Raw genomic sequence first — 94,070 nt, 5'->3', positions numbered from 1 at the left:
CTCGATCTCCTGAACGATAGCGAATTTCTCTGAGGCAGTATGTTCTTTTTTGGACACGAAAAATGCTCCCTTTACGGCAACACAGGTTTTATTATTTCACCTGTCTACCGTATAGGGAGCATATCAAAGTCTATTGGCAACGACTTTTGAGACAGCTTTTTGTGAAAGTACGGGCAGATGTGACAGGCCCAAATCAGCCCGCGGCTCCGAAGCCGCTGTTAGTGCGTTTCGTTCTGCTCGTCAAAGCGCTCCGCCGAAGCGGCGTCGACTGCCTGTTGGAACGCCTCTTCAAATTCTTCCTCATTGCTTGAGCCAAGTTTAGCGCCATACTGGTCTAGCCTGCCCGGCTTGCCTGCTGGACCATCATTATCCGGCCTGTTATTTCTTCCTGCCATACGATCACCTCTAAACATCATTAGTATTGTGTGTTGTAGCCCGATGAGCTGCCTTTGGTATTCTATCCCGCTCCGATCCAAACCATTCTCAAAACCCCCTGAACGCATCGTTCAAGGGGTTGCACCGTATATTTAGATTTGTCCGAACCTTGGCGGGATGGCCTGTTCTATACGGCGGCTAGCATTGCAAGCATCTCCCGCATCCACTTTTCCCGCTCTCCCGAAGGCAGCAGCTCCCCTGTTTTATACAAGTAGCGGATCATATAGAAGCCATCCTCGGCCAACAAGCTGGCAACTAGCTCATGCTCCAGCGCATTATTTTTCATATACTGCGTTTCAATGATCGAGCTGCGCTCCGCCTGATGAAGCACTTCAGCAGCCACTATGATTTCATGGGAAATATAGTCTTCTGTATGCTCCTTCACAGAGGCAGCCTCCAGCTTATCATAGTAATCAATCGAAAACGTGCGCGAGGTGCGATACCTGCCGGACTCCCCTTGCGGGTAAAACCCGATGTATTGGCTGTTGCTGTATACATGCAGGGTAGCCGGCATATAGCCGTCCAACTGAAAATAAGGGATATAGCGGGCAATGCCCGGATTAAGCTCCTCGCCTGGAGGAATCGCCGCATCCACGCCAGCCAGCGGTTCACCCTTCTTATCTACATAGATCAGGCTGTATGGGCTGTATCTCGTAATCCAGATAGAACCGTTCTCCTTTACAGCCTCCACGTAAAAGCTTTTAATATGGTCTTGCTTCTCCTCACGCTCATCGGCGGGATTCAAGCAGGTATGCATGTGCTTTCGCGTATAGGTGAAGACGGCACGGGCGCCATCTAGCTCCAGCAATTCGAATCCGAGCATTTCAGACTGTATATGATAGATTTGAAAGTTCAGCATCAGTTGAAAATGATTTAAGAAGGTGATCCCCCTCTTGCTCGGGTGAAACCTTGCCGTCAACCCTTGCTCATCCTTATTCATATAAGCCTGCTCCAAGCCTTCAACTAAAGCTCGCAGGTCCTGTTCTGTAAGGCTTTTATTTTTCTTAAAGAAGAACATGAGCGACTCTCCCCATTAGGCTAACATCGATATCCCGTGATAAAGGCCTATGCTATTTCCCTCCATTCTAGCAAAAATATTAAGAAAAATATGCAGCGTGCGCAGTTACTGGGTTCGTAAACAATTGAACAAACGCATCGGCGCTCTCCTGGCTCTTCGAAGCTTTATCTATATATGCAGAGAATCCTTGCGATGGCGGACCCATCATAGCATTCGTCCACTCCGACATCTTCGTCATATATTCCTTCGTGGCCTCCCAATAGCGCTCACCGACAATAATATCCCATGGTTGATCAGCTGAGCTTGAGAGCACTTCATATAGGGCATTGGCACAAAACGAGGCAGCATTCGCCCCTTGGCCCGTAATCGGATCATTCAGCACAGCGCTATCCCCGCAGCCAATTACAAGGGTTCCGTTCACAGTCGTGTAGGGGATGCGAAACTCCGGCTGTATCGCCATCCGTATCGAAGACAACGGGTCAACGAGACGGAATGCATCTAACTGGACTCTTTCATAGACATGGGGAAAATCACCCTGAATAATAGCCAGCATCTCCTTGGCGAGCGCTTCTGGACCTGGATTTCCTTTGATCCGGTCCAGCGTGCCTCCCGGAACCGCTTCGAGCAATAAAGCGTGGGCCGGGCCGTACTTTGTTACCGTTGGGAACTCGAACAGCTCCCCTTGCCCCGGAATAAGGTAAAAGCCGATCCGATGGCTGTTATCCGCCGCTAATCCATGGAACATGCCGCCTGTAATCATTCTTTGCGGAGACATGGGGGCGTTAAGCAGCTGCCCATAGGGCGGAAAAGAAGCCAGCGGACCCTTCTTGCCTGTACAATCGACAATAAGATCGAATGACTCCGCCAGGCCGGCCAAATCGCCGCTGTCCAAACGCGCCTTTTGGATATCTGCCCCGCATGCCTGAAGCCCGTCGATCAAAGAGGATAAGTATACGCGTTGGTCTTGGCTAACGGCTCGGCCCTGCAGATTCCCTTCAAATAGCCTCTGTCCATTTATGCGCAATTCAATGCTTTTGATTTCACTGGCATCGCCATAATCCTGAATCTGATAGCGGGCCTCGGTTTGCAATAAGCGCTCAAAATGAACCTGGGTCGACCTTATGCGGCCATTCCGAATCTCTTCCGCATCGTCGGACATGATGAGCTTGTAATTAAACTGGCCGCTCCGTTGCAGCGCATAGGCTAACGTCACTCCCGCAATCCCCGCCCCGATGATGGCTATCTTCTTTTTGCCCACTTCAACATCCCCCCTGCCAATTTTCTAAATTACCCACTTGGCATTGTATTGGTTGTTTTAGAAATATATTCTAGGTGCAGATGGGGGAACAATAGAGAAATACAAAAGCCAACCCCCGGTAAACCAGAGGTTGGCTGCAATGTGTTAGAGACCCGGCTGATGGCCGCCGTCAATGACGACTTCTGCCCCTGAAATGGAAGCGGAAAGGTCCGATACGAGGAAAAGTGCGAGATCGGCTACCTCGTCTGGATAGACCGCCCGGCCGATCGGGATAGCTGCGTGGAACTGGGCTTTGTAATCTTCAATCGAGATTCCCCGGGCAGCTGCTTGTTGCACAGCGAGCTCTTCCGCCCTGCCCGTCTGAGTTAAGCCCGGTGAGATGACGTTCAGCCTTATCCCCTGCGGGGCAAGCTCTCTCGCAATTCCCTTGGAGAAGTTCAGCAGAGCGGCATTGGTCGTGCCTCCGGGCAGGAAGGTAGGGGAAGGCGCCCTGCTCGCCGTGCCGACGATATTCACGATGCGCCCGTCACCTTGTTTAATTAAATGAGGAAGCACTGCACGAATCGTACGAATGTAGCCGAGCAGCTTCAAGTTCCATGTGCTTGTAAAATCCTCGTCCGTCAGTTCCAAAAACGCACCTGACTTCGCTGATCCCGCATTATTAACCAAAATATCGACTTTTCCGAATGCGTCTAGCGCAGCATCAATAATTCGCTTAGCGCTGTCTGCCTCACTTAAATCCGCTTGGATTGAAACGACTTTAGCCCCTTCTGAACCTTGTGTGCCAGCGTTTAAAATCGTCTCTTTCGCCAGGCGAAGCCGCTCCTCGTCTCTGGCAGCTATAAGCACATGCACACCTTCGGCATGCAATTTCTTTGCAATCGCTAGGCCAATCCCGGCACTGCCCCCGGTCACGACCGCCGTTTTTCCCTCTAAATTGTAGCTCATCTTAACAACCATCCTCTCCGTCAATTTGGCTCACGGCCATTGCGTACGCTATTTTGTGTGGCTGAAAATTTCATCTGATGCATTGCTTTCCTGCTGGGAAACCCATCGATTCGACGGGCGCGCCAAGCCATAGTTGCCTCGGAGTGTACGGCTCTCGTACTCCGTCCGGAACAAGCCTCTACGCTGCAGCTCCGGCACGACTAGCTGTGCAAAATCCTCCAAGCCTGCCGGCAAATACGGAGGCATCACGTTGAACCCATCGCTCGCTCCTTGCGTGAACCATTCCTCCAATTGGTCAGCCACCTGAACGGCAGTCCCCGCGAACACCCGATGCCCACGGCCTCCGGCCAACTTGCCAATAAGCTGGCGAATCGTCAATTTCTCTCTCGCAGCCAGTTCGGTTACGAGCGAATAACGGCTCTTATTGCCGTTAATCTCATTGAGCGGAGGCAGCTCCGGCAACGGGCCATCGAGCGGATACGAGGATAGGTCAATCCCGATAATCCCCGAAAGCTGATTAAGGCCATAAGCAGGCACCGTCAGTTCATTCAATTCCTGCTCCCGCTCCTTCGCTTCCGATTCGGTCGGCGCGATAATCGGGCAGATTCCCGGCAAAATCTTAATTTGGCCAGGATGGCGGCCGTACTTCGCCAACCGCCCTTTTACATCCGCGTAGAACTGCTGCCCCTCTGCCAACGTCTGCTGCGCGGTGAAGATCGCCTCGGCGTACTGCGCTGCGAATTCCTTGCCATCCTCAGAGGAACCCGCTTGCACAAGCACGGGATAACCTTGTGGGGTACGAGGGACATTAAGGGGCCCGTTCACATTGAAGTAAGTGCCCTCATGGTTAATTGCATTTACCTTGGAATCGTCCGCGAAGATCCCGGATTCGCGATCGAAGACGATCGCATCGTCTTGCCAGCTATCCCATAGCTTGGTGGCAACATCGAGGAATTCACGTGCCCGCTCATACCGCTTGGCATGCTGCAGATGCTCTTCTTTACTGAAATTAGCCGCTTCAAACTCGCTTGCCGAGGTGACGATGTTCCAGCCCGCGCGCCCATTGCTGATATGGTCCAATGAAGCGAATTTGCGCGCAACATGGAATGGCTCGTTGAAGGTCGTCGAAACGGTGCCGATTAGGCCGATATGCTCCGTTACGGCAGCCAGCGCGGATAACAACGTGAACGGCTCAAGCCCGACGAAGGAACCGTGTCGGACATTCTTTCCGACGGACAGCACATCTGCCAGGAACAGCGAGTCGAACTTTGCCTTTTCCGCGATTTGCGCAAGACGCGTGAAATATCGAATATCCGTTGCATGCTTCGGTCCCGTATCCTTCCGGCGCCAAGCCGCCTCATGATGGCCGAGGTTCATAAGGAAAACATTCAGGTGCATTTTTTTCTGGGGTTTGCTCATAGCAGGCACTCTCCTTTGGGATGCAAATGCAATAAAAAAGGAGCCCGCTCATCCATTAAGATGGGGGCTCCGGTTGTTCCGGTCGCATTAACTCGTAATATCATATAGACTTACTAGGAATAATGTAATAGTAACGCCTTTCCTTCTAGCAGTCAACTCATAATTTGGAATGGGCTTCCTGTTGCCATGCCTCATCCAGCCGCCTGTACAGTGCTTCCCCCAGATACTCCTTTGAACTGTTCATCAAAGAAATGCAACAGGTTTTTCTTTATATCATTTTGCAATGCCATATTGGGTGGGAATAGGAGGGGAGCGATTAATGTTAAATCCGTGAAGCTAAAATGATGGGCTTCAGGCACAATCCATTTGGTTCCGCCATGCTTGAATATCCCTTTCATTCTACGGCTAACCTCTTCAGCTTCACGATGGTAATCTTCTATTGTGAGAAGCCCCGGATACTCAGAAGGATCGGACCATACCGATTCCGAGAGGCTTTTAGATGCAAACGCCTCATTTGACGGTTCTAGCATGTACATGAAAGGCTTCGCCAACCCATTATTCATATATTGCCCATATGGAAAACCATCCATCTGAACGGCTGCTGAGACACGCCCATCCTGGCTCAACAACTGCATGGCAACTGCGCCGCCGCCAGAATGGCCGAACGCTCCGATACGTTGCAAATCTAATTTGCCGTTCAATATGGACTGAGGATCAGCCCCATTAATTCGTTCGAGCTGGCCTAAGGCAAATTTCATATCCTCCACCCGATTTTGCGTATCAGCCGCCATAGAGGGCCAATCGAAAGGATCCAGCTCGACCATTCCTTTTCTCACTTGGCCTGCAGCAGAAAAAGCCGGAAGAATCGAGAAATAAGAATGCTCAACAGCTACAACGATATAACCATGGCTGGCCATTTCCTCCGTGAAGCTTGTATACATGTAACTGGACATTCCATAACCCGGAGACATCAGCAGGACGGGATATCGGGCCAAATCCGGCGCAACAATGGCAGACTCGTACGAATGTGTTCGAGCACTCATGAGTGAGCCAAATAATGCGTATAGCGGTTGTTCTTTTGTAATCTCTTGCAACTGCTGCGAATCGTATGCATAAGGTGCCCGCTGTAAATCCCACTTCATGGAAGCCGGATACCATATCCGGGCAGCCACCTCCCTATAGCCATCGTGAGTAAATGGTTCTATCCTGTTCCTATCAACCCAATTGTAATTGGCCACCCCAATCGCATACGGACCTGTTGGTTCCGGCAACTTTATGGTTGGCAGCGCATATAGCGGAATCCAGAGGGCTGCCGACAACGCCAGTGACCCAACAACACCGATGATTATCCGCTTCAACCTACTGGGTGTGCCTGTTAACTGCTTCTTGCCCTTTAGCATTTTACGCATAACGATACTTAACCCCAGCATTATATAACAGGCATAGCATAGGATCATTTGCAAGCGTATGCCTTCAAACACAACATGAGCAGCTATCATTGCCACAGTTAGGCTCCAGATAATTCGCCTCATTTTTCCTCTTATTGGGTTGCCCATTACATACCTGCCTAAGATTAAAGCAAAGGTTATGGCCATGCTGATCTCTAACCCTTTCAGTGCAATCCCTCCTTCGCCTTGGTTCGGTCCAACAAATAAAGAAAGGCCATCATGCCCAAGCTAGCTACAATAACGCAAAAGCTGGTCCATTGCCCAGCCGTCCAATGGAACGCGTAACGCGGGGAATCCCCTCTCAGCCACTCCAAGTTAAACCGCCCGAACGAGTATAGGATATTATAAGCCAAGAACAACAAGCCGGCTGTCCATTTTCTTCTCCTTACTAGCATGAGAAGGGTGAATACAATCAGGTCCCACTGGCTCTCGAACAGCTCTGCTGGCCATAACGGCTGGGAACCATATGCCTCATAAGCACCCGTGCCTTCGCGATAAACCATGCCGAAGCCCAGTCCAGTCGGTGATCCGAACGCATCTCCATTCATAAAACAGGCGATTCTGCCAATTGATTGGCCTAACACGATAGCCGGAGCCAATAAATCGGCAAGCTTCCAGAAGGAAATGTGATGCTTCCTCGTATAGTAGAGCATCGCCAAGAAGCCGCCAATTAACGAGCCTTGCACCGAAATTCCGCCGTTCCAGATCGCTACGATTTCTGATAAGTGCTTCGAGTAGTACCCCCATTGAAAAAAGAAAACATGCCAGATTCGCGCAAACAGAATCGCCCCAACAAACAGATAAGGCACCATATTCAGTACATGCTCCCGAAATGGGGTGTTCGCTGCTAAATAATGAGCCATACCCAGCGCCAACAAAGCTGCTAGAGCTGTGATAACGCCATGCGTGTAGATCGTAAACTCTCCGATCTTAAATAATACAATGCTCATCGCCATCCTCCCTCAATTAGACTACATTGTGTAGTATGATTATTCAAAAAAATGTGGGGCTAAGAATCCCCACTTAGAAGCAACAATAGCAGCAGCATAACGGATATCATAAGCGGCCTGCGCCAAGCAACCTTTACCTTTATTGGCTTGTCGGGCTCAAGAACTTGCGCGATGCGATAATCCATCGTGGCAGTCGTAAAATGTAGGGCAGCGGAGTGAAGCCTGCCGCGAGATAACTTCGAAAGCTTCAGAAGTACACTGGCCAAAGGCAGTGCCGTACCCATCCGGCGCATGGCAAAGCGGTCGGCGGCCAGTTCCGTCCAGGTTTGGCAATAGCGAAAGATGGCACGCATAATCGGCAAATACCCAAACGCTTCTGCCTGCAGCTTGATGAGAAACAACTTCGCGTTATCACGATTCAGGCAATGATGCCATTCATGCAGAATGATCGCATTCACTTCTTTATCATCGAACATATGGAGTACAGCCGTCGAAACAACGATAGCCGGCCTCCGCATGCCAATGGCTAACGCCACAAACGATTCGTCCCTCACAACTACAATTTCAGTTCCCAAGCTGCGGTACTTATAGGCTAGGCGCTTCGATAACTTGGTATCCTGAATTGAGCGAAAATGCTTAAGCCACTTCTTCGATAAATACACTTGTGCAGCGATCCGCCAAATGGCTCTAGCAAGTGTATATCCGAGAATGAGCCCGCCTTCGATGTAAGTGACGAGCATACACTGCGCTTCATTGCCCGCAGCAGCGTTGACAATGTACAGCGTAAGCTGAACGACGAACAATGCCATAAAAACAGGCGCCATCACAGCTATCCATTTAAGCTTAACCCGGGGGCTCATTTCTTGTTCCTCTTTTTAATTTCGCTTAATTTACTTTCCAGCTTCGCAATCAGCTCTTGGTCCACATCCTCAAGCGCATCGATCATATGGCTGACGACCAAGCTGCCGTACTCCTGAATAAGCCCCTGCGATACCGCCTTCGTCTGGTCCGAGAGAAACTGCTCCTTCGACTGTACCGTGCTGAACCGCGACGCTTGAGTGCGGCCGGTTCCGATTAGCACTTTGGACAGGTGGCCTTTGGACAGCAGGCGGTTCATAACCGTTGTTACCGCATTAATGGAAATCGGGTTGTTCTGATTAAGAATCGATTGAACTTCCTTGATGCTCATGCCCTCGGAAGACCAGAGCAGGTCCATAATCCTCGCTTCAAGCGGACCAAAAAAGCGATTCAATCCCTCTCCGTCCACATTCAGCTTTTTGATATTCACGCCATCACATCCTTATATACTACGCATTGTAGTACTGTTAATTTGATATGTCAATATAAGGATGAAACACCTTATCTGCTTAGCCAACATCAACTCCCGGTTGTGCAATAAAAAACAGCAGCCTAAGGACGGGGAAGGACACGCCCTAGACTGCTGTATTCCTTAACGCATTGGTTAACGCAGCTCAAATTCGCTTAGCATGGCCAACGCTTCTTCATGGTCAGGCTCCAGCTCTAACAACTTCCTGGTGTGGCCCAATGCCTCTTCCTCCAGCTCCAACTCGAAGCAACAGATGGCCAAGCAATAGTATACGGTTGATACGGCTTCCTCATCGTTGTGGTTAACCGATATTTCCAGAAAATACTTGGATTCTTCGTACATGTCCATATCGAACAGCACCAATCCCGCATCGAGCGCTAGATCATAACGCTGCTCCATAGCATAGTACGATGACCACATCAATTGTATGCCTCTTAACAAATCCTGCTTTTCCTCATCATTCGCATCTGGCAGCAGGCTTACGATCTGCTTCGCACTTTGAATGAAAAATTCCGCATCGTATCCGCCCAAGCGCCAAAAGCTTAATAGCTGCTGCATGCCCATGCTGCCTAAGTTGCCATCGACCCATTCCTTCAGGGAGAAGAACTCATCCGGGCCAAAACGTTCGATACAGCGGCGGTAGGCTAATCTTGTATGGGGGTAACCCTTCGGCTGGTCCAGATGGAGAATACAGCCGACGTTTATATTTTTATAATGATGTGGGGGGTAAAGCGCCACTGCCCCTCTTTGTTCAAAAGCATGCTGAATCGCGTGGTAATTAGCCGTTAAAGAAAAGCTGCCATGCAAAATCAGCTCCGGCGGATCAGCAAACTTCCAATTATCAAGCAAGTGGTCCCCTTTGTCCGCAGTAATCAGTAAAAATCCCGCATGGGATAACTGATTGAGCCGCTCCAAGCAAGCTAGCCCGGCGGCAGGAAACAATAAATGCGAGTCCTCCAATTGCTCCTGATAGATGGCGATAACCTCTCGGTAAGGGTAGGTTTCTTGTTCGTACTCGGGCGCTCGCCGATGCGTGTATTCTAGCTCGATTTGGCTCAACCACTCGGACGGTTTTAACGAATCCTGCTGCTCGGGGGTTTCAATGATTACATCCGCCTCATAAATGTGCCCCTCACCAACGTAAATCAATTCTTGTGGAATGCTATCAAAGAAGTAATTGGCCACAATGATTAACGGCTGCGCTAAATCACCTTCACTAATGGTTAAGCCTGACTCAACGAGGTTGAGAACCGTGTCGTGAACCGCATCGAATCGCGCAAAATCCAGCAACCCTTCCGCAATAAACGGTTGTAGCCTAGGATGCTCCCGCCAGGCCAACACATTGTTCATTGCCAAATCCGTCATAATATAGCGCAGCGGAGGCAACGGAATGCCCGCATACTCCCTCAGCTGGCTCAACTCATGTAAGATATGGTAAGCAAGGCGGCCAGCCCCTGCTCCAAGCTCCACAATATAAACAGGCTCCGAGGCGCATCCCTTATTCGCCTGATCCTGCAAGAGCCCGAAGATCATCTCTGCATATGCGGAGGCGATCATCGGATTGCTCGTGATGTATTGCGGCACTTGGTCGTTATTCCACGCCTTCAATCCTTCTTGTTCATAATACTTTCGCTGCATTTCCCATATCGGCGCTTCGCTAAAGCGATAGCGTTGTTTGTTGTGATCTGTCATGGATTCCAATAATGTTCGACCTTTCTCTGCACGTATACGTGAACTTTTGCTCAGTTTAACACAAATAGCGTAATTTCATTTCGCTATTTGTGGGATTAACGAAAACATAAAACCACCGACTATTAAGAAAATCGAAAGGTTTTAATTATGTTTAATTAAACCCGCTGCTCTATGCTGAATAGAGAAAGGCGGGATGCAGATGATGAAGCGCATGCAAGCAAAGCTATCGATACCGGTTGCAGTGTTGTTTATGGCATATATGTACATTTTAGCCAAAATCATTTTGTTCAAGTTTGGTGAAGTAAACATTCGATTTCTATGGCGGCAAGGCAGGGCAGCACTCGCCAATACGGATCGGCTATCCTATCAGCTAGAGCGGGCCAATCTTGACCCGTTTCGTACCATTGCAGGAAATATGGAAAGCCATGCAGCATACGAATACATCCAGCTATACGGAAATATCGGCTTGTTCATTCCGCTAGGCTTATTCCTTGCCTATTTTGCCCATAGAAAACTGGGCTTCTTAACCTACGGTGCAGTGCTTGCCCTCTCGTTCGCAGTAAGCCTGCTCTTGGAATGCACGCAGCTGCTATGCAATATCGGATTATTTGACGTCGATGATCTCATTCTTAACACCGCTGGCGGCGTACTGGGATGCATACTGTACCATCCATTCGCGCCAAGAGTGAAGCCCCGCACAACGGCGGCGGCGTGAGCAATGGGGGTTGCTTAGCCGCTAACAATCTGTTGCCTAAACAATTATTATGGCGTTACTGTCACTCGCGTACGGTCACATCTTCCATTCTTTAGAAAAATTTGCTTTTTCAACAGGATTCTTTGTGATATATTAAAAATACCGGTCGGTATTTTTTATTACAAAAGAATGAGGAGAGAGTACCCAATGCTGAACCAAACGCTCGAAGAAGTGAAAAAACAGTTTGTAGCGAAAGTGCCTCAGGATGTTCAAAGTGAAATATTCCGCTTGATTCGGGAGCAGCAACAATCAGGAGTTCAATACGGCTTGCCAGAGGGCAGCAAAGCGGTAGACTTCACCTTGAGCCATTCATCAGGTGCCACAGTGAATCTATACGAACAGCTTGCCAAAGGCCCGGTCGTATTGACCTTTTATCGCGGAGGCTGGTGCCCTTTCTGCAATATCCAGCTTCGTGCTTACCAGAACATTTTGCCGGAAATTGAAGCGCTTAATGGACAGTTGATTGCCCTAAGCCCACAAAGCCTGGACAATTCGCTTGCCCAGCAGTCCAAAGAAAGCCTTCAGTTCCCCGTGCTTAGCGATAAGGATGGCTCAGTCGCCGCTAGCTATAATGTCCTATTCCAGGTTCCGTCCTATCTGCAAGAGGTTATGGCGAATAAGCTCAAAATAAACCTGGACGAATACAACGCTACCGACAGCTGGATTCTCCCGATCCCCTCAACATTCATCATCGACCAGTCCGGCGTGATTCGTTCGGCTAATGTCAATCCTGATTTCATGAGACGTTCGGAACCGCAGGATATTATTAACCAACTGAAGTTGCTATAGAGCAATTTTGCAAGGGGGCTGTTCCAAAAGTCGTCGCCCATCGACTTTTGGGACAGCCCCTTTCTGTTGCTTCAACTATTCGCTTCGATTTCTGCGCCGGTGAAGGTTCCAATGCCGAAAAATTGAAGAACCTGGCTAGCTTGGACGTATAGATGTGGACGGCAACCCATTTGCCTATCTTGTGCCGCTCGTGGATGGTTCAAAGGAGAAAGAGGTCGGGTATATTACGATCGGGGCTATTGAGGATGCCTACGATATTTTTATCGGGGACGGCGTTACTAGCCAGATCCGCAACCTTCTGCAACAGAAAGGTCCAGCATCCCAATTGGTGCTCATTCCGCCGATGCAGTATTTAGTGAAATCGAATGTTGATGGCGCGGCAGCTTTTACGGAAATTACATTCGACGTTAACCGTCCGCCAACTGATGTTACCGGCCAAATCCAGCGCAACCGCCCTGAGATTGAAGGCATTCATGGCCGGATTCGCAGCGAGGACAATAAAGCGCGCATCAAGCAAAGCATATGGATACCATGTATAGCTATATCGATCCAGGCGTGCTTGGCGAAACATCGGTCTCGTCCTTCGCCTCTGCCGTAGAGAAATACGCAACCGATAAGAAAGTAACATTGAAGCGCGTCACAAGCGATGCCTCATTCACACTGGACAATACGGCTGCTTATGTCAAAGCAGGCCTCACAATTGACTCTCCGGTCACTACGCTGAACTTATCCAAGTTTTCGAGCTACGATTACGAAGTATTATCGCGACGTCAATGACAACCGCTGGATTGCCGTTTCAACGTGGGGCCAGCGGCGCAGCATCAACTACCGGACCCATTTTGACGCCATTACCTCCTTCTTCTCGCTGGGCGGCGGGTTCATGTATTTCAAATAACGAGCGGAGACCACTGCTATGACAAAAATCGGAATGGCGATGCTGCTTGCCGGAGCTGTTGCGCTCCTTAGCGGCTGCACTTCGTACACCAAGCTAGACGAACCTTCGTTGGACACTTATCGTGAAGAAATTAGCAAGGCTGTTCCTGGCATCTTGTCCTTGAAAACGACCTCTAAACCGACACGGATCCTGTTCCGCTATGCGTTCGACACAACGCCGGACACCGCGGTGCAGCAGGACATCATCAAGCGGACGGACCGCTATATCCATACGGAGGCTTTCAAAAACGAAGTGTTGGAATCTTACTACAAGTCGTATAGCAAGAAAGACCGCATTCCGCCCGATGTCGCCCTCCCAATGGATACGGACGGGGATGGCGAAGCGAACTTCGAATATTATGCTTCGCTTGGGCAGAATGGCAATTGGTCCTGGTGGCATAGCGACTACAAGACCATGGCAACGGAAGTTAAGCTGCCGTAAACAAAAAACTGGCCGTGAAGGTGCTTTCCCTTCGCAGCCAGTTTTTATTTTGCTGAAAACAGCCCGTTATTCAAAAGCCGGAACAGCCTCTACATACGATTCCCCGGGCTTGCCGCTTGTATAGCCAATCGTGCGCTCGATCATATTCACTTCATAATACTGTACGCCCGCGGTTTGGATACCTCGCTAATTCGTTTTACTTCTTCAAGATTCATATGTGCTATCTCCTTTCATGAGGTTGGATTGCTTACAAATGCCATAATCTCATCGGCCGCTTGACGATACCCGCCTGAGCTTCTAAAGGATGCCCTCATCTGTGCGGCAGCTTTCCCGCAATCCGCGGAGTTTAACGCCTGCTCTGCGGCTTCACGCAGTTGGCTGGCAGTTAAGCCGTTCATCTGCAGTGCGATGCCCGCTCCGATATTGGCGACTTGCCCGGCGATGGCCGGCTGGTCCGCGCCTTGCGGAATGATGATGAGCGGAACCCCGTAATAAAGCCCTTCATGCGTGCTGTTCATGCCGCCATGAGTAATGAACAATTTGGCGTGCTGCAGGACATCGGTTTGTGGCACGTAATTTTTTACAATGAAGTTCTGGGGCACCTCGCCTAGATCAGATACTTGGACCTTGTTGCCAATAGCCATAACAACAGTATGCTCTGTATGCCCGAATGCCTCGAAACACAGCTTATAGAAATCTATAGACCAGTTAAACACGGTGCCTAACGATATGTAAATGGGGCTCTTCCCCTCAACTGCTGCAATGTCGAAGCTTTCTTGAACCGATCTTACAGCAATAGATGGACCGACGAATTTATACGATGACCCGAACGCGTCCCCCTCCGGTTGAAACTCCCTCGTTGTGTACACAATCGTCAGCGGTGCTGGATTACAGAACACTTCATAAGGAGACTCGATCTCCACCCCATATTGTTGCTTTGCCGCCGCCGTCAGGCTTTGATATTTAGCGCCTACTCGTTCAACGATTTCTGCAGGGGCTGTGTTATAATAATGCGCCAACATTTGTTCGAACGTTTCATTCGCCTGCGCAAAAGAAGTACAAGAATTGATCGCTGGCAGCTTAAGGATTTGCGCTAGCATCCGCCCGCAGCCGAACATCGAATCGTGGATCATGTAATCAAAATGCTCTCCTTTATCTGTTCAAGCACGCTCGGTATAACGATATCCGCCGTAAGCAGCAGCCCGTTAACCCTTTCGAGCAAATAATCCCGCCCGCCAGAAATAAAGGCCTTAATCAATTTCTGGCCATCTATTGTCCGTACCGAAGCGCCAGCTTTCTCCATTCGCTCCCGATAAGCTTCTATGCAAAAGTAAACGACCTCTTCGCCGCGCGAAACAAGCTCTTGCACCACGCCAACGGTCGGATTGATATGCCCCTCTGATCCGGCATTTATGAATAAGACGCGCGCCATTCTGCCACTCCTTCCAAATCGTAATCGCATTATACCAGAAGAATGAAAATACAAAGAAATGATAAGGAGCTTTTCTTCCCTGACACACTGTTGTCAACAAGGGTAGCTTATGATGGTCCCAGATGATTGTTCAGCAATCAATTCAGGTACAGGAAGGAATGGGATCGTATGAAAAACAAACTGGGGGCAATCGTTGGAGGGCTGCTGCTGGCCATTCTGATGGCGTCCATGGACAACACGATTGTTTCAACGGCAATCGGCACAATCGTCGGAGATATGGGAGGGCTCGACAAGTTCGTGTGGGTCACTACAGCCTATATGGTCGCAGAGATGGCCTGCATGCCGATCTTCGGCAAACTGTCTGATATGTATGGCCGCAAGCGCTTCTTCATCTTCGGAATCATCGTGTTTATGGCTGGCTCTGCATTATGTGGCATGGCGGGTTCCATTGCGGAGCTAAGTATCTATCGGGCTGTGCAAGGAGTCGGAGCCGGTGCGATGGTATCTATTGCATTCACGATTTTGTTCGATGTGGTACCGCCTAAGGACCGTGGCAAAATGATGGGGGCATTCGGAGCCGTGTTCGGGTTGTCGAGCGTCGTTGGCCCATTGCTCGGCGGATATATTACCGATCACCTTAACTGGTCATGGATCTTCTACATCAATCTGCCGCTCGGCTTCATTGCCTTGCTAATAATTGCTGTGTTCTACAAGGAGTCCGCAGCGCATTCGAAACAAAAAATCGATTGGGCTGGCGCTATTCTGCTTGTAGGAGCTATTGTCTGCTTTATTTTCGGGCTTGAACTGGGCGGCAAAACTTACGCCTGGGATTCTCCGCAAATTATCGGGTTGTTCGCAGGCTTCGTAGTTCTCGCTTCCTTGCTTGCCGTGGTTGAGCGCAAAGCGGCAGAGCCGATCATCTCGTTCGGCTTGTTCCGCAGCAGGCTGTACACGACGAGCAATCTAGTGGCCATGCTCAGCGGCGCAGCTTATATGACCGCGGCGATTTTTATTCCGATCTACGTACAAGGCGTGCTCGGCGGTTCCGCCTCGAATTCAGGATTGACCCTGCTGCCGATGATGATGGGCTCAGTCGTTACCGCGACGATTGGCGGGTTTCTAATGACGAAACTGCAATACCGGACTATTATGATAGGAACGCTAGCGATGCTGCTGATCGGCCTTGCCCTTTTATCGCAAATTACAGTAGATACACCGCGGCTGGCCATCACAGGGATTATGATTCTGATCGGCCTTGGCATTGGCGCTTCGTTCTCGGTATTAGGCTCGTCTGTGCTTCACTCGTTCCCTGCGGCGCAACGCGGGGCGGCAAGCTCGACGTTAAATTTCAATCGCTCGCTTGGCATGGCGCTCGGCATTACGATTTTCGGCATTGTGCAAAGCCATAGCCTGCTCTCGAAGCTTACCGAATCACTTGGCACGGGCGGCTCTGCGATCCCGGAGGGCCTGAACTTAAGCGATCCGCATGCACTGCTGAATCCGGCGTTCCGCCAATCGGTCGACCCGCAGCTCCTTGATTCCATTACTGCCGGGCTATCGAGCTCTATTGGAACAACCTTTGCCTGGAGCATCATTCCTGCTGTATTGGCGCTTGTTGCGGCATTCCTGATGACGAAGGATAAAATGGAGCCGGTTGCCGAAGGCGAAGGTGAAGAATTCGTAGCCGCACATTAATAGATTAATCGGCAGGCAGGCAGGCGTACGGGCTGCAACATGCTGACTTAGGAGAGATGACAATGAAGCTTGAACGGTTAATGGCCATTACGATTTTGCTGCTCAATCGAAAGCGGGTGCAAGCGCAGGAGTTGGCAAGCCAGCTTGAAGTATCCCTGCGCACCATTTATCGCGATCTCGATTCGCTCGGCCAAGCCGGCATTCCCATCGTCTCCTATACCGGCATGGAAGGCGGTTATGAGATTATGGACAGCTTCCGGCTGGATCGGCAACTGCTATCCTTCGATGAGCTGTCCACCCTCTCCACTGCGCTTCGCGGCCTGGACTCTACCAAAGCTTATGCCCGTTCGAATATGGATCTTCTCCTCAGCAAAGTTGGTGCGATGGTCGCGCAAGCCGAACAGGGCCGGACAGGGGAAGGCGACCGTATTCAGATCGATTTTACCCCCTGGAAGAACAGCGAAGAGGACCAAAGCCGGTATAATTTGCTTCGCCAAGCTGTAGACGGCCGAATGCTTATCCGATTCAACTACACGAGCAGAACGGGCGATGAACAAGCACGCGAGGTAGAGCCGATGACGCTCGTGCTCAAAAATTACGCATGGTACCTTCACGGCTATTGCCGGTTGCGCAACGATTATCGCATCTTCAAGCTGACGCGCATCCGGGAATTGGCCTTACTGAACGAAACCTTTACTCGTCGGCCGGATTCGCTTGCCGAGCTGAATGACAGGTGGACGGCACCAGAGACCAGTGGAGCCGTTGAAGGTTTTCCCGTTACCCTTCAATTTAAAGCGTCCGTAGCCGTATCCGTGATGGACCGTTTTGATGAGAAAGAAATTGAACGGCTGCCCGATGGGCAGCTTATTGTGCGGACATCCTTCTTAAGCGAACATTGGCTCATTCGCAATGTGCTTCATTATATGGCTGATGTTATTGTGCTTGAACCTGCATATATCGCCGCGGAAGTAAGGCAAGCAGCGCTGGCAATTGCCAGACAGTATGATCCATTGGATAAGGAATAAAACCCGTTTCAGGGAGGGGGATTAACTCATGATGTCCTTAAGCGGAAAAGTAGCAATAGTTACCGATGGCGGCCAGGGAATCGGGCGAGCGACATGCATTCAGTTGGCGAAACAAGGAGCGAAGGTTGTCGTTAACGGCTTTGAAAAAGCGTCAGCTGCTGAAGCTATCATATCCGAGATTGTGGCCGACGGCGGAGAAGCTATGGCGACGACGGCGGATGTGCGCAACAAGGAGCAAATGGAACAGCTCGCCGAAGCCGTGATTTCAGCATTCGGACGAATCGATGTGCTCGTATGCAATGCAAGCAATGGCGCAAAGGCCACTTCCTTTGCCGAGCTCTCTTGGGAGCCATTCCAGCGGCAACTGGCCGATGAGTTAAAGGCTGCGTTCGTGCCGACGAAAGCTGTCCTTCCGACGATGATGGCACAGCAATTCGGCCGAATCATCTATCTGTCCAGCACTGAAGGCAAAGAACCGACCCCGCAATCCATTGCATTCGGCACGGCCAAAGGCGGGCTCGACACGTTCGCGCGGTATATTGCGCAAGAATTCGGTCCCTACGGGATCACAGCCAATGTTGTAGCCCCCGGCTTCGTCAGGGCCGATGGGCCGTTCAAGGTTTCCGAAGACGAAAGCCGGATGATTGGCAGCTTTACGCCGCTTGGCCGGATCGCTGAGCCAGAGGATGTGGCCGGCGTCATCGCTTTTCTCGCCGGAGGTGGCGCGCAGTTTCTTACCGGAACCTACACGCCCGTTAACGGCGGGCTTGTTATGGAGTAACGTTATTTATTTGGCCGAGTACACATTGTAATACTCCTCTAAGCAAACGCCACGTTTGTGCATGTCGAGCGCGAGCTTGCTCGGCCCAATATACCGAATATGCCATGGCTCATATTTGTAGCCTGTAATATGCTCCTTGCCACTTGCATACCGAATGATATATCCGTATTCAGCACTATGCTGGCTAAGCCATTGCGCCTCTTTCGTATTCGCAAAGCATGAGGATACAGCACATTTTCCATCCGCACCGCTAACGTCAATCGCGAGTCCCGTCTGATGCTCGCTCGTGCCAGGCAACGCGCTGTATTTCATCGCTTCCAAGTAGCCGTCCCTTTTCATATAGCGCTCGAACAGCCATTTTTGCGTATCATACGAACGGTACCCCGATACCCCGCTCAAATACACGCCGTCTTTCTTTGCAGCCACAAACATTTTCTTCAATGCCATCGCCGCTTCCGATCGCAATTGCCGCTTTTCAATTTTCTCTTGGAACAGAAAAGGCACGTCCGGATACACTAAATCTTGCGGCTTGTAGGTTTGCGGCAAATAGATGCTTTTGTTCACAATGACCCCGATCGATGACGGATACTTGGATGGAAACATCGTCTGTGCCGAAGCTTCGTTCCCATATAAGCGAATCGGCTTGGCTTTGTCTAATCGGGATTGGCTTAGATGAGGCTCATGCTTGCTGCAGCCTGTTACATGGAAGAGCAGAAGAAATGTACACAGAAGCACGGCCACATGTTTTCGATTCACCAGAACGGACACCTCTCTAGAATGCAATTCGACAGCCAACCTAACGTTGTTCAAATTGTCGGTATATTCCTAGTGTGAGCTAAGTGATCCGCTCTAATGATTGCCAATAACAGGCATGAAGCTAACGAACAAATAAAGCCTCCATCCCGATAGCGGAATGAAGGCCTCACCTTATCAAACGGATTAATACTGCCCTTTAATGACAAAGAACGAGCCCCGAATCGTTCCGGCTAGCTTCGATTTCTGCCTAGCAAACTTAAACTTCTCTTCCAGCTCCTTAGGCACTTCCATCCCCTCGGAAAGCTTGAAGCCTACAGCCCGTTTCTTAGGGTCATCCACCGTATACATGACGTTAACCGAGAGGCCATCTTCATAGAAAACGTAGGTAAATTGAATGTTTTCCACTTGGAAACGCGACGTTTCCAAAGGCTTGGCCGCAAACTCGATATTGCGTTCTTCCTTCAGAATGCGGTTCACATAATCAAGGTTATCCTGGCTTTCGCTAGCAGGCACAACCGTAAATTCATGCTTGTACTTGCTCATAAAGTAACGCGCTTCATTCGCACGCAGCCCGGCAAGCGTTTCAACTACAGGCGAAGACTCAAGGCCAACTGTAGACACATTTTTGAAATCAACGATATACGACAATGCCATCCCTCTTCCCTATTCTATTTCTACCAAATATTATAGCAAAAATCGGATTAATATAAACGTTCATTTCATGCTGGCTTGAGCTTACATAGGTGCCCAATGGCCGCCTCCGTCTTCCATCTGAAGATGTCGCCCATCAACTCACCCCATAACCCCCTATTTTCGGGAATCAAGCACGAACATCGATGCATCTTGCCCCATAAATATTTTATTGCCATGATGAAACGTTTTGGATTGTACATCCTTGTACCCGACTTTAGCCATAAGGCCCGCAAGCTCCGCTTGATCGAACCCGTTATGCACGAACTCGGATACAACATTTTTATTCTTATCAAAATCTACAATCAGCAGATGCCCGCCCTCATGGAGAACATCGAATAACCTCGCCAGAACGAATTCAACATCCGGGATATGCAGTAAAACCTGCGCCATAAAAATATAATCAGCCCGCAATTCCGTTAAATCCGACTTTTCAAAATCAAAGCATAACGTATCAGCATTCTGAAGGTTTAAATCTGAAATTTTCCGCTCGATTTGATCAATCATGCTAGGAGAAGTGTCCAGAAACAGCACAGAATGAAACTCGTTCAACAAGCTCATGCCGACAAGGCCCGTTCCGCAGCCAAAATCAATCGCATTCTTGCCGCTGGCGTCCCCTACATATTCACGAATGGCATCCGAGGATACCTTTGCAATTTCGATTCGCTCAGGCGTGTCATATACAGTAGCGATCATCTCAAACTTTTCCGTGTTGCCCATTGCCACCGCTCCATTCTGCCTTATCGATTTTGAAAAACTTCTCTCAGCCCCATATAAGCAGCAATTTTGAAATCCATTAGCCGGCATTAGCAAACCCGATATGCCCTCCACCAGGCTCAATTACAAAGTGAATGATAGCGTAATGTTCTGCGCCGGCTCCCTGCCTAACGTATCTTGCTTGTTTTTCGATCCGCTCTGTTACAGAAATGACGGATACTTGGTCCGCATCATAAGGTGGACTAATCCAGATCATGGGGAACCCCTTCCTGTTCTAAAAGCTTCTGCTTAACGCGCTGATACAGCTTGGCGCTTGCTAGCTTTAATGGATAATCTGCTGATTTACAAAGCAGCCCAACCGTCATATCGATCCCGCTGCCGCCGATCTCCCGTACCGTTGTGCCTGCAGGCACGGGGTTCAGAACAGCCTTGGGAACGAGCGCGATGCCTAATCCGCTTTCGACGTAATATTTCAGCGCGGCCATGCTGCCAATCTCCATCGTGTCCAGTGAACAGTTCCCCACTTCCTGCAACGCCATCTCAAGCTTTCGGCGGTATGGGCAAATCGCAGACGTAATGAGCAGCCGATGGCCCTGAATATCTGCTGGCGCAATGGCCGTCTGTGCGGCAAGCGGGTGATTATCCGGCAATAACACCACGAACTCTTCCTTGAATAAAGGTTCAAAATAAAGTTCAGCCCCTAAATCCGGCGCCGAGCATAGGGCAAAATCAATCTCGCCCTTGAGCAGCCGTTCGCTTAACACGGGCGTGTTAGCAAACTCTATGGACACCTGAATTTTCGGGTAATCGAATAGAAATCCCTTCAATATAGCAGGCAAACGGTAGCTTGCCGTTGGCTCCGTCACCCCTATCCGAACAGTTCCCGCCTCACCTAACTGCATATCTGACAGGTTTGCTTGCAGCTGCTCCATATTTTTTACGATTGGCAAGCTTTGCTCGTAGAGCAGCCTTCCCGCTTCCGTCAACCGGAGCGTTTTGCCCCGTTCAAGCAGCTGAATCCCTAAGTCAGATTCAAGCTTTTGCATTTGCATCGTAACTGTAGACTGCCCATAATTCAGTTCATCCGCTGCACGAATAAAGCTGCCGCACTTCACAATCGTTTGAAACGTTTTTAATGTTTTGAGATCCATCGCATAGACAGCCCCTATTAACAATTCACTTTAATTGAATTCGTCGTTCAAATCATTCAATTATACAAAACCACAGTTCAAATCTACAATTGTTGATAGCGAGAAATAACAAAAGAGGGGGATGCACTCATGCATTTACAAAACAAAGTCGCACTCGTTACCGGAGGCGGTACAGGGATAGGCCGAGCTACATGCCTGTTGCTTGCTAAGCGTGGGGCAATAGTAGCCGTAAACTATTCACGCTCTAGAACCGAAGCAGAAGAAACTGCGGACATCATTAATAAAGAAGGTGGGCGGGCAATAGCCATGCAAGCCGACGTTTCCCGAGACAAGGAAGTCCAAGCCATGGTTGAGCTGCTGGCGCAACAATTCGGGACGGTGGATTTGCTAGTCAATAACGCTAGCATTACACGGCATATTCCGCTTGTTGATCTGGAAGGGGCGACGGAGGAAATATGGGACGAGCTGTTTGATGTGAATGTGAAAGGGATGTTTTACTGCGCTCGGGCTGTTGCCCCTTACATGAATCGCAATAACGAAGGAGCCATCGTCAATCTTGGCAGTATAGCAGGACAAACCGGATTAGGCTCTTCCCTTCCGTATGCCGTATCCAAATCCGCAGTCCACGGCCTCACCAAATCGTTGGCACGCGCCTTAGCTCCGAACATTAGAGTCAACTGCGTCGTCCCCGGTGCTGTCGCAACACGATGGTGGGCAGGTAGGGAAGAACAGATGAACAGGCTAGCCCCTAACCTTCTATTGCAACGCATTGCCACCCCCGAAGATATAGCGCAATTGATTTGCTCCGCTTTGGAACAAGAAACAATGACGGGTCAAATGATTACGGTGGACGGAGGCCAAACGCTGTAATTAACTCACCAGCAGCTGTGAAGATACTTTAATCTAAGATCACTTCTGGAAGTGACTGTCCAGATAGACTCTTCACTATAGCAACCATCCCCTATAGATATGTTCATATCCATCAATAAATTATAAAAGGGCCTCTTCAAAGGCCCCTTTACAATTTATTGATGTTTCCTAAGCATAAATTTACTCTCTAAGTCAGAAATACAGTCATTGTACATTTGATATTTTTTAGGAAAATATGCACCATTGCATTTCATCTCAGAGAATAATAAATTGCAGGTCGGAATGCTTAGTATGCCTTTTTGTTGTGCTATATATAAAATTCCTATTGTACCCAAAGTTGTTATCCCTAATGACTGCGCTAATTTTTTTGGACCATTATCATCAGTTATTAGCGCATATCCCATATGTTTTGCATAAACGACGGATGCTGCTTCTCCGTCTCCTAATTTCGGAAAACCTTCAGAAGAGACCATTGAATGTTTTTTAGAGATCGCATAGTACTCCGCTAACATCAAAACCCCATGTAGTTCATGAACTTCTAACCACCCTGAACTAATTGCCTCTGAAACATCCCGTTTTACTTTTCCCTTCTCAAACGATTCTAACTTTACAGCAACTGTAATAATTTTATTGCCTTGAAATACCTCGTTTAGTAAGTGTAGATTGTCTGCCAAAGAAAAATTAGAAAGTGTTGTATTATCAATAACAACTTTGCTTTCTGTTATTTTATTAATCATAGCTCGTCCCATCCTACTTCATCTGGGTACGTAGAATCTGCCCTAGCTACTATCTCCTTAAGATCGGTCTCTAGATTTTTTTCTAAAAAAGCGATAAAGTGGTCAACCATTACTGATCTGCTTATATTCGCGCTATGATACGCCCCTAAAAGTAACTTAATGTAGTTTTCTGAAATGTAAGAATCTACAGGTGTTTGAAATACTTTAGGATCGATACCTTCGGCTTCGCAAGCCTCTACTAGTTTCAACTTACCTTTTTTGCTCTTTGTAAGATAATTCTGATATAATTCATTGGTTATTATTCCTAGATTATACAATCTTAAAGACATGGCTATAAATGAAACTTGATATTTTGCACTTAACCTTAGAATATGAACTTTTTGCACCTCAAAAGTGCCCCAATTATATTCGTTTAGAATACTTTCTTCCGGCATTAAAAAGTGTGATGCAAAAAAGTCTGCCAAAATCTCGTTTGAATCTTTACTATACCCTTCTGGAACACAGACATCTAACATATCTTCTTCATCAAAAAGCACATGCGAAAGCTCATGGGCTGCCGTAAAATTCTGATTACCCAATATTCTATGTCTATGAATTAGCACTATTTTTGTTTCTTTTTGTTTTATATACATCCCCAGAATATTTGCTTTTTTGTTAAAGCCATAAGTTACAACGTAGCAGTTCTCTTGTTCAAGATATGAAAAAACGGGACTCTTGATAGGCCCGTTTTCAATACCATATTTTTTTCTAGCTGAACTTGCTCTAATTTTAGCTAGTCTATAGTTTTCATTAGTTTTATATATCCTTGAATGTATCTCTGGCAACATAGATACTAACCTCCCAATTGCTTTAACTCCTCAATGTGAGTAAGAAAGTTAGAAGCAAACTCCAGTGCCTTATTCACCTCAGGATCTGTTTCATAACCTTGAACCCGGAACCTTGCTTCAATAGTTATTGCCGGCTCTGAAACATGTAGCCCTAACAATTGTAAAGGAGTAACTTGTAGAAAATCAGCGATCGTTTCCAATTGTGATTGAGTTACATCAGAGTGCCCATACTCAATGGAAACAACTGTAGAATAGGGAATTCTGCAACTATCTGCCAGTTTTCTATTGGATGCTCCCTTTTCCTTCAATAATGCAGTTAAATGTTTACCGAATTGTTTTCGATCCACGATTTTCACCTCCTTAACGTATCAATTATACTGTGCCAAAATACAATTGACAATATAAAATCACCCAATTTACTCCATATTAGTACCTGTATGTCTATCGTAAGTTGAAGTGGATTCCTATGATACTTACAACGCCCCCGCATCTTTTGCCGTATAGAATGACGGGAAAATCGGGCGGTAGTTCAACTCATTTCTTATTCGAGCCGTATCTACGATCATGTCAAACGGATTGAACTCGCCCAGCGGCAGTTCTGCTACGGATTGGCCGGAATGGGCGTGATGCTGCAGCAGCTCGGCAACAGAAATGGGTGCATCATCGGCAACATTATAGATTCGGCCATCTATGCCCGGTGTGGAAGCAGCGAGCAGCAGCGCTTGGCTTACATCCGCATGATGGGCCATATGAAGCCGCTTGGCTGGATTCCAGCTGCTCATAGTGGGCAGAAACTCGCTAAGGTGGGGGTCCCGTTCCCCATATACGAAAGCAAGGCGGACGATCCGCAACCCCAACCCTTGCTTTTCATGAAGCTGAAGCAGTTCTGCCTCGGCAGTTGCTTTCGTTTGAGGATACAAGAACGCAGGCTGCAAGCGATCATCTTCACGGTTTGGCCGCAATAATCCCACCGAGCCATAGACCAGATTGGTGCTGGCAAATACAAACCGCGGAACGTTCGCCTTTATTGCAGCATTCGCAAGAGCAATGGCAGCATCGATATTCGAGCTTCTGGCCGTTGCCTCATCCACACCGCGAAACTCGGCAGCGAGATGGATGACAGCATCCATGCCGCGAAGCGCTTCCTCCATTTTGCCAGCCTGCATGAAATGCCCTTCGATGATCTCGGCACCTTGCAGTGGATACAAACCCGCCTTCACAGCGTCGCGAACTAACACTTTAACGTGATGGCCGCGTTGCAACAATCGAGGGACCAACCTGCTCCCCACTTTGCCTGTAACCCCTGTGACGAAAATATTCATTCGTATTCCTCCTTTGATTTGCCAGTGCTATACTTGCAGAATAAAGGGTTATTCGATCCACAGCCTTCCTGCGTTTATCGTATGGCTGTCAGTGTCAGGATAAGGGGGAGAAACTCGTTGGGGGAGAACGTTTCACACTTATCATTAGGAAAGTTTTTGCGGGCTCGCCGGCAACGCCTCACACCAGAAGAAGTAGGGCTTCCCTCGTACGGCAGACGCCGGACACCAGGGCTTAGGCGGGAAGAAGTAGCGCAGCTAGCTCATATTGGGACATCCTGGTACACCTCATTAGAACAAGACCGAGACGTGAGCCCGTCGGAGGAAGTGCTGGATAGCTTGGCGCATGCGCTGCGATTGAATGCAGATGAGCGGCGCTATCTTCATATGCTTGCACAACCAAAGCGAGCGAAGGAAGAAGAGAGGGCGATTAAGGACGCATCAATCGGGCTTACGCGGATAGTAAAGTCGCTTGATCCCAATCCAGCCTTCATAATGGGGAGAAACTGGGACTTGCTCGAGTGGAATAAAGCCGCTGAGTTCGTATTCCAATTGCCAGCATTCTCTAAGGAAACGCATGGGCACCCTAATTGGATGAGGCGTTTTTTAACAGATTCTTCGCTCAGGTCAAACAATACGGACTGGGAAGCCAAAGCACAGGTTATGATCGCTCGGTTCCGTGCGGACTATGCGCATTTCCCTAATGATGCGAGGTTTAAAGCGCTTATCGAGGAATTTATGCAAGCCAGCGAGCTGTTTCGCGAAACCTGGCCGCTTCATGATGTTCAGGCCGCAACCGACTGCCATAAACATTGGAGCGATCCACGAATTGGCGAAATGGTGTTTGAGCATGTGGTGCTGCAGCTGCCCAACAATTCGGAGATGAAAATTATGGTCTATACCGCATCATCGGATACGGCTATTCGTTTGCAAGAACTGCTCACCGCTGGGCGTCCCAACAGCCGCAACAGCTGAGGGACACCCTTGTTTTGTGTGGGAGAACCCGGTCTCACCGAACCGCATCATACACGGCATAACATCATCTGCAGGCAGTCCGCCGCTTACTTATTAAAATAATGCCCTTGTGCAAGATCAGCAAGCAAGGCAGAATGCACAGGCTTCATCCCAATAACTCCTGTGTGTACACCCGACCTCGGAATATCAAGGTCGGCAAGAAGCCCGAGGAAGCCAAAGTGAGTGCCAGCCTCTTCGTGCGTAATGCTAACGGCCGGCACGTTCAGATGCTTGCCAATCATGCTGGCGATATCGCGGAATGGGATTCCCTCATCGTCTACGCCGTCCAATCGCGAGCCTGCCGGAGATTGCTCCACCGCTAGACGAAAAATAGAAGCTGCATCAAGGCGATGTACCGCTAGCCAGCGGTTCGAGCCGTCACCTACTTATTCCGAGACTACCATCGAACGATTAAAGCTCATCAGGAAATTTCAAAGCATAGGCTGCTCATTAGCTGAACTGAAGGACGTTCTGCAAGACCACGATGCAAACACGCGCACGAATCAACAAATAATGGAGTGGATTATCGGGAAGATGATCGAAATCGAACGCAAGAAGGACGGATACGATCAAATGCTGGAGACGCTTCGCTTCATGCTCGAATATCGAAAAACGCTGGAAACCGACCCGCAGCGGCCCATGCCATGTTGAGCGCTCGAAGCGCTGATTAAGGAACATAATATTACAAATTAAGGAAAATATGTCCCGTTCAGCATTCTCCGTTGCAGTTCGTGCAATGGGCAGTGCGCGGTTCGTGCAAAACGCGGCATGCCATTGCATTTCATACAATCACGGTTGGCGACTGGGGACGAATATCCGCTGTTTCAGCCCATTCAGGCGGATATCCACCATTTGACGTTGTACATACTGCAATGGCATATCGATATTCGCCACCCAAGGACCGTTCCCGTTGCACAAAATGCAATGAGAACAACCCGCCATAACATCCATAACGCAAAAAGGCACCTCAATGGGTGCCTCCTGCGCCTCCTGCCTCCCGGCTGCCGCTAATCCTTCGACAAAGCTGGACTGTCGCACTTAGATCCCAGAAGCTTGCCGGCTGAGAAACTGCCGCACGGAGCCATCTGTGCTAAGGCCAATCGCACGGCTATAAGCAGAACGCGCTTCCTCTCTACGATTCATCCGCTTATAAAGATGGCCGGCAAGCGCCCAATAGGGCTGATAAGACACCACTTCCACAGACGGAAGAGCTTCCAGCAAGGCCAATCCATGCTCTGCCCCATAAGCCTCCGCAACAGCAGCAGCCCGACCGACCAAAGCGCCCACTGTGGGCGTGATATGGATCAGGCCCTCATATAACTGGACGATCGCTCCCCACTCGATGCGCCCCGTCCATAAACGCTGTGCATGTACGGATTGAATGGCTGCCATGAGCTGAAAACGGCCGATTCGGCCAGCTTGTGAAGCCACTTGTAAATAATGCTCCGCCTCTGCAATCAAGCGGCGATCCCATCGCGAGCACTCCTGCTCGGAGAGAGGAACATAATTCCCCTCATCATCATGCCGTGCCTTGCGGCGCGACTCGCAGTGCAGCATCAGTGCCAAGAGGCCATATGCCTCCGGGTCTCGGGGAGCGAATTGGAGAAGAAGCTTCCCCAAATATATGGCTTCCTCCGCTATTCCTCTTCTAGGCGAATCAGCGATGGCTGCCTCGTCCCACCCGCTTCCATAAGCCGCATAGATCGCCTCCAATACAGAATGGAGGCGATCCGGGATCTCTTCCGCATCGGGCATCTCGAATGTAAGGCGTTCGGCACGGATTTTAGCTTTTGCCCGCGTAAGCCGCTGGCTCATGGCCGAAGGTTTGACGATGAACGCAGATGCGATTCGCGCTGCATCGAGCCCAAGCACCGTCTGCAGCATAAGCGGCGTGCGCATCGCCGGATCGATGGCCGGATGTGTGCAAAGGAACATCATCCTCAGCCGTTCATCTGGGAAAGCGGCATGGGAAGAAGCCAGGCGCTGCGTATCTTCAGATAAGGCAAGGAGTGTCGGCAGCGCCCTATCAGAAACCCGGTTACGGCGGGCACGGTCAATTAGCCGCCTTCGGGCGATGCTCACCAGCCACGCCTCCGGCTTGTCTGGGATGCCAGACTCGTGCCAAGTTTCCAACGCCGCCAGAAAGGCATCCCCTAGCGCATCCTCAACCGCCTGCAAATCCCGCCAATTAACAGCTAAATAAGAGATTAGACGGCCATACGCATCACGTGCCGTTTCTTCAATAACCTGACGTGTTTCCATAGCTAGCTGCTACAGCGCCGGAATGTTCTGCCTGACTTCAACCGTATCGACCGGTGCCCGGGCAGCCCATTCTAATGCGGTGTCCAAATCCGGCACATCGATTACGTAAATGCCGCCAAGCTGTTCCTTCGTCTCCGGGAACGGCCCGTCCTGAACGGCTATCTCGCCACCGCGGCGCTTCACAGTAGCAGCCGACCCCGGCCCGAAGAGGCCCGAACCGAATACCCCGATTCCAGCTTCTTTGATCGCTCGCACATAATGCGTCCAGCCAGCCAAGTATTCTTGTTTCCGCTCCGGATCTATTCTTGCTGCAAAATCCTCTTCGCTCTCAAAGAACATTAACGTATACGTCATACAATAACTCCTCCTCATCATGCTTATTGGCATTTGGTTTCGTTATGATGTCGTTTGAACGATGATGATTTCTACAATTCGGAAAAAATTTTCAAAGCAATTATAGCAGCCCTCTCTTTTGCATGGTTCCTTGTCCATTTTACTATGCGTGGATATATTTCCCTACAATTTTATAGCCGTACATTTGTGATTGTGATTCTACACCACTTGCTTAAATCTTGTATATTTATTCCAGACAATGTTATGATTTTTTTATTCCAAGGAACGATACTGACTTGCCATGGAGGACGCCTGATGATTTCAAAACGATCAACTGCACAATTTAACAAAGCACGAGAGTTTATTATGGATCAAGGTCGAGAGCTTGACCAAAAACTTTTTATGTACCATTTTGAAAACGGCTCAAGAGAATCAGTATTAGACGTATTAAGGAATCACCAAAACCTCGATGGAGGATTTCAAAATACGGGTGAAGGGCCCCGCAACGAATCTTCACCTATCGGAACCAGTGTGGCATTTCAACATCTTATTGCGCTAGATGCATCTCCCGATTCTTCAATGGTCAGGGATGGAATCAACTACATCATTACATCCTTTAATACTAGTCTTGAAATGTGGCAGCCAGCATCAGACTGGTTGCACGAAGGTGACAACCTCATTCAAGGGTGGGGAAACCCAAGTGCTGAGCTTGTCGGATATTTATATAAATACAGGCAATGGGTTCCGGCGTCGTTTTTACAAAAAGCATTGGATCTGGCAGAAAAGAATTTAAGTGCCGTTACGCGCCCAATGGATCCATTCGTTTTGTTATGCTATATGAGATTAGCCGATATTGTACCCGACCCACTAAAAAAAGTTATCCTTCAAAAATTGTATGAAGATGTCCCCAAAGTTATAGAAGCCGACGAGAGCAAATGGCCGAATTGGTGTATCAAACCTTACTGGTTTGCCAAATCTCCCAGCAGTCCGGTTTCAGGCCTCATAAAACGGGATGTTATTCGAAGCCTAGACTATGAAATAAGAAATTTGACAAACGAAGGCTTCATTCCTTTACATTGGAATGCTTCTGAAGAGGATACCAAAGCATGGAGAAGCATCCTGACACTAGACGTGTTAAGGGCTCTGCGCGACTATAACATGCTTGAAGTTTAGCAAGATATGAATAGGGGGATACCAAATGCCTAAACTTTCAAGAAGCCAATTTAATAAAGCAAAAAACTTCATTATGGATAAATCAAGGAAACTTGATCGGGCCATGTTTGAGTTCGAATTTGAAAACGGCAGTAAGGAAAGCGTACTGGCTGAACTAAGAGCGTATCAAAATAGTGATGGCGGCTTTGGAAATGCCATAGAGCCTGATTTTCGATGTAACGAATCGTCTGCCCTAGGCACAACCGTTGCATTGCAATACCTTTCTAGAATTCATGCAGACGAAAACACCGATATGGTAAAACAGGCCGTTTCCTATTTACTTCGTTCAGCCAAAAAATTGGATTCCTATTACTGGGAAATTGTTCCCAAAGAAGTCGAAACAGCTCCAAGAGCGCCTTGGTGGAATTATAACGAATCACGTCCCTTTACAGGAAACCCTAATGCAGAAATTATAGGATACCTTCATGAATTCAGGGGTCTTGTATCTTCAGATATGTTAAATGAACTTACAACACACATACTGAATTATATAGATGACCTGCATGAACCGGAATTCCACGAATTGTTGTGTTTCTTAACAATGGTGGAACGCTTGCCATTAAGCTTGAAGGAACGCCTATCAGAAAAAATAGCCATAATGGTTCAAAAATGCGTTACTATTCAGCCAGATTTATGGCAGAACTACTGCCTACAACCAATACAAGTTGTTCAATCCCCTAATTCTCCGTATTACAAAATGTTTAAAGAAGCTCTAACCGCTAACCTTGATTACCTTGTTGCAAAACAAACAGAAGATGGTTGCTGGAATCCTGCCTGGGCATGGGGGCAATTTGAAGATGCATGGCAACATGCTAAAGTTGAATGGCAAGGTTGGTTGACCCTCGATTACCTTAATATATTGCGTCAGCATGATTATATAGAAATGTAAAATATGAACACGAGTACTATCATTACTGCATGGCATGACGGCTTCCGCCATTTTAAAAAGGGAGCAGTTTAAAAAACGCATTAAAGCCATCCCTCACAGGATGGCTTATTTTTTGTCATATAACGTTGTTCAGCAATCCCCGTTACTTCGGCAATACCGCCATCATCGGATAAAAGTCCGTCGCCATGATTCCCGCAATAACGGCCGGATCCTCTGCAATAAGTTGCGGGACTTGATCTGCGCTCTCCACCTCAATAACAGCAAGCCCATGCGGATCGTTCGGTTTTCGAACCGGCCCGAAAATTAGCGCAATCCCCTGGCTCTGCCTCTCGGTCCAATAGGCGATGTGCCGATACATAATATTCCGTTCTTCTGCGGTCATATCCTCAGAAAAGGTTGCCCTTGGTGGCGTAGACCATAACATGAAGTGAATTTTTCCCGGATTGCCGCCTGCGGTGTTATCCGACATTATGAGAAACCTCCATTGCCCTTAGTAAATTTGTAGCCCACCCTAATTATTCCTAAAATTCCTTTTGAAATGCAAGGCGCATATAACAAACTTTATCATGTTTGTACATTCTCAAAAATAAACCTGGTATACCAGTAAAATATAATAAACACATCGCCAAGCCTTCTTATGGCAAGACTCACATCGAATCTATGTTAGAGCAAAAGGCTGTTGGTAATTAGCCAACAGCCTCATCATTTTCAATCTTACTTAAATTAGCGTTACTAGTTACCATATTCTTTAGCAAAATCTCCAAGAAGAAATTCACCAAACCAGAAGTATCTCCATTATCCGAATCCTGCAAAAGTGATAAATAGTCCTGTTTTTTTGAAACCTCAACATAAATTGGAGGGAGATTCTTCATCTTTAGAATCCAATTCATCACAGATCGAGAGAGTCTTCCATTCCCATCTGTAAACGGATGGATTTGAGTTAGCCTATGATGAATAACTACTGCTCTTTCTAAGACATCAGAATAACTTAACTGATCGATTTGCTGCATTAATGCATCAATTTCTTTATCTAAGAAATATAGCTCTTGTTCAATATTACCAAAATAAACCGTTTGAATTTGAGCTCCAGTAATCTCATTGTCTATTCTTCTAAATTCCCCTGCAACGTCAGGATTAGGAGAAAGCTTAAAAAGAAGCCTATGCAGTTCCTTCAATTCATACCTGTTAGGGGCTATCTGTGCTCTAAATATTTGATTACAAACAAAATAATGACCCACTGTTTCAATTATATTCTTGTTATCCTTGTATTCATTAAAATATTTACTTTCTCGCTTATGTATCCTCAAATCAGTACATATTTCCGAAACAGTATTTAAATCAAGATCAAGTCCTTCAATTCTGCCATCGTTATAAATCAAATGATTTTTAAGCTTGTACCAATCGGGATTTGTATCTATGAGGGGAACATAAGAATAAGAGTTTATGATATTCCTTAAAAAGACCCTGTCTAATCTATTCAATCCTAAGCTCTCTACTTTTTTGAATGCCTGATATTTCGTAAAGAATTTTTTACTTGGTAAATTTTTAATTTTCTTTAAGTTAATAAATCTCCAGTATAAACTCATGAAACTAACGCCAAATACTAAGCTAATTCTGAGAACATCGTCATCCTCAAGGTAGCCTTCGCTGTTTTCAAAACTTTCGGAAAGTTCTAATATATGCCTTTCAGGGGCGAGTAAACTTCCTGCAAATTCATCCGCATATCTTTCGATAGGGTCCTTACTGTCCGTAGGACTAACTCTAACAGAATAGTCCTTAATGTGATGGCATAACTCGTGGGCAGCGGTGAACCGTTGTCTTTCATAAGGTCTTTTAGAGTTAATACCAACTGTCGCTACAAGACTCCCAGCTTCAGGTGAATAAACTCCTTCCAAACCATCAAATGGCAGGAATTGATAATATATCCCAAAGTCAGTTAGCATTTTAAAAATATCAATAGGAAAGCTTATTTCTTTGGAAGAAAAATAAATCTCAAGAACAATATCAGCTAGTTCCCTGGCAGAACACTTTTGACTGATATCCCTGAGATTATTTAAATCAATGCTCATTATGAATTTGTTTAGATATTTCTCTTTGGAAAGCCAGGAACCCAAAAACTTGGTCTTGATCAAACTTTGACAGTTTTTCCCCGTTTCTTGCCAAAATGACTGCCTGTGGCTCTAACGTGTCTGAGATCAAATGTTGTTTTGAACACCCATATATTTTAACCATTTGTTCAATAGTATCACCACTCGGTAACAGGTTACCTGATTCAATTTCAGATAATTCTTTAATAGAGATACTAAGTTGGTTAGCTATATAACTGAGGGTAAGATTAAGATCTTCACGACATTTAGCAGCACGTACAGAATTGAACTTATCCATACGTTCTCTCCCCTTTCATACTACTTACTAATTATATCCTATCCCCACATATCCGCAATATACATTTTATGCCTAATTTTGAACTGTTATCAACCATCTACGACTTTGTGCTCATCCTCTTCGCAGAAAACACGATATAACTCAGGGCTCACATTAATGTTTGACAACTTGAAAATTTACCCTTATTGTTAATGACAACAAACCCCATAAGAATAGAATGAATTGAATGTAACTCGGGTTCAAACGATGAAGGCGAGGGGACCCCCATGGACGATTACTCCATTATTGATTTGATTGCTATTTTCGCCAAAGCATCCGCAGTAACCGCAATGGTCGCTCTGATCTCCATCATCTTTGCTTTCACGATAGGGCTGCTCTCTAGCATCGCCTTATTCTACAAAGTGCCCATCCTGAAACCCATCATCCATGCTTACATCGAATTTTTTAGAAATACGCCTTCCATTATTCAAGCTTATTTTATTTTCTATGGGCTTCCCAAAATCTCAATGCAGTTTGACAGCTACACCTGTTCCATTCTCGTGCTATCGCTATTAGGCGGCGCCTATATGAGCGAGGCGATCTATTCGGGCGTTAAATCCATATCCAGCAATCAGCTTGATCTTGCCAAGGCAATGGGGCTGTCCAAATTCAACATGATTATCTGCCTCATTATTCCCCAGGCGATATCCACATCCGTTGCTGCCATTAACAACAATTCCATTTTTCTAACCAAAGAAGTGTCCGCTATGAAAATCATTTTGTTGCCTGAAATCGTGTACCAGGCTTATGCCATCATAAGTTTAAGAGCGGATTTGACTCTTCCGGTTGTCGCCTTGACCGTGATTAGCTATCTAGCCCTATTACTGCCTATGTCTTATTTATTTTCCCTTGCAGAAAGGAAGATACGGTATGCAGAGTTTGGGCGTTGATACGATCGTTCAAGCTTTTCCGAGGCTTCTGGACGGTTTTGGGCTTACGATACAGATTGCTGGCATCTCTTTTCTCTTATCGGTGCCCTTTGGGTTCGCAATCGGTGTATTCATGAGTTTAAAAAATAAATGGTTAACCTTCACCCTAAGAATCCTGCTGGACGCCTTCCGGCTAATTCACCCGCTAATCTGGCTGTTCATCCTGTTTTATGGCATCGCCTATCTGTTCCATGCGCCGACGGACGGCTACTACATCGCTATTATTGTCTTTTCCTTATGGGGTTCCTTTGAAATGGGGGATTTGGTTCGAAGCTTTATGGCCAGCCTGCCCCGCCATCAATTCGAAACAAGCATGGCGATCGGGCTGACCCGAAGGCAAATGTACATGCACGTCCTGCTGCCGCAGATCGTCATTCGAACGACCCCGTCCATCGTCAATCTAGCCACTCGCCTTATTAAAACAACCAGCCTAGTGTCGCTTATCGGCGTTCAAGAAATGCTCAAGGTCGCCCAGAGCATTATTCAAGTCACCTACTACAATAACCCCACCAGCATGATTCCTTTCACCATGTACCTGTTACTGCTCATCTTGTACTTCATCATCTGCTTCCCGTTATCTGTACTGTCCCGGTTCATCGAGAAGAAAATCTCATCCCTAACAGCCGCTACATAGAAAGGAGCCCCTATGCATCTAACCATAACCAATCTCAAGAAGTCGTTTAACGGAAGCGCCGTACTGGATGATATCAATCTGACCGTTAAGCAAGGTGAAATCATCGCCATTCTGGGACGCTCCGGCTGTGGCAAGTCCACTCTATTGCGGTGCATTAACGGATTAGAGCAAATTGACTCGGGCGAGATTCACCTTCACGGCGCACGAATTACGAAGTCCGATTCCAATTATGCGCACTGGGTGGGGGTGAGGAAGAAGATCGGGATGGTCTTTCAAAACTACGAGCTCTTCCCTCACATGAATGTGTTGAACAACATTATTCTTGGCCCGATGAAGGTCGAGAAGCGAAGCAGGAAGGATGCAACAGAAGACGCAACAAGGCTGCTGGAGCGAGTGGGCTTGTCCGAGAAAATGTTCGCTTTTCCAAGAGAGCTATCCGGCGGGCAAAAACAGCGTGTGGCCATCTGCAGAGCGCTATGCATGAACCCGGAAATTATTTTGTTCGATGAGGTAACTGCGGCACTTGATCCACAGATGGTGCGGGAAGTGTTAGATGTCATCAAAACGTTAAGCAATCAGGGTTTGACGTTAATTATCGTTACGCATGAGATGGAATTCGCTGAGAAGGTCGCCGATCAAATCGTGTTTATGGAAAAAGGAAAAATCATTGAAACCAGTGCGCCAAACAAGTTTTTCAAATCGCCGCAGACGGTGGAGGCTAGACACTTCTTGGGCCTTCCCATTGAACAATTACATGCGAAATAAAATATGCAAATATTTTATTATACAAAGACAAAAAGGAGAGAGTGGACATGAGAAAGCTGATTGCTGGCGTATTAACGGTGTTGTTAGTAGGGGGACTCATCGGTTGCTCGAATAGCAGCAACGATAACGAGAAAAGTGCTGATTCCGGGTCAATTGCCGCAATAAAGAAGGCAGATACGATTAGAATCGGCATTTTCGCCGACGATGCTCCTTTCTGCTACCAGGATGTCGATGGAACGTTCAAAGGCTACGATGTCGAATTCGGGAAACGAATCGCGAAGGAATTGCTGGGGGATGAGAATAAAATCACTTGGGTCGTCGTTAATCCAGCTGACCGAATTCCCTATTTGCAAACAGACAAAGCTGACTTAATGCTCGCCGATTTCACAGTTACGGAGGAGCGAGCCCAAAGCGTCGACTTTACACTGCCTTATGAGAAAGTGTCCCTCGGAGTCGTTTCCAAGGATGGCGCGCCAATCACTTCACCGGATGACCTGAAAGGCAAAACGCTGGCCGTTAATACGGGCACAACAGCCGATTCCTACTTCACTAAAAACTATCCAGATGTGAAATTGATCAAGATCGATGCCATTACAGATGGCTATCAAGCACTCATTACGGACAGGGCTGTTGCATTCGCGCAGGATAACACCTTGCTGTTATCATGGGCTAAGAAAAATCCCGGCTACACCGTTGGCATTAAAGAGCTGGGCAACAAAGACTTTATCGCCGGTGCAGTCAAACAAGGCAATAAGGAGCTGTTGGATTACGTAAACGATCTGATTAAGGGCAAATTAAAGGACGAGAACTACTTCCATAAACTTTATGATACAACGCTCAAAGACAGCTTCCCTGCTGACTCCACAGCGGACCAAATCGTCATCGAAGGCGGCGTAACGGATTAATCCATTGTGCCCGCTTCGCGGTGAACAAGACAAAGCCCCTCCTGGGTTGGAGTGGCTTTGTTGATTAGAAGGCGATCGTTCTTGATCATATTCTCATCGTCATATAACTCTTTCCTTCAACAAAACCAAGGCTTTCATACATCGGTCTAGCCATATCAGATGAGTGCAGCAGGATTTTTCTAATGCCTTGTGCCTTCAAATCGCCCATTGCTTCACTAATAAGTTTGGATCCTATGCCTTGGCGACGGTAACTTGGGATGGTGAACACATTAGCCATGTATGCAACCAAACCTGAAGGATTGTCGAAATGCGGCGCAAGCCGGCATATGCAAAAGCATACGGATGATACAACTGCCCCATCGCCCTCAGTAACCCATACCACGAGTGATTTGTCTAATAATGAGGATTCAAAATAGCTTCTGAATGTTTCATCCATACTGCTGTCGCCCTCATGGCCTAACAATATTCGGCGAAATGCAATTAACTGCGGTATGTCCGATTGAATCGCTTTTCGAAACCGTATGATTGGCTCCCTCCTTGTTCAGAACATAAATGACTTGCTCAGCATTAAAGCGAATAACTCTCTTTTCTTCATAAAATCCAAGTTTCTTTAATAAGGCACATGAAGAAGCGTTTGCGGATTGTGCTTCGGCAATGAGTTTATCGTACACTTTATCTTCAAAGGAATGGCACAATACTTGGCTTACCGCTTCGAATGCAAATCCTTTACCCCAAATACTGGATAAAAACATATACGAAATTTGAATATCTTCTCCATCATGATGTGGCGTTAAAAAAACACATCCTAAGAATGCGCCTGAAACTGTTTCTCTGACCGTCCAGTAATGGCAATTTTCTTGGGGATTTATCCACTCTGTAATTCTGCTTTCGGTTTGTTCTCTGCTTCTTTTCCCGCCTAGAAAATCCCATACTTTAGCATCATCATATAATTTGATAATATCGTAATAGTCGTCCCTATTCGTTGTCTTAATGCTGCAACGGTTCGTTTCCACCCTGCGTTCTCCTCGTTTTCTTTATGTAGCTATAGCATATCCCTCATCTTCTTGTTCTGTTGAAGGCTCACGTTCGCCCCGCACGCTTCAGTACCTCTTTTACAAAATTGCCCTTCTCATCCGTATATGCTTTACGGTCATTGTGATATTGTTGTGCAAGTTTCAATTTCAAGTTACCATACATCCTCGCATCTTCTGGATGACATCGCAAATAATCCCGAAACAGGAGATGGCGCATGTATTCTTCGTTATCTAACGTACACACGTAAAGATGATGCCAAGGGACACTATCCGGAGGAATAAACGCCTCCCGCCCTTTTGCCCCTAAGTCGCCTTCATGAACATAACCAAGGGTAGCGAGCCTTTCGATGGCTATTTGAACATCCGCCAGAGTAGGCACTGCTACATCCATATCAATAATTGGCTTGGCTGCTAACCCTGGAACAGATGTACTTCCGATATGCTCTATCGTGACTGCAAGGTTTGCTAGAACAGGAAGCACAGAATCCCGTAACGCTTCAAACAACTGAACCCAACGGGGATCATATTCTACAACTTCTATACTGGATCGCATGGAAATGCTCCTAACCTATGTTATAAAAAATCGTTAGTCGTGCAGCTATTCTTGCGTTGTTCACATCTAATCTCATACAATGATACAATGCATGTGTATATATTTGTAATTTATTCATCATTATAACAAGATTAACGAGGTGGCAGGATGCTAAACTTACGAAATGCCGATCGATCTGATCATGCGTTTTTAGTTCAAATTGACTTAAAAAACGATGGGTACACGGTTTCGAATGAAGTTGAAATGACCAAACATGAAAGAGAGAAACATAGCGCGAAGATAGGGCTCTTCCTCACTGATCCGAATAAAGGCGCGTTTATTATCGAAGATTCTACTGCTAACCAACCGATTGCAATGATCATGTACTCGATAGCCAATAGGGATTTTGCGTATGATTGGAACACAGGTTTCAATGAATTAGACCGAAATCTGTTTCAGAAGGATGGCCGGTTTATTGAAATATTTCAATTATGGGTTCACTCGAACTACCGCAGATTAGGACTAGCAACCAAGCTTAAACTTAAGCTAGAAGAAGTCGCCCAATCCCATAATGTCGATTTAATCTATACGCATACCGAAGAAATAAATACTCATGTCATCGAGCTCAACGAAAAAATCGGATATCAGCCGGTTCGGCGCGGTCCAATTTGGGATGATGTCATTCGAGTCAGTTTGATTAAAAAGCTTTAAAATCGCATATGGAAATGTAACGTCATGTTTTAGCGGAGTTATCCTTTGCGTACCCGAAAAATGTCATTTCTCCGTGCTCATTCTCAATAATACTGTATGGATGGTTCTGGTCATAATGCCTGCGAACAAATTGCCCTTTATTTACTGGATAGATTTCAATATGTAGATTTCCACGGAATCTCGTAAAGTATAATTTTCTATTAATAAGTTCAACTTTAATTTTATCCTTTAAGTAGGTTCCACAGTAATACTCTTTAAGCTCGCTTTCGTTGATGGGAAACTCTCGTTGTTTCGTTGGGACCGCCACCTCAACATCATGCAGTATATCTGAAATTGCATTGCCCAGTTTGTACTGGTTGATAGCTTCATTATTCGAAAGAATGATAATACAACTGTCTTCATCAAAATAATTCTGCATATAAGTGCTTATCCCCAGATGGTCTCCACCATGAGAATATCTGACTGTACCGTAAACATAATGATACTCCAACCCATAACAATAATTATTTTTATTCTCCTTGAAAAACCTATCGTACGTTCTTTGTGAAAGAATTTTACGATCACGTAAACAGGTATGCCATTTGTACAAGTCATCGCAGGTTGAGGTGATGGCACCTGCACCAATGTTAAATTTCTCGTTATAGTACGAAGACTTAATGTATGTATCGAAATCTTTTACATAATTACATGACTTGTTCTTAATAGGTTTACACCCATCATCAACGTCACTATTCATCATGTTTAAAGGAAAAAATATGTTGTTTCGGATATAGTCTTCATACTTTTCTCCTGAAATATTTTCAATAATCCATGCCAGCAAATTATAGTTAGAATTATTGTAATCATATGCTGTACCCGGCGGCTTTGCAGGCTTTTTAACAATGTAACGCTGAAAAAAATCGTTTCGTGAATAATCCATTCTATTGTATCCAGCGAAAAAATCATTTTCAAAATCATAGAAATTATATAAACCAGAGGTATGCGATAATAAATGATGTACAGTGATCGACTCGTCAATCTTCATATCAGCGGGGAGATACAGTTGTGCAGACTTATCAATGTCCAGCATTTTCTTTTCCCATAAAATCATAATTGCAAAGGCAGTAAACTGTTTTGACATCGAAGCGATTGAGAAGCGCGATTTTATATTATTTTTAATCCCAAACTCGATACTTGCATAGCCGTATGCGTTTTGAAAAAGCACTTCGCCTTTTTCGATAATTTGAATAACGCCGTAAAAGTCCCACAATTCTAGATATTCATTAATATATGCCCTCAATTTTAATCGCATTGCTTCCTGCACCAGATCTCACCTCGCATTGTATTACTTTGTATTAATTCATAGCCCCGCAGCCCATTTTCGTCGCTACACAATCTGCTTTTCCATCTAATAACACAGGGCCGGACAAATGTAGTTGCATTTTATTATCAACAGGGTTCATCAAGAATTGAACTTTGAACGGCAATGATGCAACATCAAAAGTGCCTTCTGGATTCGGCAACAATTCGGTTTTGGTCCATACTTGTGGCAAGCCATCTACAACGAGTTGGCCCGACTCCAATTGAACCGTACAGTTGCATTCATGGTGATTCTCATCTGTATAAGAGTAGCTTCCCTCATAGAGTTGCAAGTCCAATGTGGTTAACGCTATTTCACTTGCTGATTCTATTCCGATAAACTTTTTCATTTGGCTATAATACGTCGGCCAGTCGCCATTCTGATTCTCAATTTTTAGCTTAGCAATTTGTAATTGGCCGTACAGATTGTCCATCACTTTGCGATATTGCTTCCAGTATGTAATGACCCCTTCAAACCCAATTAAATGGTGGGACTTTCCGTAAAGCGACTCAGAAGCTCTCGCAATCATAAACTTCTCGGCCTCGCCGCCCCTTCTGCTGACAATCTTCCTTAATGCAGCATCCACATCGTCCTGATATAAGTAAATAAGGCACGGATTTAACCTCTTGATAATCGCCTCAACTGCTTTTAAATAGGTTGCTATTTCCGCTTCAGGGACATTATTCGGGAATAAACTCCAAGTTAAGTAACCAAATAAACAACCATCAATTAGTATAATTTCATCAGAACAATCCACATATGCTGCGAACTGCTCCCAACGTTTGAGCGCTTTGGCAATGACATCACGATAGTTGCCATTTCTTAAATCATTCACAATCCCAATTGCTGAAACGGCATCCCTAAACACATAAGCAGGGTGGCCCACCACTTCTTCATACCACCATTTGTTAGGATAGCCTAGCTGGTCCAACATGCGCGATAAATACTGGGCTGTCGATGACTTCCCGGAGCCTGGAATGCCTTCTGTACAAATCAATTTTGAATTCAGCAAAACGTATCACATCCAATCACATTACTTTGTTATCCGCCGTAATTCTGGGTCCATGTCCACATTGCTTCAAAAATAGGCTGCAGCCCTTTCCCGCTCTCGGTCAGGTCATATTCGACATGCAGCGGCACGCCGGGGTAAATCGTACGCGTAACAATTCCCTTTTCCTCTAACAGCCGCAAACGGTCGGTCAACGTTTTCGGGCTTATCGGGTGCAGTTTGCGGCGCAGCTCGCCAAAACGCCGGTTCCCATTAAACAGTTCGAACAAGAGAAGCAACATCCATTTGCCATCCAATATTTCCATGATTGGTTCAACAGTTCCGGGGCAGGATCGATCCATCATCATATCCACTCCATCGTTCATTTTTTGAAACTAGTGCACTTTAATGTAACTACTTTCCAAATGTACCACAGGCCGATTAAGATTTGAATCAGAAAGAGGAAAAAAATTACTCCGGAGCATTAGAAAGGGGGAGTTGCGTTGAATAGGCCGTTTGAAGTCGACCCGGAGGAGTATCCATTCACCGATCACTGGCTGCCGTATCGCGACGGCTACATCCATTACGTGGATGAAGGGCAAGGGCCGACGGTGCTTCTCCTGCACGGAAACCCTACATGGTCGTATCTATACCGAAATGTTATGAAAGAGCTGCGTGGGGATTACCGCCTTATTGCTCCCGATTACCCCGGATTCGGCATGTCAAAGGCACCTAGCGGCTACCGATTTACGCCACAGGAGCATTCGGAGGCGATACAGGATCTAATCCGCCGGCTTAATTTGAAGGACTTAATCATGGTGGTTCAGGATTGGGGAGGCCCGATCGGGCTAAATTACGCAGTCCAGCATCGGGAAAACTTGCGCGGCATCGTCGTCATGAATACATGGGCTTGGCCTGCAACCCTACTGCCAATGAAATTGTTCTCAATCGTCATGGGAGGCTGGCCGTTCGGCTACTGGCTTCAGACACAACGGAATTTTTTCGCCAAAGCCATCGTGCCGCATGGGATTCACCACGCCGAGAACATCACGGATCGATTGCGAAAGGCTTACACCAATCCGTTCCCGACACCAAAGTCCAGAATACCGACCTGGGTGTTCCCAAGGTCTATCCGTAAAGCGCGAGCATGGCTCGCTAACATTGAATCGAAGCTGCCGAGTTTATCCGGCTTGCCTGCACAAATTTTGTGGGGGACACAAGATAGCGCTGGCTTCCCGCTTGCACAGATGGAGAAATGGCAGAGAGCTTTGCCGCTGAATGAAACCGAGATTCTGGAGGATGCCTCGCATTATGTGCAAGAGGACCGTCCAGACCGTGTAGCGTCGGCTATCCGAACATTATCGAACCGAACTTGAGGAGGCGTTTGATTTATGAAAACCATTTTGTGGGCAACCTTAACTGCCAACGGCAATTATTCGCAATCCAGTCCCGAAAACCCGCCAAAGCAAGAAGCGTTGGACGATTTCTTCGCACAAGCCCAAGCCGCAGGCAATTTCATTGTTGGGCGCAAAACGTTTGAAGGCATGCGCGGCAATGGGGGACCCGGTCCTTTTGCCCATATCGATATCGTCGTCGTTTCACGGAGCGCCGCAGCAATCCAGGGTGTGAAGGTTGTAGGATCACCTGAGGAAGCTCTAGGCTACCTGAAAGAAAAAGGCTATCAAAGCGCTCTTATTAGCGGCGGCGCGGATATTCACAATTCATTCCTGGACCAAAATCTTGTAGACGAAGTGATATTCAATGTTACTCCCGTAATGGAAGGCAAGGGGTTAAATCTCTTGATCGACACTGAGCATTATCAGGTTAAACAAGTGCAGCTGCTGGACTGCAAGCCACTCGGCGGCGGTGTTGTTCAACTGCGCTATGCGATTGATCGAACGGTGGGCTAGACCGTTTAAATTCTGCTTATATAAGCCCCTTAAAATGATCGTAATCAGTAACCGAATTGAACTTGATTGCGCATGGAGGACAACGCGTTAATCGAAGCGATGGAACGTTATTTTCAGGCAGGAATTGTATTGGACGTAGGCCGGCTGGATTCGATTTATGCGCCCGACTTCGTTAATATTCGGACAGACCAGAGCGGACGGACCGTTTCGATTACGAAGGAACAATTTATGCAGACATTTCGCCGCATGTCCTGTACAACTTCGTCTGGCGTATGGCTGATGGGCTGCCGCTAACGATTATTCGCGAGTTTTCGGCAGAAGAGGACCTTAGCGGGCTAATCGGCATGATGCGAGGGGGCAGCTGAGGCAGGCTGATACTACCTATAACAACAAACTTCAGGACCATTCTTAACCGGATGGTCTTTTTGATTTGTAAAATGGAAAGTAAACTTGACATTAATCACCTTGCACGTTATGCTCACCTCATGGAAAGTTAGCTTTCCATGAGGGGGACAAATGCATTGAACAACCGTTTAGAAGAAATCCGCAAGCAACGCGGGATTAAGCAGGAAGAATTAGCAGCGGCTCTTGAAGTGTCACGGCAAACTATCGGTTCACTAGAAAATGGACGTTATAACCCGTCGATCCTTTTAGCCTTTAAGATTGCCCGTTTTTTCGGCATGAGTATCGAAGAGATTTTTATTTACGAGGAGGATGAGCATGCATGAACAAACCGTCGGCGTCTTATTTGATCACCGTTGCAGCTGTAGCAATGCTAGCAGCCGGCCTGTACTTCATCAAAACAATTGAAGATCCGCAAGGTGTTCTGCGGGCGTTGCCTTATATCTGTGTTGGGCTTGGCTCTGCTATGTTCGGCCACGGCATGGGAGAAATCATGAATCGATACGCGATGAAGCATAATTCCGCCGCTGCAAAGCAGCTAGCAATTGAGCTGAAAGATGAACGTAATCAGGCAATCGCCAATCAGGCAAAAGCGAAAGCCTATGACATGATGGTTTTCGTGTTTGGAGCCTTAATTACAGCATTGGCCTTGATGGGTATTGATTTAACAATGCTTTTGTTATTGGTTTGTGCCTATATGTTTATTGTTGGATATGGCACCTACTATCGATACAAGTACTATAAAGAGATGTAGCATAACTTGCGTGAAGCCCATTTAGCGCTCCAAAAAAAACGGCGTTTACTCCCTTGATCTAGGGGTAAACGCCGTTAGCCATTTAATGCACTGCACGGGCTTTCGATCTGACATTCTTGTTCTGCCCGTCTTCCTTAGATTTCAACTCAGCGATTAGCTTATCGCCTTCGACATCAAGGTTAGGGAGGATACGGTCAATCCATTTTGGCAGCCACCACGCACGATCGCCGAAGACGGCCATAACAGCGGGCACCAGCGCCATACGGACGATGAAGGCATCGATCAGAATGCCTGCTGCCAGCGCGAACCCGATCTGTTTGATCATAATATCCGGAGCAAAAATAAAGCCAGCAAAGACGGAGACCATAATAACGGCAGCAGCTACAACGACGCGGCTTGCTTGATCATAACCGTTAATGACGCTCTTGGTTCCACGATGTCCGTGGACATAAGATTCGCGCATGGAGCTCACGAGGAATACTTGATAATCCATCGCTAGCCCGTACAAGATGCCTGTAACCATAATCGGCATGAAGCTTAGCAGCGGACCACCCGTATCGAAGCCAAATAAGGAATGGACCCATCCCCATTGGAACACCGCGGTGGTGATGCCGAAGGTTGCAAGCACACTGAGAAGGAACCCAACAGTCGCTTTAATCGGGACGATAATAGAGCGGAATACGAGCAGTAGAATGATGACCGAGAGGACGACAATGACCCCTACGTAGACCGGGAATGCCTCTGCAAGCTTGGACGACATGTCGATATTAATGGCGGTAAATCCGGTAACGCCGATGGTGACGCCATTCGTTTGCGCGATGCCGGAGTCGGACGCCCGGAGATCCTCAACCAAGTTCTTGGTCGCCGCATCTGTCGGCCCGGATTTCGGGATAAGGCTAATAATCGCCATATTGCCCGTTTTGTTAACGCCCACAGGCGTCACTAATGATACATCCTGATGCTTTTGGATATCCTGAACGAGATTGTTCAACATGTCAGGCGTGACGGGGGCAGCTGGATCTTTGGACTCCGCTACTAACAGCAAGGGACCATTGAAGCCCTCTCCGAACCCTTTAGAGATAGCGTCATAGCTTTGTCTTGCCATCGTATCTAAATTCGCCGACGCGCCGGATGGAATGCCCATCTCCATCTTAGTAGCGGGAAGTGCCGCCACGCCCAGTACGATAATGATGCCGACGATCACAAGCCAACGTTTCTTCAACACACCCGTAACCCAACGCTCAGCAACTCCCTTACGAGCCTTATTGCTCGTTTGGGCACTGTTTTTGGCGCGTGCTTTGGCCGAAACAATCCGTTCACCCACGAAGCCGAGCAACGCTGGCAGCAAGGTTAGGGCAATCAGTACATTGACCAGAACACTTGCCGCGGCAACGAGCGCCATTGTCGATAGGAACTCAATGCCGATCACGAGCATGCCGCACAGCGCAATGATGACCGTAAGGCCGGCGAAGAATACGGCGCCGCCAGCCGTGCCAACCGCTCTGCTTGCCGCTTCCCGTGCGCTTAAATTTTGGTCAAGCATCATGCGGCGTTGGCGGTTTACGATAAATAAGGAATAATCGATACCGACTGCAAGGCCGACCATAAGTGCCAAGGCAGGCGTGACATCCGTCATGGGGATGAATTTCGAGAACGCGAACGCGCCTCCTACACTGACAGCTACCCCAAGAATGGAGGTCAATAGCGGCAGCCCCGCAGCAACAACGGATCCGAGTGTCATCAAGAGCACCACAGCAGCGACGAGTAGCCCGATACCTTCGGTCGAACCCATCGATGTTTTCGTTGTGAGCGAGTCGCTCGGCAATGCTGTAATGCCTGTTCCATTATCCTGAACCGCCATGGCGGCATGGATGACGGCGTCAGGAACCGACTTCGGCAATGACATTTGTTGCACGGTGAATTGGAATTGGAACAGGGCTACACTGCCATTGGAAGCAAGCATAACGCCTGGTACGGGTGCGCCATTCACCATTAGAGGGCCATAGGGAGGCAACTCAGCCGGCGCTGCTTGCTGTGTCGCCTGTCCAGTCGAGCCTTCCGTTGCGGTTACACCCGCTTCTGCTGCTAACTTGGCTGGATTAATGACATAGTCGAGTGTGTACACATCATTCACGGCTTTGCTGATCGCAGTTAGCCGCTCCGGCGTGTCCAGACGTTCTCCATCTGGTGCTGTGAACACGATGCTCGCTTGTCCGCCTGAAGCCGCGGGCAGCTCTTTCGCCAATTGGTCCAACACCTTCTGCGATTCAGTGCCTGCGATTTTCATTTCCGAACTGCCGTGTATGCCGTTCACGCCGATCAAGGCAAGAACAATGCCTAAGATCGCGATCCAGCTGATGACAAAATGCCAAGGCTTGTCGTAGGCGGATTTGCCCAATTTGTACAGGAAAGATGACATAAGGGTACTAATTCTCCTTTGCACTATGCGATGTATTTGTAATAACTAAAAGCCTTTTCTCAAGCAGTCGAACGTGGTGTCCAAATATTGCTCGAACGTCATAGCGCCCGGCAATTCCGAATCCGTTTGATCTGGGAATCGCACGTGCAAACTGCCATCGAGGATAGGCATAATTGCCCCGAAAACAGCGCCAGATAAAATATGCGTGTATTCCACAGGGTAACGCCCCAAGGATCGGTTGGCTACAAGCTCCTGGCACTCGACTTGCAAGCGGCGAATGACGCTCAACATATAGGGCCGTAGCGACGGATTCTGCTCCGAAAGCGGCACGAGCTTATTCATTTTCCAGAGCAACTCCGTTGTAAGCCGCATTTTCATCAAATGGTAAAGAATATCAAGCGGGGGCGTATCAGCAGGCATGCCTGCTAACAGATCCACAGCTTCTTCCTTCCCTTTGAACGATAGCACGGCCATCACCACCGCTTCCTCCTTGCAGGAGAAATGATTGGCGAACGTTCTTCTGGAAAATCCAGCCCGCTGCACAATATCCTCCACAACGAAACCGTCAAAACCCCGTTCCAGCACCAATTCGTAAGCAGCGTCAGCTATCGCATTGCCCGTTGCATCTTTCTTGATATCGCGTAAGCTTCTTTTGTTCATCGGTTCACGCCTATGCGCACACCTCACTCTGTTAAGATGGGGGTTGTTTCCTAATTCATACCTATATCATTGCCCATTGGGCAATGATGCACAATAGGCAACGTGTTACGTATTTGTGAATTCAGTGCGGCGTACACCGCTGCAACACAAAAAACAGGGGTGTCCCTTAGCCACCGCGGCTTTAGGGATGCCCCTTTTTTTAAATAAAGCATGTCTTTGAACTAGACATTCAACCGCTTATTCCACATGCCATGCTTCGTTATTTATAATCATCTCAATATTATTCCACTGCACGCCCTTGCTGGAAGTGTGCACATTCTCTGTTATTTTGCCCTTTTCAAAGCCTACCCGTTCATAACATCGAATAGCGGCATGGTTGATATCAAACACATTTAATCGTATGCTCCTCAAGCCAAACTGCTTAAATCCGATTTTAACTGCCTTTTTTAATGCAATTGTACCTAATCCGCTCCCTCTATCATTAGCTTCACCTATTAGAAAACGGCCAATCACAGCCTCATGTTTATTGGGATCAAACCGGCATAATTGCAAGGAACCAATCATCTCATTATTGTTATCCGTTGAAATAATTTTATATAGAAATACATCCGCATCCAGCGAATTTATCCCCTTATGATAATGGCATTGCATCTGTTCTACTGTTAGGGGGAAAGTATACGTCGGTCCCGCCCATTGAATCAGGAAGTCTTCATCGCATTGATTAACCCACCCTACGATTGTTCCAAAATCGGCTTCCGTTAAAAGTTCAACATTAACGTTCATGCTATCCTCCTGCTTTGGTCCGGCTTTCCTAAAGATATCGAACCTTCAAATCATGGACCATCCCGCAATAAATTTCTTTGCACCGCTCATTGTTGCCATCTTCAATAGCCTGCAAGCATTCGTCCAAATATTCATCCCATATCCGATGGTAAATCGATTCCCCATTTGCCTCCGCACGGATACGGTCCACAATAACCGGCGCAACGCTGTAGTACTCCTGAATTAAGCGCTCGCCATCCGCCTGTTTGGAGAGCCAGTTATCCCGGAATGCGCGAAATGCAGTCAGCTCGTATCCATCATCTGCGCGCCCCAAGGAGCTGCACACTGCAGTCGTAATAAAACAAGTTGAGCTCGTGGACCCGCTATTGAACTTCTCAAGCTCTTTGATCCCATACGGCTGGCCGTACGCCGCCGCTAGCTTCAGCATCATTTCCGCTTTCTCTTTATCTATGGACAGCCCATGATCACCCGATCTATAAAATGAGCCGAGCCAAGCCAAAGCCGTAGGCTGTTGGCGGCTTGCGGCTTTCTCAAGCAAAGCGATTGCGCTGCTCTTGGTCGGCGTGGCATTGTTGTAGCCTTGGCTCCCCCAGAAGCCTTGCATGGCGATTGCAGATATATTTCCTTTGGCCGCCATCTCGATCACGACGCTTGCCGCCGCTTTTTCCTTGGAAGAGTTGCGGCGGTCCCGCCCGTACATGGCATATTCCATGTCAGCTATCAAGTATTGGGCATAGATATGCCCGCTATTAGCCCGCTTCTGGACATCGCTCAGCAGGCTCTCCATCTCCGAAACGTTGTAATTCTCAATGCTGTTATAACACACTGTGTCTTTGTAATGCTTCTCCAGTGCGTATTCCGCATAAACGTTCCCATTGCCGATTTCAGCCCATACCAGCTCCAAATTCCGGTTCCTAATCGCTTCATCAATCGGTTTGCGAATAGCGTCCACCTGCTCAAGGCCCGCTGCCACCGATGCTTGTTGCTTGATTTGCTGCGTGAGAAGGTTCTTCTTCTCTCCCAGAGAGGATTGCAACGCGTTCACATCCAGATCCGGATTGTCTTTACGCAGCCCATCGAGCTTCTGCCTCTTTACAGCGATCTGTTCTAACGTGTCATCCGGCATAGCTTTTATGTTGGCTAAACGGGAACGGTCCAGATCGACAATCCCTTCCCGATATTCGGATTCCAGCCCGAAATACTTAGCCGCCTTTAACGCCTCCTGCCGGGAGCCTCTGGCGATGGCATACAGGTTCGTATAATAAGAAACCGAGTACGGATAATGACGAATGCATTCACACAACGCATCCACTGCTTTGTTGTAAAGCGACTTGTCGTTTGCATAATGCTCGACCAGATTGTTGGCTCTAGCATTCAGCCTCTCCGTATCGAACTCGATCACAGGGATTCGGCCCTCGTCCTCGAGAATTTGCCAGACGCTAAAGAACACGCCGAAGCAGCATTCATGAACGCCTTCAGTTAATAAAGCCAGCGTGCGATGGTCGGTGAATATCTCTTTTTTCATGCTGGCGATCTTCGCTCTATCTCCTGCATTCGTTAGGGAATCGCCTATTCCTCTAACCATTCCTGTTCCCATATTTAACATGCCGGCGGTTAACGCACCTTTAATGGCCCCAGCGAGGCCGAATCCTCCACCTTGCCATCTGCTTCGCCCGGCTCTTGAGAGCTCGCGGTAGCTGCTTAAGTTTTCTGCATACTCTTCGATTTTTTCGGCGGCTTCCACGAAAGGAGCGATGTACGCCTGCATGTCGAGGTTCTCCGCCGCGAAGCTTGCCAATCGGTCAAAATCAACATCGTCCACATCATATTTCATCAGTACAGAAACTCCGAATTTTAACGATGCAATGACCGACTCAATGAAAGTAGGGAAAGCTTTATCAAACAAATCATCAAACGACTTCACATAAGTATGGTAGTACGCAACAAAGTCCGTTCTGCTTTTGCTCGCGTAAGTCGAGAACATCCTTCTCAGCTTATTGTATTCCACCATGTCCTCGGAGAAGGACAGCGTGCGGCCCAGCAATTGAAACGTAGCCGAGGCCATCGAGCTGTTGCCCTCAGCTTCGGCATCCGGTTTCGCAGGCGCTTCTGCAGGAGCTTTCGTGGGAATTTCCGCAGAAATCTCCGCCTGATCGGTAGTGGCAGCTCCCTCGGGAACTGCCACAGGAGTTCCGCAATTTGAGCAAAACTTGGAGTTTGGCACTAATGAGGAGCCACAGTTGATGCAGAAGTTATTTTGCTCGGTTGAACGCCCCCGGCGAGGCTCTTCAATACTCTCTTCCGTCACTCGCGCTGTTTCGGATTCCAATGAGGATGCCAGATTCACAATTTTATCTTGCACCATCTGTTCAATAGCTGCCGCTTGCTCCTCGTTATGATACTGCTCCTCAACATTGGCATGATCGCCTTCGATAAGGCCATTCATCACCGCTTTATATTTCGCGAACTCGCCGTGGCCCATTGCACCATTCATCTGAAGCAGCAATAACCCCCTGGCGTATGTATGGGAGAAGAATCCCATTTTGCCTAAATGGTCATAATGATGCTTGGCAAACTGCAGATCCTCCACTGTGCCGAATTCAAATACCCTGCCCCCGTTATCCTCACCCAAGCTAGGAACGTAAATTCTCTTGCCGTCCTTTCTTGTATCGCCAAACTCGCTTGGTTTCAGCTCGGCGGGATTTTCAGCCTCCAGCCCTGCCCGTTTGAATGCCGTAATCAATGTATCCACTGAGATCGCATGAGGGTTGCTGGCGGGAAGCAAGGATGCCGGTGGCTCAACAGGCTTAAGCGGCTCCGAAGAAACGAAAGGCTGCTCCTCCTCTTCCACCTGAACGCCGAACGACTCAGCTAACGGCTTCAGCCCTCCGTTAAAGCCTCTCCCGATCGCCCTAATTTTGAAACTCCCTTGATGGCGATAGATTTCCACAAACACGAGCGCCTTCTCGTCCATGGCATCATCGATTTGATATTTCACTTCTCCAGTCGGGCTTTTCGCCGTAACAGATAAGCCCTTCACCGAATGAAACGTTTCATCGCCATCCAGCGTGGCCGTTAGAAAGCACTTATGTACTAACGGGGAGATCGCATCCAGATTCATCGTAAATACCGTTCTATTCGTGTCGCTAGCCTGGAGGCGGACGCTCTGCTCTGGGTCGGTTACTTGGTTATAAAAAATCATATAAGCATCGGATGGAACCTTCCCCTCCGCATTCACCATGAAACAACTGACATCCAACACGGAAGCCGTCGCCCATTGCAGCTCCACGGTAATGGCTCCACCTGAAGATAAGGGCGCATTCGCCCCCTTGGATAAAGTAACCACGTTTAGCATAATGCTATGCCTCCGTTACGTGTAATATTTTGTATAGTTATATTATATATACTTCTGGAATTGTTGTTAATTGTATTTGGGTTATAGAGTTGAATTGACGATGTTAAGTGGATGTAGAAGGAGAAATAAATGAAGAGGATAGCCGCATCTGGCTATCCTCTTCTAGTTAGGGCATTAATTTGCCATTATAACTGGTTTTAATTTTCTCTGGGAACTGGCAATAGATATGCTAAAACTTAAATTAATGTAGTCCGGTTGCATCTGGCTTCCTCCAACTGAGACAAGGAGCCATTAATTGTGTTTATGTTTATGCCAAGACCAATATAATAAAGCCATTATTACGCCAATTAAAATAAACATCGTCCAGCCATTGTTTCTAGCAGGTCCTGGCAACCATTCGAGCGACTTAAGAACCGAATATATGCTTGCATATAGAAGGAACAAACCTACATGTACTATAGTCCTCTTCACAGTAAATCCACCTTGCCTCTCTGATCCGCAATAAACGCTGCCCATTTTACCGGTTCCAAGGATACCTCATCTCCCTAAAACCAATATCCCATAGCTTTTCATTTCCTGCAATCGTTACGGTAAGCTCATTTGCCCGTTCGAAATAAGCGCTCATCATATCCGTCTCATGGCGTTGATCCGCTGCTGACGCAGATAGGATCTCCTGTCCATCGACTGTAACGGTTATGCTTCCTTGAAAATCCCCTTGATCAGGAATTCCATAATTCAAGTAGAGATAAAGCTCCTTATTTCCTAGGGCATAAGTATACGTTTCGATCTTTTTGCCTTCGGCGCTATATACGTTGTATTGAGGCTCAATCTCTTGGCCACCAATTTCAAAACGGTCTGGCTTAGCTCCCGTTGATGCATGTCCGACGCTATCTTTCAGCTCATTTAGCGCCACGAAGGGACCGAGTTCTTGGGTGAACGCTTTGTTAACTATTCCGAAGCTCCCCCAAATCCCAATCATAAGGACTGCAATGGAAATGCCCGCAGCAGCCAAGCTCCCCCGGATACTTTTTGCACGAAGCTCAAATTTGTAAGATCCGAATCCGACTGCTGCGCCTACTGCATTTTGAATGACATCGTTCATATCGAAGCTGCCGAGCAACGTTAGGGCCTGAATCGTTTCAATCGCAAGAATGGACAGGATGAATACCATCATGAATCGAACAAAACGGACCCTGTATAACAAAGGAATCAATAAGCCAAACGGGATGAAGGCTGCAATATTTCCAAAGCCTACAAGATCCATCACAGTGGGATGAAGAAGGTCTGACAGGCTTGGCAATCTAAAAAAATCGGTCGGCAGCAACATAAAGGTGTAACCCGTATCCCGATCCACGGTGCCCGCCCTGCCGAAAGCAAGAAACATAAAATAAAGAATAAAGATGGTATAGCATATCGTAGTGGCCAAAATAATGTTACGCCATTGTTTCGTCATTGCTTCTCCTTTAATGTGTGCCAGCCTTACAGTCACTCTTCCCAATAGCCGGACAAAATGTTCCCTAAAACCTGCTTATAATCGCTTCTAGTATAAGCAGAGTTATTAACTTTTACTTTGGCTATGTTTAAGCATCCGAATATTTCCTCTTCCAATTCTCTTCTTGCTCTCAGAACCTGCAGCGTTCCTTCTAACCCAGTGTAGTTTTGTCTTTTTCCATACCCTTGGCTCGTATAATAGTCAACAAATCCTTCTGACCATTCCTTGGGCCTTTCCTTCACAGCTTTTCGGAAAGAATGCTCTACATCGTTCTGTTCTACATAAATCAATAGTGGATTCAGCCGCTCCACGATTGTTGCCAGTTCAGCAACGTAACTAATAACGTCTTTCTTCTTCGCATCATGCTTAATCATCCCCACGGTTACAGGGTTTTGTATAAAACAACATTCAAAAATAAAGGCATCGGCGCCATTCCGCGCAAGATCCGCGAACTTCTTCCACCGTTCCGTTATTAGCTTCCTTTTCTGGTCTAGCGGCAATTCATAAATATCATGTTTGAGAATTGCGGGAATCAACTCATCTGGAAAACTTGGCCCGTCTGCATCCTGTATTTTCCGATATTCCAAGAAGTAACCGCCGCCTTGTTTAATCATGCGATTGCGCAAGTAATCGTTAAACTTCGGATGGGCACTCCATAATTCATCGCATTCATCTTGGTTAAAAAAAGCGACCCCATCATAATCAGCAGGATGCTCCAGATTTCCTTCCAGAAATAACTGGGATGTAATATTCATTTCCCCAAGGATGTCATGCACGAGTTGCGCAGTTGTTGTTTTCCCTGAGCCTGGCAACCCCTCAATCAAGACTAACTTCGATCTCATAGTAAAGTTCCTCCATTCGCTAGTAGAGGATAAACAGGCAGGAATCAATAGAGATGCGGTTTTCCACGAACAAAAGCGGATACCATCGGGTATCCGCAGCATGGGTTTATGATACACCTGACCCAGCATACCCTGTAAGATTAATGAAAAGCATGCCTAATAAAATAGTGTCGCCACTATTACAGGCATCCTATTCAACTCGTTAATCTTTACAGAGTAATCCACATGATAAGGTTAATGCTCCTTTGTTTGCATCTCTATTGTCCAGACTACCATTAAGCATAGATGAACACAATTAGGTTTTTTAAACAAACCCGAATGTCACTTGGCTGCTATCAGGCTCCCCCAAACGGCAAGTGAATCGATCACGCCGCGCAGCGACTGCCCTTCCTCCGTCAGCTCGTACTCCACCTTCGGCGGCAACACCGGATAAACCGTCTTCCGGATCAACCCTTTCTCCTCTAGCTCCCTTAGCCTTTGGGTGAGCACTTTCGGGCTGACTTCTCCTAGCGAATAACGCAGCTCGCCAAATCTTTTCGTTCCGGACAATAGGTCGCGGATAATAAGAATCGTCCACTTTCCGTCCAGTATGTCCATCGCCCGCTTAACGGGGCACTCCTCCGTGCAAGGGTTAGCATCTATTTTCGCCATATTATCGCCGCTCCTCCCTTATACCCGAATAGTTACTAAAAGGTAATTACTACACAAAAGGTACTATTCGGCTTATGATGGTGTCAACAAAAAAATCCCATTATTAAGGAGCGAGCAAACATGAGCAAAAGAAGGGTAAACGCGTTAAAAGGAACGGCGCTTTTCATCGGGATTGTACAAATTGTGTTGGGTATGGGGTATTTATTCGCTCCACAAGCATTCCACGCTTCGGTTGGATTAGAAAACCTCCCGGATTGGGCGGGTTGGCCGATGGCGATGAGCGGAGCTAGATTTCTGTTGTTTGGATTCGGCATGATTCTCGTATTCCGTAATCCACTTGGCAATCGCAGTTGGGTGCAAGCGATGATCGGCGTACAGCTGATCGACTGGATCGCTACGATTTATTACGTGGCAACCGGTGTTGTAACGCTATCCCAAGTTACGACCGCGGCCTATCTGCCGATCCTGTTCATCGTGATGCTTCTTGCCACGCACCCACGGGTGCGGCCGGAGTACGCGCAGAGATGAGTTCATTCCTGGATACTTGGCGTGCCCTGCGTTTATTCACTTTTACTGACCGAATCGGACTATTCGACCGGCTCCCGCAGACCGCATGGTACCGCCATGCATTGGAATCGTTCTTGGAGGACCTAAAGCTGCAGCGGACGGAAACGTTGCTCGATATCGGATGTGGTGCCGGCTGGCTAACCTTATGGTCGAGCAGGCAGACGAAAGCCTCTATAGGGCTGGATACTTCTGAAAAAATGCTGCGCAGGGCGGAAATTAATCGTCTCGCGGGAGCATTCGAATCCGCCTCCTTCGTGCAAGGGGATGCTCTTGCACTGCCCTTCCCCGACGAATCGTTCGATGTCGTCACAGGTACGATGCTTCTCCCCGTCTTATCTTCCCCTGGGCATGCTGTATCAGAGATGATCCGCATGCTTGGTCCTAGCGGCAGGCTCGGATTATTCCTCCCTTCCCCGGAACTTACACCCGGTAACGCCTGCCGTTATGCTGACAAACACAAGTACCGCGGCTTTGAACGCAAATCGCTTCATGCATGGTCGATGACGGGGCGCCGATTCTCAGAGGAGGATTTGAATTCCCTATTCGCCTTCGTTCCACCTGCCTGGAGAGCGTCCCGAAGATTGATGGATGGAATGGCGCTACAATACATCGTACAGAAACCGCAACAAGGCCAATCTTAACAAGGATGGTGCAGCCATGCCGATAATCAAATCCCGATCAGGCGTTATGGAGATTGCACCCGATCTCTATCTGCTCAAGCTAGGGCCCGTGAACGCCCACCTGGTCAAGGATGGACAACGGCTCGTTCTAATCGATACTGGCCTTGCGGGCCACGCACCCAAAATCAAACGATGCGTCGAGGAGATCGGCTGCCGGCTAACGGATATCCATGCGATTCTTCTCACGCATAGCCACTCCGACCATGCAGGCAGCGCCGCCGAATTAAAGGAGATCACGGGCGCGAAAGTCTATATTGGGCATAACGACGCGGCCTTGCTTCGCGGTGAGCTGAACCCACGGCGAATGAAGCCTGCGCCCGGACTCGTTAACCGCCTCTTATTTATGATTAACTTATTCGTTAATTCTGCCATTAAGAAAACCGTTCCCGACTTCGAACTCTATGATGGCGATCAGCTTGAATTCGCAGGCGGGATGCAAGCCATTCATGTTCCTGGCCATTGCTTGGGCCAGATGGCTTTTCTTTGGAACCGGGATGGCGGCATACTCTTCGCCGGAGATGCGATGATGAATATGGGGCACCTAGGGTGGTGCGTGGCTAACGAGGATCTGGATACTGCCAAGGCAAGCCTCGAGAAGATCGGCAAACTTGAATTCGCGATCGCTTGTTTCGGGCACGGCAAGCCACTGCTCTCGCAAGCTTCGGAGCGAATAAGAAATTTCTGCAGACGGGATGTTCGTGCTAGTTTGTAACAACAAGTTATAGGGCCAATCCTTCACGGACGGCCCTTCGTTGCGGTCGTTGGCCAGATTTACTCTAAGCCTGTATAAGCCTTTGCCAGCTTGATTAATTCATCCTTCTCGCCCGTTCCTGTAACCTTTAGTTCGATGACCTGAGATTGCTCCGTTTTATATTTTATCAATAGCAAGTTTTCCCTTGAATACTCTTTGTACATTGCCATGATTTGATCGTTAATCTCTACTTGCTCCCAATCGCCAACATAGGTCGCAGAACCGCTGTCCACTTTACCCGCGATAAGGCCAGTAGCCATTTGGTCTAATTGCTGGGTCACGACAGCCCAGCGGTTGTCAGCCAAGTCATAGATATCGTAGAAAACGGGAATATAGCCGATAATGCGAGTTTCCTGTCCATTTTCTTGCAGCATCGAATTCATCAGAGCTCCGTTTGAGCGGGTTGGCTGCGTATCGAGAGGGGATGGCCTTAGGATTGTAAAAGGAAACTGCTTTGCCGCCTCAGCCAGGCCCATGACTTCCTTGGCATTCTTATGGTTATTCAATAAATCTTCAGCAGTTTCTTTGGAGGATGGCTCTCTCCCAAAAATACGCTCCTTGAGGGCATCAATTTTTGCATTCATGCCTCCGTCATCTTCAATCGTGATCCTTTCACCATTCCAACTCAATGGGAGAACGGCAGCAGCGGCAGTTGTTACAAACACGACAAATACGGCAATTGCCATAACCAACACCTTGGGCCGGCGCTTCATGTAACGCTGTGTTTTGCCCGGCGCTTCGCGCTCATTGGACAAAGCCCGAATTCGTTCCATGACTGCGCCGCTAACGTCAATCTCCGGCAATGCCTTGCTGTTCAATTGTTCCCCAAATCGTTTAAACCCGGATGGTTTGCTCATAATTGCTGCCCTCCCAATCAGTGGATGTTGACCTGAGCTTCTTGCGAATGCGTTCGAACCGTTTACGGACCGTGCCCGCCTTTAGTTCAAAATTTACGGCTATCTCATCGAGCGTATATCCTGCAATGGTGTGCAAAATAATAATTTGCCTCTCCTCAGCAGTTAAGCCTCTTAGTAAGTCATCGAAATTATGTTCCACCTGCTTCGATACCGCCTCCTCTGCACTTGGTTCGTGCGTTTGGCGCCAAAATTTCGGAAGCAACGCGTTCCATTTTTTTCTGCGGTTTAATAGCGTGAGGCAATGATTGCCCGCGATTTTGTAAAGCCAAGCCAGGAAGGATTGGTTGATTTGATACAGATGCAGGTTCTGATAGGCTTTAATCAATGCTTCCTGTACCGCATCCTCCGCTTCCTGCCGATTTCCTAGCAAATAGAAGCAGTAAGCAAACAGCTTCTGCTGATACGCGTGAATGACCGGTTCGAAGGCGTTGCAATCCCCTTGTTTGACCTGCCTAATGATTTCCTCGATATTCATGCCGCAATTCCTCCCTTCCCAATGTTCATTACACCTATGTAACTAACGAACTTGGCTGCATGTGACATGAAAAGCGCCATGCGGAAATTTTTCCAAATAAAACAAGGGCACTCAATAGAGTGCCCTTAGCTGCCGTGACAGTTTCGACAGCCTTTTTTACTTTGATAGGGTAGAAAAGCCTCCCCTATTCGACCGGCTAGCGCCATGTTGCGCGATTAGGGTAGAAAAATCTGCCCTATTCGGCCGAGACTTTCTCGACGCCGAAGGGCACTCCTTAGAGTGCCCCTTTGGGCGCAAGTAAGCAGATATTGCGCCGCAATTAATTAAGATGTAACATCGTCAAAATTTTGCAAAAGGCGAGGCTCCAGGGATCACCCCATATGTCGAGCGCATATACGATTGGACATAGGAACCATTCCAGCCAAACTTCGCTACTTGTACTCGCTTACTAACGTTCCGGATGCATCATATAGCTGAGCATTGTCCTCGGATTGATCTTTCCAAAGTTCTTTCGCAGACCAAATCAAGGTACGGGAATACGCTTCAAAATCGGTTGTAATGCCCTTTGCCCCTTCATTGCCGCTAGTCAAAAACACATAGCAGTCTGGACCTAGCGTGAAGCTATTCTTAAAGGTATACGTTTCTTTGCCGTCACTGCTGACAACCGACCAGCCCTTTAAATCTATCGTATTTTTTAAGCTGTTGTTCCTGATAGCAACATATTCTGCCTTGCGGTTGCGGGTAACGATATAAACATCCGAAGGCGCCTTAGCAGGAGGCGCCTTAGCAGGAGGCGCCTTAACTGTAGCAGGATCTGCAGCAACTAGCTTGGGATCAGCTAATATCATATTAATGACGCCTTCGCGATCAGATATAAAATTGATTTTTAATTCCTGAACCCCCGTCAGGTCTACATCGACTTTCTTAGGGCTAACGCTTGCAGAAATGCCCGTAATCGAGAGCAGTTCCTTTCCATCGCCTATAATGGTTAAGGTTCCTTCCGCTGCACCACTTACAGAGCTCTTGCCTGCCCCGATTAGGCCCGTTAGCCGTGTATACTTGCCGGAAAGGTTATAAACAGCATTCCCCCCAGTACGGATATAAGGCGGATAGGGCAAATCGTGCAAGTATAAGCCGATTCCATCGCTGTAGGTTTTGCCGTTAATCGTGAAGATTTTTTCTGCTGCTGTATTGTGCCCGCCTGTGCTCCAATTATTAATAGCCAGTGCGCCCGCTGCTTCATCTTGTCCAATGGCTGGAAGGGCGGTTAACTTCACTGCTTGTGGCGGCTTCTGGCCAACCCAAATTTCCTTCGCCTCATTGTCCCACGTTATTTCTTTTCCTAATGCTTCACTCACGAAACGAAGCGGCACGTAGGTGGTTCCTTCATAAATAAAACCTTTCGTTCCCGTTGGTTTCTTCTCTACTCCATCAAACATATAACGCAAGTTCTCGAAGTAAACCTCGATTTTGGCACTATTGGCGGCATATGCCACAGTAGCGCTTGTTAGAAGCAATGTGCTTATAACGCCTAAAATAAATCCTTTGATTCCTGCCCCCCGATTGTGCAAACCCCTTCATCCCTTCCTAGTTCATAGAAACTATGGAAAACATATCAGGCTATGTTCGGAATGTAAAGGCTTGAATTCTATCCGGTTGTTACCCACAAATGGGCGAGAATCGTGACGGCTCTTTGCTATGGTGCTGTCAATAAACCTTCTTCAGCAGCTCAATCACTTCATCCAAGGTAACGCCAAAGGATTTGTAGTATAAGGTGTCGCTTGCCATTTGCTTCAGGATCAGTTCGTTACGCATTCGCAACTTCTCATCTGATGTGAATTCGGCTACAAAGCACCCTTTTCCCGTTACGGTATGGATTAACCCGCTTCGTTCGAGCTCTTCCCAAGCTTTCTTTACGGTAATGACGCTAACGCGCAGCTCCAGAGCAGCTTGCCGAATAGGAGGCAAACAAAAGCCGCTTGCTAGCTCGCCTTTTAAAATTTGGGCGCTGATTTGTTCGTAAAGCTGTTGATAAATCGGTTTCTCAGATGCATTCGAAATCGTTATGTTCATAGTAGCTCCACTTTTAAGAATCTCCTTGCCGCAATCCGATAAGCTATTAAGGTCAATGCTATAAAAATGACGATGCCCGCGATCAGAATAGATAGCTGCAGCGCTGTATTATTTGCCCCGGAGCCATAGAAAATCCCGTTCACCCACGGGCTCTGAATGCCAGCCCATTGAGCAGATCCGGCGAATAAGATAGCGGCCATAGTCGCTGCGGTCGTTGCGGCACCATACTTGTATGCCGTCTTGTAATACATGGTTAGAAGCACGATATTGAAGATCGCGAGCAAGATAAAGCATAATCCCCAGAAACCTAAGTGTGGCGCGAAGAAATAGTAATTCATATGCGGGTATAAACGAAATGTGAATAGGCTAAAGATCATTGCAATGGCAAGATGCATGAGCTCCAAAATAACAATAACGGTTATTCTGGCCTTCACGATGTCCTTCTTGGTCACCGGCATCATCATGCTGAACATCAAATCATTCTGGCTTTTAAATCCGCCAAGCGTGTTCGGCACCGTTATGAAACAAAAATAAAGCGGAACGAGCAAATAGATCCAAGCAGGGATTAGCATTAAAGCACCCGTAAATACGGGCAAGGTGAAGAACCACGGGTTTACGCCTAATTTCAAATCTTTCATCACCAAATTATACATGCATATCCTCCTTTTTTGCGAAATAAATCATGATCTCCTCAAGGCTCGGCATGGTTGCCTTTAGGTTGGAGGATGGGGGGATGTCTGCCGCATGAATCAATCCGGTAAAGCCAAAAGAATTGATTTTATAAGAAATCAGCTGCTCCTTCACTTCAACCAGCTGGTTCTCGCTGCCGCTGACTAAACGATAGGACGCCATAAAATCGTTCTTCTCGGCGCTTGCGATAATTTGCCCGTTGTCGATAAAGGTTATAAAATCTGCGCATTTTTCCAAATCGGATGTAATGTGAGTAGAGAACAAAATGCTGATCTCGCCGCCAACGATGAGCTCTTGAAAGATATCTAACAGATCATCTCTTGAGACCGGATCGAGCCCGCTTGTCGGTTCATCTAGGATGAGAAGCTTCGCGCCATGGGACAACGCGAGAGCCAAGCTGTACTTGACCTTCATTCCGGTAGACAACTCGGCGATTTTTTTGTTTTCATCCAACTTGAATCTTTTGAGATAGCTGTAGTAGGTGTTATCGTTCCAATTCTTATAGAACCTCTTCATGATATCGGTCAGCGTCTTCACCTTGCTACGCGTATAGAAATTGATATCGCCGAATGCGCATCCGATCTCCTGCTTCAATTCGATTTCGTGCTCGGCAATGTTCTTGCCAAAAACGCATATCTCGCCGCTATCGATTTGAATCATGTTCAGGATCGATTTGATCGTCGTCGTTTTTCCAGCGCCGTTGGCACCGATGAAGCCCATAATATAACCCTGCTCCAATTGAAACGATACGTCCTTAACCTGAAAATTTGGGTATTTTTTATTTAAATTTCGAATGTCTAATGCCAGCATATCGCACCTCCCCAACAAATTGTGTATATTGGATATTCACAATGTATCACGGAACACTCTGCGAATTCAATAGCCATTTATCCAGCCAGATGCATGAGAAAAAGCCGCAGGAAGCACACGGTTAGGTGCGCTTTCTGCGGCTGTGTAGATGTCCTAACAATAAAGCCATTCGTGCGGGAGCGGTCAATGCTGCGCTCAAGACTGCGAATCTGGGACCGTTGTCATACAGCGCTCCTTGCTATTCGAAAACCAAGATCATCGATCTTAAAGTCCGGCATGCTTTTCCTTCTAGCCGTAGAGCCGCAGCTGTTCTCGACCTCCGCCCAGCTGCCTCCCCGGAACACTCTATAGTCTCCATACCGCTGCCTATCATAGAGATCCCAGCACCATTCCCAGACGTTCCCGATCATATCGAAAAGCCCCCATGGGTTAGGCAGCAGCTGCCCAACCTCATGGACGGTTCCATTGGCGTTGTCTTGATACCATGCGACTTGGCCAATTGCTGCATACCGATATCCAGCCGTTCCCGCTTTGCACGCATACTGCCATTCAGCGTCTGTTAGCAATCGAAAGCCATTCGCTTCTTTGTTATAGACCGTGTTTTCACTTTCATTGGCGATGGCATAACATTCGGTCTTCCCAACCATTCTAGATAGCGCGTTACAAAAGGAGACCGCTTCCGCCCTCTACCGGTACCATTAAACCCATTAATTCTTTTAGAAAACGCTCCCCGCCACTTCCGTACGTTTGGATGATCATGCTCGCCTCCCCCTATTCGAAACCACCCCTCGAATGAATGATTTCACCGGTAATCCACTTAGCATCGTCGCTTGCCAGAAAAGCGATCAGGCGGGCAGCATCTTCTGGAAGGCCAATCCGGCCCATCGGGAAGTGCGGCAGCAGTGCATGTTTCACCTCTTCGGACATCCAGCCGGAATCGGTAGGACCGGGATCGACGGCGTTGACCGTAATATGAAGCGGTGCCAGCTCGGCGGCTAGTGATTCGGTAAAAACAGAGATGGCGCCTTTTGTCGCGGCATAGGCGAGATTGCCAGGCATAGGCCCCTTGCCTTGTCCAGAAGTGAGGTTGATGATTCGCCCACCGCATACATCCCTAGAGGGATGGGCATTGTTCTCGGCCTCGAGCATGCGAGCGAACTCCGCGGACAACATAAAGGTCCCCCTAATGTTGACAGCACAATGCGCATCGATGAGAGACTCACTTAGTTGCCGAAAATCCGCATCAACGCTATACGTAGCATTATTGACGAGGACCGTTGGTAGCCCCACCGCTTGCCGGGCTTCATCCAACAATTTGGACGCGGAGCCCGGCACGGTGAGGTCCAGTTTCATATGTGCGGCTTGCACGCCCAATTGCCGCAGTTCTTCTGCGAACAAATCAGGCCAGTTTCCATCCGCATCGTTTGGATTTATTTCTTTATCATAGTCATACAGGTGTGTGAAGAACAGGCTAGCGCCTTCGCTCGCCAACGCCCGGCAAACCGCAGCCCCAATGCCGCCCTCGCGGCTCGCGCCTGTGACGATCGCAATTTTCCCCCGTAATTTAGCCAATGTAGATTAACCTCGCATCTCCTCGGGATTATACTTGTAAAACCAGCTTCCCGACCGTGTTTTTCCGCTCCAAAAGCGCAAGCGCTTCGCCGGCCTTTTCCAAAGGATACACGCCATGTATCTCCGCATGGATCTCTTGTCTTGCCAGCATTCCTAACGCCTCCCGTGCCGCTTGCCCAGTCTCTGCTGGATTGCTTACTGAATATCCGCCTAATGCAAAACCGGCGGTTTGCCTGTTCGAAAACCATATTTGATTAAAAGAATGCGAGACATCCTGTTCACCGCTCGCGTTTCCGACAACAACCAACTGGCCCAATGGGCGAAGCACTTCTAAGCTTTGGTGGCGCATGCTTCCCCCAACCGGATCAAAGATAGCATGAACGCCTTTCTGTCCCGTCGCCTTCAGTGTCTGCTCAACAAAATCGTTCCGGACAAACAACTCGTCATACCCCAAGGAAGCTGCAAGCTTCGCTTTCTCTGCGGTTCCAACGGTCCCGAATACTTTGCCCGCTCCCAATCGCCTTGCTACTTGCCCCAAGAAGCCGCCCAAACCGCCTACGGCCGCATGAACAAGCACGTCGTCACCTGCTCGCAATCGATACACATCTTTGACTGCCAAGTAAGCTGTCGTCAGATTGACAATGGAAGCTGCCGCTGTCGCCAAGTCAACATTGGCACCTAATTGGTCTAACGGAACCGTCATTTCCGGCCGCACGTTGGCCATTGACGCAAACCCGTTAAAATCAAGCAAAGTCATCGAAGCTACCGGTTGGCCGACGTAGAACCCCTCTACGCCTTCCCCGATTGCACGTACATACCCTGACACTTCTAGGCCGGGCGTAAGCGGCATTGGAAAATCGGACATAAATTCGCCGCGGCTCAGCAGCACTTCAAAATATCCAACACCAGCATAAGCAACATCAATGGTAAGCAGGCCTGGGCCCGGCTGCAGATCCGGTTTTTCGCACCATTTTAAGCTTGCTGGTCCGCCCGGTTGATCCATAACAATAGCTTTCATTTCCAATAGCCTCCTAGTTCGGGAATGAAATCATTGTATTTCGTATCTGCAAAGGCAACCAGTTTCCCTTTATACAGGTATCCAAACTAATAGGATGATTGCCGTAAGTCCGCTAACTTCGCTTCTGTAACGGTGTTTGCGATAGGAGTAAAAATACAGCAGTGAAGGTTGTCATCACCGTTAATATTAGAAAAGGTATTCAATTGGAAATATAATTGCCCGGCTGCACAATGATCAAACGTGTAGTGCATTGCTTTCTTCTGCTGAACATTATGCAATCGCCATAACGTTTGAAACTCCTCGGATACCAGGCACATCTGCTGGACGAAAGCCTCGAACCAAGCATCGCTGGCATTTTGGTCATAATACGTCCGGAATACGCCAATCGTAAAATCCGCAAACTCTTGCCAGTTCACCAACTGCTCACGCAGGTTGGGATCTGTAAATATTAATCGTGTCATTACGCGTTCATCAGCGGGAATAGCATGGAAATCGGTAATGATTTCGGTTGCCAACCGATTGTACGCCAGCACCTCGGTTCGATGATTCGCAATAATGGCGGGGTAGTTCACTTGGTCGATAATGGCCTGAAGTTCGGGGTATGGTTCTCCGGTGTTTAGGCTGGCATTCCGCTCTCCTCCGTAATCGGCCAATCGAAACAAATGGGCCTGCTCATCCGAAGACAATTGCAAGGCCCGAGCAACACTTTCAATGACTTCCCTTGATACGGAAGCAACCCTGCCCTGCTCCAGCCAGGTATACCAAGTGATGCTCAATCCCGCAAGCTGGGCAACCTCTTCCCTCCGCAAGCCCGGCGTTCTTCTTCTGCCGTAACGGCTAGCAATCGCGACGCCCTCCGGCTTTATCCGTTCCCGGCGGGACTTCAGAAAGTCTCCGAGTATTTTAAACTTTGCGTTTTCTATCGCCATTTAACCACACCTTGCGCAAGAGATTCAGAAAATGACTTGATGTTATAAGAGCATAGTTAGCCCAGTAGGCTTTCGACGAGGCTCTTATCCTCGAATCGCGTGGACAGAACTACAAGCGTCGAGGAGAAGCCGAATGCATGGCAGCGCTCAAGGAAGGCTTCCAAGGTTTCGCTTGTTGCGGTTACGACCTTTAATAAATAGTTGTACTCCCCGCTTGTGCGGTATAGATCGACAATCTCAGGCGCCACCTCCCCGAATTCTTCGAATTCCTTGCAGTTATTCGATTTGAACAGAACAAACGCCGTTGTATGCTTGCCAAGCTTAGACGGCGATAGCACCGCCCTATAGCCTGTGATGACTCCCTGTTCCTCCAGCCTCCGAAGCCGCTCCGTGACTGCTGGCTGTGACATCGTAATTTTACGGCTCATTTCAGAAACCGTTATGCGGGCATTCTCATGAATGATCGACAAGATCTGATTATCTATTTGGTCCATAATCCGTGCACCTCATTTTTTAAAGGTAGGTTTATAAAACAACGATAAAATAAAGGTTTCAGCCTCCATCTTCCTTCATAATCCCATTTAGATTGTAAACCAATTTCAGTAAAATTCCACTATAACCAGTAAGGGGGCGGATAAAATGACGACGAAGCCAAATGAAACTGCCGCTAGCAATAGGCTGCACTACTTCACGGCCGATGATAACGTTCGAATCGCTTATCGGATCGACGGATCAGCCAGCAATCCAGTCTTGATGCTTGCCAACTCCATCGCCACTACGATGAATATGTGGGATGGCCAAATCGCAGAATTAGCCAAGCATTATCAAGTGCTGCGTTATGACTATCGGGGACATGGCAGTTCAGATACGCCTGCTGGCCCGTACTCGTTCGACAGGCTGGGGCGCGATGCCATCGAACTGCTGGATACCCTTCATATCGAAAAGGTGCATTTTCTCGGGCTTTCACTAGGTGGCGTGATCGGCCAATGGCTCGGCATCTACGCTCCTGAGCGGATCGACCGGCTGGTCTTAAGCAATACTTCCTCCTATCTGGGACCGCCCGAACAATGGCAAGGGCTAATCCAAGCTGTGCTGCAGCCCGAGAATCTACCCGAAATCGCCGACACCTTCTTAAAAAACTGGTTTCCTCCACATATGTTGGAACCAGTGGCTGCAATCGTCCGCTCTTTTCGGGAGATGGTGCTTACGACTCGCCCAGAAGGAATTGCCGGAAGCTGGGCGGCAATCCGTGACATGGATATGCGCCGGACAGTTTCCCTCATCTCTAGCCCGACATTAGTCATTGGCGGCCAATATGATACCGTGACGCTTCCTAGCCACAGCGAATTAATCGCGGACACAGTGCCCAGCGCAACACTGGTCCTGTTACCGTCCGTTCACCTGCCGAACATCGAATATGAGCACGAATTCCTTAACGCTGTGTTAGGGTTTTTGCAGAATTCGCATGAGTGACCTAAGCCCGGAGCTCGGCTGACAAACCTATCTAAAAATGCTAGCATGTAATGTAATAATATCCGACCGATTACGATGCGAGCATGGAGGGAATAGGGACGATGCTAGAGAACCGTCGCCTGAAAATTATAACGGAAGTCCAGCAGCAGATGCTGTTATCCAACTTTGATCTAAAGCTGTTTATGCATACAATATGCGATCGGATGTGCCTGTTAACCGAAGCCGACGGTTCTACGATCGAGATGCTAGCGGGCGATGAAATGGTATATGCCGCCGTCAGCGGCACTTTGCAGCCCCATCTTGGCATTCGGCTCAATAAGAACGGCAGTTTATCCGGGCTATGCGTGATGGAGAAAACGATTTTGTATTCCCCGGATACGCAGCAGGACGATCGCGTCAATAAGGAAGCGACGAGGAAAGTCGGCGCACGAAGCATGGTTTGTGTTCCCTTGTTTGAATCTAACAATGCTGTCGGCGTGCTGAAAGTCATCTCTAAACGCCCGAATGCTTTCTCAAACCGCGATATTGAGACGCTGCAGCTGCTGTCCCTCGCCCTTGGCTCAGAGCTGGGCAAACAAATCAACTACGACGACAAAATCCGGATTTTGAACGATTACGAGCAATTATTAATTCAATTAAGAGCAGAGATTGCACGGCGTGAAAAACTAGAGCGTGAGCTTATTCAATTGACAGAACGCGATATTTTGACGGGCTTGCTGAATCGTAGAGGCTTTAGCGCTCGCATCCAGGACTGGGTAAAGCGCGCTGGGCAAGAAGAAGAACTATTCGGGGTGTTCTACCTCGATTTGAATAAATTTAAGCAATGCAACGATACGTATGGGCATGAGGCCGGCGATCTTGTACTCGTCGAATTTGCGAACCGCATCAAAAAAGTGATGCACGAATCCGGCCTGGTCGCGCGTGTAGGCGGCGATGAATTTGTGGTGGCGGCATGGCTACCGAACGGCCGCGATAGCTTGATACATGTTGCCCAGCAGTTAATCGCGCAAATGGAATCCCCGATGCCAATTAAGGGGCTTCAAATTCCGATGGCCACTAGCGTCGGCTGTACGCTATGGACAGCAGGCATAACGGAGCTAGAGCTCATGCGTGCAGCGGACCAAGCGATGTACCTCGCCAAGGCCAATGGCGCCAATCGAATTGCGGTTAATGGCGAGCTGATAGGATAGGATATATACGTTGAAGAGCCCATTTCACTATTGAAAGGGCTCTTCTTTGTTGGTTAGAATGACGAATTAGATTTACATTGGGCCTGAAACTTCGCCTTGCCCTCCATCACATCTTTCAAAAATGCTTTGGACGCCTCCAACTTTGCCTCCAGCTCTTCAATATATTTAATTTTCCCCGTCACCAATGCTTTCTTCTCTGTTGCAGAGCTCTCACTTATAAGTACCGTTAATTCCTGAACCGTAAAACCTAACGTGAGCAGCATTCTCACATCCTGCAAGTATTCGACCACGCCTGCCTTATATACGCGATAGTTATTGTCATCCCTAGTTATAAACTGCTCGGGGATCAATTGTTTGCGCTCATAAAATCGCAAGGTCGATATCGGCCGCTCAGTCAGCTTAGAAACCTCATTCGCTTTCATAACCCATTCCCTTCTGGCCTACATGAAATTGTATTTGCTATGAACAAAGGTTCATAGTTCATACTGCCAACATGAAAACCAGAAACGTCCCCACTGTCAAAATAACTGGCCACATCAGAAGGATTTGCCCTAATCGGCTGGCTTGCTCTCCTTTGCCCGAATAGGGTAGGAAAATCTGTCCTAAAACCGGACCGATCGCCGGTCCGGCACGAGGCTGTCGAGAAAGCATCGACAGCTTGTTCCCCTCAATGGCCTGCGTCCATGACGACAGTCGGATGGGCGGATTGCTCCTTCGCCGGCCGCTTAAGCGTGAACGCCAGCACCAATCCCACAGCCGCAACAATGGCGATTAGTACATACGCGTTGTGAAACGCATGCGCCATCGCGTCCGGCATCGGCGCCTCGCCTTGGCTCACATAATGATTCGTCCGGCTGACGAGCAACGTCGTCAATCCGGCTATAGCAAACGATCCGACGACCTGCTGGGCAGCGCTCGTCAACGAGGTCACCTTGCCAACCAACTCCTTAGGAGCGGTTTGGATTAAGTGCGTATTCAAAGCGATGAACGACATTCCCGTTCCGAACCCAATTAGCGCTCGAGGGACTAGGAACAGCCACGGGCTATCGCTCGAATCGATGAGCGAGAATAAGTAAGCGCCCACCGTAAGCAAAATTAAGCCGCCGATGACCAACGGGCGCGCGCCGATTCGATCGAATAATCTTCCACTGAACGGCATCATCGTCGCGGAGGCTAGCGCCTGCGGCAGTGTCCACAATCCTGCTTCAAACGCACTCATACCCATCAGGCGCTGCATGAAATAGGGGATAGCAAAGATCAGCCCGAACATCGTAAACTGCATCACCCATTGCACAACAATCCCGCGAGTAAACTGCATCGACCGGAATACCCTCAGCTCCAACAAAGGCTCCTGCTTCCGCCGAAGCTCGACGATAACGAAAAACGCCATAGCGGCGACGCCTACGACTAGGCCGGTAACCGTCTTCGCAGAAGTCCATCCCTCTCCCGCTTCACTTAACCCGTACGACAATCCGCCAAAAGCAAATGGCGCAAGCGCAATACCCGCGAAATCGAGGGATACCGACGCCTTTTTCGGAAGATTCGGCAAGAACAGGATGCTCATAATCACACCGGCAATTCCAACCGGAATGTTGATGAGGAAAATCCATTGCCAATTGACGTAGTCGACCAAATAGCCCGCTACGACCGGACCAAGCGCTGGGGCAAGCAGGACAGGTACGCCCATCATGCCCATAATTTTGCCCACTGATTCGGGCGGGCTAATCCGGTAGGTCATCGCGAAGGCGATCGGCACAACCATTCCGCCGCCTAAACCTTGCACGATACGAAACGCGATTAACTGCTCTGCCGTACCCGCGAAGGCGCAAAGGATCGAACCGATAGTAAATAAAATAATCGATACGATGAACGTCTGCTTTGCCCCAAAGCGGTCGGAGAACCATCCCGCCATCGGAATGACCACGGCCTGAGCCAGCGAATAGCCGGTAATCGTCCATTGGATGAGGCTCAGTGAGCTATGCAGATCATCTGCAAGTACCGGTATTGCGACATTAACCGCCGTCGTATCCAATATGACCATGAACAAACCGACGACAATTGCAATTAACGGACCAAGGAGCGAACGGACAGGCAGCGACCCGTTTGCGTTGGCTTCTGCGGACATGTGAATCTCCTCCAAGCATAATCATTTTCTTGCCATTAAAGTAACACATGCGAGTATACAAAGTAAACTAAATATATAAAAAAAGTTTAGTTCGTATATGTCGTATGAAAATCTGGCGAGATGATCTATACTTAAGTTGGTTACTCTGGAGGTGCTGCAAAATGTCAGAAATCGATTGCGATCCGCTATTCGAGAAACGGGAAAAGCTCGTCATGCGCTTAATGCCCTACGTCAACAAAAACGGCTTCAGCTCGTTAAAAATGGATGACGCGGCCAAATATATGGATATTAGCAAAGCCACGATGTACAAATATTTCGCCTCAAAAACCGAGATCGCGGAATGTCTCATCGATAAATTCGTCTTATACGTGTCCAATCAAATGTTAGCAGAGGCTCCCCCGACAATGTCGCCCGAGCCGCTCTCACAGCCGTCCGCAGAAGAACGGAAGTTCTACAACGAGTCCTTCGCCCGGGCGTTTAAGCTTACAATCAAGCTGTCGTTCTACTTAACCGACGTCCTGCTTCAAGACCTAAACGCCGCCTATCCCGACTTGTCCGCCAAGCTTGCCCAAGCCGTAGAGCTATGCAAAAACAAACTTGCTGAGTACTTCGACAGCGGCATCGCGATTGGCGTATTCTATCCCATCAATGCGCGCATTTATTTGACCCAAGTGGACCTCGTCTTCCGCAAGCTATTGGATCCCAAGTGGCTCATGCTGCAGAACATAACGATGAAGCAGGCGTTGATCGACTTCTACAAGTCCATCAAACATCAGGTGTTCTACGAGAAATGGATGGATGACGATGATTCAGCGATCGAGGCGTATTTTGACACTTTGATCGCGGGCATGCGTGCGTTTGATTAAGAAGAGCCTCCTTCGTTGATGAAGGAGGCTCTTTTTAATTGGAGTGTTGATATCACCCCTTACAATATTTACAGGAATAAGGTGATAAATATGGTATAATTTTTACAAAACTATAAAAGGGGATATAAGAAATGAAACAGAAAAAACCGTTCTATAAAAAATGGTGGGTTTGGGCTATTGCAATTATAATTGTTGTAATTGCTGTAAATGGCAACGATGATAACAAAACGGTCACAGACAAGAAGAGTACCGATTTGGCTGTTACTGAACCGATAAAGGAAACGCCAAAAGAGGAAACAAAGGCAGAGGATAACGTTCCTAAAGAATATAGGTCTGCTTTGAAAAAAGCTGAAACGTATGCAGAAACAATGAATATGTCAAAAAACGCCATCTTGGCGCAATTAACTTCAGAATACGGTGAAAAGTTCTCTGCAGAATCAGCCAAGTATGCAATGGACAATCTTAAGTTTGATTGGAAGGCAAATGCTTTGAAAAAGGCAGAAACATATTCAAAAACGATGAACATGTCTAAACAAGCAATCTACGATCAACTTATTTCTGAAAATGGTGAAAAATTCACTAAAGATGAAGCACAGTATGCGATTGACAATCTAAAAGCAGATTTTAATGAAAATGCCTTAGCAAAAGCAAAGAACTATCAGGAAACCATGAACATGTCACCCGAAGCAATAAGAGACCAACTAACTTCTTCATACGGTGAGAAATTTACAAAGGAAGAAGCCGCCTACGCTATTAAAAATTTAGATAAATAATACGAACAAATGCCCCTATCTGTAAACGGTGGGGGCTCTTTTTTCGTTATGAAGGAACGACGAAGCAGAAAATAAAATAAGCTGACCCCGGTAATGTACCGAAGCCAGCCGGTAAAACAGCGTTTTATTTCATTGCCCTTTTACGCCATAAACACTTTAACCGCATTGATTGCTCCCGAACGGTCAAAAATCCCGTTGCTTGTTTCTGCATCAATTACGGTGCCGCCAATCGTTCTCGTATTGCCGTTGCTATATTCGATTTCGATTTTTGTATCGCTTCCGAAAATATAGGTAACCGGTATTTGGCATAATGTAAATGCTAATGAACGGCTTGGCAGAGCAATTTGCTTCTGAGCGCCAGACACATCAATGTAATCAAATTTCCCTTCGTTTTCCAAAATTTCATTCGGCAAAATAAACTCCGAATCAAATGTCAGCTCACCATTGTGCACGGATAAGCCAAGCTCGCCCCGACGCGCTAAAATATCCTCTTTTACCTGCCCTGTCATGCCAGGCTGCTGTGCAATCCCGCTATAAGAGGTGTGCGAGTATGGATCAATCGGGAATCCGCCCCATGCCTCAGGGGTTTTGTTAAAGCCAAGCCCACTCCGCAATTGGTAATAAGCCTGCTTGAGCTGGCCGCGTACGTTCGCATCTTCTCCCGCCTTCTTCGCAGCATAGAAGCTTTCCTGCACGCCCAAGATGAACTTGGAATTTTGGTGCCAATAAATACAGCCCACACCTTCGTATTTGTACATAACGCCAGAGCGTCCTGTAAATTGGGAGTGGTGGAACACTTGCTCATAAATCTCCCGCAAGTATGGCCGATCTGCTTGCACCAGCTTCGTATAGGCTTCTTGTTTTTCAATACGGTCCAGCGCAGCAAGCAAATCGTTTTCAGACGAGAAGTCTCCGTGGAATCTGATATTGCCTGACGAATCAGTTTGCACGATATCCGTATTTTTATCGCTTAGCAGCTTTTGAATCAATTGTGACTTGCCAGCCGCATCAGAAGAAATGATGTTCTTCTCTTTAAATGATTTCGGATGGCTAATCGGATAAAGATAGAATGAGCGATGCTGAGCGCTATATAATCCGCTGCTCTCCATCGCACTCACCAGTTCAAGCACTTCGTTCGAGCTAAGCATTAAGCTGTTCAATATAGCCGTTTGGCCTTCAAGCATCGGATACAGATATTTTACCTCCGCTTTGTTGTCCGACAGAGCCAGAAGGTTATAAGCGTTATACAGGCCGTCTTCACGCTTATTGCTGCTGATCGTTGCATCAACATAGGATAAAGCAAGCTTCAAGAAGCTTTGCAAATCCGCATAGGATACTTGATCGCCTTTATGCAGGCCATTTTCGTACAATGCCTTGCGGTATTCACCGTAAACCGCTCCAAGCTCATCAAGCATACCCTTGCGTTCAACAGCGTTAATGTTAGCAGGCGTGTATTTCTCGAATACATCCTTAACGCCCAAGAGCCAGCCAAGCACTTCGGATGAAAACGGAACGCTGCTGCTATTCGCATTGTCCAATATCTCGATACTCAGACTGATATGGCGGCGCAAATGGCATACCGTTACAACCGACAATCCATTGCCGACGATGGCATTATTGGCATCATTCCATTCCGGCCGCTGCGTATTCATCCAAATACCGCCGTGCATAACGAGGTTTGATAGCTTTGCCAAAATAGGAACGAGCAGTTTTTCGGCGAAGGATACCGCATACACGCTATCGCCCTGCCACAATAATTTGGCGTCACTGCCTTGGGCAGCGGCATTTTTCTCTTTTTCCACATCTTTGTTATGGTCAAAAATAATCGTATCTTTGCTGTTAGCTACAATATCAGCATACGGTTTGATCACATATGGAAGATCAGCATAGCTGAACGCTTCGCCATTCACTAAGGATGCCAGCTTGCTCGTGCTGAAATCGCGTACGATTTCCAGAAGCTTTGTAAGATAAATAATTTGATGGTCGCCCCAATAGCCAAGCGAGCTGAACGGATCTTCCGGCTCTATTTTCTCCCAGTCAATTCCGTTCTTGCTAATGCGATAAGGGTTGAAACCGTCGGCTGTCGATGCATTCAAGAACTTTACAACCATGTTGTCGATATACTCAGGATAGCTTAGGCACATGGCCTCCCAGTTTTGGAAGATGTCGCGCCAGTTGCCCTCATAATAAGAAATAGGCGTGCCGTCTTCGCTTTTAATTTCGATATTAAATCGATTCCACGGCCGTGAAGGGTCGCCATGGCGACGGGAGAAGCTCAACGGCAAATATTCGTAAGCAAGCCGCAGCACATCGGAATTGCCGTATGCTTGTGCAGCCTTTTTCAATGAAAGGATCGAAGGATCGGTTTCAAACTGCGCCCAGAAATCTTTATGCAGGCTGTAAGCCGCGACATTCCGATTTTGGACAAAGCTGATCAAATCAGTAAAATCAAACGAATAGGCATCGATAAATACGCCGCCGCGCATGTTGTTAAACAGAACATTATTATAGTGATTCACTACTTTGTTTTTATCGGCGGTTTGCTGCAGCCCGTCCGCTATGGCCACTATGTTCCGCAAGTCCGTATCCGATTTAACAAGGTCCTCGTTAAGAAGGCTAATGCGATCCTCCTGTGCCAGAGCGTCCACTTGAACTTGGCTAAGATCCGCATCCAGCACGATGCGCCATTGTGTGCTTTCACCTGATGGTAGCGCGAATTTTTGGTGCAAAATAAAGCAGCAGCGCTGTCCCCGAACAACATTGTCGACCGATTTTACGCCACCGCTGCACATTTCATCAAACACGCGAGCTGTCAGGCACACACCCGGCTTATGCTGCGATACGAACCATGCCACATTGGCGTGCAAGCTCTCTTGCGGATCAGGCGTATCGTTGATTTTGGAAACAAGCGAAAACGTCGTAATGCCTGTTGTATCATCCGTTTCTGCTGATTTGTAAGCATCTACAAGGCTGCTTCTATTCTCTTGCAAAACCGGATTGACGTCTGCTGGCAAAATATTTAAGATGCCATCAAGAATCTCCACTTCGCAATTGTCGTTGTCATTCTTCAGCGTTGATGTTCTGACGATGCCGTAGCGTTCGCTCATTTCCCACTGATACGAGAACGTCAATCCGAGGGATTCGTTCACTTCTTCGAAAATCAGGGAGTTGCCAAGCACGCTCTTATACATATTTCGCGTGACATCATATTTATTAGCATAAGTTAAGACAAATGGTTCCCACAGGCAGGACTGTTCACCGGCCGTAATGCGGATCAGCGTTTTAGGGCCGGACTGGTATTTATCATGAATTTTATCCTCGGTTTCATAAGGAAACAGGGAATACTCTGAATTGCGGCGGCCAGCGCAAAGCCCGCCGTTGGACGACAAGAACATCCATACATCACTGTTGCTCGGCAGCGTTATAAAAAACGGCTGCATCTCATTGTATTTGCCTATTTTGTAGTACTCTTTACCAGAAATATTCACAAACCCGTTTGTGGTGCCCATTGTTCATCAACCTTTCTCAGTAAAATGTTAAATCGAAACCGGTTTCGATTTTTCGAAAAAGAAGGCGTTAACCTTCCTGCCCATCATTACAGCTCCTTGCAAGACTCCCGAATAACCAGCTCCACGGGAAGCACAATGTTGACGATTGACCGGACCGACTCGATGGACTCGATTAGAATTTCTGCCGCCTTCGTCCCGAGAAGCTTAGTATCCTGGCGAATCGTCGTCAGCGCCGGGGTTACATAGCTTGCCAGCTCGATATCGTCAAAGCCAATAATAGACACATCCTCAGGCACGCGCAGCCCCTTCTCTTTCAACGCTTTCATAGCGCCGATCGCAAGATTGTCGCCGGCTGCGAATACCGCCGTAGGCGGGTCCTCCAACGCCAATAGCTCGAGCATAGCCTCATAACCGCTCTCCAACGTGTAATCGCCGCCCTCGATGATATAGTCCGGCCGCTTATTCAGCTTCAACCTTTGCAAAGCCAACTCGTAACCTAGCTGCCGTTGTTGTCCGGCGAAGTAATAGCTCCCGCCAGAGATATGGGCGATCTTCCGGTGTCCCAAGCCTTGCAGGTATTGAATCGCCTGGTAGCCGCCATTCAAATTGTCGGAATAAACGGTGCCAGCCTTCGTCGATTCGCAATCCAACAGCACGCAGGGAATATCGCTGTCCAATAGCTCCTGCATGCCCGGGTTCCGCGGATCCAACAGAATCACGATGACGCCGTCCACGGAACGGTAGCGGCAATGCTCCAGATAACTGGTTTCCTTGCCTCCGATGTCCTTCGAAATAAACATGAGATCATAGCCTCTGGACTCCGCTTCGCTCTTGAAGCTTTCAATGACTGCATTGAAGAAGGGATGGCGGATGCCCATGCCCGTGGATTCCACGAACAGAATTCCCAAAGTCCAGGAGCGCTTCGTCGTTAATGTCCGCGCGCTGGAGTTTGGCAGGTAGCCCATTTCCTTGGCCGCCTGCAGCACCTTCGCCTTCGTCTTCTCGCTGACGTCATGATAATTGTTGAGCACCTTGGAGATCGTGGTCGGCGAGAGTCCTGTTTGTTTGGCGATATCATAGATTGTAACCAACCAATTACCCCTTTTTTTCGAAATTTCGAAACCGGTTTCGATTATATCTGAATTGTAATTCCATTTTCCCTGATCCGTCAATATAAAATGATTTGTTTCATAGCAGCATTTAAGCATCTTGTGAACGCTTGGTCCCTACATTAATATAACACCCGCTTCTTTCCAAAAACGTATCTTAGGGTCACTTTTCAATCCAATTAGGCCCTATTAGCTATAGGATAAAATCAAAATCAAGGGCACCCGAATTGGGTGCCCTCTATGTCTCATCTGCGATGCGTTCATATTCTTTACTTTTTAACAACAGGCACCCAAAATTCGCCATAGAACGTGCCGTCGCCGTTATCTTTGCGATATGTCGCATTGGGACCGCCGATGTAAGCATAGTCCGTATTTTGGGACAACACTTCACCGAAAGCACGGTACGTCAACTCATCAAATAACGTTTCCTTATCGCCATTTCCCCCGACTACGATGTACTCACTATCTGGGAACTCGATAATGCGCGTTGCGTCAGCCACTATTTTGCCGGATTCTACAGCAAAATAGTTCCACGGTTTTCCTTGATAAACCTCATTTACTGACCATTCCCGATCGTTTTTGGCCGCGTCTTTGAGCTTTGCAAATCGCCCGTCAGCCTTTAGTCCGCCCCAGAATTCAGCCTTCTCCTTTTGCATGGCCGCCATATCCTGAAAGTTGGACTGAATAGAGAAACCATAACCGGTCAATGTGAATGATTTTTTTTGTTCCAGTGTGTATTCTGCCATGTGAACGCTCCTTTAATAAGATTTCATTTCTGGAAAGTCTTTCTATTCACTTAGCCTTCAATCCTTTTGGCGCGAAGCCACATTTCACCATAGTACTCACCGTTGTCTGCCGCTTTAACAGATGTTGCGTTGCCAGGGCCAACATATTTGTAATCGGTAATTTCATTCATCATACCACCAAAAACCTTACCTGTAATTTCATCAGCAAGCCGCTCCTTGTCAGCGCCTGTGCCAGGCACGACGATATAGTCTCCCGCAAGGAAATCGAGGACAACCGCACCTTCCACGTTAAACTCGCCCATCACGCCGAAGCCGCGCCAAGCCTTGCCATCCAGTACGTAGTTGATTTGATATTCCGCCCCATCGGCGAGAGCAAGAAGCTCAGCAAGCTTGCCGTTCTCAGTAATTTCAGCTTTTTTCGCCGCGGTTTTGGCTGCATTGCCCGCCCAGTCGTTAAAGTCCTCGAATGCAACACCGAAAGCCGTCATTTTGTAGCTCTCTGCGATCGTTTTGATGGAATAGTTAGTCATAATTGTTCTCTCCTTCGTGGGTTTGTTCTTTACAAGATTGATTCTATTTGCTGAATGTATCAAAAAATGATACCTTTTATTTAAATCAAAAAATGACAGCAGTGGAGGGAGTTGTTACACCGACGTTATGAAGAAAACAGAACGAGTGAACCTGATCATGCGCTACATCAACAATCGGGCGCATTTTACGATTGCCGAGATTCAACGGGAGTTCAAGATATCCCGTGCGACGGCGATCCGTGACATCGATGAAATTCAGGCGTTGGGTTTTCCGCTGACAACCGCGCTTGGACGCGGTGGCGGCTACAACGTCTTGCAAAATCAGTATTTGCCCTCCGTCCGCTTCACGCCAGAAGAGCTGAAGGCCATATTCATCAGCTTTATCGCTTCCAAAAATTCGCAGCTGCCTTATCTGCACAATCGTCGTTCCATCACAGAAAAGCTTATCGGCATCGCGTCGCAAACCCAGCAAGACGAGCTAATCGAACTGAATAACATCTTGCTGTTTGAAAATACGAATCCCGCTAATCCGAATCTATTGGAGCTTGATGATGCGGCACCTGCCGAGCTTAACCAGCTGATATCGCTTGCTGTGCGGGATAAGCACTTGCGTTTGACTTATGAAATGAGTCCCGGCTGGACGCAGCTTATGGACGTTTTTTTACTGCATATTTTCAACTCGAATGCGCAGTGGCTGGCCGAGGTTTATGATTTTGGCACAGATGAGTTTCGTTATTTGCCTGTTGATATGCTGAGGGATTCAGCTATTTCTGAGGAGAAGATGAAGTGGCCGGAGCAAGAGATTTTAAATAAGAAAAGGATTGGTGCACGTGGGGCCAATCTTGTTGTAAAGCTTGATAAGATTGGCATCCAGCGCTTTAAACGCATGCACCCGCCGGGGATTATTTTATCTTTTACTGGGATGTTCCAGTCGAGCGGAATTTTCAGTATTCAGCTGGATGTGGCCGATGTGGAGACGCTTGCCTATTATGTCGATTGGCTTTTGTTTCTGGGCAAGGGGGTCGAGTTTGAACGGATTCCTAATGAGCTGCGCGTGATCTTGGAAGAGCGTTTAGGAAGGCCGCCAACTTATACGGGGATTACTACGGAATAAACGGCCTGAATCGATGTCCTCCGCATCCATGACACTGCCCAACATCCGTTAAGCTAACGAAAAAGAGCGAAGTTCGATAAGTTTTATACAATTCTTCTATATGCATTGTCGGGCTTCCCCTCTGTATACTCGCGAGCGAGTATGCATTGTACCGCTCTTTTGGCGCTAGCCGTCGCGGCATCGGCCAGCAGTTCGCCATGCGACGCCCATTCCCCCGCTACATACAAGCCGGATATCTCCGGAACAGCGGGTCCTGGCTGATGCTGGCGTCTCATATGCAAGAAATCATGGCAAACCGTGATTCGAGGAAGATATTGCTTCGCAACCAACTCGCCCCGCCAACCCGGCTGTACTAAATCTAGGGTTTGTTCTAACGCTTGCAAATCCTTTTCCGGGTCCTTCTCATCCCCTTGATACTTCATCACAGATATGACTTGAGCGCCATCATCGCTCAGATAGGCTGCACGGGATTGATTGCTGAGAAAGACCGTTTGATCGATTCCATAAATGAATTGCTGTTTCGGCTTCGGGAGACGCCGCAAAGCGACATCCAAACAAGCGGCAGTAACCTCGATGGCCTGTTCCCTCCAGGCATGAAGCGCAGTTGCTTCCGCGTTCGGCACCAATTGATGGGCAACAGCAGGGGGAGCGGTGAGGATGATATCCTGCGCTTCGACTAATATGCCATCTTCGCATCTAACATGCTGTACAGCTCCATCCCAGTGCTCGATGGCAACAACTTTGCTGCCCGTCAACAGCCTTACCCCACATTTAACTGCCATTTCCCGAAGCTCATCAATTACGGCTCCCCACCCACGATCCAGGTACAACACCCCTTGAAGGGAATGTTGAAGTTGCTGCAGTACCGGACCGGCAGCCTGCATGTCTGGTGCTGCCACATAGCTGGCCGTACGCAGCAGAGCGTAGAAAACATTTCGTACCATGGCATCATGCAAATTGCTTTCAATCCACTCGCGCAAGCTGATGTCGTCGTAGAGCTGGGTATCCAGCTTTCCCAATTTCGTTAGCCAAGAAGCAAGCTCTAGCTTGCCTTTCCAAGATAAGAGAGGGGTTGTGAGCAGGGATTTAACGCTCATGGGCATCGTATGCAGCTTTCCCTTCCATATCCCATACGCATCAATTGAAGGCTGATTGCCTTCTAGGCGCAGCCCCAATTCACGGAACGTTGCAAGCGCATCTCCATGATACAAGGCATGCCCGCCGAGGTTAAAATAAACCCCTTTTTTCTTATTGGTAACGGCCCGCCCTCCCAAGCGATCCTGTTTCTCAATCACAATCGTTTGTTTTCCCGCTTTTGCCGCATAGATAGCTGCCGTTAACCCCGCTACTCCTCCACCCACAACTGCGATGTCGTATTTGTGCATCGTCATCATCCCTTTCGCTTTGGTACCCGTATAACGGGGAAACGAAGTGAAATGTGACAGAATTAGAAAAAAGAAATCGTCAGCCCTCGTACGGTTCAACTTAACTGCACGCTAGTTACTTCTCCTCCAGCAACATAATCTCTTCCCCCTGCTGCTGTCTCAGTTTAATATTCTCTCTTCCCCAAGAACACATGACATCAACAATCATGTTTGCTGTTATGCCATATTCCGTAAGGCTGTATTCGACCTTCGGCGGCATCTGCTGATAGACATGCCTGCTTACGAGTCCATCACTCTCAAGTTCGCGAAGCTGCGCAATGAGTACCTTTTGGGAAATGCCTTGAATACTGCGTTGCAGTTCACTTGTTCTCTTTGTACCGCCCATTAACAAGCAGATAATTAGTGATTTCCATTTGCCGCCGAGTATCTCCAGTGTTGCTTCAATGCCTAGGTTATATTGTTTCATACATAACACCTCGTTTTTCTGAACAGCGCGCTAGCCGAAACTTCAATTATCGCATGCCTAATTTATCGGGTCCAATACTTACTTTGAGGTAACGATCTTACTTTATTGTGTGTATTTTCATTTTTTAAGATCGGCGTGATAATGATGCTACACAAGCAGAAGGCATTTTCGTGATCAATTAAACATAGACGGAGAAAGGAAGCTTCTATCATGAAAACATTAGTCATTGTGGCGCATCCCAACCTGGAGGTTTCAAGAGTCAACCAGCGATGGAAAGAAGAATTGCTGCGGTTTCCAAACCATATTGCTATTCATGAGATCTATAAAGAATATCCGGACTGGAATATTGATGTTTCTAGGGAACAGAAGCTATTAGAGGCTTATGGCCATATTATTTTTCAATTCCCTTTGTATTGGTACAGCTACCCGCCGTTATTGAAAAAATGGTTTGACGATGTGTTTGCGTACGGATGGGCTTATGGTTCTAAGGGCGACAAGCTGAATGGTAAAAAGCTAGGGCTTGCCCTATCAATAGGCGATAAAAAAGAAAACTATTCGCCCGATGGCTCCGTTTCCTTTACCGTGGATGAAGTGATGGCGCCTTTCCGGGCCAGCGCGAGACATGTGGGTGCCATAGCGCTTCCCTGCCATTGCGTCTTCGGCGCCTCATTCCAAGCCAGCGATGAACAAATCAATGAAAGTGCCCAAGCATATATAGACTATATTTTGAAGTGTCAGTAACATTCCTTCGTATGAATTTTGAAGCAATTGCGAGATTAAAGGAGTTTCTTTTTTATGAAAACACGTTGAAAGCATTGTGCGCCTACGATCCTTTTAGCAAACCGAAATACGAACGCTTGTTTTTGGCATTTGCCTTCTTTTGCCATCTACTCGTATCATGTTTACAGTTCCTTTACTACTTACTGGGGGTAAGAAAATGAACCAGAATTCGTCTTATCGAACAAACATGATCGGCGGTGATGAGGTTAGTGCCATCTCGGTCGACATGGATACACGCAGTATTCATGAAACAAACAGCTTGTTTTGGGACACAAAAGGAAATGATCTTTTAGGAGCAACCTCACTGCCGTTATATGGAGCATTTGTCTCGGAAGAGAAGTGCCATCTTTTCGGAGACGTCACGGGAAAGAAGATGCTAGAAATAGGCTGTGGAAGCGGCCACTCCCTGCAATATTTAGGCGAACGCCAAGCATCTGAACTATGGGGAATGGATTTATCGGAAAACCAAATCGAAAAAACAAAGCAGCATTTGACGGCATGCGGACTTTCAGCCACGTTGGTCTGTTCCCCCATGGAAGCGGAATGTGGCATACCAGCTGATTATTTTGACTTTGTTTATTCGATTTATGCCATCGGCTGGACAACCGATCTTCAGGGAACTTTTCGCCGCATTGCTTCTTACCTTAAAAAAGACGGAGTATTTATTTTCAGCTGGTCTCACCCGATACACAAATGTGTTGCTGCAGAAAATGATAGGCTTGTTTTTAAAAAATGTTATTTCGATGAATCTTGGTATTCAGTAACTCTTGGCGAAAGTACGCTAACATTATCGGACCGTAAGCTATCAACCTATGTGAATGCGCTAGCAAAAGAGGGATTTGCCATTGAGCAAATCATTGAGGAATCTGATGATGAAATTATACAATCGAATAACGGCGATTTTGCAAATAAAGCAAAGATGCTCCCTGTAACCTTTATTATTAAGGCAAAAAAATTATAGGGTTTATATGATTAACGTAAAGTTTTCCGAAACTGTCCCGGCGGCAATCCAGTCCATCTCTTAAAGGACCGTATTGCTTATGTGGGCATTTCCTTCATTTATAATCGTCGATATTAAAATCGATCTGGTAAATATCGGCCGTACCTGCTTTGTTGCTCGTATAGAACAAATATTTGCTGTCCGGACTGACGTTAGGGCTGTACTTAATGGTCCCGGTGTCCCCTGGCAACTTGATTGGCTGGGGAGTGCCCCATTCATCGCCCTGGCGAAGACTAATGTACAACGTACTTCCGCCGCGGGCAAATATAAGGTAGCTTTCATCCGGGGCTATATAGGGGGACTCGTCGTTTTCGCTCGTATTAATCCCGCTTCCAAGCGACTCAGGCTCTGTATATTTGCCGTCCTTCCAATTGGATACGTACAGATCGATCTGGCCACTGCCTCCAGGCCGATTGGATTGGAAATACAAGTTGCCACTGGAGGCAACCGAAGGCAACCACTCCTGAAAGCTGCTATTGACAGGTGCGCCTAGCGAAGAGGGTTCCCCCCAGTAATCGCCGCTTCGCGTTGCCATCCATAGGTCATTATCTTGCTTCGTGCCGCTGGTGGAGCGATTGGAGGCGAAAAATATTTTGCTGCCATCCCGCGTTATGAATGTATCCCCGTCCTGGGAAAGTATCTCTGGTGCGAGCTTAGATTTTTGCGGCGTGCTCCATTGCTTATTCTCAAAATGTGATTCATAGATGGTATATTGCTCATAGTCCCCGCGTTGAAAATAGATGGCAGTTCCGTCCGGCGTAAAGGAAAACGACCATTCCTCTGCTTGCTTGGTGGAAATAAGATCTGGCGCAAAAAGGACAGGAACTGGCATTGGCTCCTTGGAGCTATAAGGAAATGTGCTTCTTTGGGCAGCGCACCCACCTATAATGAGGCACGTACAGGCAAGGAGCGGTACAAATAATCGAATGGAAAATTTCAAGGCCATTACCTCCGTTTCAAATGGTTGGTGCAAACGTTTTCGCAACCATTATATTGCAGAGTTTCCACCTTGTAAACAAGCAATCCAATCATAGAACCAAATAAAACGACCGTCCCCCGGCCAAATACAGGGAAGCAGTCGTTTCGTTATCATCCTACTCTAAAGTAACTGAATCAGCGCTTCTAACTCATCAACTAATCTTTTTGCAAGTTCAAAATTCGTATCTTTTAAAGCCAATTCAATTTTCATTTCAAGTGATTTTTTCTTTTGTTCCGTTTCCAGATAGTCTTTATCAAAATGGCTCGCATAGATCATCTGTCTAAATTTTCGCATGCTCATTTTTCGAATCGTCTTATCTTCAATAATTAGAACATAATCCATCCCATTTACAACCGAATAGAAATCATGGGATATCATGATAATCGCACCTTTATAGCCTTCAATGGCTTTCTCCAGTGCTAGCTGGGTATAGGTGTCCAAGTGGCTTGTCGGTTCATCAAGAAGCAGTATGTTTGCTTTACTCGCAGAAACCTTAGCCAATTGAAGGATGTTTTTTTCTCCGCCAGATAAAGATTCTATCTTTTGGCTAACCATTTCTCCTTCAAAACCATAGTTAGAAAGATACAATCTGATTTCATCATACGTTTTAAACCCTGCCTCAATGAATTCTTCTAGTATTGTATTAGAATCCTTTAGCACTTCGCCTTGCATCTGAGATAAATAAGCTACTTTAGCATCAACATTTATTTCAATTGCATCATGATTATTTTTAAAGATATCTCGGAGCAACGTCGTTTTCCCAGTACCATTTGCACCGATAATCGCTACTTTATCTGTAGATTTGATCTCAAAGCTAACATCGTCCAAAAGCAGCTCATCAAAGGCTACGCGATAGTTATTGACACTTACAACAGTGGTGTCTTCCATCTCATTATCAATGCCAAAACTGATATTCGGCTGCTTAATGTCAACGAATGGCGCTTTAATTCTACGCGCTTCCAATCTTTCTTGAAATCTAACTCGAGCTTTTAACGCTCTGCCTCTGGATGCTTCTGAATTATAAGTTGCAATAACTCTTAGATTATTGATAATTTTCTCGTTTCTTTCACTTTCTTCTTTCTCAGCGACTGCAAGTTCTTGTAACTCGATTTTGGTCTGAAGCAATGAGAAGTTATATTCTATATATCGACCATCAAACTCTTGGAGCTCCGTGTTTTCAAGGTGAATAATTTTGTTGAAACAATGATTTAACAGATACCGGTTGTGCGTGACAACGAGCAGCATTCCTTTGTGGGAATTAATAAGCTTTTTAAGCGCGTTAAGGTTCTCGAAGTCTAAAAATACATCCGGTTCGTCCATAATCATCAAGTCGGGACGATTAAGCATTTCCTTCATTACTTGAACAAGCTTGAATTCCCCGCCGCTCAGGTCCGATACCTTAGAATCCCTTCGCTTCATAAGGTTTGCTAGATTTAGCTGCTTATCAATGGTACTTTCAAAATCTTCCCCACCCATTGCTTCCAATGCGTCTAAAGCCAATTGATACTTTTCCAGTAACGGTTCGATATCCGATGACGTTTCCATTTCCGTGCATATCGATTGAATTTCATTTTGAACCTTTATAAACCGTTCTCCGATATATTCAAAAACGGTTGTTTCTTTCGTGTTGTCTAGTTCTGGAAACTGGCTCACATACCCAATCGTCCATTCTGGGGCCATCTCTAATTTGCCATCGAATAGATACCTTTCTGGGGCCATCAGTATATCGATCAACGTACTTTTCCCACTGCCGCTTGTCCCTATAAAAGCGCAATGTTGTGCTTCTTTTAACGTAAAGGAAACGTCGTTGTATAGTTCTTTATGTGGAAATGAGAAGGATAAGTGTTCAACTTTTATCATCGTGTTACCTTTCTTATAACTGAATTAGTGATCATCATTAGATGCTAGCGTAACACCGTTTACAACCAACTTCAAACCATTTGTATCCCCTCTGATTCCGGAATTCCCCTTTGTGGCATGCTTGCCGGGCCTCACAATTCCCCAGTCGAACTGAAAGGCTTCTTATTCTTAATACAACAACGATCCCCGCTTGGCCGTATGGCTAGGCGGGGATCGTTTGTTTATATGCTGCTTTATAACGTACTCTTACCTTGTTATCGCAAATATGCTTACTACAAAGTTCGCTGTTGCGCCATTTGGTTTTGCAATGTAAAGGGATCTATGTTCATAGACATCTGTATACTTACCGTTAACTACGTTAGTAAAAATAGTTGGATCGCTGCCGCCGCTTACGTCTTGCGCAACAGAAAAACTAATCGAATTCGGGTCATCACTTCCAAAAGACGATATTTCCCATTGAAAATTGATGGTGTTGGGGGGAAGAGTATCCGTTGAAAAGTTCCCGCTGGAACGGCTTGACTGTCCAGCTTGAGGGGTTGGTGAAGAAGTAACGCTGGAAATAAGTATTTTTGCTGACAAATAATTTCATCCTTTCGCTTGTGTGATGCCGTACAATAACATGTATATGGATGAATTCCCAAAGTATGACTACTGCCGTGCATCAAAAAGCACCCCCCAGGATTCATAGAACGCTAGTCGATCTTATACAACGAGTCGAACAGACGACGTAACTTAGATAACAACTCCTGTCTGTCCTCCTGAGACCAGTCCGACAAAGCCTCCTGCATAATACGTTCGCGAGCATGGCTAATCTTCGCATGAACATCTTCCCCGTAAGGCGTTAATTCAGAGATGCGGATACGCGAATCTGCACTCGATGCATACGTGTGAACCAGCCCTGCGGCCTCTAACTTATCAATTTGCCGACTAACACTGGAATAGTTCTTGCCCATCATAGCGGCCAAATCCCCAACGCTGGTTGGTTGGAGATGGACAACCCCCCCGAAGACGCGGAAGGTTGCCGCCTCTAGATTAACGCCTGCGTTTGCGATCATTTTCTTATCACGATCCGGCCGGTTAAGCAGTGAGACCAGATCTAATAACGCCTTGAAAATTTCATTTTCCATCTGTGTCCGACATCCTTACAACGGGTCTTGGCATCAATGGGGCATTCCAAGCCTCTTCAATATCCTCTAAAGCGTACACCTTCGTGTCAATCCTTATCTTACCCCTTGCAGCCAGTTCAAATGATTCTTTTATTGCGGACAGCATATCAGCCTTGGACACGCTCTTGTCTCCGCTGCCTACAAGTTCAATAGTGGACGAGCGGAGAATGGCGGATGGCAATGCAATATCTTCTTGCCCAGAAGAGGTGCCGATGCTTACAAAACGTGTCACACGATCCGTTTGCGTCTTAGCCAGAGCCGTCATAATCGCCAGTGCGCTGTCTCCCCATAGATAATCCAATACAACATCGACGCCTTCGGCAATGACAGGCATCAGGGCACTTTCGAACTGTTTGGCTCCGTTGTCGGCGGTCATATCAAATGTAACCACCTCATCGGCTTTAAGCGCCCGCAGCTTCACTTCGTCGCGCCCGGTTACGATCACTTTATGGGCGCCTAGAGCTTTGGCAATTTGGATGGCCAAGCTGCCAGAGACACCTGTAGCGCCATTAATCAAGACCGTCTGGCCCGGTTTAAAGCGAGCGCGGAAGAGCAGCGCCGCCCACGAAGAGCTGGCGGGATTAGCGATCGCAGCTGCGGTAATATTATCAAGGCCATCGGGTAAGCGGACTGTTAGTTTTGCGTTGACAACCGTTTGCTCAGCCAGGCTGCCGAAAGGCGGGGTAGGCAGCGCGAAGTACACGCGTGAGCCATCTTGCAATGTTCCAACGCCATCGATACCCGCCACCAATGGAAAATGAGTTTCCGAGGAGTAATGCATACCCATTGAACGATATTTACTAACCCGGCTCAAGGCAGCTGCCGATACGTTAATGAGCACTTCCCCCTCCGTTGCCACAGGAGCTTCATACTGGCCAACAACGGGATTCGTTCCTTTTTCTTTTACGATTGCTGCTTTCATTTTTAGCAACCTTCTTTCATTGCAGATATGTGCATATTGCACATAATAAAGCATACCATGAATTGATTATTATGTGCAATATGCACATATAAGATTAGGCTCTTAAGCGTCAATCGAAAGTAGGCCTGGCCCTTAAGTGATCCGAGCTTCCTTCGGCGTGTTCCGTATTTATTGTATAATCAAGGAAAACAATCCATTATGCTTGAGTAAGAAAGGATATCTCTATGAAAAAAGTTTTTCACATCATGGACTGGGGGATATTTGGGCTCCGGTCCTATAATTATATTTTGCTGCTGTTTCATATCTTAATGGACAATGAATATTCGCCTCGATTGCTCGTGAACGTCATTTGGCTCTTAGCGGCCCTTATTATTCCGCCTTTATTCTGGTTTCCGCAGCTAAGAAAGAACAAGGAATGGTTCATCTTGCTTGAACTATTGCTAGGGGGGTCCTACTACATTAAATCGTTCATGCAGGCGGATCACTTAGGGAGTGTCGATTATCTCATTCCGAGTCTTACAATCGGATACTTATTGACCAGAAAGACGGCCTGGACTTTGCCAGCACTATTCGTACTACCCTTTATCAGCATGTTATTTGGAAAAGTTACATGGGACTTGGCGCTCGGTTCAAGCTCAGACAACTTTCTGTTCTCTTTTATCGGGATTTGGGTCAGCTTCATTGCCAAAGCCTATCATGAGAAAAATAAATTAGCGAAAGAAATCGATGAACAAAATAAATTGTTAACCCAATACGCTGCCGAAATCGAAAGGATGACGCTGCTAGAGGAACGAAGCCGTATGTCCAGGGAAATGCATGACACACTAGGACACTCTTTTATTTCCCTGATTATGAGTCTCGATGCTGCTATTGCACTTCTAGACAAAAATCCTAATCTAGCCAAGGAGAAATTGATTGGTATAAGAGGACTGACGGAACAAAACTTGGACGACATGAGGGACATCGTGCACAAGATGGGAGAAGAAGAGATTATAAGTCTAGTAAACCACGCCGAGAGACTCGTCAGCAACTTTCAAGAATATACCGGAACGGTCATTCATCTCACACTGAAGGGAACAGAACGGATCCTTCCTTTCGATGTGCGGCAATCGATCATTCGGGTGATACAAGAGTCTTTTACGAATGCATTAAAGCATGGAAAAGCAACGGAAATGGCGTTGGATCTCCACTTCTCTCCACCTAATTTGCGAGTCTCCATTCGGAATAATGGAAAGCCATTAGGCAAGTTTGAGTATGGGTTCGGCCTGAGTACAATGAAGAAGCGGATTGAAATGCTGGGAGGTACCTTTTCATTCTCCGCCTTGGCGGACACTGGCGCTGAAGTCAGATGCGAAATACCACTGAAAGGAGATAATTCGTATGTCCAAAATTAAAGTGCTCATCGTTGATGATCAGGAATTGATCCTTGAAAGCCTAAAAATTGTACTAGAGATGGAAGACGATATCGAGGTTGTGGGATTGGCTAAGAATGGTGAAGAAGCGATTAGCTATTGTGAAAAAAACCAACCGGATATCATCCTTATGGATATAAATATGCCGATTATGAATGGCGTTGTTGCTACTGAGAAGATCAAACCTCGATTCCCATTAACGAAAATTATTATTCTAACTTCGTACAAAGAAGTTGAATATGTTCTCGCCGCGTTAAGCCATGGAGCTGAAGGCTTCCTGCTCAAAGCTATCCATCCCAAAAACCTTATTGCCGGAATACGGGTGGTACACACAGGAGGCACACTCATTTCGCCAGAAATGGCCGACAAAATGATTAAAAGCATGCAGCAAAGCGGACCCGAGTTGGTTGAGAAAAACAATGAATTCGGACTTAGCACCCGCGAAGTCGAAGTTCTTCACAAGCTGGCGTTAGGCCTGCGCAATCAGGATATCGCTAAGGCCTTATTTTTGAGTGAAGGTACGGTTAAAAATTACATCTCGAATATTTATTCGAAATTGAATGTTAAAGGAAGAAGAGAAGCTGCCTTTAAGGCTAGGGAAACTGGCATTTTAGATTCTTAAAGAACACAAAGCCGGCATCGTAACGGATGTCGGCTTTAATTTTGCTAAAGTCATATGACCAAAATATGACTAAACGGTACTGCTGACATATGACTTATTTAAAGTATCGTTGATTTGTAACCTGCAAGATCGGAACATTAATCGATATCTTGTCAGGAGAAGAGGAGTGATCACTGATAATGAGAAAGACGAATACGCCCGACAATGAAGCGCTTAGAGGGAAGGGAACATCTAGGTTTGTTTCGTTCTTCCAGTTCCCCCTCGCCTGGATGCTCGTGGGAGCACTTGGGATCATCCTCGCCAACGTGGCATTCAACTTGTTATCCAAAGATTTAAAGGCACTAGGGTCCATCATACTGGCACTTGCCGGAAGCGCCGTTGCCATCGTTATCTATTGGTTTGTGATGAAGTTTTTGGCGCGGCGTCCGGTTCCCGAACTTCTGTTCCAACGGCGTGCGGTATCAGAAGTACTTTTCGGCGCTGTCGTCGGCTTTACCTTTATCATCGCCTCAACGGCCATCATCGTCTTATGTGATGGGTATTCATTCAAGTGGGCAAACGAAAACGCCAGCTCTGTCGTTTGGCCTATTATCACCACATCACTCGGCGCTGCCTTCGTAGAAGAATTAATCTTTCGGGGGCTTGCCTTTCAAGCCATTGAAAAGATGGGCGGAAGTTGGCTTGCACTGACCCTAACATCCCTCTTCTTTGGGATCGCTCACCTGGGCAACCCGGGAGCTACCGTTTGGGGAGGCCTCTCTATTGCCATTGAAGCTGGTGTATTGCTAGGTGCAGCCTTCCTTTGGCGGCGCAATATTTGGTTCATCATTAGCCTCCACTTCTTTTGGAATACAATTGAGGGACTCTTAGGCATTCCCGTCTCAGGCCATCCCACCCCCGGCCTTTTCACGGTCGAGGTCACGGGCCCGACCCTTCTCACTGGTGGCGAATTCGGCCTTGAAGCCTCGATAATCCCCGTAATCATTAGTCTGTTGATCGCCGTCCCTATGCTCATTTTTGCTCGCGGTAAAGGGCATCTTATGTTTCTGCGTCAAGGTCCAAAATAACATTCGAAGCCAATGGGGATACATCACCATTGGCTTCTCCTCTGATTCCGGAATTCCCATGCTTGTCATGCCTGCATTTCTTTGATTGCCATGTTGAATTAACCGGCACGCTACTATAATCCCAAAATCGCATCCCGTCAAGAGATAATGTGCGAATGAGCGACTTCGCGGGAAATCCCCCTTTATGCTTTCTAAATGGGCATGAATTTGCGAGTATTTGGGGCGATATCGCTTTTTTCAATTCACCTGGCATCACGTAATATATTGTTCAGATTGATGAGTGACATGGAAGGAGAACCGCATGAACAGCGTGGACAAAATCAAGTTTTTGCTCTTTTACGGTGAAGCACCTGAGGCAGCTTGTTACGGGTATCTGGAGTTGAATCAGGATGGCAATATGATCGCGCTCTACAATAGTTACGGTGAGGAAATCGACATGTTTGGCGGACATGAATTTGTCAGGATACGGGCACTTGGCAAATTCGATGACGAAGACCGCGATAATTTTTACTCGTTGTTAGAAAGTGATGGTGTGGGATGAAGCTGAATTAGACATAACGCATCACTTCCAAAGCAGCTTGCTTAGCACTTGCCATGCCAGCATCGGCGAGCCGCCCCTCCGCACTGACCCAATCTCCGGCGACGTACAATCCACGGACTTCTGGCACGATCGTTCCGGGAGCCGGTCCCGCCCCATGATGGCGAATCGTGCGTGAATCATGAGCGACAAGGACGTTCGGCGAGAATCGCATGGCTACAACCTCCCGCTCCCAGCCGGGCTCCAGAAGATCAAGAAGACGGGTGAGCTCATCTTCATCTGCCTTGCCATCCCTTGCTGTTTCGTTGTCGTTATATCTCATGAGATGGAGTACGTGCGCGCCGTTATCACTCAGGGCTTGCTCTTGTTTGTGTTAAGGCTTTCCGTGCTATCTGTAACGGCAAGTTTTAGATTAGAAATTCACCCCATTATTATCACTAAGAAAAACCACATGCTGTTACCCAATCTAGTGGAGCCTTCCGTTATAATAAAGCTCCTCGTGCCATCCCTTAGAACAAAATAAAAGAGCACCTAATAGGATGCCCTTCGGAATAAATAACAAAATAAGTGGACTGCCCTCCAAAGTAATCTTTTATAATCAGCTAGATAACATCAAGCATGCCATCATGTACGGCTTCATTCCGTCCCAGTAATCCTTAACCTGATCAGAAATACGCCTTTCAGTATGCATGTATAAATTTAGCAAATCTATTACTGAATCTTTTTTAATAAAATTATTAAACTCTTTAGCTAACTTATCATTTAATGGAATATCATTTAGGAATCTTGAATTCCCCACTTTATTTTGTGGAAGTTTATTCCGTAGCCTATCAAAGGTCATGTGAACATTAGATGAAAGTCCACTTTTCTCATTAAACGTTACATCGTAAAAAACGCATGCCTTGCGACAACACAGTTCCACGAGGATTCTGAATAGCGAAACTACTGCTATCTTATTTGTGTTGAATTCAAGATTATTTAATTCTTTAATAACCTCTTGTATTTTGGAGGATAAGTCCCCTGTACGGAATCTAAAACTATCATACTCTTGTTTAGTAAATCTAAAATAATGTGCAGTTACGTTCACACTATATTTTTTTTCTTGATTATTTTGAGACTTATTAGGATCTACTATAACAAATGTTAACTCTTTACTTGTCTTTTGCAATAAGTAATCTATTGCAGTATAGGTTAATTGATATTCACCCTCATTATTTATATCCATTACATTTGATTTATGAGAGATCGTCAAAGGAAGTAGATTTCCAATGTAATCTCTTGCTTCTACAAAATCGTTTGCATTAAAGTAACTTGAGATATTTAAGAAAACAGTACTGCTTTCGGCACCATTTACGAATTTTAATTCTGGTGGTTTTTTGGGATTTTGTCTTGTACCTCCCGTGGCAGTTCCTCCGTTTGTCCCTCCTGCGGCAGTTCCTCCGTTTGTTCCTCCTGTGGCAGTTCCTCCGTTTGTTCCTCCTGTGGCAGTTCCTCCGTTTGTTCCTCCTGTGGCAGTTCCTCCGTTTGTTCCTCCTGTGGCAGTTCCTCCGTTTGTTCCTCCTGCGGCAGTTCCTCCGTTTGTTCCTCCTGCGGCAGTTCCTCCGTTCGTTCCTCCTGCGGCAGTTCCTCCGTTTGTTCCTTTCGCGGCATTCTTCCTACTTTTGATCAATTCTTTAGTATTTTTGTCGATAAGTTTTCTTATATTATTCTTTTTTAACCACTCAATGAATGATTCTTCAAACATAATATATTCCTGTGAATCACTTATAATTTCTGTCTTTGTTACGTTTGATCTAAAATTTTGTAAGTGTATCTCCCCAACTAATAGTCGCATTTCAGGATGTCTATCCAATCCTATCCAAATCCCATAGTCTAACAATCGCCCATTTAAATACAAATGAAACCCATTATCTGTTTTGGACGTTGTAGAATTTTCAGGTGACCTTGAAACACCAACCCAACCTGATACATTACATGACTGTCCGGACATGTTAAAAACCGAAAAACTAAACTCTTCGCTCCAGTAGGGATCGAATATATATGGTTCAACTTGTTGATTATCAACTAATAGTTCAAGCTCCCCATCTTGAATAAATTTCGAGAATGTTTTTGAAAAATGAGATTTAGCATTCTCAGCATCATTCTTATATCTTGGTCGAGAAAGCTTTTCAATTTTTATTATCGTTCCTTGATCAAAGAGTTTGGGAACTTCTTCTACTTCAATCTTCCAATTATCATTATTCAACTCATTCTTGTTTAGAAGTTTAACATGTAAGGCATTTTCCATATAACTGGTGGCAGTAATTATCTCTAAATGATTTCCCAGAAAAGCAGAGGCAGTTTTTAATCCAAAACCATACCCTCCGACTGTTGAATCTAAAGTTTTATCGCTTTCTGCTGGAGTAAGTGCTTTAACTAAAGTAGTCAACTCCATGCCAATTGAATTATCAACCACAATGATTTCTTTATCTAAGAGTTCCACTGTTACTTTAGCAGTACCAACTCTTGCATCAAATGAATTATCAATAAACTCCGAGATAGCCCTTCCTAGGGTAAGATTCTGATTCCCCATTGTCCAGAAAAGTTTAGAAGAAATGGGGAGCTCTACGTTATAAACCTTCATAATATAACTCCATTCATGATATAGTTGTTTGTTGTATTACTTTGAGTAGCTCTTTTGCAACTGCCTTTGCCAGTAACGGAGGAACAGCATTACCTACGAGTCGGAAGCCATGCCACTTTGTTTCATGAAATACCATCCAATCAGGGAAACTCATTAATCGTGCTGCCTCTCTTACCGTAATTACGCGGGGTTGCACATAATGAATTGGTCTTAACGCAGTATAGGACCCCTTATCACTCTTCGTTCCAGCTCGAATAGTAGGTGATAACCCATTTGCCTCTAACTTCTTCCTTCGGCTTTTATGCAATTGGCCTTGTTTTAGCTCTGTAAACTCTCTTATAATTCTTTGATCATGGTTTGTTCTCTTTGTATTTGTAATTAAATTTGTTGTCCAATCTGGTCTAGGAGTTGACTGGTCTTCTACTAATTGAATAGACCTCATCATCATCTGAGCATACATTGAAACAAATTCTTCTGTCATTTTGTAATTAATCGTATCTCCTTTAATTAATTCAGGATATAAATCAGGGTTTGGTAAATCACTAATCGCATCAGCAACCGTAGGGCAGTATTTTAAATCTCCTAATTTCCCCTCGTTTGCATGATCCTTATAGGTTGGGTGGAATAAATAGTTTTCATCAGATGGTCTGAGATGAGTTGGTATAGGGTATTGTACATTTA

Annotated in this window: 100 protein-coding genes and 2 pseudogenes (1 of these 102 only partly in view); 36 read left to right on the top strand and 66 right to left on the bottom strand. The window is 47.0% G+C overall.

Translation table 11 applies throughout. From position 1 onward, the window contains the following. Positions 1 to 218 precede the first annotated feature (218 nt). From GON22_RS25760 to GON22_RS14020, 10 genes are all read right to left on the bottom strand, one after another. A complete protein-coding gene (locus tag GON22_RS25760; protein WP_202113232.1) occupies positions 219 to 395 on the bottom strand; it encodes a hypothetical protein in 177 nt (58 codons plus the stop codon). Between the two features lie 167 nt (positions 396 to 562). Further along, the gene (locus GON22_RS14060) at positions 563 to 1,453 is read right to left on the bottom strand and encodes a hypothetical protein (RefSeq protein WP_160396723.1); all 891 of its coding nucleotides are present in this window, start codon (positions 1,451 to 1,453) and stop codon (positions 563 to 565) included. 79 nt (positions 1,454 to 1,532) lie between these two features. After that, complete coding sequence (locus GON22_RS26565) at positions 1,533 to 2,711, bottom strand: styrene monooxygenase/indole monooxygenase family protein (protein ID WP_160396722.1); 1,179 nt, start codon at positions 2,709 to 2,711, stop codon at positions 1,533 to 1,535. 144 nt (positions 2,712 to 2,855) lie between these two features. Continuing rightward, the gene (locus GON22_RS14050) at positions 2,856 to 3,659 is read right to left on the bottom strand and encodes an SDR family oxidoreductase (RefSeq protein ID WP_160396721.1); all 804 of its coding nucleotides are present in this window, start codon (positions 3,657 to 3,659) and stop codon (positions 2,856 to 2,858) included. Between the two features lie 48 nt (positions 3,660 to 3,707). Beyond that, the gene (locus GON22_RS14045) at positions 3,708 to 5,078 is read right to left on the bottom strand and encodes an LLM class flavin-dependent oxidoreductase (protein WP_160396720.1); all 1,371 of its coding nucleotides are present in this window, start codon (positions 5,076 to 5,078) and stop codon (positions 3,708 to 3,710) included. Between the two features lie 191 nt (positions 5,079 to 5,269). Continuing rightward, positions 5,270 to 6,487 (bottom strand): alpha/beta hydrolase family protein, encoded by a 1,218-nt coding sequence (locus GON22_RS14040; RefSeq protein ID WP_160396719.1) that lies wholly within the window; start codon positions 6,485 to 6,487, stop codon positions 5,270 to 5,272. A gap of 203 nt (positions 6,488 to 6,690) precedes the next feature. Further along, the gene (gene lgt, locus GON22_RS14035; protein ID WP_160396718.1) at positions 6,691 to 7,476 is read right to left on the bottom strand and encodes a prolipoprotein diacylglyceryl transferase; all 786 of its coding nucleotides are present in this window, start codon (positions 7,474 to 7,476) and stop codon (positions 6,691 to 6,693) included. Positions 7,477 to 7,535: 59 nt separating this feature from the next. Further along, a complete protein-coding gene (locus GON22_RS14030) occupies positions 7,536 to 8,336 on the bottom strand; it encodes a M56 family metallopeptidase (protein ID WP_160396717.1) in 801 nt (266 codons plus the stop codon). Beyond that, entirely contained in the window at positions 8,333 to 8,764 is a 432-nt protein-coding gene (locus tag GON22_RS14025) for a BlaI/MecI/CopY family transcriptional regulator (protein WP_160396716.1), read from the bottom strand. Before GON22_RS14025 ends, GON22_RS14030 begins: the two co-directional genes overlap by 4 nt. A gap of 174 nt (positions 8,765 to 8,938) precedes the next feature. Continuing rightward, positions 8,939 to 10,495, bottom strand: a complete 1,557-nt coding sequence (locus GON22_RS14020) for an SAM-dependent methyltransferase (RefSeq protein WP_160396733.1) — start codon at positions 10,493 to 10,495, stop codon at positions 8,939 to 8,941. A 199-nt stretch (positions 10,496 to 10,694) separates the two neighbouring features. Here GON22_RS14020 and GON22_RS14015 point away from each other — a divergent pair, with 199 nt between their 5' ends. The 4 genes from GON22_RS14015 to GON22_RS14000 all read left to right on the top strand — a co-directional run bounded on the left by GON22_RS14015 (position 10,695) and on the right by GON22_RS14000 (position 13,413). Next, positions 10,695 to 11,210, top strand: a complete 516-nt coding sequence (locus GON22_RS14015; protein WP_160396715.1) for a VanZ family protein — start codon at positions 10,695 to 10,697, stop codon at positions 11,208 to 11,210. A 186-nt stretch (positions 11,211 to 11,396) separates the two neighbouring features. Continuing rightward, on the top strand, positions 11,397 to 12,038 hold the full coding sequence (locus GON22_RS14010) for a peroxiredoxin-like family protein (protein WP_160396714.1): 642 nt from the start codon (positions 11,397 to 11,399) through the stop codon (positions 12,036 to 12,038). Between the two features lie 154 nt (positions 12,039 to 12,192). Beyond that, positions 12,193 to 12,636, top strand: coding sequence for a hypothetical protein (locus tag GON22_RS14005; protein ID WP_160396713.1), 444 nt, complete (start codon positions 12,193 to 12,195; stop codon positions 12,634 to 12,636). A 315-nt stretch (positions 12,637 to 12,951) separates the two neighbouring features. Continuing rightward, entirely contained in the window at positions 12,952 to 13,413 is a 462-nt protein-coding gene (locus GON22_RS14000; RefSeq protein WP_160396712.1) for a hypothetical protein, read from the top strand. A gap of 230 nt (positions 13,414 to 13,643) precedes the next feature. On the opposite strand, the pseudogene GON22_RS13995 reads toward GON22_RS14000, so the two are convergent. Then, a pseudogene (locus tag GON22_RS13995) lies at positions 13,644 to 14,845 on the bottom strand (macrolide family glycosyltransferase). Between the two features lie 168 nt (positions 14,846 to 15,013). Between GON22_RS13995 and GON22_RS13990 the strand changes: the two are divergent. From GON22_RS13990 to GON22_RS13980, 3 genes are all read left to right on the top strand, one after another. After that, the gene (locus tag GON22_RS13990; protein WP_160396711.1) at positions 15,014 to 16,540 is read left to right on the top strand and encodes an MDR family MFS transporter; all 1,527 of its coding nucleotides are present in this window, start codon (positions 15,014 to 15,016) and stop codon (positions 16,538 to 16,540) included. A gap of 62 nt (positions 16,541 to 16,602) precedes the next feature. Next, the gene (locus GON22_RS13985; RefSeq protein WP_160396710.1) at positions 16,603 to 17,565 is read left to right on the top strand and encodes a helix-turn-helix transcriptional regulator; all 963 of its coding nucleotides are present in this window, start codon (positions 16,603 to 16,605) and stop codon (positions 17,563 to 17,565) included. Positions 17,566 to 17,593: 28 nt separating this feature from the next. Continuing rightward, positions 17,594 to 18,346, top strand: coding sequence for an SDR family NAD(P)-dependent oxidoreductase (locus GON22_RS13980; protein ID WP_237179156.1), 753 nt, complete (start codon positions 17,594 to 17,596; stop codon positions 18,344 to 18,346). 6 nt (positions 18,347 to 18,352) lie between these two features. On the opposite strand, the gene GON22_RS13975 is transcribed toward GON22_RS13980, so the two are convergent. The 5 genes from GON22_RS13975 to GON22_RS13960 form a co-directional block, all read right to left on the bottom strand. Next, positions 18,353 to 19,102, bottom strand: coding sequence for a M15 family metallopeptidase (locus tag GON22_RS13975; protein WP_336604310.1), 750 nt, complete (start codon positions 19,100 to 19,102; stop codon positions 18,353 to 18,355). Between the two features lie 183 nt (positions 19,103 to 19,285). Beyond that, positions 19,286 to 19,750, bottom strand: coding sequence for a phage tail protein (locus GON22_RS13970; RefSeq protein WP_160396709.1), 465 nt, complete (start codon positions 19,748 to 19,750; stop codon positions 19,286 to 19,288). 159 nt (positions 19,751 to 19,909) lie between these two features. After that, positions 19,910 to 20,512: a class I SAM-dependent methyltransferase gene (locus GON22_RS13965; RefSeq protein WP_160396708.1), complete on the bottom strand. Its 603-nt coding sequence runs from the start codon at positions 20,510 to 20,512 to the stop codon at positions 19,910 to 19,912. 76 nt (positions 20,513 to 20,588) lie between these two features. Then, positions 20,589 to 20,765, bottom strand: coding sequence for a hypothetical protein (locus tag GON22_RS25755; protein ID WP_202113231.1), 177 nt, complete (start codon positions 20,763 to 20,765; stop codon positions 20,589 to 20,591). Continuing rightward, on the bottom strand, positions 20,752 to 21,660 hold the full coding sequence (locus GON22_RS13960; RefSeq protein WP_160396707.1) for a LysR family transcriptional regulator: 909 nt from the start codon (positions 21,658 to 21,660) through the stop codon (positions 20,752 to 20,754). The genes GON22_RS25755 and GON22_RS13960 overlap by 14 nt, the downstream gene beginning before the upstream one ends. 129 nt (positions 21,661 to 21,789) lie before the next feature. On the opposite strand from GON22_RS13960, the gene GON22_RS13955 reads away from it, so the two are divergent. Continuing rightward, on the top strand, positions 21,790 to 22,530 hold the full coding sequence (locus GON22_RS13955; protein ID WP_160396706.1) for an SDR family NAD(P)-dependent oxidoreductase: 741 nt from the start codon (positions 21,790 to 21,792) through the stop codon (positions 22,528 to 22,530). Between the two features lie 155 nt (positions 22,531 to 22,685). Here GON22_RS13955 and GON22_RS13950 read toward each other — a convergent pair whose 3' ends face one another. The 4 genes from GON22_RS13950 to GON22_RS13935 form a co-directional block, all read right to left on the bottom strand. After that, on the bottom strand, positions 22,686 to 23,267 hold the full coding sequence (locus GON22_RS13950) for a hypothetical protein (RefSeq protein WP_160396705.1): 582 nt from the start codon (positions 23,265 to 23,267) through the stop codon (positions 22,686 to 22,688). Further along, on the bottom strand, positions 23,264 to 24,094 hold the full coding sequence (locus tag GON22_RS13945) for an ImmA/IrrE family metallo-endopeptidase (RefSeq protein ID WP_160396704.1): 831 nt from the start codon (positions 24,092 to 24,094) through the stop codon (positions 23,264 to 23,266). The genes GON22_RS13950 and GON22_RS13945 overlap by 4 nt, the downstream gene beginning before the upstream one ends. Before the next feature lie 5 nt (positions 24,095 to 24,099). After that, positions 24,100 to 24,441, bottom strand: a complete 342-nt coding sequence (locus GON22_RS13940) for a helix-turn-helix domain-containing protein (protein WP_160396703.1) — start codon at positions 24,439 to 24,441, stop codon at positions 24,100 to 24,102. Positions 24,442 to 24,567: 126 nt separating this feature from the next. Continuing rightward, positions 24,568 to 25,416 carry an NAD-dependent epimerase/dehydratase family protein gene (locus GON22_RS13935; RefSeq protein ID WP_160396702.1) on the bottom strand — a complete coding sequence of 283 codons (849 nt, stop codon included), beginning with the start codon at positions 25,414 to 25,416 and terminating at the stop codon, positions 24,568 to 24,570. Between the two features lie 117 nt (positions 25,417 to 25,533). Here GON22_RS13935 and GON22_RS13930 point away from each other — a divergent pair, with 117 nt between their 5' ends. Further along, on the top strand, positions 25,534 to 26,388 hold the full coding sequence (locus tag GON22_RS13930) for a helix-turn-helix transcriptional regulator (RefSeq protein WP_202113230.1): 855 nt from the start codon (positions 25,534 to 25,536) through the stop codon (positions 26,386 to 26,388). Positions 26,389 to 26,474: 86 nt separating this feature from the next. On the opposite strand, the gene GON22_RS13925 is transcribed toward GON22_RS13930, so the two are convergent. After that, positions 26,475 to 26,717, bottom strand: coding sequence for a nucleoside-diphosphate sugar epimerase (locus tag GON22_RS13925; RefSeq protein WP_202113229.1), 243 nt, complete (start codon positions 26,715 to 26,717; stop codon positions 26,475 to 26,477). Between GON22_RS13925 and GON22_RS13920 the strand changes: the two genes are divergently transcribed. Next, a complete protein-coding gene (locus tag GON22_RS13920; protein ID WP_336604309.1) occupies positions 26,632 to 27,078 on the top strand; it encodes a MerR family DNA-binding protein in 447 nt (148 codons plus the stop codon). The two genes, GON22_RS13925 and GON22_RS13920, sit on opposite strands and share 86 nt — an antisense overlap. A gap of 387 nt (positions 27,079 to 27,465) precedes the next feature. Here the strand turns inward: GON22_RS13920 and GON22_RS13915 are convergent, their stop codons facing one another. Further along, positions 27,466 to 28,689 (bottom strand): RNA polymerase sigma factor, encoded by a 1,224-nt coding sequence (locus GON22_RS13915; protein ID WP_160396700.1) that lies wholly within the window; start codon positions 28,687 to 28,689, stop codon positions 27,466 to 27,468. 9 nt (positions 28,690 to 28,698) lie between these two features. Beyond that, positions 28,699 to 29,043: a YciI family protein gene (locus GON22_RS13910; protein WP_160396699.1), complete on the bottom strand. Its 345-nt coding sequence runs from the start codon at positions 29,041 to 29,043 to the stop codon at positions 28,699 to 28,701. 294 nt (positions 29,044 to 29,337) lie between these two features. Between GON22_RS13910 and GON22_RS13905 the strand changes: the two genes are divergently transcribed. After that, complete coding sequence (locus GON22_RS13905; protein WP_160396698.1) at positions 29,338 to 30,195, top strand: hypothetical protein; 858 nt, start codon at positions 29,338 to 29,340, stop codon at positions 30,193 to 30,195. A gap of 25 nt (positions 30,196 to 30,220) precedes the next feature. Continuing rightward, entirely contained in the window at positions 30,221 to 31,123 is a 903-nt protein-coding gene (locus tag GON22_RS13900) for a hypothetical protein (protein ID WP_160396697.1), read from the top strand. Positions 31,124 to 31,265: 142 nt separating this feature from the next. On the opposite strand, the gene GON22_RS13895 is transcribed toward GON22_RS13900, so the two are convergent. The 3 genes from GON22_RS13895 to GON22_RS13885 all read right to left on the bottom strand — a co-directional run bounded on the left by GON22_RS13895 (position 31,266) and on the right by GON22_RS13885 (position 33,508). Further along, on the bottom strand, positions 31,266 to 31,592 hold the full coding sequence (locus GON22_RS13895) for a YciI family protein (RefSeq protein WP_160396696.1): 327 nt from the start codon (positions 31,590 to 31,592) through the stop codon (positions 31,266 to 31,268). 217 nt (positions 31,593 to 31,809) lie between these two features. Then, positions 31,810 to 33,255, bottom strand: coding sequence for a Fic family protein (locus GON22_RS13890; RefSeq protein ID WP_160396695.1), 1,446 nt, complete (start codon positions 33,253 to 33,255; stop codon positions 31,810 to 31,812). Beyond that, on the bottom strand, positions 33,182 to 33,508 hold the full coding sequence (locus tag GON22_RS13885) for a helix-turn-helix domain-containing protein (RefSeq protein WP_160396694.1): 327 nt from the start codon (positions 33,506 to 33,508) through the stop codon (positions 33,182 to 33,184). Before GON22_RS13885 ends, GON22_RS13890 begins: the two co-directional genes overlap by 74 nt. 266 nt (positions 33,509 to 33,774) lie before the next feature. Between GON22_RS13885 and GON22_RS13880 the strand changes: the two genes are divergently transcribed. The 4 genes from GON22_RS13880 to GON22_RS13865 are packed head-to-tail and all read left to right on the top strand — an operon-like array spanning position 33,775 to position 36,780. Further along, positions 33,775 to 34,437, top strand: a complete 663-nt coding sequence (locus GON22_RS13880) for an amino acid ABC transporter permease (RefSeq protein WP_160396693.1) — start codon at positions 33,775 to 33,777, stop codon at positions 34,435 to 34,437. Continuing rightward, entirely contained in the window at positions 34,418 to 35,110 is a 693-nt protein-coding gene (locus GON22_RS13875) for an amino acid ABC transporter permease (RefSeq protein ID WP_160396692.1), read from the top strand. The genes GON22_RS13880 and GON22_RS13875 overlap by 20 nt, the downstream gene beginning before the upstream one ends. Before the next feature lie 12 nt (positions 35,111 to 35,122). After that, complete coding sequence (locus tag GON22_RS13870; RefSeq protein WP_160396691.1) at positions 35,123 to 35,875, top strand: amino acid ABC transporter ATP-binding protein; 753 nt, start codon at positions 35,123 to 35,125, stop codon at positions 35,873 to 35,875. 47 nt (positions 35,876 to 35,922) lie between these two features. Beyond that, positions 35,923 to 36,780: a transporter substrate-binding domain-containing protein gene (locus GON22_RS13865; RefSeq protein ID WP_160396690.1), complete on the top strand. Its 858-nt coding sequence runs from the start codon at positions 35,923 to 35,925 to the stop codon at positions 36,778 to 36,780. An 85-nt stretch (positions 36,781 to 36,865) separates the two neighbouring features. On the opposite strand, the gene GON22_RS13860 is transcribed toward GON22_RS13865, so the two are convergent. The 3 genes from GON22_RS13860 to GON22_RS13850 all read right to left on the bottom strand — a co-directional run bounded on the left by GON22_RS13860 (position 36,866) and on the right by GON22_RS13850 (position 38,367). Further along, the gene (locus GON22_RS13860) at positions 36,866 to 37,243 is read right to left on the bottom strand and encodes a GNAT family N-acetyltransferase (RefSeq protein WP_237179155.1); all 378 of its coding nucleotides are present in this window, start codon (positions 37,241 to 37,243) and stop codon (positions 36,866 to 36,868) included. Beyond that, positions 37,230 to 37,793: a GNAT family N-acetyltransferase gene (locus GON22_RS13855; protein ID WP_160396689.1), complete on the bottom strand. Its 564-nt coding sequence runs from the start codon at positions 37,791 to 37,793 to the stop codon at positions 37,230 to 37,232. The genes GON22_RS13860 and GON22_RS13855 overlap by 14 nt, the downstream gene beginning before the upstream one ends. Positions 37,794 to 37,860: 67 nt before the next feature. Continuing rightward, complete coding sequence (locus GON22_RS13850; protein ID WP_160396688.1) at positions 37,861 to 38,367, bottom strand: GrpB family protein; 507 nt, start codon at positions 38,365 to 38,367, stop codon at positions 37,861 to 37,863. Positions 38,368 to 38,514: 147 nt separating this feature from the next. Between GON22_RS13850 and GON22_RS13845 the strand changes: the two genes are divergently transcribed. Then, the gene (locus tag GON22_RS13845; protein WP_160396687.1) at positions 38,515 to 39,057 is read left to right on the top strand and encodes a GNAT family N-acetyltransferase; all 543 of its coding nucleotides are present in this window, start codon (positions 38,515 to 38,517) and stop codon (positions 39,055 to 39,057) included. A gap of 22 nt (positions 39,058 to 39,079) precedes the next feature. On the opposite strand, the gene GON22_RS13840 is transcribed toward GON22_RS13845, so the two are convergent. The 3 genes from GON22_RS13840 to GON22_RS13830 are packed head-to-tail and all read right to left on the bottom strand — an operon-like array spanning position 39,080 to position 41,749. Beyond that, complete coding sequence (locus tag GON22_RS13840) at positions 39,080 to 40,360, bottom strand: serine hydrolase domain-containing protein (protein ID WP_336604308.1); 1,281 nt, start codon at positions 40,358 to 40,360, stop codon at positions 39,080 to 39,082. A gap of 31 nt (positions 40,361 to 40,391) precedes the next feature. Next, positions 40,392 to 41,408 (bottom strand): hypothetical protein, encoded by a 1,017-nt coding sequence (locus GON22_RS13835; RefSeq protein ID WP_160396686.1) that lies wholly within the window; start codon positions 41,406 to 41,408, stop codon positions 40,392 to 40,394. Between the two features lie 29 nt (positions 41,409 to 41,437). Next, a complete protein-coding gene (locus GON22_RS13830; protein ID WP_160396685.1) occupies positions 41,438 to 41,749 on the bottom strand; it encodes a winged helix-turn-helix transcriptional regulator in 312 nt (103 codons plus the stop codon). A 138-nt stretch (positions 41,750 to 41,887) separates the two neighbouring features. Between GON22_RS13830 and GON22_RS13825 the strand changes: the two genes are divergently transcribed. The 5 genes from GON22_RS13825 (at position 41,888) to GON22_RS13805 (ending at position 44,450) form a co-directional block, all read left to right on the top strand. Continuing rightward, positions 41,888 to 42,760 (top strand): alpha/beta fold hydrolase, encoded by an 873-nt coding sequence (locus GON22_RS13825; RefSeq protein ID WP_160396684.1) that lies wholly within the window; start codon positions 41,888 to 41,890, stop codon positions 42,758 to 42,760. Positions 42,761 to 42,775: 15 nt separating this feature from the next. After that, entirely contained in the window at positions 42,776 to 43,294 is a 519-nt protein-coding gene (locus GON22_RS13820) for a dihydrofolate reductase family protein (protein ID WP_160396683.1), read from the top strand. A gap of 72 nt (positions 43,295 to 43,366) precedes the next feature. Then, positions 43,367 to 43,588 carry a hypothetical protein gene (locus GON22_RS13815; protein WP_237179154.1) on the top strand — a complete coding sequence of 74 codons (222 nt, stop codon included), beginning with the start codon at positions 43,367 to 43,369 and terminating at the stop codon, positions 43,586 to 43,588. A 227-nt stretch (positions 43,589 to 43,815) separates the two neighbouring features. Beyond that, on the top strand, positions 43,816 to 44,022 hold the full coding sequence (locus GON22_RS13810) for a helix-turn-helix transcriptional regulator (protein WP_160396682.1): 207 nt from the start codon (positions 43,816 to 43,818) through the stop codon (positions 44,020 to 44,022). Further along, positions 44,019 to 44,450 (top strand): DUF6442 family protein, encoded by a 432-nt coding sequence (locus tag GON22_RS13805; RefSeq protein WP_160396681.1) that lies wholly within the window; start codon positions 44,019 to 44,021, stop codon positions 44,448 to 44,450. The genes GON22_RS13810 and GON22_RS13805 overlap by 4 nt, the downstream gene beginning before the upstream one ends. An 82-nt stretch (positions 44,451 to 44,532) precedes the next feature. On the opposite strand, the gene GON22_RS13800 is transcribed toward GON22_RS13805, so the two are convergent. The 7 genes from GON22_RS13800 to GON22_RS13770 all read right to left on the bottom strand — a co-directional run bounded on the left by GON22_RS13800 (position 44,533) and on the right by GON22_RS13770 (position 54,652). Beyond that, positions 44,533 to 46,869 carry an MMPL family transporter gene (locus tag GON22_RS13800; protein WP_160396680.1) on the bottom strand — a complete coding sequence of 779 codons (2,337 nt, stop codon included), beginning with the start codon at positions 46,867 to 46,869 and terminating at the stop codon, positions 44,533 to 44,535. 45 nt (positions 46,870 to 46,914) lie between these two features. Continuing rightward, positions 46,915 to 47,529, bottom strand: a complete 615-nt coding sequence (locus GON22_RS13795) for a TetR/AcrR family transcriptional regulator (protein ID WP_160396679.1) — start codon at positions 47,527 to 47,529, stop codon at positions 46,915 to 46,917. 237 nt (positions 47,530 to 47,766) lie between these two features. Beyond that, entirely contained in the window at positions 47,767 to 48,312 is a 546-nt protein-coding gene (locus GON22_RS13790; protein WP_160396678.1) for a GNAT family N-acetyltransferase, read from the bottom strand. 28 nt (positions 48,313 to 48,340) lie between these two features. After that, positions 48,341 to 51,667 (bottom strand): TerD family protein, encoded by a 3,327-nt coding sequence (locus tag GON22_RS13785; RefSeq protein ID WP_160396677.1) that lies wholly within the window; start codon positions 51,665 to 51,667, stop codon positions 48,341 to 48,343. Between the two features lie 517 nt (positions 51,668 to 52,184). Further along, positions 52,185 to 53,120: a VanZ family protein gene (locus tag GON22_RS13780; RefSeq protein ID WP_160396676.1), complete on the bottom strand. Its 936-nt coding sequence runs from the start codon at positions 53,118 to 53,120 to the stop codon at positions 52,185 to 52,187. A gap of 32 nt (positions 53,121 to 53,152) precedes the next feature. Next, positions 53,153 to 54,001, bottom strand: coding sequence for a hypothetical protein (locus GON22_RS13775; RefSeq protein ID WP_160396675.1), 849 nt, complete (start codon positions 53,999 to 54,001; stop codon positions 53,153 to 53,155). Positions 54,002 to 54,322: 321 nt separating this feature from the next. Continuing rightward, the gene (locus tag GON22_RS13770) at positions 54,323 to 54,652 is read right to left on the bottom strand and encodes a winged helix-turn-helix transcriptional regulator (RefSeq protein WP_160396674.1); all 330 of its coding nucleotides are present in this window, start codon (positions 54,650 to 54,652) and stop codon (positions 54,323 to 54,325) included. 120 nt (positions 54,653 to 54,772) lie between these two features. Between GON22_RS13770 and GON22_RS13765 the strand changes: the two genes are divergently transcribed. From GON22_RS13765 to GON22_RS13755, 3 genes are read left to right on the top strand one after another with little or no spacing between them, the layout of a single operon-like run. Beyond that, positions 54,773 to 55,180, top strand: a complete 408-nt coding sequence (locus GON22_RS13765; RefSeq protein ID WP_160396673.1) for a hypothetical protein — start codon at positions 54,773 to 54,775, stop codon at positions 55,178 to 55,180. Continuing rightward, a complete protein-coding gene (locus GON22_RS13760; protein ID WP_160396672.1) occupies positions 55,177 to 55,860 on the top strand; it encodes a class I SAM-dependent methyltransferase in 684 nt (227 codons plus the stop codon). Before GON22_RS13765 ends, GON22_RS13760 begins: the two co-directional genes overlap by 4 nt. A gap of 16 nt (positions 55,861 to 55,876) precedes the next feature. Continuing rightward, entirely contained in the window at positions 55,877 to 56,611 is a 735-nt protein-coding gene (locus tag GON22_RS13755) for an MBL fold metallo-hydrolase (protein ID WP_160396671.1), read from the top strand. 59 nt (positions 56,612 to 56,670) lie between these two features. Here the strand turns inward: GON22_RS13755 and GON22_RS13750 are convergent, their stop codons facing one another. The 11 genes and pseudogenes from GON22_RS13750 to GON22_RS13700 all read right to left on the bottom strand — a co-directional run bounded on the left by GON22_RS13750 (position 56,671) and on the right by GON22_RS13700 (position 65,628). After that, positions 56,671 to 57,507 (bottom strand): hypothetical protein, encoded by an 837-nt coding sequence (locus tag GON22_RS13750; RefSeq protein WP_160396670.1) that lies wholly within the window; start codon positions 57,505 to 57,507, stop codon positions 56,671 to 56,673. Continuing rightward, the gene (locus tag GON22_RS13745; RefSeq protein ID WP_160396669.1) at positions 57,485 to 58,042 is read right to left on the bottom strand and encodes an RNA polymerase sigma factor; all 558 of its coding nucleotides are present in this window, start codon (positions 58,040 to 58,042) and stop codon (positions 57,485 to 57,487) included. The genes GON22_RS13750 and GON22_RS13745 overlap by 23 nt, the downstream gene beginning before the upstream one ends. 431 nt (positions 58,043 to 58,473) lie before the next feature. Further along, entirely contained in the window at positions 58,474 to 59,613 is a 1,140-nt protein-coding gene (locus GON22_RS13740) for a lamin tail domain-containing protein (protein ID WP_160396668.1), read from the bottom strand. A 136-nt stretch (positions 59,614 to 59,749) separates the two neighbouring features. Further along, positions 59,750 to 60,115: a GntR family transcriptional regulator gene (locus GON22_RS13735; RefSeq protein ID WP_160396667.1), complete on the bottom strand. Its 366-nt coding sequence runs from the start codon at positions 60,113 to 60,115 to the stop codon at positions 59,750 to 59,752. Next, entirely contained in the window at positions 60,112 to 60,768 is a 657-nt protein-coding gene (locus tag GON22_RS13730; RefSeq protein WP_160396666.1) for an ABC-2 transporter permease, read from the bottom strand. The genes GON22_RS13735 and GON22_RS13730 overlap by 4 nt, the downstream gene beginning before the upstream one ends. Beyond that, on the bottom strand, positions 60,761 to 61,615 hold the full coding sequence (locus GON22_RS13725) for an ABC transporter ATP-binding protein (protein ID WP_160396665.1): 855 nt from the start codon (positions 61,613 to 61,615) through the stop codon (positions 60,761 to 60,763). Before GON22_RS13725 ends, GON22_RS13730 begins: the two co-directional genes overlap by 8 nt. Positions 61,616 to 61,836: 221 nt before the next feature. Beyond that, positions 61,837 to 62,295, bottom strand: a pseudogene (locus GON22_RS13720) (formylglycine-generating enzyme family protein); the annotation flags it as partial. A 91-nt stretch (positions 62,296 to 62,386) separates the two neighbouring features. Further along, the gene (locus GON22_RS13715; RefSeq protein ID WP_160396664.1) at positions 62,387 to 63,187 is read right to left on the bottom strand and encodes an SDR family oxidoreductase; all 801 of its coding nucleotides are present in this window, start codon (positions 63,185 to 63,187) and stop codon (positions 62,387 to 62,389) included. A 28-nt stretch (positions 63,188 to 63,215) separates the two neighbouring features. Then, positions 63,216 to 64,205 carry a quinone oxidoreductase family protein gene (locus tag GON22_RS13710; RefSeq protein ID WP_160396663.1) on the bottom strand — a complete coding sequence of 330 codons (990 nt, stop codon included), beginning with the start codon at positions 64,203 to 64,205 and terminating at the stop codon, positions 63,216 to 63,218. An 86-nt stretch (positions 64,206 to 64,291) separates the two neighbouring features. Beyond that, on the bottom strand, positions 64,292 to 65,134 hold the full coding sequence (locus tag GON22_RS13705) for a helix-turn-helix transcriptional regulator (protein ID WP_160396662.1): 843 nt from the start codon (positions 65,132 to 65,134) through the stop codon (positions 64,292 to 64,294). A 56-nt stretch (positions 65,135 to 65,190) separates the two neighbouring features. After that, complete coding sequence (locus GON22_RS13700; RefSeq protein ID WP_160396661.1) at positions 65,191 to 65,628, bottom strand: Lrp/AsnC family transcriptional regulator; 438 nt, start codon at positions 65,626 to 65,628, stop codon at positions 65,191 to 65,193. 145 nt (positions 65,629 to 65,773) lie between these two features. Here GON22_RS13700 and GON22_RS13695 point away from each other — a divergent pair, with 145 nt between their 5' ends. Both GON22_RS13695 and GON22_RS13690 read left to right on the top strand, forming a co-directional pair. Next, positions 65,774 to 66,607: an alpha/beta fold hydrolase gene (locus GON22_RS13695; RefSeq protein WP_160396660.1), complete on the top strand. Its 834-nt coding sequence runs from the start codon at positions 65,774 to 65,776 to the stop codon at positions 66,605 to 66,607. A 101-nt stretch (positions 66,608 to 66,708) separates the two neighbouring features. Next, complete coding sequence (locus GON22_RS13690) at positions 66,709 to 67,797, top strand: sensor domain-containing diguanylate cyclase (protein ID WP_160396659.1); 1,089 nt, start codon at positions 66,709 to 66,711, stop codon at positions 67,795 to 67,797. A gap of 53 nt (positions 67,798 to 67,850) precedes the next feature. Here GON22_RS13690 and GON22_RS13685 read toward each other — a convergent pair whose 3' ends face one another. Beyond that, a complete protein-coding gene (locus tag GON22_RS13685) occupies positions 67,851 to 68,219 on the bottom strand; it encodes a MerR family transcriptional regulator (RefSeq protein WP_160396658.1) in 369 nt (122 codons plus the stop codon). Between the two features lie 245 nt (positions 68,220 to 68,464). Beyond that, positions 68,465 to 69,922 carry a DHA2 family efflux MFS transporter permease subunit gene (locus tag GON22_RS13680; protein WP_160396657.1) on the bottom strand — a complete coding sequence of 486 codons (1,458 nt, stop codon included), beginning with the start codon at positions 69,920 to 69,922 and terminating at the stop codon, positions 68,465 to 68,467. A gap of 212 nt (positions 69,923 to 70,134) precedes the next feature. Between GON22_RS13680 and GON22_RS13675 the strand changes: the two genes are divergently transcribed. Beyond that, complete coding sequence (locus GON22_RS13675; protein ID WP_442954378.1) at positions 70,135 to 70,788, top strand: TetR/AcrR family transcriptional regulator; 654 nt, start codon at positions 70,135 to 70,137, stop codon at positions 70,786 to 70,788. A gap of 131 nt (positions 70,789 to 70,919) precedes the next feature. Next, positions 70,920 to 71,561 (top strand): Ltp family lipoprotein, encoded by a 642-nt coding sequence (locus GON22_RS13670; protein ID WP_160396655.1) that lies wholly within the window; start codon positions 70,920 to 70,922, stop codon positions 71,559 to 71,561. A 140-nt stretch (positions 71,562 to 71,701) separates the two neighbouring features. Here GON22_RS13670 and GON22_RS13665 read toward each other — a convergent pair whose 3' ends face one another. The 4 genes from GON22_RS13665 to GON22_RS13650 all read right to left on the bottom strand — a co-directional run bounded on the left by GON22_RS13665 (position 71,702) and on the right by GON22_RS13650 (position 77,455). Further along, positions 71,702 to 75,070, bottom strand: coding sequence for a hypothetical protein (locus GON22_RS13665; RefSeq protein ID WP_160396654.1), 3,369 nt, complete (start codon positions 75,068 to 75,070; stop codon positions 71,702 to 71,704). 86 nt (positions 75,071 to 75,156) lie between these two features. Next, positions 75,157 to 76,161, bottom strand: coding sequence for a LacI family DNA-binding transcriptional regulator (locus GON22_RS13660; protein ID WP_160396653.1), 1,005 nt, complete (start codon positions 76,159 to 76,161; stop codon positions 75,157 to 75,159). 287 nt (positions 76,162 to 76,448) lie between these two features. Beyond that, positions 76,449 to 76,925 carry a GyrI-like domain-containing protein gene (locus GON22_RS13655; protein ID WP_160396652.1) on the bottom strand — a complete coding sequence of 159 codons (477 nt, stop codon included), beginning with the start codon at positions 76,923 to 76,925 and terminating at the stop codon, positions 76,449 to 76,451. A 50-nt stretch (positions 76,926 to 76,975) separates the two neighbouring features. Next, positions 76,976 to 77,455 carry a hypothetical protein gene (locus GON22_RS13650; RefSeq protein ID WP_160396651.1) on the bottom strand — a complete coding sequence of 160 codons (480 nt, stop codon included), beginning with the start codon at positions 77,453 to 77,455 and terminating at the stop codon, positions 76,976 to 76,978. Between the two features lie 127 nt (positions 77,456 to 77,582). On the opposite strand from GON22_RS13650, the gene GON22_RS13645 reads away from it, so the two are divergent. Beyond that, positions 77,583 to 78,569: a helix-turn-helix transcriptional regulator gene (locus tag GON22_RS13645; RefSeq protein WP_272898793.1), complete on the top strand. Its 987-nt coding sequence runs from the start codon at positions 77,583 to 77,585 to the stop codon at positions 78,567 to 78,569. A gap of 83 nt (positions 78,570 to 78,652) precedes the next feature. Here GON22_RS13645 and GON22_RS13640 read toward each other — a convergent pair whose 3' ends face one another. Both GON22_RS13640 and GON22_RS13635 read right to left on the bottom strand, forming a co-directional pair. After that, positions 78,653 to 79,954 carry a phytoene desaturase family protein gene (locus GON22_RS13640; RefSeq protein WP_160396649.1) on the bottom strand — a complete coding sequence of 434 codons (1,302 nt, stop codon included), beginning with the start codon at positions 79,952 to 79,954 and terminating at the stop codon, positions 78,653 to 78,655. Positions 79,955 to 80,069: 115 nt separating this feature from the next. Continuing rightward, positions 80,070 to 80,420: a winged helix-turn-helix transcriptional regulator gene (locus tag GON22_RS13635; RefSeq protein WP_160396648.1), complete on the bottom strand. Its 351-nt coding sequence runs from the start codon at positions 80,418 to 80,420 to the stop codon at positions 80,070 to 80,072. 210 nt (positions 80,421 to 80,630) lie between these two features. Between GON22_RS13635 and GON22_RS13630 the strand changes: the two genes are divergently transcribed. Both GON22_RS13630 and GON22_RS13625 read left to right on the top strand, forming a co-directional pair. After that, on the top strand, positions 80,631 to 81,161 hold the full coding sequence (locus GON22_RS13630; RefSeq protein WP_160396647.1) for an NAD(P)H-dependent oxidoreductase: 531 nt from the start codon (positions 80,631 to 80,633) through the stop codon (positions 81,159 to 81,161). Positions 81,162 to 81,357: 196 nt separating this feature from the next. Then, entirely contained in the window at positions 81,358 to 82,161 is an 804-nt protein-coding gene (locus tag GON22_RS13625) for a class I SAM-dependent methyltransferase (protein WP_160396646.1), read from the top strand. 94 nt (positions 82,162 to 82,255) lie between these two features. Here the strand turns inward: GON22_RS13625 and GON22_RS13620 are convergent, their stop codons facing one another. The 5 genes from GON22_RS13620 to GON22_RS13600 all read right to left on the bottom strand — a co-directional run bounded on the left by GON22_RS13620 (position 82,256) and on the right by GON22_RS13600 (position 87,127). Beyond that, positions 82,256 to 83,032, bottom strand: coding sequence for a PD40 domain-containing protein (locus tag GON22_RS13620; protein WP_160396645.1), 777 nt, complete (start codon positions 83,030 to 83,032; stop codon positions 82,256 to 82,258). 267 nt (positions 83,033 to 83,299) lie between these two features. Continuing rightward, positions 83,300 to 85,039 carry an ABC-F family ATP-binding cassette domain-containing protein gene (locus tag GON22_RS13615; protein ID WP_160396644.1) on the bottom strand — a complete coding sequence of 580 codons (1,740 nt, stop codon included), beginning with the start codon at positions 85,037 to 85,039 and terminating at the stop codon, positions 83,300 to 83,302. 246 nt (positions 85,040 to 85,285) lie between these two features. After that, a complete protein-coding gene (locus GON22_RS13610; RefSeq protein ID WP_160396643.1) occupies positions 85,286 to 85,618 on the bottom strand; it encodes a DeoR family transcriptional regulator in 333 nt (110 codons plus the stop codon). A gap of 113 nt (positions 85,619 to 85,731) precedes the next feature. Continuing rightward, complete coding sequence (locus GON22_RS13605; protein WP_160396642.1) at positions 85,732 to 86,166, bottom strand: MarR family winged helix-turn-helix transcriptional regulator; 435 nt, start codon at positions 86,164 to 86,166, stop codon at positions 85,732 to 85,734. Continuing rightward, entirely contained in the window at positions 86,156 to 87,127 is a 972-nt protein-coding gene (locus GON22_RS13600) for a quinone oxidoreductase family protein (RefSeq protein WP_160396641.1), read from the bottom strand. Before GON22_RS13600 ends, GON22_RS13605 begins: the two co-directional genes overlap by 11 nt. Positions 87,128 to 87,351: 224 nt before the next feature. Between GON22_RS13600 and GON22_RS13595 the strand changes: the two genes are divergently transcribed. The 4 genes from GON22_RS13595 (at position 87,352) to GON22_RS13580 (ending at position 90,769) form a co-directional block, all read left to right on the top strand. After that, positions 87,352 to 88,521: a sensor histidine kinase gene (locus tag GON22_RS13595; protein ID WP_160396640.1), complete on the top strand. Its 1,170-nt coding sequence runs from the start codon at positions 87,352 to 87,354 to the stop codon at positions 88,519 to 88,521. Next, positions 88,508 to 89,161, top strand: coding sequence for a response regulator transcription factor (locus tag GON22_RS13590; RefSeq protein WP_160396639.1), 654 nt, complete (start codon positions 88,508 to 88,510; stop codon positions 89,159 to 89,161). The genes GON22_RS13595 and GON22_RS13590 overlap by 14 nt, the downstream gene beginning before the upstream one ends. Before the next feature lie 179 nt (positions 89,162 to 89,340). Then, on the top strand, positions 89,341 to 90,228 hold the full coding sequence (locus tag GON22_RS13585; protein ID WP_160396638.1) for a CPBP family intramembrane glutamic endopeptidase: 888 nt from the start codon (positions 89,341 to 89,343) through the stop codon (positions 90,226 to 90,228). A gap of 301 nt (positions 90,229 to 90,529) precedes the next feature. After that, positions 90,530 to 90,769 (top strand): hypothetical protein, encoded by a 240-nt coding sequence (locus GON22_RS13580; protein ID WP_160396637.1) that lies wholly within the window; start codon positions 90,530 to 90,532, stop codon positions 90,767 to 90,769. 7 nt (positions 90,770 to 90,776) lie between these two features. Here the strand turns inward: GON22_RS13580 and GON22_RS13575 are convergent, their stop codons facing one another. The 3 genes from GON22_RS13575 to GON22_RS13565 all read right to left on the bottom strand — a co-directional run. Beyond that, on the bottom strand, positions 90,777 to 91,088 hold the full coding sequence (locus GON22_RS13575; RefSeq protein WP_160396636.1) for a hypothetical protein: 312 nt from the start codon (positions 91,086 to 91,088) through the stop codon (positions 90,777 to 90,779). 276 nt (positions 91,089 to 91,364) lie between these two features. Beyond that, the gene (locus GON22_RS13570; RefSeq protein WP_160396635.1) at positions 91,365 to 93,389 is read right to left on the bottom strand and encodes an ATP-binding protein; all 2,025 of its coding nucleotides are present in this window, start codon (positions 93,387 to 93,389) and stop codon (positions 91,365 to 91,367) included. A 13-nt stretch (positions 93,390 to 93,402) separates the two neighbouring features. Further along, a protein-coding gene (locus tag GON22_RS13565) for a DNA cytosine methyltransferase (protein WP_160396634.1) crosses the window boundary here: on the bottom strand, positions 93,403 to 94,070 show its 3' portion. 490 nt of this gene lie beyond the right edge of the window; the window shows 668 of its 1,158 coding nt (coding positions 491-1,158); its start codon lies off the right edge, out of view; it ends in the stop codon at positions 93,403 to 93,405.

Origin of the sequence: Paenibacillus sp. MMS18-CY102, assembly GCF_009789195.1 — a bacterium.
GTDB lineage: Bacteria > Bacillota > Bacilli > Paenibacillales > Paenibacillaceae > Paenibacillus_T.
This window is presented reverse-complemented; position numbering and strand designations above follow the sequence as displayed.

Excerpts from the sequence above, each read along its gene's own strand:
- GON22_RS25760 (WP_202113232.1), bottom strand. The coding sequence starts at position 395 with ATGGCAGGAAGAAATAACAGGCCGGATAATGATGGTCCAGCAGGCAAG.
- GON22_RS14060 (WP_160396723.1), bottom strand. The coding sequence starts at position 1,453 with ATGTTCTTCTTTAAGAAAAATAAAAGCCTTACAGAACAGGACCTGCGA.
- GON22_RS14050 (WP_160396721.1), bottom strand. The coding sequence starts at position 3,659 with ATGAGCTACAATTTAGAGGGAAAAACGGCGGTCGTGACCGGGGGCAGT.
- GON22_RS14045 (WP_160396720.1), bottom strand. The coding sequence starts at position 5,078 with ATGAGCAAACCCCAGAAAAAAATGCACCTGAATGTTTTCCTTATGAAC.
- GON22_RS14040 (WP_160396719.1), bottom strand. The coding sequence starts at position 6,487 with ATGCGTAAAATGCTAAAGGGCAAGAAGCAGTTAACAGGCACACCCAGT.
- lgt (WP_160396718.1), bottom strand. The coding sequence starts at position 7,476 with ATGAGCATTGTATTATTTAAGATCGGAGAGTTTACGATCTACACGCAT.
- GON22_RS14030 (WP_160396717.1), bottom strand. The coding sequence starts at position 8,336 with ATGAGCCCCCGGGTTAAGCTTAAATGGATAGCTGTGATGGCGCCTGTT.
- GON22_RS14020 (WP_160396733.1), bottom strand. The coding sequence starts at position 10,495 with ATGACAGATCACAACAAACAACGCTATCGCTTTAGCGAAGCGCCGATA.
- GON22_RS14015 (WP_160396715.1), top strand. The coding sequence starts at position 10,695 with ATGATGAAGCGCATGCAAGCAAAGCTATCGATACCGGTTGCAGTGTTG.
- GON22_RS14010 (WP_160396714.1), top strand. The coding sequence starts at position 11,397 with ATGCTGAACCAAACGCTCGAAGAAGTGAAAAAACAGTTTGTAGCGAAA.
- GON22_RS14000 (WP_160396712.1), top strand. The coding sequence starts at position 12,952 with ATGACAAAAATCGGAATGGCGATGCTGCTTGCCGGAGCTGTTGCGCTC.
- GON22_RS13990 (WP_160396711.1), top strand. The coding sequence starts at position 15,014 with ATGAAAAACAAACTGGGGGCAATCGTTGGAGGGCTGCTGCTGGCCATT.
- GON22_RS13985 (WP_160396710.1), top strand. The coding sequence starts at position 16,603 with ATGAAGCTTGAACGGTTAATGGCCATTACGATTTTGCTGCTCAATCGA.
- GON22_RS13980 (WP_237179156.1), top strand. The coding sequence starts at position 17,594 with ATGATGTCCTTAAGCGGAAAAGTAGCAATAGTTACCGATGGCGGCCAG.
- GON22_RS13965 (WP_160396708.1), bottom strand. The coding sequence starts at position 20,512 with ATGGGCAACACGGAAAAGTTTGAGATGATCGCTACTGTATATGACACG.
- GON22_RS25755 (WP_202113231.1), bottom strand. The coding sequence starts at position 20,765 with ATGATCTGGATTAGTCCACCTTATGATGCGGACCAAGTATCCGTCATT.
- GON22_RS13960 (WP_160396707.1), bottom strand. The coding sequence starts at position 21,660 with ATGGATCTCAAAACATTAAAAACGTTTCAAACGATTGTGAAGTGCGGC.
- GON22_RS13955 (WP_160396706.1), top strand. The coding sequence starts at position 21,790 with ATGCATTTACAAAACAAAGTCGCACTCGTTACCGGAGGCGGTACAGGG.
- GON22_RS13950 (WP_160396705.1), bottom strand. The coding sequence starts at position 23,267 with ATGATTAATAAAATAACAGAAAGCAAAGTTGTTATTGATAATACAACA.
- GON22_RS13945 (WP_160396704.1), bottom strand. The coding sequence starts at position 24,094 with ATGTTGCCAGAGATACATTCAAGGATATATAAAACTAATGAAAACTAT.
- GON22_RS13935 (WP_160396702.1), bottom strand. The coding sequence starts at position 25,416 with ATGAATATTTTCGTCACAGGGGTTACAGGCAAAGTGGGGAGCAGGTTG.
- GON22_RS13920 (WP_336604309.1), top strand. The coding sequence starts at position 26,632 with ATGCTAACGGCCGGCACGTTCAGATGCTTGCCAATCATGCTGGCGATA.
- GON22_RS13915 (WP_160396700.1), bottom strand. The coding sequence starts at position 28,689 with ATGGAAACACGTCAGGTTATTGAAGAAACGGCACGTGATGCGTATGGC.
- GON22_RS13910 (WP_160396699.1), bottom strand. The coding sequence starts at position 29,043 with ATGACGTATACGTTAATGTTCTTTGAGAGCGAAGAGGATTTTGCAGCA.
- GON22_RS13905 (WP_160396698.1), top strand. The coding sequence starts at position 29,338 with ATGATTTCAAAACGATCAACTGCACAATTTAACAAAGCACGAGAGTTT.
- GON22_RS13900 (WP_160396697.1), top strand. The coding sequence starts at position 30,221 with ATGCCTAAACTTTCAAGAAGCCAATTTAATAAAGCAAAAAACTTCATT.
- GON22_RS13895 (WP_160396696.1), bottom strand. The coding sequence starts at position 31,592 with ATGTCGGATAACACCGCAGGCGGCAATCCGGGAAAAATTCACTTCATG.
- GON22_RS13885 (WP_160396694.1), bottom strand. The coding sequence starts at position 33,508 with ATGGATAAGTTCAATTCTGTACGTGCTGCTAAATGTCGTGAAGATCTT.
- GON22_RS13880 (WP_160396693.1), top strand. The coding sequence starts at position 33,775 with ATGGACGATTACTCCATTATTGATTTGATTGCTATTTTCGCCAAAGCA.
- GON22_RS13875 (WP_160396692.1), top strand. The coding sequence starts at position 34,418 with ATGCAGAGTTTGGGCGTTGATACGATCGTTCAAGCTTTTCCGAGGCTT.
- GON22_RS13870 (WP_160396691.1), top strand. The coding sequence starts at position 35,123 with ATGCATCTAACCATAACCAATCTCAAGAAGTCGTTTAACGGAAGCGCC.
- GON22_RS13865 (WP_160396690.1), top strand. The coding sequence starts at position 35,923 with ATGAGAAAGCTGATTGCTGGCGTATTAACGGTGTTGTTAGTAGGGGGA.
- GON22_RS13850 (WP_160396688.1), bottom strand. The coding sequence starts at position 38,367 with ATGCGATCCAGTATAGAAGTTGTAGAATATGATCCCCGTTGGGTTCAG.
- GON22_RS13845 (WP_160396687.1), top strand. The coding sequence starts at position 38,515 with ATGCTAAACTTACGAAATGCCGATCGATCTGATCATGCGTTTTTAGTT.
- GON22_RS13830 (WP_160396685.1), bottom strand. The coding sequence starts at position 41,749 with ATGATGGATCGATCCTGCCCCGGAACTGTTGAACCAATCATGGAAATA.
- GON22_RS13820 (WP_160396683.1), top strand. The coding sequence starts at position 42,776 with ATGAAAACCATTTTGTGGGCAACCTTAACTGCCAACGGCAATTATTCG.
- GON22_RS13815 (WP_237179154.1), top strand. The coding sequence starts at position 43,367 with ATGGAGGACAACGCGTTAATCGAAGCGATGGAACGTTATTTTCAGGCA.
- GON22_RS13805 (WP_160396681.1), top strand. The coding sequence starts at position 44,019 with ATGAACAAACCGTCGGCGTCTTATTTGATCACCGTTGCAGCTGTAGCA.
- GON22_RS13800 (WP_160396680.1), bottom strand. The coding sequence starts at position 46,869 with ATGTCATCTTTCCTGTACAAATTGGGCAAATCCGCCTACGACAAGCCT.
- GON22_RS13795 (WP_160396679.1), bottom strand. The coding sequence starts at position 47,529 with ATGAACAAAAGAAGCTTACGCGATATCAAGAAAGATGCAACGGGCAAT.
- GON22_RS13790 (WP_160396678.1), bottom strand. The coding sequence starts at position 48,312 with ATGAACGTTAATGTTGAACTTTTAACGGAAGCCGATTTTGGAACAATC.
- GON22_RS13785 (WP_160396677.1), bottom strand. The coding sequence starts at position 51,667 with ATGCTAAACGTGGTTACTTTATCCAAGGGGGCGAATGCGCCCTTATCT.
- GON22_RS13780 (WP_160396676.1), bottom strand. The coding sequence starts at position 53,120 with ATGACGAAACAATGGCGTAACATTATTTTGGCCACTACGATATGCTAT.
- GON22_RS13775 (WP_160396675.1), bottom strand. The coding sequence starts at position 54,001 with ATGAGATCGAAGTTAGTCTTGATTGAGGGGTTGCCAGGCTCAGGGAAA.
- GON22_RS13770 (WP_160396674.1), bottom strand. The coding sequence starts at position 54,652 with ATGGCGAAAATAGATGCTAACCCTTGCACGGAGGAGTGCCCCGTTAAG.
- GON22_RS13765 (WP_160396673.1), top strand. The coding sequence starts at position 54,773 with ATGAGCAAAAGAAGGGTAAACGCGTTAAAAGGAACGGCGCTTTTCATC.
- GON22_RS13760 (WP_160396672.1), top strand. The coding sequence starts at position 55,177 with ATGAGTTCATTCCTGGATACTTGGCGTGCCCTGCGTTTATTCACTTTT.
- GON22_RS13755 (WP_160396671.1), top strand. The coding sequence starts at position 55,877 with ATGCCGATAATCAAATCCCGATCAGGCGTTATGGAGATTGCACCCGAT.
- GON22_RS13750 (WP_160396670.1), bottom strand. The coding sequence starts at position 57,507 with ATGAGCAAACCATCCGGGTTTAAACGATTTGGGGAACAATTGAACAGC.
- GON22_RS13745 (WP_160396669.1), bottom strand. The coding sequence starts at position 58,042 with ATGAATATCGAGGAAATCATTAGGCAGGTCAAACAAGGGGATTGCAAC.
- GON22_RS13735 (WP_160396667.1), bottom strand. The coding sequence starts at position 60,115 with ATGAACATAACGATTTCGAATGCATCTGAGAAACCGATTTATCAACAG.
- GON22_RS13730 (WP_160396666.1), bottom strand. The coding sequence starts at position 60,768 with ATGTATAATTTGGTGATGAAAGATTTGAAATTAGGCGTAAACCCGTGG.
- GON22_RS13725 (WP_160396665.1), bottom strand. The coding sequence starts at position 61,615 with ATGCTGGCATTAGACATTCGAAATTTAAATAAAAAATACCCAAATTTT.
- GON22_RS13710 (WP_160396663.1), bottom strand. The coding sequence starts at position 64,205 with ATGAAAGCTATTGTTATGGATCAACCGGGCGGACCAGCAAGCTTAAAA.
- GON22_RS13705 (WP_160396662.1), bottom strand. The coding sequence starts at position 65,134 with ATGGCGATAGAAAACGCAAAGTTTAAAATACTCGGAGACTTTCTGAAG.
- GON22_RS13700 (WP_160396661.1), bottom strand. The coding sequence starts at position 65,628 with ATGGACCAAATAGATAATCAGATCTTGTCGATCATTCATGAGAATGCC.
- GON22_RS13695 (WP_160396660.1), top strand. The coding sequence starts at position 65,774 with ATGACGACGAAGCCAAATGAAACTGCCGCTAGCAATAGGCTGCACTAC.
- GON22_RS13690 (WP_160396659.1), top strand. The coding sequence starts at position 66,709 with ATGCTAGAGAACCGTCGCCTGAAAATTATAACGGAAGTCCAGCAGCAG.
- GON22_RS13685 (WP_160396658.1), bottom strand. The coding sequence starts at position 68,219 with ATGAAAGCGAATGAGGTTTCTAAGCTGACTGAGCGGCCGATATCGACC.
- GON22_RS13680 (WP_160396657.1), bottom strand. The coding sequence starts at position 69,922 with ATGTCCGCAGAAGCCAACGCAAACGGGTCGCTGCCTGTCCGTTCGCTC.
- GON22_RS13675 (WP_442954378.1), top strand. The coding sequence starts at position 70,135 with ATGCGCTTAATGCCCTACGTCAACAAAAACGGCTTCAGCTCGTTAAAA.
- GON22_RS13670 (WP_160396655.1), top strand. The coding sequence starts at position 70,920 with ATGAAACAGAAAAAACCGTTCTATAAAAAATGGTGGGTTTGGGCTATT.
- GON22_RS13665 (WP_160396654.1), bottom strand. The coding sequence starts at position 75,070 with ATGGGCACCACAAACGGGTTTGTGAATATTTCTGGTAAAGAGTACTAC.
- GON22_RS13655 (WP_160396652.1), bottom strand. The coding sequence starts at position 76,925 with ATGGCAGAATACACACTGGAACAAAAAAAATCATTCACATTGACCGGT.
- GON22_RS13650 (WP_160396651.1), bottom strand. The coding sequence starts at position 77,455 with ATGACTAACTATTCCATCAAAACGATCGCAGAGAGCTACAAAATGACG.
- GON22_RS13645 (WP_272898793.1), top strand. The coding sequence starts at position 77,583 with ATGAAGAAAACAGAACGAGTGAACCTGATCATGCGCTACATCAACAAT.
- GON22_RS13640 (WP_160396649.1), bottom strand. The coding sequence starts at position 79,954 with ATGCACAAATACGACATCGCAGTTGTGGGTGGAGGAGTAGCGGGGTTA.
- GON22_RS13635 (WP_160396648.1), bottom strand. The coding sequence starts at position 80,420 with ATGAAACAATATAACCTAGGCATTGAAGCAACACTGGAGATACTCGGC.
- GON22_RS13630 (WP_160396647.1), top strand. The coding sequence starts at position 80,631 with ATGAAAACATTAGTCATTGTGGCGCATCCCAACCTGGAGGTTTCAAGA.
- GON22_RS13625 (WP_160396646.1), top strand. The coding sequence starts at position 81,358 with ATGAACCAGAATTCGTCTTATCGAACAAACATGATCGGCGGTGATGAG.
- GON22_RS13620 (WP_160396645.1), bottom strand. The coding sequence starts at position 83,032 with ATGCCAGTTCCTGTCCTTTTTGCGCCAGATCTTATTTCCACCAAGCAA.
- GON22_RS13615 (WP_160396644.1), bottom strand. The coding sequence starts at position 85,039 with ATGATAAAAGTTGAACACTTATCCTTCTCATTTCCACATAAAGAACTA.
- GON22_RS13605 (WP_160396642.1), bottom strand. The coding sequence starts at position 86,166 with ATGGAAAATGAAATTTTCAAGGCGTTATTAGATCTGGTCTCACTGCTT.
- GON22_RS13600 (WP_160396641.1), bottom strand. The coding sequence starts at position 87,127 with ATGAAAGCAGCAATCGTAAAAGAAAAAGGAACGAATCCCGTTGTTGGC.
- GON22_RS13595 (WP_160396640.1), top strand. The coding sequence starts at position 87,352 with ATGAAAAAAGTTTTTCACATCATGGACTGGGGGATATTTGGGCTCCGG.
- GON22_RS13590 (WP_160396639.1), top strand. The coding sequence starts at position 88,508 with ATGTCCAAAATTAAAGTGCTCATCGTTGATGATCAGGAATTGATCCTT.
- GON22_RS13585 (WP_160396638.1), top strand. The coding sequence starts at position 89,341 with ATGAGAAAGACGAATACGCCCGACAATGAAGCGCTTAGAGGGAAGGGA.
- GON22_RS13580 (WP_160396637.1), top strand. The coding sequence starts at position 90,530 with ATGAACAGCGTGGACAAAATCAAGTTTTTGCTCTTTTACGGTGAAGCA.
- GON22_RS13575 (WP_160396636.1), bottom strand. The coding sequence starts at position 91,088 with ATGAGATATAACGACAACGAAACAGCAAGGGATGGCAAGGCAGATGAA.
- GON22_RS13570 (WP_160396635.1), bottom strand. The coding sequence starts at position 93,389 with ATGAAGGTTTATAACGTAGAGCTCCCCATTTCTTCTAAACTTTTCTGG.